Origin of the sequence: Synechococcus sp. MIT S9504 (assembly GCF_047497135.1) — a bacterium.
Lineage (GTDB): Bacteria > Cyanobacteriota > Cyanobacteriia > PCC-6307 > Cyanobiaceae > Synechococcus_C.
On record NZ_CP138942.1, the window covers coordinates 114014 to 224403 of the forward strand.

The window sequence follows — 110390 nt, forward strand, 5'->3', positions numbered from 1 at the left end:
TTCACGTTCCCTGCGGCACGGAGGTGCGACATCTCACCACGGGAATCCTCATGGGCGATTTGACCGCGCCAGGGGAACAGCTCATGGTGGCGTTCGGAGGCCGCGGCGGCCTGGGAAACGCCCACTATCTGAGCAACCGCAACCGTGCGCCTGAAAAGTGCACCGAGGGACGTGACGGAGAGGAGTGGCCTCTCCAGCTCGAATTGAAGCTGCTTGCAGAGGTCGGAATCATCGGTCTGCCCAACGCAGGCAAAAGCACCCTCATCAGCGTCTTGTCCGCAGCCCGTCCCAAGATCGCCGACTATCCCTTCACCACGCTAGTGCCGAACCTCGGTGTGGTGCGCCGTCCGAGCGGTGACGGCACGGTCTTCGCCGATATCCCTGGCCTGATTGCCGGTGCTGCCCAGGGTGCCGGACTCGGGCACGATTTTCTTCGCCATATCGAGCGCACCCGTCTGCTGATTCACGTAGTGGATGGAGGCGCGGATGATCCTCTGGGTGATCTGCAAGTGGTGGAGAAAGAGCTCGAGGCTTATGGCCATGGCCTGGTCGATCGCCAGCGCTTGCTTGTCGTCAACAAGCTTGAGCTTCTGGATGAGTCGCGTCGTGACGCATTGGTGGCCGCTCTGGAACGAGTGAGTGGTCGGACTCCACTGTTGATTTCAGCGGCGATGGGCCAAGGACTCAAAGAGCTGTTGAATCAGGTCTGGATGGAGCTTGGCGTCTGAGCCTTGGGGTTAGCCATTTATCGCGAAACATGTTGGCGATCGCATCAGGACTTGTGCGTTGCGCTTGGCATGGCGATAACAGGAGCAATGAGAGAACGTCCGATGACTTTCTTCACTTGTTTCGACTCCCAGGGCCAGTTGATCGCCCGCTGTCAAACGCCCGAGCAAATCGAGGCCCTGCGCCGCCGCGGACGTCCGATTGCCGGTGTGCATGCGATGAAGCCCGAAGAGGCCGTGGTCTGCAGCCTCACAGGCAGCCCTGCTGATTTCAACGAAGACCAGTGAGTAAGGCAGCACGGCTGATCGTGCAGAGCACTTGATCGTGGTGTCGCAATAAAAAGCGGGGATGCTTCCCCGCTTTTTATTGCGCTCATGTTGTTGAAAATGTCTCAGTCGTCATAAACCCGGCATTCATCGGCTTCAGGGTTGTTTTCGCAATAGAGCTCAATGGGAGTTGGATCGTGGCTGTCGCCTGGATGCTCCTTCTTGTACTCCTGCAGGGACTCAAGCTCCTCGCTGAAGTGGCGAACCTTGGCATCGTTGCCTTCGGCTTTGGCAGCTTCGAGTTCGCTCTGATCCTTCTTGATGTGTTCGTCGATGGATTTCATGGAGTCGTTGGCGTGTCCCAACCAATGTCGACGCACACACCATACGGCTGTTGCGCTGTGCTGCCAGTCGCCAGAGATGCGACCTCGTTTCCGTATCAACACTCATGACCTGGTCGAGTGACCTCGGCTACCAGCAAAGAAGACAGGGTTCGTGGTCATGGTGCGAATCAGGCAACGACAGGGGCGCCACTTCATGGATGAAGAGGGACGCATGTTCTGGATCAATGGTCCGGAGAATTTCTGCTACCTCTCAGAACAGCGACAGTGGCGCTGCGGTCTGAGTTTTCAGGAGGTTCTTGACTGGAAGCAATGTGCGCCTTCAGGGCTGGTGAGTCAGCGCTTTGGCTCACTACAGGCCGCCTGCGAGGCCTTCGAGCACAACCAGGTTTTCTGGTCTCATGATCTTTATCTGCGTCGGATGGGTGATCAGATGGCCCTGCATCGCTCAGCGGACGATTACAGACCCACTGTCATGAAGCTTGCCGAAGCTGCTGGTCGAGTCGTGAAACCAGCTCCCTGGAGTGGTCGCCCCTCCACCTCACTGAGCTGTCCTGTTTCCCTGGTGAATGCCAACACGGGTCTTGTTGGTGACGCTAGCGAGGACCTGGCGCATCCACGTCGCCGCCGGCGTTCTCTCAGGGAACCAGTTCACTGAGTTCCAGCCAGCGTTCCTCACTGGTTTCGAGCGCTTCCAGCAGGCTGGCCAGATCCTGGCTGAGGTCTGTGAGGTCTCCCTGGCCGTTGGAGATGGCCTGCTCCAGGTCTGCTTTGCGTTGCTCCATCTGAGGCAGTTCACGTTCAATTGCTTCCAGTTCCCGCGATTCCTTGAAACTGCGCCGACGTGGGCCCTGGTTCTGGTTGTTCGGGGGCTGATCCTGGCTGGTTTGAACACTGTTGGAGCGGTTGCGATTGCTCTCAGCCGCAGCAGTCCTTTCCTTGTCCCGGCGATGGTCGAGAAAAGCGCTGTAGTTGCCTTCAAAGCGCTGGAGACGTCCTTCCTCGAAGCAGAACAGACGATCCACAGTTCGATCCAGGAAGTAGCGGTCGTGAGAAACCACAACCACGCAGCCTCGGAAGTCTTCGAGCAGGTCCTCCAGCACACTCAGCGTTTGAACATCGAGATCATTGGTGGGTTCATCCAGCAGCAAGACGTTGGGAGCCTGGATCAGCATCCGACACAGACTCAGCCGGCGTCGCTCTCCTCCTGACAACTTGCTGAGCGGGCTGTGCTGTTGAGCGGGCGGAAACAGAAAGCGCTCCAGTAGCTGGGAGGCACTCAGCTGTTCCCCTCCCAGGTCAATCCGAGATGCGGCCTCCTCGACGAATTCGATCACCTTGCGTTCCAGACCACGTCCCTCGCTGAGTGCATCGGTGTGCTGATCGAGATAACCGAGATGCACCGTTTCCCCAAGACGCAGGCTGCCAGCGGTGGCCTGCCGCCGGCCGGCGATCAGGTCAAGCAGGGTGGATTTGCCGCTGCCGTTGGGGCCGATGATGCCAACCCGGTCTTCCGGACTGAAGCTGTAGCTGAAATCCTTCAGCAGCACGGGCCCGTCGGCCTGGCCATCCGCGGTGACCATGAGATCCTCCGCTTCAATGGCGAGCTTGCCGATCCGACGGCTGACACTGCTCATCTCCAGCTGGCTGCGATTGGTTTTCAAGGGCGCCGCCCGCATCGCCTCGATGCGCTGGATGCGTGCTTTCTGCTTGGTGCTCCTTGCCTTAGGGCCCTGGCGCAACCAAGCCAGTTCCCGTCGCATCACGCTTTTAAATCGGGCTGCTTCCGCGGCTTCTGTGACTTCCTGGTCCGCTTTTCGTTGCAGATAGGCGCTGTAATTCCCCTCAATGCTGGAGGCTTGTCCTCGCTCCACCTCCACAATTCGGCGAGTCACACGGTCGAGCACATAGCGGTCGTGGGTGACCAGAACCACAGCTCCCGGGTAGCGATCCAACCAGCTCTGCAGCCATTCCACAGCCGCTGCATCCAAGTGGTTCGTCGGCTCATCGAGCAGCAGCACATCAGGGCTGGCAACCAGCGCTGAAGCAAGCCCCACCCGTTTGCGATACCCCCCAGACAAATCCTCCACGGGGCGGTGAAGGTCGCTGATTCCCAAACGCTGAAGCACTTCCTGGCACTGTTGCTCGAGCCCCCAGGCGCCCTCTTCATCCATGCGCTCACTGAGAGCCCCGAGTTCCCGCATCAGCGTTGTGTCGTCTGGAGACTGGGCGACCGCTTCAGACACCGCGCTGAAACGCAGCAGCAGCTCGCGCTTTTCCCCACAGCCGGCCAGCACCTGTTCGAGCACGGTGAGCCCTGGCTCCACCGTGCTGTCCTGACCGACCAGCTCAATTCGCAGACGGGAGGAGCAGCGCCGCTCTCCCCCCCCAAGCGGTTCCTTCCCTGACAGCACACGCAGCAGGGTTGATTTGCCCGCTCCATTCGGTCCGATCAGTCCAACCCTGTCACCTTCACGAATGTGCAGAGTGAGGTTCTCGAACAGGGTTCGGATTCCGAAATCCTTGGAGGCCTCAACCAGGCTGATCAGACTCACGGGCCTGCGACCTCGCGCTGCGCGTCCAGATAAGCAAACACGCTCTTGTCTCCCACATCGGCTGCTGCCTGCATGCCGAATTTCCGAACGGCAAGCACCACCAGCAGCAATCCCGCGAACAGCAGCAGAAACCAGCAGGGGCCGTTGCCAATCAGCCCCAGTAACCGTCCAAGGAGTGCAACGGGAAGCAGCAGGGTGAGGCCGATGGCCTCCGGTCGCCGGAAGCAGAAGAACTCCTTGAAGCCGATGCCGGTGAGAGCTGCAAACATCGGCCCAACGGCAAGAATCCACAGCGGCTGACTCGCCAGTGTGTCGAGAGTTGCATTGACTGATCCCTGAAGCATCAGCACCAGCCATCCAAGACAGCCGAACAGCCAGAACAGCTGCAGTGCCCGATGCAGCGGACGCAGGTAGATATGAATCCAATGGAGTGCCAGTCCAAGGCTGCCGCAAAGGGGCAGAAGCCACAGCCATGCCCACTCACCGCCAGCCAGCCACCACTGCAGCAGGCCTGCGCTCAGCGATGCTCCGCTGATCAGCAGGCAGATCCTGTAGCGCTGCACTTCCACCCTGTCTGTCGAGGTGATGGTGAAAGATCCATATATTCCGTCGAACTGGGGATCGGCGGTAGTCATGGCAAGGGAATGGTGCTGTTCACCAGTGTGCTCAGCTTTGGGCCATCTGGAACGATTCCGCCTGGATTCAGGGGAAACAGAGCGCCGAAGTAGTCATGGCGCCAGGCAGCGGCATCGCAGGTGGCCTCCACTCCTGGTAACGCCAGGAACCGTTGCCGCCATTTCCACAGTTCCGGCAGCATCCACAGCGGGCTGGCGCTGCATCCGAACAGGGGGGAATAAACCGTTTCCCAGCGGATCAGGGTCGGGAAAAGGCGCACATCGGCAAGGGTGAGGGTGGCTCCGCAGAGCCACGGACCTTCCTGCCTGAGGCTTCGTTCCAGCTCTTGGAGAGCATCGGCCATGGCGGCACTTGACCTGTTGTAAGCCGATTGGTTCCGCGCAAAGCCGCAGCGGTAAACCCCGTCGTTCACTGCTGGCTGTAAAAGCTGCTGCCAGCTTTCAATCCGTGCCTGCAGGCTGGCAGGAGCCAGATCGGGTGCTTCAGCTCCGGCAGGCCACTGATTCAACGCCAATGTCAGTGGTGTGCTGTCGTTGCCGAGAAGATGTGGTTTGTGCTGTTCGTCTCGACCAGGGTCCACCAGCACCGGCACTGTCGCCCGCAAACTGGGTTCAGCCCCGCAGCAGCGATACAGCTCCAGCAGGCTGGAGCATCCCAGCCAGCTGGGATCCAGCCGCCATCGTCCTTCCTCGTGGTCGGCCTCTGCGGTCATCACCTCGAGCGTGCTCTCAAGACCACGCAGTTTCACCATCAGCCAGGTGCGGTGTGCCCATGGACAGCTCCGGCCGATCAGCAGCCGCGGTCGACGAGCGGGCTCACGCCGCTGCAGATCATCAGTCTCGGGAACCGATGTTGACATCGGTGCGCTGTCCGGTCTCTTGTAGTTGCCTTGGCCATCCGCTGGCCCCAGCCCTGTCATCAGGCGTTGCCACTGCCACTGCCAGCCCTTTCGCACACTGCGAACGATCAGCGGAGGAATCGACATCACAGTTCCGTTTCAAGGCATTGTCCTTCAGGCTGTGAATGAGTGCAGTGACCTGATGACAAGCCCCCGAGTGCTGGTGGTGGCAGGTACCCATGGCAATGAAGTCAATGCCCCCTGGCTTCTGGAGCAATGGAGCTCTCAAAATGAGCTGATCGATTCGTTTGGATGTTGCGTTCAAACGGTGATCGGAAATCCCGACGCTCGTGCTCAGGGTCGGCGTTATCTCGATCGCGATCTCAATCGTTCTTTCCGTCCCGATCTCCTGCAGCGGAGCGAGACCCAACCCGAATGCAGTGATCATGAAATGCTCAGGGCTCTGGAGCTGTTGCGCAAGTTCGGGCCTGAAGGACAAAGACCCTGTGATCTGGTGGTTGACCTGCACAGCACCACAGCGGCGATGGGCAACTGCCTGGTGGTGTATGGCCGCAGGCCAGCTGATCTGGCCCTGGCCGCGCTGGTCCAGTCATCGCTGGGGTTGCAGGTTTATCTGCATGAAGCCGATGCCGCTCAGCAGGGTTTCATGGTGGAGCGCTGGCCCTGTGGGCTTGTGATTGAGGTGGGGCCCGTGCCTCAGGGCGTTCGCCGGCATGACATCGTCCAGCAGACGCGGCTGGCGCTTCAGGCGGTGTTTGAGGCCATTGCTGATGTCGTTTCTGGCAAAGCCAGCTATCCACGCCAGCTTTTGCTTCACCGTCACCTCAAAAGCCTTGATCTGCCTCGACAGGCCTCAGGTGATGTTGCAGCCTTGATACATCCGCAGCTTCAGGACCGCGATTGGATTCCCCTGCTCTGCGGTGATCCGCTGTTTGTTTCGGCTCAGGGAACAACCATCGCTTACGAGGGGCCGGACGGAGCCGTCCCTCTGTTTATCAACGAAGCGGCTTACGCGGAAAAGGCCATTGCACTCAGCCTCACGAGCCGTGAACAGTGGCCCCTGTCCCAAAGCTGGACAGAGGCCCTTGCCATGCTGCTGAACGGGAATCAGCGCGGAGAACCGTTGTAGATGATGCTGAGGACACTGCGACCGTCGGGAGCGATCTGAATTTCGGTTTCCGTGGTGGCATCACTGCCGTCTTCAGGCCATCCAGGGTCGCCACCCAGGAATCTGAAGGTGTATCCGCTTGGGGAATCATCCACAAGACAGTCTCCGCCGCCCGAGCTGGTCTGGAACATGCAAGGTTGGGGGCGATAGACGCTGAGCCCACCGTTTTCGGTCACAGCTGTGTTGCGGGCCAGGTTCAGTGCACGCACCTGGGAGGCTGGAACGGGTGCCTGAGCCATCACTGGGGCGCCAGCAAAAGCGCCCGTTCCAGCGATCACAGCCAGGGCGGTTAAAAAGGAGAGATTCATGACCTTTGGGAAGACTCCTCTATCGGAGACAGAGCACCAGCGTCTGTCAACTAATCCGTTGTGGTCTGTTGACCAGTGGGTTCATGGGATCGGACCGTTGTAGGGAACAGCCAGGATTCTCTCTCCATTGAGTGAGACGAGAACTCTTGTTTCAAGAGTGGGATTTGGGGGCGATTGCTTCTCCCAGCCTGGTGGACCGCCTCGGAAACGGAACAGAAAACCCTGGTCCGATTTGGAGATCAGGCAAGAACTTGCCCCTGTTTCATACATGCAGGCAGCGGCCCGGTAAGAGCCAAGGCCGCCGTTCAAGGATTCCGCTTTCATCCTTGCCAGGTTTGCAGCCTTGGGCTGTGCGAGTGGCAGGGAGGGTGCTGCTTCGATTGCACCGATGCCTCCCAGGGTGAGGGCAAGCCCGACGGCCGCTTTCAGCATTCGGTTCATGGGTTTCTTTGATGGGCCAACAGCCTGATGCCCATGCTCAGTGAATGGTGTTTCTCGAAACTGCAAACGCATGTCTTGTTGTGACTGTTGATCCACTCCTGCTGAACAGGCTCATCCACAGGCCCAGGTGCCCTGTTCGAGCGTGCAGGGAAGACTGCTCACCTTGCCGTTTTCCCAGTAGATCCTCAGCCGGTCGTCGGCGGTGCCGCTGCGGAATGTGATTGATTTGACCGGTCCTGGCGGGACTCGCTCTCCACTGTCGTCACTGCCAGGCATTCCCTTGTTCACCCGTTGTTCAAGCTGGTCTAGGCGGCTTTTCAGCTCACTGATCTGTGCGTCGCGACTGATGTCTGTTGAAGGCTGAGTGTCGGAGTTCTTCTGACAGGCACTGAAGAGCACAGCTGCCATCACGGCGCTCAAAGCGGTGGCCAGCGATCGAACGGCGGGGGCTGAAGACGGGTGCATGACCGCAGCGGTTGTTGATGGTTCCAGTGTGGGTGTTCAGCCAGTTTCGACCAGACGTTCACTCCAATAAACAACCGCACCCTGCGCCTCCAGTTCATGTCGCCTGTGGCGCGCATCCTTGGTGGGCACGGTTGCCTCCAGACGCTGTCCTGCGATCAACCAACGAATCAGGACCACGAGTGTCTCCTGAGACACAACCTGAGAATCTTAAGCGATCCTTTAGGGGGTCTCCCTTTGGCCTGGACCGCGCCTGAGCGAGGTCTCAATGGTTCTTCACGACAGCTTCATAAAGCAGCCGACATCTTGCGCAATGTTGCTTTACAATCACGGATGGCAGGGCTTCCTGCCCTTCCGTAACCGTCTCCTCGGAGACCTTCTTTCCCGTTCTCATGACCACCACCATTCAGCAGCGCTCCGGCGCTAATGGCTGGCAGCAGTTCTGCGAGTGGGTCACCTCCACCAACAACCGCCTTTATGTGGGCTGGTTCGGTGTGCTGATGATCCCCACCCTGCTGGCTGCCACCACCTGCTTCATCGTTGCGTTCATCGCAGCACCCCCCGTCGACATCGACGGCATCCGTGAGCCCGTCGCCGGCTCCCTGATCTACGGCAACAACATCATCTCCGGTGCTGTTGTGCCCTCCTCGAACGCCATCGGCCTTCACTTCTATCCCATCTGGGAAGCTGCTTCTCTCGACGAGTGGCTGTACAACGGCGGTCCCTACCAGCTGGTTGTCTTCCACTTCCTGATCGGCATCTTCTGCTACATGGGTCGCGAGTGGGAACTCTCCTACCGCCTCGGCATGCGTCCCTGGATCTGCGTTGCTTACAGCGCACCTGTGGCTGCTGCCTCCGCCGTGTTCCTGGTGTACCCCTTCGGTCAGGGTTCCTTCTCTGACGGCATGCCCCTGGGCATCTCCGGCACCTTCAACTTCATGTTGGTGTTCCAGGCCGAGCACAACATCCTGATGCACCCCTTCCACATGCTTGGTGTGGCTGGCGTCTTCGGTGGTTCACTGTTCTCCGCCATGCACGGTTCACTGGTGACCTCCTCCTTGGTTCGCGAAACCACTGAGAACGATTCACTGAACTACGGCTACAAGTTCGGCCAAGAGGAAGAGACCTACAACATCGTGGCTGCCCACGGTTACTTCGGTCGCCTGATCTTCCAATACGCCTCCTTCAACAACAGCCGTAGCCTGCACTTCTTCCTGGCTGCCTGGCCCGTTGTCGGCATCTGGTTCACCGCCCTGGGCGTGTCAACCATGGCCTTCAACCTGAACGGTTTCAACTTCAACCAGTCCATCCTTGATGGTCAGGGCCGCGTCCTGAACACCTGGGCTGATGTGCTGAACCGCGCCAACCTCGGCATGGAAGTGATGCACGAGCGCAATGCTCACAACTTCCCCCTCGACCTGGCTGCTGCTGAGTCCACTCCTGTGGCTCTGCAAGCTCCCGCCATCGGCTGAGGCTGAAGTCTCCAAGAGATTCGGCTTTAGCTGAATCGGAAAGCCCCCTCTCACGAGGGGGCTTTTTGCTGGCTTGCTGTGAGATCAGTGACCGGCAATCAGTCACCCCCGCTGCCATTGAAGGCTTCTGCGGCGAGCTTCTGCAAAACCAGCAACATTCACCTGGGCTGGAAGGCGATCGCTGGACATGGGCTGCATGGTGGTGAGATCAATGGTTGTTTCATTGATCAACTCAGAGGCTCGAGACCACTCAAGAAGCGTCAGAGATGGTGGTGCAATCACACCGCTACCAATGATCCGGCGGGGTCCGCTTCCCATCGCTCCAAGACTCAACAGCCGCAGACCCATTGATTCAGATGGGTACCAGGCGTGGTGATGACCTGAGATCACCAGATCAACGCCACCGCTTCTCAGCAGGAGGGCCAGCTCCCGCGGATTGGCGATACATTCCCCAGCGCGAGCCCGTCCTTCGCTGAAGGCTGTTAGCGGGAGGTGCCCCATGACCAGGCACAGGTCATCAGGCTGGCGATGGGGTGAGGTCAGTGCTGACTCGATCCATTGGCGTTGTGAGGAATCCACGTTGGCGGAAGAGGCGTCGATGACGACGACAAACAGTCCGGGACGTCTCCAGACGTACTGAAAGGGAAATCGTTCGTTCTCAATGAACCTGGATTGCAGATTCACGCGATGCTTTCCCCAGAACAGATCAGCCTGCTGGCGCTCACGCCCGTAGATCCAGCGTCCTTGATGCTGTTGACTCGATCCGTCGTGATTGCCGATGGCCGGGAGTATGGGAATTCCTGCCTTTTGAAGCGGTGCTTGAACCGATTGTTCAAAACCAGCCCACATCGCCTTCAGCTGGGAGTTCGTCAAAGCCCTTTTCTGGCCAGCCACCATGTCTCCTGCGCAGAGCACCAGGTCGGGTTGTTGCTGCATCAGCAACTTCACTCCGCGCTGAACGGAGCTGCCGTAGGTCGTACTTCCGTAGGAGCCGTTCAGGTCGCTGATCAAGCCCAGTTTCAAGCTGTCAACGTTCTGAGCAGAGGCTTGGCCCACAGGGTGAGATCCGGTCTTTCGGAGCAGGTCATCAAGAACGCTGCCTGAAACCGCTGCGCCAGCGATCAGCCGTAGAAATGCGCGACGTCCGGTCTGCCTCATCCGCCGAGTTTATGGCCGGAATCCATGCATGGATGGCATCAGCTCCAGGATGATTTCCTGACCATTGAGTTCTGAATTCCATTCAAGAACCAAACAAGATCAGTACGAATCAACAAAACTGTCATCGTTCATCCAAAGCATCGCCGGATTCCTGCGGCAGAGCTTTGTTCTGGGGTTCGCCAGTCTCTGCCTTGTTGTTTTGAGAAGGTTGTTCAATCTCAGTCTCCTTGGATTCCTGCTCTGAAGGGATCACTTTTTTCGGACCAACCACGTCTACAGCTGTGCGTTGAACAACAAGCTGGTAATTGCTCTGAAGAAGTTTATTGATCTCCTCCTGTACCAAGGTCACCTGCTTGTAGCTGGGAAGGTCGGGATCTGTTACACGAACAATGACCCGAATAATTCCCTCTTCTTTGTTCTTGCCATGTTTGGTTGGTCTCCAGTCAATATCAACCCTTTCCACATCCACTTTTTCCGGATCGCTGAAGGTCAGAGTTTCATTAACAAGAAATTTACGAACTGTTTGTTCCACCATGGATCGCCGGTTTTCGCGATTGGCTTGATTCAGTAATCCTATGAAGCTGCCTCCCAGTGGAATCAGCAACAGGCCTGTCAGTGTGAAGCTGGCCACGCTGAGTTGACTTCGGAGCAGCTTTTGGCGGAATTCGGAGTCTTGCCAGGCCATCAGTACCAAGCCGCCTGTGAGAATGCCCAGCAGGTTGGTGGCGAAAAGTAATCCAGCTCCGGAGGCCTCACCCCAGTTCTGGTGTGACAGCAACAGTCCCATCACGCAGACAGGAGGTACCAGGGCCACCGCGATTGCCGTTCCCGCCAGCGAACTCACGGCATCGTCCCGCAACTTGGCGTAGGTCGCCAAACCTCCTGCCACGAGTGCGATCCCCAGATCGAGCAGGTTGGGCTCTGTTCTGGTCAGAACCTCTGTACCGAACCGTGGCAAGCCAGCCACAGAACCCAGCAGAAAGGAGAGCAGCGTAGTGCTCAAGACGCCTGCCAGCAGTGTTCGCAGTGATCGTCCCAGCAGTCGTACTTCGCCCAGCAGGATGGCGAACGCTGCGGCTCGTAGGGGCATGATCCAGGGAGCCACCACCATGGCGCCGATCACGACTGCAGTGCTGTTGGCGAGCAGCCCAAGGGTGGAGATCAGGCTTGCTCCAACGCTGAGCACGATGAACACCTCATCCAAGGTGGCATCGCGCATGTGACTGCGATGCAGTTGCCTGATTTTGCGGCTGGATAAGCTGCCCTGTTCCATGAACTCGTCAATGGTGCGTGCAGTCTGATTGTTAGTGCTCAACTTGTTGAGGGTCTGGTGACGCAAAGACTGCCGATCTAAGAATTGACCAACTGTTCTGAGCCCTCCAACTGTTCATTGACTGCGTTCTATGCATCAAAACCTGAAGCAATGCATCAATGAATGGAATGACTTTGGTGCTGTTGATCGTTCTTTGAGTTTTTGGTCTGGATCGTAGACAGGTGGCGCTCGTTCGCCAGCTCAAGACTTACGGCGCCGACAGTGAGGTCAACCAGGATCATGGACATTCGTATGCGCCACGACCAATTTCCAAATTATTAAAGGTTTGATTGCTGTTGCAATGACGGAAATCAGCAGTCCTTCCATTAAGTTATGGAGCCGACTTCCGCGCGATGCCTCCCTCTGACTTGTCTTCTTTGGAGTGGGAAGAGGACGGCGAAATGTCAGCTCAAGACACCTGGGATCTTGTGACTCGCCTGGCGAAATTGGAGGAGCAGGAAAAAGCCTCGAGCTTGCTCCACCTGTCTTCCAAGCACAGCCATTCCAAAAACAAGAAGCCTTAATTGCTGGGTTGATTAGAGCTTGCAATTGAAAACTAAGTTTCCATATGTTTGACCATATTACTTAATACATAATTGTAGTTGTTGCCGTATTTGTATTGGTGTTGTTTTGAATCTCTGCTTCGATCTTCGGTTCGCCCCGTTCTGGGATAAACTTTTGTTGAATGCAAGGATTTTGAAGCAAGCCAATGGATGATTCGTTGAATCTTCATTGGCTGAATATAAATTTCAATTGAAAGTTGATTTTGCTGAGATCTTTTCTTTCAGGCTGGCATGTGGATCAATGTGCGTTCACGTCTGAGGACTTCTTCCCTGAAGAGTTGGGTTTTGCTTGAATCACAAACGGAATTATGCCGATCTCCACAGGTCTCGATCAGTTTTGATGTTGTCTGTGTTGAGCTCGGCTGTTCTACGAAGTTGTGGACAGAATTTATTTGGGGCGCTTTGTGAGATCTCCGAAATCGTCATCGTTGGGTTGCATGAATTGCCAGACGACTGGCACAGTGAATACCACCACAAGTCCAATAGTGGCCCAAATCGCAACGGTGTAATCGCCCATACGGTTCCTTCTTTAAATGGTGACCATAACGGGAAAGCGTCTGAGAAGGACATCATCTGCAACCCATGCGACCCACCGATTCGGATGGGTTGCCTTGATGGCACTGAAATCCGCTGCCTCGTAGCAGTTGTCAGGCGATGCAGGCGCTTGTGCGGTCACGCTTCGCAGAGGCTTGCGGGAGTCTTGCGCAGCAGGCAGGGTTACGGTTTTCCCGGCACAAGTTGTTCGGTATTCACCTCAGCAGGACCAATTGGATCGATTAGGATAGAAACACGTTGGCTCCAAGAGGGGCGCAGTCCGATCTCAAACAGGCAACGGGGTTTGAGGCGCTGTAAGAAGTTCTCATGAACACTCTCGCAATGATCAAAGAAAAAGAGCTCAAAGCTCGTCGTCTCCATGACGCACAGCACTCTTTTGCTGCCTCGTCTGATGGATGTGATGTCACGTCGGCACGCCTGTCGCCCACCAAACTTGTGGATTGCGCAATCTGAGCTGAGTGATTACTCCTGTTAACGATGGCCCCGCGAATGCGGGGCTTTTTTTTGAGAAACTTGCCGAACTTTCAGGGGCTATGGACCCTCTGAGTGAGCCTCTTGATTGCCATCGCTTAGAACCCTGCGAAGCGAAGGCACACTTCCAGTGCTCCAAGTCCGAACAGGAAAGTGCCACCAAGAAACACCAATTCTTTTGGACTCTTGGCCATGGATCGGCGGGCAAAGCCCGGAAAAAACGTTGATCCAAATCTAAAGGAAACCTGAAGGCAGGGCATTTCGAAAGGTTGCCGTTTGAGCGCTCGCATGCCCCATGTTGCACAGCTTCATGAAATAGGCGTCATAAACCTGCTAATTCTTGGCGTCGCTTTACGCATCTAAATAGTTCTCAGAAGAAATAATCTCTGGTCACTGCGTCTTGGCCGGGGTTCCTGGCGGCAAGCTGACTGCTCAACGACTTTGAGGCTTTCAGGAAAGCTCTCTGATCGGTGCCTCTGCGCCAAGCCCCTTCTCTGCACAGAGCGGACGCATCCAGGTCGGATCTGCAGGAAGAGCAGACCGAAGAAAGCGAGAAGACAAGTCTTGTTTGCGTGGCAAAAAGGAGCGATGTATCAGTACGACACGCGCGTTCTCACCGATGGGCGTCTGATGGCTGACGACATAAGGCTGTTGTCGCTGCCGGCACCGATAAGTTTGAATCGCGGGCTGGTGGCTTCAGGCATGAACAACTAATTGCAGGAGTTACTTTGCCCAGCATCAGCAAGGTGGTTTCGTCATCGTTGCGTTATGCAAGGCTAGGGATGCCTACTGGTCAGCTATAAAGCGGGCCGTCGCTTTTCGGGTAGCAGAGTGGTAGACAATCAATTGATCAGGCATTCTCCAGGCATGAAGGTCATCGCCCTATTCCTGCTGGCTCTTGCCGTCAGCCTCCCTGCTCATGCAGACCCAGATCAACAGGCTCGAAAGAAAGCTCTCAGGGCGCTCTGCCCAATCGCATTGAAGGCAGGTGGGGGCTGGGGTGATGACAACCTCAATGCCGCTATTGCGACAATTGATTCCGGGCAAAACTGGCTAGACCCCGGGCAAATCTGGTCAAAAAACGCTTTGGCAACGGCCTACAAGCTTTGCAATTACGGCGGCTACATGCGTTGACCGAATGCTGAGCAGGCATTCTGAGTTTCACCTTGTACAGAGCTGATGAGCCGTACTTCACTGATCCCAATCAAAGACCGGCCATTGATGGACTTCCTTGTCCCGAAGAGTGGTCTGCATTTGCTTTTCCAGGTGCAGATGGGTTAGGTCTGCAGGACTAGGAACGACATGCCAACCGCACACGCGAAGTGGGTCGTCGTGGAGACAAGGCCATTACGCGGCAAGGGGCAGCCCTTCATCAGACGGATGCTCAGGCCCAACGCTATTGAGGCATGGGAGACCATGCAGAAGCCTGGCGGCTGGAAGCGTTGTCAGCCCAGGTGGTGACTTTGGCCCGGATAGGGGACTTGTCCCGGATCAATTCAAACGAGGCTTAGTCAGCCGAATACTCAAACGTGAAGCCAGCCTCCTGCCTGAGAGCAGTTGCTATTAAAGCTGCGCTATTAGCGCTTCAACCAGCAATCGCTGAAAACCTGGTGATTCGCTGAAATTGTCGCCTTCAGGCATCGGAATATTGAACCCCCGAGCAGCATCCCGATCGATCATCTCTTTAACCAGAGTTCGGGAATGTCAGTACCTGAACTAGGGCGGCAATGCCGAAGCTGCTTTGATCTGCGACGGGACAAGGTTGTCTCGGGGATACTGGGTAAGCGACTGGTCACTGTTGGACGTGTGGCCGTAGCGGGCTCAGTGGACCTGACGACCGCATCACACAGGTCGAAACCCTCACCTACCAACGTCTGTAATGCGGTGATCAGCTGAACTCTCTCAGGAACGGTGTCAGCGGCCCAGGCGATTGGCAGCATCTCGGTGTTGGCGGGGGTGCCTCCCTTGCCGGATCGAACGCTCGGGAAGACCTTGCACCTCATGTCTTGGACAGACGAGGCCTTAGGGCAGCTGCTGCACATTCTTGTGATCCATTGGGTCCTGGCAGTCATGAGAGTGAGAGCAAAGGCAAAAATGCGCCCAAAGAAAAACCCCAGTTACAGCGGAAAACTCCTGCCGTAAGTGGGTTTGAGTCTTAGTCTTAAGCCGATGACCTGACTTGAACAGGCGACCCACGCTTTACGAAAGCGTTGCTCTACCGGCTGAGCTACATCGGCGCCCCTAGGAAATTAACATTTGGGTTCACGCAAGCAGCTTTTGAGCGCTGAACCCGAGGGAGATCAGGGACTGGATCCTGCGATGCGGGAAAGGCTGCTGCGCGAATCACGTACTCCCTGGAGGGGGCTGCGCAGGTTGCTCTGGATCGCCCTGTTCGCTTCCGGTGGTCTCGGCCTCTTTGTGATGAGTTTCAGCATCAGTGCCGGTAACAGTGTTGTCGGCACTGACCTGGCCATCCAGGTCGGGGCTGTGGTGCTCTTCGGCGGGTTGCTCTGGTTCGATCGTGACCGCGGCGACGGCTGACTCTGCTTCTGATTGGCCCTTGGCCGAGCTGACTTCGTCTAACTCCGAGGTCTTTTCAGTCAAGTCCTCATCATCAGCTGTTGGTGCGGGTTGCGTTTGCGAGCTGGGTGCTGAATCGAGAGCAGATGGCTGAACTGATGGCTGATCAATTTCAGGCTCGCCACCTGCAACAGAGTTGTTGGCACTGCTCTGCACCTTCTGGTCGTCACTGCAAGGCTCTTCGAGCGGTTGTTGCACAGCATTGATCGCCTCGAAGTCAGACGATGCCACTGTGTCGTTGGCGTGCTCATCGTCTAAGGAGATGACCTCGACTGCCTTGTTGATCGCTACAGGCTCGTCTTCCTGAACGTCCTCATCACCATGGGTGTCAGCAGGTTCTGGTTGTGGATCAGGCGCTTGATCAGCAGCGGATTGGTGGACCTGGCCTGCACTGTTTTCAGAAACTTCCGTCCCAGGTTTTTGGCGAATCACATCGGTTTCCTCCCATTCCAGAGGCGGCAGTTGCAGAAGCCCTAGGCCAAAAGAAAGGTGGTTGCTCTGCAAGTCGGCTGGGTTGATTGGCGTGAGGTCTGCAAAAGTCTGATCGCTGCGGGTCAACAGCCAGATGGCCTGAACAAGCTGTTGCCATTGCCAAAGAATCAGAGCCAGCAATGGTGCCGCGATCAACAAAGCCGTAAGTCGGCTGGTGTCGATCGTGGGGGAGAACTCAACCACCAAGAGAGCTGAACGGTCGATCCACCAGAACATCGGCAGGAGCAGTGCAATGCCGATGATCAGAGCTGCTTTCAGACCAAATGGCTGCTGAATGGCACTGATGCGACGCTGATCAACAGTTCGCTTTGCTGCGGGGATGCGCACGAGGAGCAGTGAGGCCCAGTCGGGAGCCCTTCGCCAAAGCAGCACACCTGGCGTGACGACCGCGAGGCCCCAGATCAGCAGGCGTTCGAGAGCCGGGGCAGGGCCGAATGCAGGTCCGGCCAGCAGGAGCCTGATCAGCTCGAGCTCCAGTGGAATGACGGCAACTGCCATCAACTGAAGCCAGAGCAGTGGCTCTCGGCGGCTGATCATCAGGTGGTGAGCTTGCGGCGCTGAGTGACCATTTTGAAGGCTTCGATGCGATCACCTTCTTGCCAATTGGCAAAGCGATCGGTGCCTACACCACACTCGAAACCGGTGGCCACTTCCTTCACATCGTCTTTGTTGCGACGCAGTGAGTCGAGATCACCTGCATAGACAATTTCCTTGCCGCGATGGACCCGAACCTTGCAGTTGCGCTGAATCTTGCCGGTGGTGACATAGCAACCGGCAACAGCACTCTTGCCGATGGTGAAAACGGCGCGGACTTCAGCTTCACCCAGGGCTTCCTCGACCAGCTCAGGTTCGAGCAGACCTTCCATCGCCAACTGGATGTCTTCCAGCAGCTTGTAGATCACGTCGTAATCACGCACATCCACACTGTTGGCATCAGCCGCCTTTCTGGCACCTGAGGCCATCGAGGTGTTGAAGCCGATGATCACGGCTCCGGAAGCAGCCGCGAGGTCCACGTCGGTTTCGGTGACCTCGCCAGGTGCTGACAACAGAACCCTCACCTGGACTTCGTCCTTGGGCAGCTGCTCCAGAGAACCGAGGATGGCTTCGACAGAACCCTGGACGTCGGCCTTGAGGATGAGGTTGAGTTCCTTGAGCTCTCCCTCATTGGCCTGACCTGACATCGCGGTAAGCGAGACGCGGCGGGAGGCCATCTGCTGAGCTAGGCGGGTTGCTCGGGCGTCTGATGCTCGATCACCGACAACGGCACGTGCGGACTTCTCGTCTGCGTAGACCTCGAACTCGTCGCCGGCTGTGGGTACCTCGCTGAATCCGAGAGCTTCGACTGCGAAGGACGGGCCGGCTTCCTTCAGGCGCATTCCTGCATCGTCGACCATCGCCCGCACTTTTCCAAGGACAGGCCCAGCTGCCACGACATCGCCGGTTCGCAGGGTGCCGTTCTGGACAAGCAAGGTTGCCACTGGGCCTTTGGCCTTGTCCAGGTGCGCTTCGATCACGGTGCCGCGGGCCATGCGATCCGGGTTGGCCTGCAGGTCTTCCACTTCGGTGACCAGCAGCAGCATTTCCAGCAGCTTGTCGATGTTTTCTCCCTTGATGGCGCTCACAGGCACCATCACCACATCGCCGCCCCACTCCTCTGCAAGCAGGTTCTGTTCAGACAGCTCCTGCTTGACGCGATCAGGCGAGGCTCCTTCCTTGTCGATCTTGTTGATGGCCACCACGATCGGCACTTCTGCAGCGCGGGCGTGGCTGATGGCTTCCAGGGTTTGCGGGCGCACACCGTCGTCAGCTGCCACCACCAGAACCGCCACGTCAGTGACCTTGGTACCCCTCGCACGCATGGCCGTGAAGGCTTCGTGGCCAGGCGTATCGAGAAATGTGAGTTTACGCGCTGCGTTGTTGTGTTCGATCTCGACCTGGTATGCACCGATGTGTTGGGTGATTCCACCGGCTTCTCCGGCGGCAACCCGAGCTTTGCGGATTGCATCGAGAAGACTTGTTTTGCCGTGATCGACGTGACCCATCACGGTCACTACGGGTGGACGTCGGATCAGATGCTCACGGTCCGCCTCTTCGATCATTTCAACGGTCTTCTTGGCAGCCTCCTCCACGTCGTCCTGAAGGACCGGCACACCGAACTCTTCGGCCACCGTTTCGATCGTGGGCATGTCCAGGGTCTGGGTGACCGTGGCGATGATCCCCTTGAAGAAGAGGGATTTGATGATTTCCGAGCTCTCCACGCTGAGCATGTCGGCGAGCTCCTGCACCGTGAGATTGTCCTCCGGCACAACAATCATCTCCGGCCGCACCTGCTTGGCTTCACGAGCTGCACGAAGCTCCATGGCCCTGCGCCGCTGACGCTGGCGGGCGGTTTCCTTGCGCCGCTTGCGCATGGCCGCCACGGGTTTGGGTGTGGTCCTTTGCTGGGATTTGGGTTTGGCGGGACGAGCCAGGCTCGCCGACAACACCATGTTTTCCTGTTCACCGGCGAAACCACCGGTCTGTGCGGCCAGCGAATCATCGTTTTCGCCGATGATGTGAACCTTCTGGCGTTGCTTCTGGGGAGAGCGATTGCGCAGAGCTTCGAGCTTTGCGCTGTCATCCCAGTCGGGTCGTCCTGGACGTCGTTGTCCGCCAGGACCTGCTCCAGGACGGAAGCCTGGACGACGAGGTGCGGTTGCGGGAGAGGGTGTAGGCCGATTGACCGGCGGTGTGGCCTTGGGGCCATCAGCGCGGGGCGAGACAGGGGTGCCGTCTGGACGGCGCGGCGGTGGCACCGCCGGTCGACCTGTGGGCTTCTGCAGTTGCATGAGCTCACCGGGAGCAACCGGCTTGCGCATGCCGGGAGGCATTGCAGGTCGATTAGAGCCAGCTCCACTGCGAATCCCTGCTCCAGGCCGCCCTCCCTCTCCGCGGTTGCTGCTGCTGTCGCGACGGATCGGCTTGCCTACCAATTCAAGGGTGCTGCCGGGGCGTCCGGCCCCCTGGCGGCCAGATGGTGAACCCGGGCGAGAGGGTGCACCTGGCCGTTGTGCACCAGCTGGACGTTGTGGCGACCCAGCGCGCTGACCGCCAGGAGCACCAGGTCGGGGAGCCCCTGGTCTTTGGGGAGCACCAGTTCCAGGCCGCTTCGGCTGGGGACGACCCACCAGTTCCGGCTTGGCAGGTCTCTGCGGTGGTGGCACCGTTCGGTTCACCGGTGATTTGGGCTGGGGGCGTCCAGGTGGTGGTGGGGTCGGGCGCGCACCCCCTTCGCTTGGTGCCCGACGGATCGGTGCCGTATTGCGGGGTTTGGCTGCTGTTGTGGGTGAGGGCGCACTGGGTCTTGCCGGCGGCGAGGCAGGTCTGCTGGCGGTGCGATTCGGCCCCGGGGCAGCGGCTGGTCGAGGTGTCGGCTGCTGGGGTACCTGGGATTGGCGTTCAACCGGTTTCTGAGCAGGCTGCTTTTTGGGAGGCTCCTTGCGCACCAGCGTCTGTGGCGGTGCCACGGGTTTCGGTGCAGCGGTTTTCTGGGGTGCAGCAGCATGCTGTGCCGCAGGTTTTGCGGGAGCGGCTGGCCGTGCCGGCGGTCGCTGAGGCGTTGCGGCAGCGCGGATGGGTGCGGCTGGAGCAGGAGCCGGTTTCGGCTGTGCTGGCTTGACCGGCGCAGAAGCATCAACGCCGGCCGCCTTTTTCACCGAAAGGATTGACTTCCCTGGTGCGGGTTTCGAGGGAGCTGCAGTCGGGCGGGTCGCACCACCGCTGTTCAACATCGTGCGGATCTTGCCTGCCTCGACTTCGCTGATTGAGCTGCTGTGGCTTTTGGCCGCAATGGACAGCTTCTCAGCGGCATCCAGCACGTCTTTGTTGTCCAGGCCAAGGTCCTTGGACAGCTCATAGATTCTGACTTTGCCGCTGCTGGTCATTCAGGTCTCCGGTCGGTCCGGGCACGGGGTGCTCGGGGCACCACACAAGGTGGGGCCAATGTTCATCTTGCCTCAGCGGCTGATTCCTTGTGTGGTTTCAGTCGCTGTCTCAGCTCCTCAAGCGCGCTGTCGGGCACCTGGCATCGCAGGGCTTTATGCAGTCGTTTTCGGCGCTGTGCTTCCTCAAGACAGCTCTCCTTGCGACAGAGATAGGCCGATCGCCCTATGCCCTGATCAAGGAGAACCCCGTCCCGATGGTCGCGGATGACCCGCCAGAGGATGCTGCGATCAAACAGCTCTCGGCAGGCGACACACCGACGCAGGACAGGGCGTGAGATGTTCACCGGGCTCCTTCCTCGTTGGGATCACTGACAAGCTCTTCAGTCTCACCTTGTCCCTGGTCTGTGGCAGCTTCCGATTGCTCCAGTTCAGCGGGCTCTGATTCAGCTGACTCCTCGTAGACCTCGGCGTCTGACATCGCTTCTTCCGCTCCTTCGCCGTACTCCTCCTCGTCCTCGGGCAGGGGGTAGAGCTCACGCAGGCGGGCATCTTCTTCCGCTCTAGCGGCCTGCTCAGCAGCGAGTCGTTCCTCGGCTTCACGTTGCAGTGCCTCTTCCTGCTCGCGTTGAGTGATCAGTTCCGAGACAATGGCATCCTCTGCTGCCTGGTCGTATTCGCTCGAATTCTTGATGTCGATCTTCCAGCCGGTCAGGCGTGCGGCTAGCCGCACGTTCTGTCCCTCGCGGCCAATCGCCAGGCTCAACTGATCGGGTGGGACCAGCACATGGGCATGTTGTCCGACAGGGTCGACGAGCCGAACCACATCAACCCGTGCAGGGCTGAGCGAGTTGGCGATGTACTGGCCGGGATCCTGCGACCAGCGGATGACATCGATTTTCTCCCCGCGGAGTTCATTCACCACCTGCTGAATCCTGGAGCCGCGGGCGCCGATGCAGGCTCCGACAGGATCCACCTCGCGCTCGATGCTGTCCACCGCAACCTTGGTGCGGGGACCGACGGATCGTGAAGGGGGATTGGCTTCCCTTGCCACGGCAACGATGCGGACGGATCCTTCCTGGATTTCCGGCACCTCGTTTTCAAAGAGGTAGACCACAAGACCCGCATTGGCTCGGCTCACGAAAAGCTGAGGACCTCGCCTTGGAACCTCGCTGACCTCTTTGAGAAAGACTTTGAAGGTGGCATTGGCGCGATAGTTGTCGTTGGGCAGCTGATCGCGTCGTGGGAGCTCCGCTTCCACTTCAGGACGACCCAGTCCTGAACTCACAGCCATGATCACCGACTGGCGCTCGAAACGGATCACACGGGCCGTGAGAACTGGATCTTCAAGGTCGGCGAACTCCTCCTGAATCATCCGTCGTTGCTGGTCACGCAGCTTCTGGGCCAGCACCTGTTTGGTTGTGGCCGCAGCCATGCGGCCGAAATCCTCCTTCTCCGGCGTGACATCCAGGACCACCGTGTCGCCGGCCTGGGCATCTTCTGCCACCTGCATCACCTCAGCCAGCGCGATCTGGTGGTCTTCGCTCTCCACCTCCTCCACGATGATCTTGCTGGCGAGAACTCTGTAGCCCTCTTCCTCCAGATCCAAAGCAACGTCGAAATTGCTGAAGTATTCCTCGTCGAAAGGGTCTTCTCCAATTCCCAAATACAGGGTGCGGCGGTAGCGCTCATAGCCCTTGAGTAGTGCCTCTCTCAAAGCGGCTTCAACCACCTGAGGAGGAAGCTTTTTCTCCTCACTGATGTCATCGATCAGGTTGCTGAGACCGGGAAGGAGAACGAGTGCCATAGCGGTGATGAGGAAGAGTGATGGAGCGGAAAAAAGGGATCGGTTGTGATCTGTTCAGCCTGTGGGGCTTGTGAGCTCAACGCTGATCACCGAATCCCTCGGGATCCTTTTGACCCGGCCGCGGATATTGATCTGGACGTGGTCTTCGGTGCGTTCCAGCAGGGTTCCCGACAAACGCTGCTCCCGGCCTTCGTCGTCCTTGTGGACAACATCAACGGGATAGCTCCGGAAGGTTTGAAAATCCCTGTCCGACTGAAGCCTGTCCCCAATCCCGGGGCTGCTGATCTCCAGAACATAGGCCTCCGTGAGCAGAGCAGAGGCTTCGATGGCCTCTCCCATCGGTGCACTGAAACCGGCGCAGTCATCCAGGGAAACGTCATCTCCATTGCCGCGTCGGATCTGCACCTGCAGGGTCATCGGTTGCAGATGCGTCAGCACCTGGGCACTGACCAGTGCAAATCCATGGCTTTCGGCCGTGACCTTGGCCAAAGAAGTGAGATCCGGAAGAAGTGGATGGGGCAAGGGCGCGGGAAGGGTGGTCTCGGGCTCAGGCCCGATGGTGGATGCGTTGATCACCCTCCCGGAGAGAGGATCTCACCAGGCCGTGATTCCAATTTAAAGGATTGCCGACCCCCCCTCTACGAGCGGAGTTCGATCAGCGCTTGATCCAATGCCTTGCTCAGGGTCCGGCTGCTGTTTCCAGCTTCTCCAGCAGCACATCCACGGGGATCTGACTGGAAAAACGGCACGCGCAGGTTTCTGTGGCATCCAGACTGCCGTGCTCCCAATACTTATTGCTGCCCGTTCCGCCACCGCAGAAGCCGTAGTACTCGCATTCCTGTTGGCATCGCTTCATGCCGGAAGACATGTCATGAAGCAATTTCTGAAACGGCTCAGTCTGAGTGGCCTCCATCAGCGACACATCGCGGATATTGCCCAGATTGAACAGGCCATAGCGTTCGGTTTCGACCGAAAGCAGTTCCGGATCGAACGTTGAGAAGTTGCCCTTGGCGTCCACGCTGAGAATCGCGTAGGGACGGTTCATTTCGTTCTGCAGCAGGCGTTGGCCTCCCGCGATCATGCCCATGACCTGATCAAACTCACGAACCTGGATGGGGAAACCATCCTTTTCATTGCAGGCCCAGAACCGCGAAAGGAATTCTCTGTAGAGCTTTTCCTTCAACAGGCCCTGCATCGACGAGCTGGTGTGCACTCCCTCCTGCTCCTCCACATTGAAACCGAGCTGATGAATCCCTTCATCCCGGAAGAAGGCGTACATCCGCTCCGGTTGTTCCAGAGCATCAGCGGTCAGGACGGCAATTGCATGGAAATCGATGTCGCGCTCGCGCAGTGTGCGGATACCGCGCATGGTCTGGATATAAGAACCCTTGCCGTTTCGGAAGCGTCGGTGGCTGTCGTGAATGTCCTCAGGGCCGTCGACGCTGACTCCAACAACGATCCGGTTGCGCATAAAGCAGTTGCACCAGTCGTCGTTGATCAGCGTTGCGTTGGTTTGCAGATGTTGTTCGATCACCACCCCCTGCTCCTGCAGGCATGCGGTCTGGCTCTCGATGATGGTGCTGGCCTGGTCATAGAAGCTGGTGGGCAGCGTCAGCGGCTCACCGGCATGCCAGAGGATCGAGAGATGGGGCCCCCAGAACGGGCTTTCATAGACTCTCTCCAGCAGCAGTGGTAGCTGCTGCTGAAGGTTGAACACGTTGCGTCGCTGGCGATCCGGGAGATAGCAGTAACTGCAGTCGAGGTTGCACAGTGACGTCGACTGGATAACCAGCAGACCGATCGGGCCGTAGTCGGAATGGTTCACCAGTTGGCGAATCCACCGCGGTAGCCGTTGGCGAAGCCGCCGCCGCCATTGCCCCAGGCCCGGCGCCGGCCGCCGCCGTTGCCCCAGGCCCGGCCGCCGCCATTGCCCCAGGCGCGAGCGATCTCTTCGTCGGTCCGAACGCCATTGCGTTGCATCACAGCCCAGGCTTCAGGGCTCATGCGCTCGATGCGCTGCTCGAGGGAGTTACCCAGATCGGGTTCGTTGTGCACGGCGGCTCTGGATGATTCACACAGGACCGCACTCGTTGCCAGGACGGCGGCGAGGGAAAGAAGACTGGCTTTGTTCATGGTTCAGGGAAATGATGGATCAATCAGAAATCGGTATCAGGACTGCGGATTGAATTGAGCTGCGGTGGAGAGCACGATCGTGAAGAAGCGATTGATCTGCTCCTCCGTCAGGCCCACAGTGCTTTCTGTGCCAATCCAGGTGTTGATGGCCGAGCGGACTCCGTCGTCGTCGTTGATGTAGCCCGAGAGCAGGCGACCGATACCCAGATTGCTGATGTTGAGGAGATGGGGGGTGGTATCAGCCACCACACACCCCACTCCTGAGCGGGCATAGGGCCTGTCAGGAACCAATGAGGAATCCGGTGCGGTTGCAGCCTGGTTCGCTCTCAGCCACAGGCTGTCGCCGCCGAGAATCTCAACGCTGCCGTCCTTGACCGCTGCCAGAGCCTGATCAGGCGTGTCAAAAAACTGGAAGTTGGCATCATCCACTGATTCCGCAAGCACGTTGGCCGCCATGCTGTCTTTCACAACACCGACCGTTTTGCCGTTCAGGCTCTTGGGAGTGCCATCGATACCCGCTGGGGCGAGCAGTCTCACTCCGCCTACGGAGAACGGCAGTGTGTAAGTCAGTGTTCGCTGTCTTTGCCAGGTGAAGGCAACACCGCAGGCAATATCAGCAGCTCCGGATCGGATCATGTCCAGGCCGTCGCGGGCGGAATCCACAGCGATCGGCTGGATGCTTACGTCTTTGTCTTTCTTGTTCGGGGACACATTGATCTGATCCCGTATCGCTTCGAGAACCACGAACGAAAAGCCGTCGTAGTTGTCGCCGTCTTTCTTGACCATCGGCAATGAATCACCAATGACCACAGCTCTCAGCTTGCCTGTGTCATAGACGCTCTTGGCTGTTGAACTATCGGTCGAGTTATCCGCTGCAGGCTTCTCGTTCTGACAACCCACCAGGGCGATTGTGGAAAGAGCAAGCAGGCCGGTTGCGGCCTTCTGGATCAGGCGCATAGGGATGACATCGTCGGATCGGTTTGACCACATCACTAGGCACGGCTTGCCGAAGCGACCAGTTCGAGAAATTGGAAACCTGCCCGATCAGGACCAGCCTGACGCTCCTCATCCTGTCGTTCTGATTGATCCCCGCGCCTGGGCTGCGATCGTCCAAGCCAAGTTCCATCCTGAGAGAGCGAAAACAATGGAGTTGATCAGTGCTGATCACCATTGATGAGTCATTCCGCCTTCTGAGCCAGCATCTGCGGGATCTCTCTGGCAGCCATCGCATCCTTGTGGCGACAGCCAATCGTCCCTATGCCCTGGCCCTGGCCAGTCTCTTCGCCCTGCAGGGCAGCGACCAAAAATGTCCTCTGATCGGGATCGCTTCGACCCGTGAGGAGGCTTTGTCCTGTCTGGATGGCATCTACGAACCAGTGCTGGCCTTCGTCAGCGAGCAGTTGGAGGAATGTCGGGGGCTGGATCTGGTTGTTGATCTCAAGCGTCGGTCTGTGCCGGAGTCTCCGATCGCCACAGTGTTCACGCTCAAAGGAGCGGATCCCACCCTGATGCGGGAGGCTCTCGCCAGTCCCGCGGATGTGGTCCTCACACGCCGCAGCCTTGATCTGACCTCAATCGCCAATGCGATGCAGTCGATCCAGGCCGGTGAGCGATTTGTGGATCCATTCATCCCCTATGCCATCTGTCACAGAGACCCCCATGACGCCCATGCCCTGTCAGATCGGGAACGCATGGTGCTGACACTGCTGTGCGATGGCATGACCAACAAGCAAATTGCTGAGACGCTGTTGATCGCTGAAACCACGGCCAGAGGTCATGTGCAGTCGATCATGCGCAAGCTGAACGTGAAGGACCGCACTGCTGCTGCGGTGGAAGGAATCAGGCGTCACTGGGTTGACTGAAACGACGCCCTGAAAACGATGGGTGTAACCAACATTGTGACTAAATAATTTCTGAGCTGTAAATTTCTGATGAATTGGTTGCTCAGATTGTGTCTGGATTTAACCGTAAACCCTAGGAATGAAGGATTGTTGATCTCATCGTCAGCGGCAATGATTTCATTACTTCGCACAATCTTGATCCATGGCAACTTTTGCTGTTGGTGATTTCAGTCAGGACATTCGTGGCTTTGATCCGGTGTCTGACAAGCTTGACTTCGGGAATGTTTCTGTTCACAGCCTGATTCTCGGCCAGGATGAGAACGGTTTCGCGACAATTGTTTTCCCATGGCAGACTGATCAGTTTCAGCGAATTCTTGGCACCGACGGACTTGGTATCCGTTGGAGCGATCTCAGCGCAGATAACTTTGCTCCAGTGACGAATGAGCATCTTCGCCAGGATATTGGTGCTGTCATGTCCTGGGAAAACCAGACTGGACCTGCCTTTGACAATCTTGATTCAGTTCCCCAGGACACTGTTTACATCCGTTCGCATGAGAAAGACAGCGTCACCAGGATTGATAATTTCAATCCTCTGACAGACAAGATTAATTTTCTCTACTTCGGTACCCGTGAACGCTTGGAGGTTGAGAACGTTGGCGCGGATTTGGTCATCAGCTCAGAGCCAAATGGCCAGCAGTTTGTTTTCACTGGGATACAGAAGGAGGATCTGATCGGCGCTAATTTGGAGTTCCATTTTGATCAGATTGAGGAGGATCTTCTTGATCGAGCGTTTGGCTTCAGTCCCGAGCAGCTCGCCTTGGTAGATCGCACAAGTCTGTTCACTCCCGATGGTGGTTACACCGATGGTGCGCAATCCCGGCCTGGGCAATTCGTCACGGCTGCGGGTGAGGCTCCCGGGCAGCCGACCTCTCTTGATGAGAGCCAGCGTCTGATTCAGGAGAGAGCGGATCAAAGTGAATCGCTCCCCGCGGGTCCAGCGTCTCAGCAGGATTCCGCCGGGATGGGTGTCATGGACATGTCCATGGATATGGATATGGATATGACAGCTCCAGATCTTTCTGCGGCGGTGATGAACCTGCCTGGAGGTTCCAATGTTCACAACAGCTGTCTGCAGCTCGATGTGGATGGATCCCTCTGGTGGGGCGGCGGCATCAGCGGCAACCTGATCGTTCGCAACCCAATGGGAGTGGCTGTTGAAGATTGGCAGGTTTCGTTCCTGACGCCGCACGGTTCCTTTGAAAGCTGGTCAGGCGAAGTCCAGGTTTCCGATGCAGGCAACGGTCTCAACAAAGTCACCTTGACACCTGCCGACTGGAATCGAAGCATTGCCGCCAACGGTGAAATCTCGATCAGCTTCAACGCTCAGGGTGAGGACCTGGCTGACAGTGGTGCCCTCACCAGTGCTGAATTCTTCGCTGATGTTGTTGCACCTATTGCGATCCAGGCGCCGGAGTTCATGGCCGGCGAAGCCGTCATCTCCGATCCCCAGCCTTTGGACGAGCAGCAGTTCTCGCCCTCTGAAGGTTTCGAACAGTCAGAGAGTGGCTTGTCTTTCGCTGAGCCGGCAAGCGCTCACGTCGCTGCTGATCAGCCTGTGGATTTCGGGGTCGTGGAGGATGTGGTCAAGGAAGCACCTTCCCCCGCATCTGCTGATAGCAACGCACTGATGCTCGAGGCGAGCGGGAACCTCTACTGGGGTGGGATGAGTGGAATTCTCAGGATCACCAACATCTCGGAGAGCGCGATCGACAACTGGTCCGTCAGCTTCGACACCCCCCACAGCAATTTCCAGAGTTGGGCTGGGTCCGCTGATCTCGAAGCGCTGTCAGGCGGTGGCACCAGGGTGACCCTCACACCAGCAACTTGGAACAACACGATTGCAGCGGGGCAGAGCATTGATGTGAGTTTCAATGCCGTCAGTGAGGGCATTCCCAACAGTGGCGAACTCACAAGCGCGTTGTTTTTCTCGCAGGTGAATGGATCGCAGGCCGCGTCTACTGATTCCGAGGTGTCTGTCGAGGTTGTGTCGACAGGTGGCTTGGCTGATACAGCAGCCCCAGCTGTATCCCCGACGGGCACATCGCTTCCCACGAGCACAGATCCCGTGTCCGCCGAGCCTGATGGGGTCAGCACAACCTCTCAGCCTGAAGAGCTTGTCAACCCTGTCCAACCTGGTAGTGCGACGGATCGCCTTGTGATTGCTCCGGAGGTTGTGACGACTTCCGGCCAGGAGATCAGTGCATCAGACAAAAAGGTGGTTGCCTATTTTGAGGAATGGGGGATCTACGAACGTGATTTCCTCGTGCAGGACATCAATGTTGAACAGCTCACTCACATCAATTACAGCTTCTTTGATGTGAAGGCCAACGGCGATGTTCAGCTGTTCGATACCTGGGCGGCCACAGACAAGCGTTTCACTGCAGCTGAGCAGGTCAGTCGAACCTTTTCACAGGCTGATTGGCTGGAGCTGGAGTCCGAGCGTTTTCAGGCATATACGGCAGGAGCTGATTTCGTCGCCACGACCAATTCAGACGGATCGGTGACTGTGACCGGTGTTCCCATGGGCTGGAATACGACTGTCGATTATGTCGGCAACCTGAGGCAGTTTGATCTGCTTAAACAGCTTCATCCTGAAGTGAATCTGGGGTTCGCTCTAGGTGGTTGGACCTTGTCAGATGAGTTCAGCCTGGCTGTTGACTCTGAAGCTGATCGAGAAGCATTCACTGACAATATTGTTGATGTATTTCAGCGATATGACTTTTTTAATACGGTTGATTTTGACTGGGAGTATCCTGGTGGCGGTGGCGAATCAGGTAACGCATCCAGTCCTGAAGATGGCGTCAACTTCGCTCTCACTCTTGAACTGCTGAGGGGAAAGCTTGATCAGCTTGAGCAAGTAACGGGTGAGGATTATGAGGTATCGATCGCCACCGCCGGTGGTTATGACAAGCTCGCTAATCTGAACCTTCCAGGGGTTGATCCCTATGTCGATTTCTATAATGTTATGACCTACGATTTCCATGGAGGCTGGGAATCTCAAGCTGGTCATCAGGCGGCCATGATCAATGATCCTGGTGGCTATGATGTTGTTACAGCAATTGAGCAGTTTCAGCTCAATAATGTTGACCTCAACAAGGTGATTCTCGGAGCGCCAACGTACACTCGTGCCTGGGGCGATGTTGATGCCGGAGAGACGCTGGGGTTGGGAAATTATGGAGATTCCCGGCAAGCCCCTGGTTCCTTCGAGGCTGGTAATTATGACCAGAAAGATCTCATCACCGGCATCAGTGATGGATCCTATGAATTGATCTGGGATGATGATTCCAAGGCAGCCTTTGCCTACAACGAAGCAACCCGCGTCTGGAGTTCCGTTGAAACGCCCGCAACGATCGCTGGTAAAACGGCATTCATTGATGACATGGGACTCGGCGGAATGATGTTCTGGGCTTTGTCAAATGACAGCAGTGGAGATCAGAGCTTGATCAAAGCGGCTTCAGAGTTACTACGCGGATCGGCGACCTTCGATGAAGTGATCTCGCGCAGCGAGCAGTTTGATTTCATCCTTGGCGGTGACGGTCAATTTGCGCGCAACGATTTCATTCAACCCAGCCCTGGCTCTGTTGGTGAGGGTTTGATCGGTTCTGATCCAGATCCGCTGAGCACTTTGGTCCTGGGGGATGGCCTTGACGGCGGCCCCTCTCTCGTTGATTCAGCACAACTGATCTGATTGGCCCCCTTAGCGTGAGCGCAGTTATCTCGCTTTCGTCTGTGGTCCCTGGCCGGTTGTCCAAGCAATGGGTTCTCAGGTGGTTGGGAACCCTTTCCATTGCCCTGTCATTCATTCTTCTGCCGGCCCGGGTGCTTGCCGCATCCAATGCGCTTCCCGGCACCCACAGCTTCGTGGCTGATGCAGTGCGCAACGTTGCTCCGGCCGTTGTGCGAATCGACACTGAGCGGGTCGTGGAGCGCCAGCCATTTGACCCGAATCTGATCGACCCACTGCTGAGGGATCTGCTCGGCGAGCCAGGCTACGGACCTGAGCGTCAACGTGGTCAGGGTTCCGGGGTCGTGATCGACCGGCAGGGGCTGGTGCTCACCAATGCTCATGTTGTGGAACAGGTGGAGGAGGTCAATGTCACCCTGGCCGACGGCGATCAGAGAGATGGTGTCGTCATCGGGCGTGACCCGGTTACGGATCTGGCGCTGGTCCAGCTGGAGGGGGACGACTCACCCAAGCCGGCCAGGCTCGGTGACTCCGATGCTCTGGATGTCGGAGACTGGGCTATCGCTTTGGGCACGCCCTACGGCCTGGAGAGGACCGTGACCCTCGGAATTGTCAGCAGTCTGCATCGCAACATCAGCAGCCTCGGTTTCAACGACAAGCGTCTTGACCTGATCCAGACCGACGCTGCGATCAATCCCGGAAATTCAGGTGGCCCTCTTGTGAATGCCGATGGCCGAGTGATCGGTATCAACACGTTGGTTAGATCCGGCCCCGGGGCTGGACTTGGCTTTGCCATCCCAATCAACCTTGCGAGCCGCGTTGCTGAGCAGCTGCAGCAGGCCGGGGAGGTTGTTCATCCCTATCTTGGGCTTCAGTTGATTGCTCTGACGGCGAGAATCGCTAGAGAGCACAACCGTGATCCCAATGCGCTGGTTGAGCTGCCGGAACGATCTGGTGCTTTGGTTCAGTCTGTGCTGCCGGATAGTCCTGCCCAGCGCGCTGGCCTTCGTCGCGGCGATTTGGTGGTCAAGGCAGGAGATGTTCCTGTTGATGATCCCCAGACACTGCTTCAGCAGGTTGATCAGGCTGAGATCCATCAGCCCTTGACTCTGCAGATCATCCGTGGAGAAAAAGACCTGCAGCTGTCTGTTAAGCCCGAGCCATTACCGGGCTTCGGATAAAACCCTTGCTACGGTCTCGCCGGTTTAATCCTGAGCGATGTCAGATCTTCAGAACCAGATGAAAAAGGCCGTCGCAGAAGTGGCGGTCGAACAGTTCCGTGACGGCATGATCGTGGGTCTGGGATCGGGTTCCACTGCAGCGCTGATGATCAAGGGACTCGGGCAGCGCCTGGCTTCAGGACAGCTTAAGGACATCGTCGGCGTCACCACGTCGTTTCAGGGAGAAGTGCTGGCTGCTGAGCTGGGAATCCCCCTGCGCAGCCTGAATGCTGTGGATCGGATTGATCTGGCCATCGATGGTGCCGATGAGGTGGATCCTTCCTTCCAGCTGATCAAGGGCGGTGGTGCATGCCACGTTCAGGAGAAGCTTGTTGCCGCTCGCGCGGAACGTTTCATTGTGGTTGTGGATTCCACCAAGCTTGTCGAGCGACTCAACCTCGAATTTCTTCTGCCGGTTGAGGTACTGCCGGGAGCCTGGCGTCAGGTTCAACAGCAGTTGGCCGCGATGAACGGAAAAGCTGAATTACGCATGGCGAATCGCAAGGCCGGACCAGTGGTGACCGATCAGGGCAATCTCGTTCTGGATGTCCGCTTTGAAGGCGGGATTTCAGGCCCTGTGGATCTGGAGCGAAGCATCAACAACATTCCTGGTGTTCTTGAGAATGGTTTGTTCGTGAACCTTGCTGATGAGGTGCTGGTGGGTGAAATCAACGACGGCGTGGCCGCTGTTCGTCGACTGGACAAGGCTGACTGACTGTCAGTCCAGCCTGACCTTCACCGAGTTCGCATGGCTGTGCAGTCCTTCGCTGCCGGCCAGTTCAACCACCGCTCCGCCAGTGGCTTCGAGGGCTTCACGGCTGAATTCGATCATTGAGGTGTGGCGCATGAAGGTCTCCACGCTCAGCGCACCGCTGTAACGGGCCGAACCGCATGTGGGCAGGGTGTGATTTGGGCCTGCCAGGTAATCGCCGACCGCTTCAGGGCTCCAGGGACCGATGAAGATGGCGCCTGCCTGCTGAATGCGATCTGCCAGCATCCGTGGCCGCTCCACCAGCAGTTCCAGGTGTTCCGGTGCAAATCGATCGCTGAGGCGCGCGCAGGTTTCCAGGTTGTCGCAGACCACGACCAGCCCCCACTGACCGAGGGATTGCCTGCAAATGGCCTCACGCGGATGCTTGCTCAATTGAGCTGCGAGCTCCGCGGGCAGGGCATCAGCCAAAGACTGGGACGTGGTGAGCAGGATGGCTGCAGCCAGTGGATCGTGTTCCGCCTGAGCCAGGAGATCCGAAGCGACCTGAGCGACGCAGGCCGAGTCATCGGCGATCACCAGCACTTCGCTGGGGCCGGCGAGGGAGTCGATGCCGACTTGCCCATAGACCAGCTTTTTGGCGAGTGTCACGTAGAGATTGCCCGGCCCGCTGATGACATCGACGCGGGGGACGGTTTGGGTGCCAAGGGCAAGAGCGGCGACCGCCTGGGCCCCTCCGATTCGATACACCTCCTGCACACCAGCCAGGTGTGCTGCCGCCAGCACCGTGCGGTTCACTTGGCCATCGCGTCCTGCCGGGGTGACCATCACCAGTTTTTCCACACCGGCGGCTCTTGCCGGAACCGCATTCATCAGCACCGTGCTCGGATAGGAGGCTCGACCGCCAGGTACGTAGAGACCGGCGGCCTGCACCGGTCGCCATCGCCGTCCCAATCGTTCGCCGTGAACGCCTTGCACATCAAGGTCCTGTGGCTTCTGACGCTGATGAAAATCCTGGATCCGACGATGGGCGAGTTCCAGGGCATCCTTCAAATTCGCAGGACTTTTGTCCCAGGCTTGTTTCAGCTCAATCGCTGGAACGCGCAGCGGCTCCGGACGGAAACCATCGAATTGTTCGGTGAGCGCCATCAGGGCACGGTCACCTTCACTGCGCACGCGTTCGATGATGGATTCGACTGTTGCGGTCGCCTCCCTCTGGGCCTGGCCAGTGGTACGGGTTGAAATCCGATCGAGCTGGTGCTCAGCCCCCGCTGCGCTCTCGAGGCATCTGGGCAGACCGTTCGCCGCTGGCTCCGTGCTCAGGGTGGTCATCAACGCCCGCTGTCAGGTCTCTTCACGCTAGGGCCACCGCGGATGATCTCGATGTGGTCCCTGGGGTCCCTGAGCTAAGGTTATGAATCGTCGATGAGAAATCCGCCTCTGTGGCCAATAACAAGTCTTCAAAGAAGCGCGTCGAGATCGCCGAGCGCAATCGCCTCGAGAACAAGGCTTATAAATCGGCCATGCGCACCCTCATGAAGCGCTGCCTGAGTGCCTGTGACGCCTACGCCGCTACGCCAGGCGATGAGGCCAAAGCCGGTGTTCAATCCAGCATGAATGCTGCATTCAGCAAGATCGACAAAGCTGTGAAGCGTGGTGTGCTGCATCGCAACACCGGTGCCCACCAAAAAGCCCGACTGACGGTTGCTGTGAAAAAAGCGATTGACCCCGCTCCTGCAGCAGGCTGAATGCCGATCACTGGTTGGGATCGACTTACCCAATCCCTGCAGAATGGATCCTGAAGGCGCGTTTCAGGATCCGATGTCCACTCCGGTGTTAATCGACAGTCACTGTCACATCATCTTTCGTACCTTTGAAGAGGATCTCGAGGCTGTGGCTGAGCGTTGGCGTGGTGCTGGTGTGAAGTCGCTCCTGCATGCCTGTGTCGAACCGAGTGAGATCCCTGCCATCCGCTCGCTGGCGGATCGATTCCCGGAGATGCGTTACTCCGTCGGTGTCCATCCACTCGATACCAAGCACTGGAGTCAGGACACACCCGATGTGTTGCGCCTAGCAGCGCTCGATGACAGTCGGGTGGTGGCCATTGGCGAGCTCGGTCTGGATCTCTTCCGCGACAAAAATCTGGATGAACAGCTTGCAATCCTGCGGCCCCAGCTCGACCTGGCCGTGGAGCTCAACCTGCCGGTGATCATCCATTGCCGTGATGCGGCAGAACCGATGTTGACCGAACTGCGCGCGCGACGGCTCGAAGGACGTTGTCCCGCCGGTGTGATGCATTGCTGGGGAGGAACCCCAGAGGAGATGCATCAGTTTCTGGAGCTGGGGCTCTACATCAGCTTCAGCGGCACCGTGACATTTCCTAAGGCGGTTCCCACCCATGATTGTGCGCAGCAGGTTCCTCAGGATCGATTTCTGGTGGAGACCGATTGCCCTTTCCTGGCACCGGTTCCCCGCCGGGGTAAACGCAATGAGCCTGCTTTCGTGGCTTCGGTAGCCACGCGTGTCGCTGAGCTGCGCCAGCAGTCGCTCGAGCAGGTTGCTCAGGACAGCACTGCCAATGCAAGGCGTCTGTTCAGGCTTCCCTGACCTTGCAGACTGCGGTAACGCGAAAGTGTAAGATGACTTATTGGCCTGGCCCAGCATGGTTCCCTGTGCTTGGGCTCCCGAAGCGTCCATTACCGTCCGGTGCATTGACGACGTCAGCCGTTCTGACCCGAGTCTTCTAAAGCCAGTGATTGCGGAGGTCGTCCCTTCTAGAGGGATGTCAGCCGCTGTTTTGGCTGAAAGCCCACTCCTTGGTTGAACCGGCTGTCTCCTTCAGGCCCCACTGTCCCCTCCGATACCTGCAGGTCTCCGCATGAGCAGCAGCGCGATTCAGGTCGCCAAGACCGCCACCTATCTGCCCGATCTGGTGGAGGTACAGCGTGCCAGTTTCAAGTGGTTTCTTGAGAGAGGTCTGATCGAGGAGCTCGAGAGCTTTTCTCCGATCACCGATTACACCGGCAAGCTAGAGCTCCATTTCGTCGGTAGCGAGTACCGACTGAAGCGCCCTCGCCATGATGTGGAAGAGGCCAAACGTCGTGATGCGACGTTTGCCTCACAGATGTATGTGACCTGCCGGCTGGTCAACAAGGAGACCGGTGAGATCAAGGAACAGGAGGTGTTCATCGGGGAGCTGCCGTTGATGACCGAGCGGGGGACGTTCATCATCAACGGTGCAGAGCGCGTGATCGTGAATCAGATCGTGCGCAGCCCTGGTGTCTATTTCAAGGATGAAATGGACAAGAATGGGCGTCGTACCTACAACGCCAGCGTCATCCCCAACCGCGGGGCCTGGTTGAAGTTCGAGACCGACAAGAACGATCTGCTGCATGTCAGGGTTGACAAGACTCGCAAGATCAACGCCCACGTGCTGATGCGCGCCATGGGGCTGTCGGACAACGATGTGATCGACAAGCTCCGGCATCCGGAGTACTACAAAAAGTCGATTGAAGCCGCCAACGACGAGGGGATCAGCTCCGAGGATCAGGCTTTGCTCGAGCTCTACAAGAAGCTGCGTCCGGGTGAGCCGCCATCAGTCAGTGGTGGTCAGCAGCTGCTGCAGACCCGTTTCTTTGATCCCAAGCGCTACGACCTCGGCCGGGTGGGCCGCTACAAGATCAACAAAAAACTTCGTCTCACCATCCCCGACTCCGTGCGCACCCTCACCCACGAGGATGTGCTTTCAACCCTTGATTACCTGATCAATCTTGAGCTGGATGTCGGTGGTGCCAGCCTCGATGACATCGATCATCTGGGCAATCGCCGGGTCCGCTCGGTGGGTGAGCTGCTTCAGAACCAGGTGCGTGTGGGTCTGAACCGCCTTGAGCGAATCATCAAGGAACGCATGACCGTTGGTGAGACCGACTCGCTCACCCCTGCCCAGCTGGTCAATCCCAAGCCGCTTGTCGCTGCCATCAAGGAGTTCTTCGGCTCCAGTCAGCTGAGTCAGTTCATGGATCAGACCAATCCTTTGGCTGAACTCACGCACAAGCGACGCATTTCAGCGCTTGGTCCAGGTGGTCTGACACGGGAGCGTGCTGGCTTCGCTGTTCGTGATATTCATCCTTCACACTATGGACGTCTCTGTCCGATCGAGACACCCGAGGGTCCCAATGCTGGCCTGATCAATTCACTCGCAACCCACGCCAGGGTGAACGAATACGGCTTCATCGAAACCCCGTTCTGGAAAGTCGAGAACGGTCGGGTGCTCAAGCAGGGCGATCCGATCTATCTGTCGGCAGACCTCGAGGACGAATGCCGTGTCGCTCCTGGAGATGTGGCGACCGACAGCGATGGAACGATTCTCGCGGATCTGATTCCTGTCCGATACCGGCAGGATTTTGAAAAGGTCCCCCCCGAGCAGGTCGATTACGTGCAGCTCTCACCTGTGCAGGTGATCTCCGTTGCCACCTCCCTGATTCCATTTCTGGAGCACGACGACGCCAACCGCGCACTGATGGGCTCCAACATGCAGCGTCAGGCCGTTCCGCTATTGCGTCCGGAGCGACCGCTTGTGGGAACAGGTTTGGAAACCCAGGTCGCCCGCGACTCGGGCATGGTTCCGATCACCCGTGTGAACGGCACTGTGACCTTCGTCGACGCCACTGCGATCGTGGTCCAGGACGAGGAAGGTCTCGAACACACTCACTTCCTTCAGAAATATCAACGTTCCAATCAGGACACCTGTCTGAACCAGCGTCCGATTGTTCGCCAGGGAGACCAGGTGATCGTGGGCCAGGTGCTTGCTGATGGATCTGCCTGTGAAGGCGGTGAGATCGCTCTCGGTCAGAACGTGCTGATCGCTTACATGCCCTGGGAGGGCTACAACTACGAGGACGCCATCCTTGTCAGTGAGCGTCTGGTCAATGACGACCTTTACACCTCGGTGCATATCGAGAAGTATGAGATTGAGGCTCGTCAGACCAAGCTGGGGCCGGAAGAGATCACCCGAGAGATTCCCAACGTTGCGGAGGAAAGCCTCGGCAACCTCGATGAAATGGGCATCATCCGCATCGGCGCATTCGTCGAAAGCGGCGACATTCTTGTCGGCAAGGTCACGCCGAAGGGTGAGTCCGATCAACCACCTGAGGAGAAACTGCTACGTGCGATTTTCGGTGAAAAAGCCCGTGATGTTCGCGACAACTCACTAAGGGTGCCAAGCACCGAACGTGGACGTGTCGTGGATGTGCGTATCTATACCCGAGAACAGGGTGATGAGCTGCCGCCCGGCGCGAACATGGTGGTGCGTGTTTATGTGGCCCAACGCCGCAAAATCCAGGTTGGCGACAAGATGGCCGGTCGCCACGGCAACAAGGGAATCATCAGCCGCATCCTCCCCCGTGAGGATATGCCTTACCTCCCCGATGGCACTCCTGTGGACATCGTGCTGAACCCTCTCGGCGTTCCCAGCCGCATGAATGTCGGACAGGTCTTCGAGCTGCTCATGGGTTGGGCCGCGTCCAACCTCGACTGCCGTGTGAAGGTTGTGCCCTTCGACGAGATGTATGGCGCGGAGAAGTCTCAACAAACTGTTGAGGCCTTCCTGAAGACGGCAGCCAAACAGCCCGGTAAGGAGTGGATCTACAACCCGGATGACCCCGGCAAGCTCCAGCTGATCGATGGACGTACCGGTGAGCCATTTGATCAACCTGTCGCCGTGGGTTACTCCCACTTCCTCAAGCTGGTTCATCTGGTGGATGACAAGATCCACGCCCGCTCGACTGGCCCCTACTCACTTGTGACTCAGCAACCTCTGGGGGGCAAGGCCCAGCAGGGTGGCCAGCGTCTTGGAGAAATGGAGGTGTGGGCTCTCGAGGCCTATGGCGCCGCCTACACCCTTCAGGAGCTGCTCACCGTCAAGTCCGACGACATGCAAGGTCGCAACGAAGCTCTCAACGCCATCGTCAAGGGCAAGCCAATCCCGCGTCCGGGAACCCCGGAATCCTTCAAGGTGCTGATGCGCGAGCTTCAGTCGCTGGGCCTGGACATCGCTGTCTTCACCGATGAAGGCAAGGAAGTGGATCTGATGCAGGACGTGAATCCACGTCGCAGCACCCCTAGCAGGCCCACCTACGAATCCCTGGGCGTCGCTGACTACGACGAGGACTGACGGATCAACGAACGAACCGACAAACCGCTCCCTCTTCCTTAACCGTCAATGACCAACAGCAACCTTCGGACCGAGAACCACTTCGATTACGTCAAGATCACACTCGCCTCGCCCGACCGGGTGATGGAGTGGGGTCAGCGCACCCTGCCCAACGGACAGGTGGTGGGTGAAGTCACCAAGCCGGAGACCATCAACTACCGAACCCTTAAACCAGAGATGGACGGGTTGTTCTGCGAAAAGATCTTCGGCCCGTCCAAGGACTGGGAATGCCATTGCGGCAAATACAAGCGGGTGCGTCACCGCGGCATCGTCTGTGAGCGCTGCGGCGTAGAGGTCACTGAAAGTCGGGTGCGCAGGCATCGCATGGGCTTCATCAAGCTTGCCGCTCCTGTCTCTCATGTCTGGTACCTGAAGGGCATCCCCAGCTACGTGGCAATCCTTCTGGATATGCCTCTGCGCGATGTCGAGCAGATTGTTTACTTCAACTGCTACGTGGTCCTTGACCCAGGTGATCACAAGGATCTCAAGTACAAACAGTTGCTCACCGAGGACGAGTGGCTGGAGATCGAGGATGAGATCTATGCCGAAGATTCCGAGATTGAGAATGAGCCGGTGGTCGGAATCGGTGCGGAAGCGCTGAAGCAGCTGCTGGAAGACCTCACTCTCAATGAGGTGGCTGAACAGCTGCGTGAGGAAATCGCCAGCAGCAAGGGTCAGAAGCGAGCCAAGCTGATCAAGCGCCTGCGCGTCATCGATAACTTCATCGCCACGAATGCCCGTCCGGAGTGGATGGTGCTCGATGTGATTCCGGTGATTCCTCCCGATCTGCGCCCGATGGTGCAGCTGGATGGCGGTCGTTTCGCCACCTCTGACCTCAATGACCTCTATCGCCGGGTCATCAACCGCAACAACCGGCTTGCGCGTCTGCAGGAAATTCTTGCCCCGGAGATCATCGTCCGCAATGAAAAGCGGATGCTGCAGGAGGCCGTGGACGCTTTGATCGACAACGGTCGACGCGGCCGCACCGTTGTCGGTGCCAACAACCGTCCCCTCAAGTCACTCAGCGACATCATTGAGGGCAAGCAGGGTCGTTTCCGTCAGAACCTGCTGGGCAAGCGTGTCGACTACTCCGGTCGTTCCGTGATCGTGGTGGGTCCGAAACTGAAAATGCATCAGTGCGGTCTGCCCAAGGAGATGGCGATCGAGCTGTTCCAGCCCTTCGTGATTCATCGCCTGATCCGTCAGAACATTGTCAACAACATCAAGGCTGCCAAGAAGCTCATCCAGCGTGCTGATGATGAGGTGATGCAGGTGTTGCAGGAGGTGATCGAGGGGCATCCGATCATGCTCAACCGTGCTCCGACCCTGCACCGACTGGGTATCCAGGCTTTTGAGCCCAAACTTGTGGATGGCCGCGCCATTCAGCTCCATCCCCTCGTCTGTCCGGCATTCAACGCCGACTTTGACGGTGACCAGATGGCCGTTCATGTGCCGCTGGCGATCGAAGCCCAGACCGAGGCACGCATGTTGATGCTAGCCAGCAACAACATCCTCTCTCCTGCCACCGGCGAACCGATCATCACGCCGTCACAGGACATGGTGCTAGGCGCCTATTACCTGACGGCTCTTCAGCCGCAGATGAGCCCGATTGAATTCGGAGATCGCAGCCGGACGTTCTCCGACTTGGAGGACGTGATTCATGCCTTCGAGGACAAACGCCTCGGATTGCACGATTGGGTCTGGGTTCGCTTCAACGGCGACGTTGAGGACGATGACGAGCGCGATGAGCCCTTGAAGAGTGAATCTCTGTCCGATGGCACGCGGCTCGAGCAGTGGACCTACCGCCGCGACCGTTTTGATGAGGAAGGCGCTCTGATCAGCCGCTACATCCTCACGACTGTGGGCCGTGTGGTGATGAATCACACCATCATTGATGCAGTGGCAGCCACCTGAACGATTAAGACCGATCCACTCCATAAACACGATTTCTCAGCGCTGTCATGACCTCCACCCCCTCCAAATCCCGTAAGTCCTCCAAGTCTTCCAAGGCGGCCAAGGCGGCCAAGGCGGCCAAGGCTGCCGCAGCGAAGGAAGCCCGCGCTTTGGCCAAGACCCCCCCACCCTTTCGCAATCGTGTGGTGGATAAAAAGGGTCTGAAACAGCTGGTTGCCTGGGCCTACAAGCATCACGGCACGGCGGCCACTTCCGCCATGGCTGACCAGCTCAAGGATCTTGGCTTCAAATACGCCACCCAGGCCGCAGTGTCCATTTCGGTCGACGATCTGAAGGTTCCCGAGGCGAAGCAGGATCTTCTGGGAGAGGCGGAAGAGTTGATCACGGCAACCGAGGAGTCCTATCGCCTTGGTGTGATCACGGAGGTTGAGCGTCACACCAAGGTCATTGACACCTGGACCGAGACCAACGAGCGCTTGGTGGATGCAGTCAAGAAGAACTTCAACCAGAACGATCCACTCAATTCGGTGTGGATGATGGCCAACTCCGGTGCCCGGGGAAACATGTCCCAGGTGCGCCAGCTGGTCGGCATGCGCGGCCTGATGGCCAATCCTCAGGGGGAGATCATTGACCTGCCGATCCGCACCAATTTCCGTGAAGGCCTGACCGTCACCGAGTACGTCATCTCCTCCTATGGCGCCCGCAAGGGTCTGGTGGACACGGCACTGCGTACTGCTGATTCCGGTTACCTCACCCGACGTCTTGTGGATGTCGCGCAGGACGTGATTGTGCGCGAGGACGATTGCGGCACAACGCGTCTGATCGTTGTGAAGGCTGAGAACGGTAAGTTCGGCAATCGCCTGGTAGGTCGTCTAACCGCTGATCAGGTGGTGTCTGCCGAGGGTGAGGTGCTCGCCGAGCGCAACACCGAAATCGACCCGCCTCTCTCTCAGCGGATCCAGAAGGCCGGGGTTGAGGCGGTGAGTGTGCGCTCGCCGCTCACCTGTGAGGCCAACCGCTCGGTCTGCCGTAAGTGCTACGGCTGGGCTTTGGCCCACAACGAACTGGTGGACCTCGGAGAGGCCGTCGGCATCATCGCTGCCCAGTCGATTGGTGAGCCCGGAACGCAGCTCACGATGAGAACGTTCCACACCGGTGGTGTGTCAACGGCGGAATCCGGCGTGGTCCGCTCCAAGGTCGAGGGCACTGTTGAGTACGGCGCCAAAGCACGCGTGCGTCCTTACCGCACCCCCCATGGAGTTGACGCCCAGCAAGCTGAGGCTGATTTCAAGCTCACCATCAACCCATCCGGCAAGGGCAAGGCTCAGAAGATCGAGATCACCAGCGGTTCGCTGCTGTTTGTGGACAACGGTCAGGAGATCGCCGCGGACGTGACCGTCGCTCAGATCGCCGCCGGTGCCGTCAAGAAGAGTGTTGAGAAGGCCACCAAGGACGTGATCTGTGATCTGGCTGGACAGGTCAGCTATGACCCCACCATTCAGCCCAGGGAAGTCACTGACCGCCAGGGCAACATCACCCACAAGGCTCAACGTCTCGGAAGGATGTGGGTGCTTGCTGGGGATGTCTACAACCTTCCCCCCAATGCCCAGCCTGTGGTCACAGCTGGTGCTCAGGTCACGGCAGCCCAGGTGCTCGCGGAAGCCAGCCAGGCCAGTGAGTACGGAGGCGCCGTTCGCCTGCGTGACGCCCTTGGTGATTCACGTGAGGTGCAGATCGTCACAACCTCGATGACCCTGCGTGACTTCAAGCTGCAGGGTGAATCCACCCATGCTGGCGAGATCTGGAATCTGGAGGCCAAGGACGGCACCCGTTACCGCCTCAACACGATCCCAGGCAGCAAGATCGGCAGTGGCGAAGTCGTCGCTGAACTCAACGACGATCGCTTCCGCACCCAGACCGGTGGACTGGTTCGTTTCGCTCCCGGCCTGGCCATCAAGAAGGCTCGATCCGCCAAAAACGGTTACGAGGTCAATAAGGGTGGAACCCTGCTCTGGATTCCTCAGGAAACCCATGAGATCAACAAGGACATCTCCCTGCTGATGATCACCGACGGTCAGTGGATCGAAGCCGGAACTGAAGTGGTCAAGGACATCTTCAGCCAGACGGCCGGCATCGTCACCGTCACTCAGAAAAACGACATCCTGCGCGAGATCATCGTGCGCAGCGGCAGCTTCCATCTCTGCACTGAGAAAAAAGCTCTCGAGCGTTTCACCGGCGACGGTGTCATGGTCAATCCGGGTGAACCGATCGCCAAGGGCATCAGCAGCGACGCCATGGTGTATGTGCAAACCGTTGAAACTCCTGAAGGCTCAGGTGTGCTGCTTCGCCCGATTGAGGAATACACCATTCCGAATGAGGCACAGCTCCCTGATCTCGGACACGTCAAGCAACCAAATGGTCCTCACCTCGGCCTGAAGGCCACCCAGCGCCTGTCGTTCAAAGACAACGAGTTGGTTAAGTCTGTTGAGGGTGTCGAGCTGCTGCGCACACAGCTGATGCTTGAGACATTCGATACCACCCCACAGATGACTGTGGATGTGGAACGAGTGCCTGACAGGCGTGCCAAGACGATCGAACGTCTTCAGCTGGTGATATTGGAGAGTATTCTCGTCCGCCGCGACACGATTTCCGACTCCAGCCACGGTTCCACCCACACCGAACTCCAGATCGAGGATGGTCAGTCGATCAAGGCCGGCGATGTGGTGGCCACCACTCAGATCCTCTGCAAGCAGGAGGGTGTGGCTCAGATGCCTGAAGCCACTGAAAGTGAGCCTGTGCGTCGCTTGATTGTGGAGCGTGCGGAAGACACCGTGACCATCAGTACCTCCGCCAAGCCTGCCGTGACTGTGGGGCAGCGCATTGTTGACGGTGACCTTCTCGCTGAAGGCCAGCTCGCGGATTGCTGTGGCGAGGTGGAACGGGTGGATGGCAAGGCTGTCACGCTTCGTCTCGGCCGTCCTTACATGATTTCACCGGACTCCCTCCTGCATGTGCGCGACGGGGATCTGGTTCAGCGAGGCGATGGTCTTGCATTGCTGGTGTTTGAACGCCAGAAGACCGGTGACATCGTTCAGGGTCTGCCCAGAATCGAGGAGCTGCTGGAAGCCCGGCGTCCCCGGGAATCAGCGATTCTCTGCAAGAAGCCCGGCACGGTCGAGATCAAGCAGGGTGAAGACGATGAAACAACTGTGGTGACAGTCATCGAGACCGATGATGCCATCGGCGAGTATCCGATCCTGCTGGGTCGCAACGTGATGGTCAACGATGGCCAGCAGGTCACAGCCGGCGAGCTGCTGACGGACGGTCCGATCAATCCTCATGAGCTGTTGGAGTGTTTCTTCGAGGATCTGCGCAGTCGCAAGCCTCTGATGGATGCAGCCCAAGAGGCGATCGCCAACCTGCAACATCGCTTGGTGACTGAAGTCCAGAACGTCTACAAATCCCAGGGCGTGTCGATCGACGACAAACACATTGAGGTGATCGTGCGTCAGATGACCAGCAAAGTGCGGGTTGAGGATGCAGGCGACACCACCTTGCTGCCCGGCGAATTGATTGAGCTTCGTCAGGTGGAGGACACCAATCAGGCGATGTCGATCACCGGTGGCGCTCCCGCCGAATTCACTCCGGTTCTGCTGGGGATCACCAAAGCCTCCCTCAATACCGACAGCTTCATCTCCGCCGCCTCTTTCCAGGAGACGACAAGGGTTCTGACTGAAGCCGCCATCGAGGGCAAGAGCGACTGGCTCCGCGGTCTCAAGGAAAACGTGATCATCGGGCGCCTGATTCCCGCAGGCACCGGTTTCAGTGGTTTCGAAGAGGAACTGCGTGCGGAAGCCGGCCCCCATCCCGACATTCTTGCTGAGGATCCCGTCGGTTACCGCCGCATGCAGAACCTGCGTCCCGATTACACAGTCGATATGCCCGCCGCTCCAGTGAAAGATGCCACGGCAGTTCTGGATGACCCCAGCGATGCCGATCTGGAGGCCACTCGCAGCCGGCATGGCATTGAGGGTGGTGCCAACTTCGCCGCATTCGCACGCCCTGATGCTGACAATGAGCTGAAGGAAGAGCAGGTGGTTGATGCCGAGGCCGTGGAAGGGCTTCAGGAGGAGGGGCTTCTCAGCGATGAGTGAAATCTGCGGTCGCCGCCGCGCCCATCACCCTGTCCCTTTCAAACTGTGCGCTGAAGCCGGCTCTGTCCATGCTTGAACCCACCACGATTCCCGTTCGTCGTCTGCCCCGGTATGGGTTTCACACTCATACCGAGCGTCTCAACGGACGTATGGCCATGCTCGGATTCATCGCCTTGCTTGCCGTGGAAATCAAGCTTGGGCATGGGCTTCTGATCTGGTGAGCAAAGCTCTGCTCGGTCGCAGCGCGGCCGAGCTTCAGGACTGGGTGGTGTCCCAGGGGCAGAAAGCTTTCCGAGGGCGTCAGCTCCACGATTGGCTTTATTCCAAGGGTGCTCGTTCTCTCGACGAGATCACTGTTCTGCCCAAGGCCTGGCGCGCCACGCTCAGCGATCAGGGTGTGAGCATCGGCCGCTTGAAAGAGTTGCATCGTTCAGTGGCATCCGATGCCACCACCAAGCTGCTGCTGGCCACCGATGACGGTGAAACCATCGAAACGGTGGGCATTCCCACGGATCAACGTCTGACTGTCTGTGTGTCCAGTCAGGTGGGCTGCCCGATGGCCTGCCGTTTCTGCGCGACAGGAAAAGACGGGTTGCAGCGTTCACTGCGTACGCACGAAATTGTCGATCAGGTGCTCAGTGTGCGGGAGGTGATGGATCGCCGTCCCTCTCACATCGTGTTCATGGGGATGGGCGAACCTCTGCTCAACAGCCGTGCCGTCCTGGAAGCGATCCGTTGCCTCAGTGATGATTTGGGCATCGGCCAGCGCCGGATCACCGTGAGCACCGTTGGCGTGCCAAAAACATTGCCTCAGCTTGCTGAGCTGGCCATTGAAACCCTAGGCAGAGCTCAGTTCACCCTGGCGGTGAGTTTGCACGCACCTAATCAGCAGTTGCGGGAGGATCTCATCCCAACCGCCAAGTTCTACCCCTATGACGTTCTGCTCGACGACTGCCGCCACTACCTGGAGGTCACAGGCAGACGGGTGAGCTTCGAATACATCCTGCTTGGAGAACTCAATGACCGGCCAGAGCATGCCGAGGAACTGGCTGACCGTGTCGGGGGCTTTCAGAGTCACGTCAATCTGATTGCTTACAACCCGATTGAGGAAGAAGAGTTTCAGCGTCCATCCCGTGAACGTATTGAAGGATTCCGCCGCGTGCTTGAAAGGCGCGGTGTGGCCGTCAGCCTCCGCTCCAGTAGGGGCCTCGACCAGGATGCGGCCTGTGGCCAGCTGAGGAGATCGCGACAGCAGTAAGGGAGACTGCGACTATCTGCGCGGCTCCATGGCTCCGATCGACTGGACCATTCTGATCGTGTATCTGGCAGCCACGCTGGCCCTTGGTCTCTGGCTGGCGCGACGCAATCGGGACGAGGACGATTACTTCGTGGCAGGCCGACGTCTCAGCGGCTGGCTCGCTGGTGCATCAATGGCAGCCACAACGTTTTCAATCGATACGCCCCTTTATGTAGCAGGGATCGTGGGCACGCGAGGCCTCGCGGCGAACTGGGAGTGGTGGGGTTTTGGGCTTGCGCATGTCGCGATGGCCGTGGTGTTCGCGCCCTTATGGCGGCGCAGCGGGGTGCTCACGGATGCTGCTTTCACGGAGTTGCGATATGGCGGCCCTGCAGCTGCCTGGCTGCGAGGTATCAAGGCCTTTCTCCTGGCGCTGCCGGTGAACTGCATCGGCATCGGCTATGCCTTTCTCGCCATGCGCAAGGTGGTCGAAGCGCTTGGCATCGTCTCTGATCAGCCGATAGGTGCAGCCGGTGGCCTTTCGGACACTCTGCTGCTGTTGATCATTGTGGCTGTCCTTGTGCTCGCTTACACCGTCGCCGGTGGATTGTGGGCCGTGGTGATCACCGATTTTCTTCAGCTCCTGCTGGCGCTTTTGGGGGCAGCCGCTGTGGCATGGGCGGCAGTTCATGCGGCCGGGGGGATGGAATCGCTGCTGGATCAGCTGGATGCGCTGGGTCGCCCAGAACTGCTGTCGATCGTTCCCTGGCGCTGGGGTCCTGAAGGCTTCTCCTGGATCGGCGGCGCGGGGATCAGTGTCTCTACTTTTCTCGCTTATCTCACCGTGCAGTGGTGGAGTTTCCGCCGCAGTGACGGTGGTGGTGAGTTCATCCAACGGATGCTGGCCACGAAGGATGAACAGCAGGCGCGGCTCGCAGGCTGGGTGTTTTTGGTGGTCAACTATCTGCTGCGCAGCTGGCTCTGGGTGATCGTGGCCCTGGCTGCCCTGGTGCTGCTTCCTGACCAGGCTGACTGGGAACTCAGCTACCCGACACTCGCGGTTCAGTTTTTGCCGCCTGTGGTACTCGGACTGGTGGTGGTCTCCCTGGTGGCTGCCTTCATGAGCACCGTGAGTACATCCGTGAACTGGGGAGCCAGCTACCTCACCCATGATCTGTATCAACGCTTTCTGAGGCCGAATGCCTCTCAGCGGGAGCTTCTGCTGGTGGGTCAGCTCATGAGTGTGATGTTGCTTGTGCTTGGAGTGGTCACAGCCCTCATCAGCGACAGCATCGGCACGGTGTTCCGGCTGGTGATCGCCATCGGCACCGGACCTGGTGTGGTGCTCGTTCTGCGCTGGTTCTGGTGGCGGATCAATGCTGCAGCTGAGCTGGCCGCCATGCTCTGCGGGTTTGTGGTGGGCCTGGTGACCTCGGTGGTTCCTCTGCTTCAGATCGCTGATTACGGAGAACGCCTGATGGTCACCACAGCTCTCACGGCCTTGATCTGGATCACGGTGATGTTGCTGACCCCCCCGGAGTCTCCTGCGGTTCTGGAACGTTTCGTGCTTCAGGTTCGTCCTCCTGGTCCTGGCTGGAGCCGATGGCGTGGTGGCCTTGATGCGACCGCTTCGGAATCCCTCTCAGACCTGCTTGCCCGCTTCCTGTTCAGTTCTGGACTGCTTTTCGGCGCTCTGCTTGGATCAGGGGCATTCCTGTTGCATCAGCATCTGCTGGGTTGGTTCGGCCTGGTTCTGGCAGTGGCTTCTCTGATGCTTCTTCGCTGGATCGGGCGATCCGCTGCTCCGGTCTGATCGGGCGGCAGTCACAATGTTTGGAAATCCGTCAGCGATTTGGCTTTTTTCCGCAGCACTTTGCTTCCCATTCTGATCGTGGCTCTGTTCGCGCTGGCCCTTGTCGCTGTGAGCGCTCGTATCTGGCTTCCAGGCGACATGCTGGCGCCTGCTCCGATCAGCTGAGATTACGATCGGATCATGGGCGATTCATCCAGCATCCAGAACGAGGACCTCATGGCTGAGCTGGCCATCGATCCTGATGTGCTGGAGCGAGAACTCGCCGCAGAACTCATGGGTGATCCTCTCGATGAGATTGCCCCGGATGATCCGGAAGGTGATGCCCTGGAGGCGGTTCGAGCCTGTGATGAGGGCTTGGAATGGCTCAAGCAGGGGCATGATCAGCGCCTTCAAGGGTTGAGGGTTTTCTGTGAACATCGTGACCCTCGTGCCGTCCCACTGCTCCTGCCACTGCTCGACGAAACCTGTCCTGTGGTGCGCATGAGTGCTGTTTACGCACTGGGTCGGAATCCTTCCCTGCAGGCTGTGGAAGCTCTGCTGCGGCTTCTGCAGCTGGACAGCAACGCCTATGTGCGCAAGGCCACGGCATGGAGCCTCGGTAATTACCCGGATGCTCCTGTACTCAATCCATTGATCAGGGCTTTGCAGGTGGATGTGGCATCGGTGCGTCTCTGGGCTTCGGTGTCACTCGCGGAGGCGGGAAGCACCACTCCTGTTAAGGCTGATCTCGCGGCAGGTCAGCTGCTGTTGAGCCTGCGGATTGACAGTGAACCCGTTGTGCGCAGCAACTGCATCTGGGCCCTGGGCCGACTGCATGATCAGCTTGTAAAGCCACGCCAGGATGAGATGGTCGAGGCCTTCGTGGCAGCTCTGCTTCAGGATCGTGAGACGACGGTGCGCGATGAAGCCCGTACGGCCCTCGAGCAGCTCGATAATCCCGAGCTCGTGGATCGTCTCCAGACTCTGCTGGACGAAGGTCTGTTGATCTGATCCCGTTACAGGGAACTCCGGCACCTACGACTTCCCTTTAACATGCGAACAATTCTGTAATGGTGCATGCCTCAGCGCACAGTGCGATTTCGAATCCGCCCCGACGGTCGAGTTGAGGAACGGGTTGAAGGTGTCACTGGTGATGGCTGCCTGCAACTCACAGATCGTCTTGAGGCAGCGCTTGGCACTGTCGAACGGCGTCAGCCCACTTCTGAGGCTTTCACCTCAACCCAGCCTGTCACTCAGTCCCAGTCCGTCGAGCCTTCCTGATGTCTCATTTCAGTACCGTTAAAACCGAACTCCGTCAGCTGGCTCCGCTGCGTGGGGCTCTCGAGGATCTGGGTTACACGCCTGGCGACACTCAGCAGACCGTTCGTGGATACAAGGGACAGACCGTCGAAGCAGAGCTCGCAGTTGCCGTTGACGGCGGTGCAGACTTCGGCTTCCGCTGGAATGAAACAAACCATGCTTACGAGTTCGTTACGGATTTGGATCTTTGGCGTCAGCCCGTACCGGTTGAACGGTTCCTGTCGCGTCTGACCCAGCGCTATGCACTGAGGTCAGTGCTGGAAGCCACTCGTCATGAGGGATTTGATGTCACAGAGCAACGTGATTGCCAGGATGGATCTATTGAGCTGGTTGTAACCCGTTGGGACGCCTGAACCAGTTCCCTCTGACAGCAACGTTGATTCAGTGATTGATCCAGCAGCTGCCGCCTATCTTTCAGCGTCCTTTGATCAGGATGAGCGAACAGGTTTTGAGCCTGTCCTGGGCGGTGCGCTCCAGTCAAAGGCGGTCTGGGTTGATGAGGCGGCCTGCATCGGTTGCCGCTACTGCGCTCACGTGGCCACGAATACCTTCGTGATTGAGCCACATCTCGGTCGTTCCCGGGCAATTCGACAGGATGGTGACCCATCTGACTGCATCCAGGAAGCGATCGAGACCTGTCCTGTGGACTGCATCCACTGGGTTGCTTTCAATGATCTTCCGGGGCTGAAACGTCAGCTGGATGCCCAGGAACTGCTTCCGATGGGAGTCCCCTCGCCGGCTCGACCACGTCGTCAGCTTCCTCGCAACACCCATCACGGCTGATGGAGAGCTCTGGTCTGCCAACCCGTCGCTTTGGGCGCACAGAGATTTCAATGCCAGTGCTGTCACTGGGTGGCATGCGCTTTCAGCAGAGCTGGAGTGATCTTGATGCCGATGCGATCACCACTCAATCCCAGCGGTTGTTGCAGAGCACCCTCCAACGAGCGGTGCAGACGGGCTTCCATCATGTGGAAACCGCACGCCACTACGGCAGTTCAGAACGACAGCTTGGCTGGGCTCTGCCGGATTCTCCCGATCCCTCGCGAATCCTGCAGACCAAGGTGCCACCCCAGTCAGATCCGAAACTTTTCGAAGCCGATCTCGAGCTGTCCTTCGCCCGTCTTGACGTGGATCGTGTCGATCTGCTCTCGATTCACGGCATTAATCTTCATTCCCATCTCGATCAGACGATCCGACCCGGCGGCTGCCTTGATGTGGTGCGTCGCTGGCAGGCCGAAGGCAGGATCGGTCATGTGGGATTTTCCACTCATGGAGACACCGCGTTAATCGTCGATGCCATCGAAACGGGTGTTTTCGATTATGTGAACCTGCACTGGTACTTCATCCGTCAGGACAACGAACCGGCAATCGCAGCAGCCAGTCTTCAGGACATGGGTGTGTTCATCATCAGCCCCACTGATAAAGGAGGGCATCTGCACACCCCCGGCCCACGACTGCTGGAGCTCACGGATCCCCTGCATCCGATTGTTTTCAATGACCTCTTCTGTCTCCGTGATCCGCGGGTTCACACGTTGAGCGTCGGGGCGGCCTGTCCTCAAGACCTTGATCTGCACCTTGAGGCGGTATCCCTGCTGGATCAGGCCATGGAGTTGGTGGCGCCGATCGAATCCCGTCTTCGCATGGCGGAATGTGATGCCCTTGGTGCGTCATGGCTGACAAGCTGGAGAAAGGGATTACCGGAATGGCAGAACACGCCAGGTGAGATCAACCTGCCGATATTGCTTTGGCTTCATAACCTGCTGGAGGCATGGGATCTGGAGGGCTTTGTCAAGGCCCGTTACGGCCTGCTTGGTCGTGCTGGTCATTGGTTCCCGGGAGCCAATGCCGATGAGCTGGATGCCAGCGTGAGTGAGGAGCTGCTTTTGTCGGTTCTGAATGACAGTCCATGGAGAGACCGCATCCCCAGCCTGCTGCGCAGCCTGCGTGAGCGGGCTGGTGGCTCCGCTCAGGAGCGGCTGTCCGCGTCTTGAACCCCCAGCGGCATTTTGCTGGGCAGGCCTGTGGCGCGCGGATAGGCCCTGGGTGTTTCAGCTTCGGGTCCAATCCTGATCAGGGTCCGACCTCCTCTGTCGGATGGAAGTTCCATGCGTTGCAACTTCAGGGAGCGAGCTTTCAGAAGTTTCAGTGCCGATTGGAGCTCAATCTCATCCGCATCGTTCCAGCGCCCGCGGTAAAGCAAGGCCTCTCCGCTCCTGTGCAACAACGGCACCAGGTATTCCGCCACCACAGGAGCTGCGCCGACGGCGCGGGCCATCGCAAGATCAAAAGTTCCTCGACAGCTCTGATCCTGACCAGTGCGTTCCACCCGTTCAGTGCGGACCAACACCCGATCGCCCAGGCCCAGCGACTGCGCCATTGCAGCTACGGCAGCAGTTTTGCGTCCCACTGAATCCACCAGGGTCAGCTCAGCGCCTGGAAGAGCAATGGCCACAGCCAGCCCGGGGAAGCCTCCACCTGTGCCGACATCAATGCAGCGGCGTGGAATGTCTGGGCTCATCAGCTCAGGCAACAGAGGCCAGAGGCTGTCGAGAACCTGAGCGATCCAGAAATCTTCCCCCTGCACCAGCCGGGTGAGATTGACGCGGCTGTTCCAGTCTTGAAGCAACTGTTGCAGTTGAATCAACTGCCTCAGCTGTCCGGCATCAGGGCTCCATCCGAGCAATGACCAGAGCTCGGCTCCCGGATTGGCAAACGGCGATGTATCCGGCATGGCGGCCTAACCGTCACACCTTTCTAGAATGGCGCTGAAGCCCAAGGTGCTGCTAAACGCAATGGCCCCTCAGGCTCAGAACATCACCTATTACGAGCGTCTGGGTGTCTCTCGCAGTGCTGATGCTGATTCTCTGCGTCAGGCCTTCCGCCGCCTGAGCAAGGCGGTGCATCCAGACACGACCCGTTTGCCGGCACAGGATGCGGCTCGCCAGTTCAGGCTTCTGCGAGAAGCCTATGAGCAGCTCGCTGATCCACGCCTCCGCCGCGTCTACGACGCGGCTCTGCGGGAGAGCGAAGCAACACAGCAGACCGTGATTCCATCTCTGCCGGTGCCGCATGCGATCGGTCAGCGTCGTCCCCTCTCCGGTGGTGAGTGGCTGTCGCTGCTGCTGCTGCTGGGATCACTGCTGCTTTGTCTGCTGCTTGGGGTGGGTGTGGCCTTGAGCCGAGGACTTGAACTTCAGGTGCAGCCGAGTTGGCTTGTGGAGGAGCAGACTCAGCTGACTGGTGCGCAGCCCGGAGATTCCGATGGCATCACTCCCCTCAGCGGACACGCCGCTCAATCAGCATTCCCTGCGGGCACTTGAGCAGTGGTTGCAGGCGCTGGGTGCCACCCGCAGTGATCAGGACCCCTGCGACTGGATCTGGGAGCAGCCTTCATGGAGTGCTGTGGTGCGACTCGATCAGCAGGATCTCGGTGTGACCTGGACTTCGGAGCGCCCCCCCCGCTCTTGTTCCTACCCCTATGGCCTCACCCGAGCGGATGTGGAAACCGCAATTCGTCTCGGCCCCTGATCTCCAAGGGCTTGTACCGGCACTTACGTGCAGGGGAGACTATCCAGTCCGCAGTGCAGAGCGTCGTAGCACTGATCCAGCTGGGCGTCGCTGATGCAGAGCGGCGGCAGCAGATAGACGACATCCCCGAGCGGACGGATCAAAACACCCTGCTCTCTCACCAGACCCCGGAGCAGCTTGCCCGCAGGATTGAGATAACCCTGCTCACCGCCAGTCACCAGGTCAAACGCGGCAATGGTGCCGCAGAGCCTGACGCGTTGCACCCTGGGATGGCAGGCCAGCCGTTCCATTCTGGTCTGATGGCGTTGTTCGAACTGCTCATGACAGGCCGGGTCCGCTTCGAGCAAATCCAAGCTGGCATTGGCCGCTGCGCAGCCCAGTGGGTTGGCCGTGAAGCTGTGACCATGCCACAGCGTTTTGGTTGGATCGCTGCCGAGGAACTCCTGAAAGATCGCCTCGCTGGCCATCGTGATTCCCATCGGCAGGAATCCGGAGGTGAGTCCTTTGGACAGTGCCACAAGATCCGGCTGAATCCCTGCGCGCTGGCAGGCCAGCAGGCGGCCGCAACGACCAAAACCGGCGAGGACCTCATCGGCGATCAGCAGGCTGCCGGCGTGTCTGACCAGTTGTTCCACGGCCTGCAGGAACTGGGGGCGAACCATGCGCATGCCGCCAGCACCCTGGATGAGCGGTTCGAGGATCACCGCTGCGGTGGGCGTTTGCAGTGCTTGCGCCAGGTCATCGAGAGCCTGCTGTTCACTGTCTTCCACCGCCTGGTCATTCCAGTGGGTCTGGGGCCAGGGGACTCGCCTCACCGGAAACAGCATCGGATCAAACGGTTCGCTGAACAGACTGCGTGCTCCGACAGCCATCGCTCCGAAGGTGTCGCCGTGATAGGCCCCTTCAAATGCGATCAGTTGCTGGCGTGGTTCGCCGCGGTTGTGCCACCACTGCACGGCGGTTTTGAGGGCTACTTCCACAGCGGTGGAACCGTTGTCGGAGAAAAAGACACGATCCAGGCCAGTGCGCTGGGCCAAGCGCGATGCCAGCCGTTCTGCCTGCGGATGGGTGAATTCCGCGAAGATCACTTGCTCAAGTGTGGCGGCCTGCTCGGCGATTGCGGCAGCAACAACCGGGTTGGCATGGCCGTGAAGCGTGACCCACCAGCTGCTGATCGCATCAATGAGAGGTGCTCCTTCAGCTCGATAGAGCAGGGCCCCTTCGCCTCGTACCACCTGCTCGAGAGCCGGGGTGGTTGTGATCGATGTGAAGGGTGGCCAGAGGTTGGGGTGATGGTTTCGTGACACTGGGCACGCTTGAAGGCCTGTTGTCATCATGGGCACAGGATTGCGAGGCCAGCCATGGCCATGAATCAGACCGATCAAAGCCGGTTGCGGTCGACTTCCAATCGATTTGTGGAGCCGGCCTCACAGCGCCCCCGCTGTGGTCCTGGCAGTGATGGTTGTCGCAGCATCTTTTTTGAAGGTGGATGGCCCTCGATCAAGGCGCGGCTTGAAATGCGTGGATGGTCGCCCTCCCAGATCGAACAGATCCATGAACAGCTTCGTCAGGGATGGACTCTGACCATGGCCGTGCGTCATGTGGCGCTGTTGATGGGCAGATGCCCACTGCGATCACGACCGATGGGCTGAGATCACTGTCTGGTGTTTTCAACGGCAGACGTTGCTGTCTTTTTCTCCGAGGGTTGCGATCGGCCCGCAATTGAACCAGCGCACAAGCTGCACCTCAATGTCGGTGAACAGCACGAGGATGCCGCCGCAGAGGAGAACAACGGCCACGGTGGCCCAGGTCTGACGGCTTGTCATCGGTTGTCCGGATGGTTCGCAAACGCCTCGAACTTAGGGCCGAGACCCTGGTTTTGCCATGCATTGCGAAGGGTTTCCGCATTGAGAGGATGCAGGGGGGGAAGTTCCGCCAGCAAAGGAACATCGCCGATTTCGCTGAGGGTTCTCGGATTGTCGGCATGGGCAGGTCCATTCAGGATCAAGCCGACCACAGGGATTTTGCGGCTGCGAAGCGCTTCAAGACTGAGCAGGGTGTGATTCAGGGTGCCCAGCCCGCTGCGGGCCACCAGCACAACCGGCAGCATCCACTGCTGCAGCTGATCGATCTGCTGCCAGGAGCGGGTAAGTGGAACGTGAAGTCCGCCGGCTGTCTCCACCACGAGTGGCCTGGTTCCGGTCGCTGGAAGCGTGAGCTGCGTTGGATCAAGGCGGGTGTTTTCCAGTTCCGCTGCCCAGTGTGGTGAAACAGCTGCCTGGAAGGCATAGGTCTCTGCGATCCAGCGATCGGAGGGAAGGTCGATCAGCTCAACCACTCGCTCACGATCACCGCCGTCCTCCAGACCGCTCTGCACCGGCTTCCAATACACGGCATTAAGCCCCTGGACGAGCAGAGCACTGACAACAGTTTTGCCCACGTCTGTGTCTGTGCCGCAGACCACGAGGCGCAGTGCAGCTGAACTCGTTCTCATCGTTGGATCAGCAGCAATTTGATCACCCAGGTGAGTCTGAGCTGTCCCTCAACATCATGTTCGGGCCAGGCCTGCTGGAGTGTGCGCCAGTCTCGAACCGACAGTGATGGCTGAGTGCTGCAGTCCGCTCCAACCTTGCGCAGCGGTCTCAGCAGCCTGGGCAGGCTCTCCGCAACGGCGTCGCAATATATGTCTTCCTGCAGCCTGATCCGATCAGCCCTGACCCACTGGAACAAGGCCTTGATCTCTGGGAAGGCAATGGCCGTACAGGGGATGCCCGTGGTTTCCGCAGCGCGATGCCACTGAGGGAAGCAACCCTCAACGGGTAATGCCACCGCCAACCATCCCCCAGGAGCCAGCTGATTCAGCCAATTCCGGATGACCTGTCCTGGTGCCGGCAGCCAGTGCAGACAGAAGCTTGATGCCAGAAGACTGGGAGCCTCCGGCCATCGTGGTAATGGGTCTCTCAGATCCCATTGCTGCGTTCTGGCGCAGAGAGGGTGTTGTTGAAGCATGGCCTTGCTGCCGTCCACACGCAGCACGCGCTGCCCGGGATGCCTGGCTTCCAGTGCCTCGGCCAGATGACCGGTGCCGCTTCCGAGGTCGACCCACAGTCCGCTGGGGATGTGCTGTTGCCTGCAATGGTTTGCCAGCTGAGCGGCCACCGAGTGCTGCAGCGTGGCTGATGCGTTGTAGTTCTGGGCCGATTGATCGAAACGGCTGAGAACTTTGTCTCCCCAGTTGGTGATGGAGTCCATCAGCTTGCTCGACTGTGGTGATCAAGCCACTCCTGGACGCGCACAAGCAGATCCGGGACCATCAGTGCGTGACCGACACCCTGTAATTGCCATTGCTCGGGCGCATCCTGAAGGTGGCTCGTGAGGGCCAAAAGGTGATCACGGCTTGCTGCCGGCGCAACGATCGCATCATCCATCCCATCCACCACCAGCACGCGGGCGGTTTCTGGCAGGCCCGTTGGCAGGCCCGAGGTTTTGATGAGGAGCTCAAGATCTTCTCTCAGACATTCCCGCCCACGCTGGGAGAGTCCGTGCTGTTCTGGTCCCGGTGGCAGACCGCCCAGATCAGCGGGTTGCGCCGCGCGTTTCAGGAAGGTTTTCAGCATCGTGGCCTCATCGGGACTGCCGATCGCGTTCTGCATGCCCCGAAGGCCAGCGCGCAACGCCCTCCCCTCCCGCCCTTGCGGAATGAATCGCCCGAAGCTGGCGAGCAGGACCACATCCGTGGCCTGTTCGAAAACCGAGGGGTCAAGCAGATGGGGGCCAAGGGAATGGGCGATGACGACCCTGCGCCGCCTGGCCATGCATGGGTTTGTTTCGCCGCTGGCTGGCTCTGCCCAGCTTGGATTGCAGGATCGCTTGTTGCCGTAACCGCGCTCGCCGCTTTGCCAGAGCCAGCCGCGATGGCTGAAATGACGCTCCCATGGAGCCCAGGCTGCGCTGTCGCCGCTCCAGCCATGCATGGCGATGACCTGTTTCATCAGAAAACGCGGTCATCTGAGAGGGCCCTCAGCAGTGATTCCAATGTCTCATCGGGAAGGAGGCGATGCAGAACCAGACGTAGTCGGGCACTGCCTTCCGGCACGGTGGGTGGGCGGATTGCAGCGGTGAAAAGTCCCGAGAGTTCGAGATGGCGTTGCAAATTCAGGCATTGCTGATCCTCTCCAACGAGTAGTGGCAAGATCGGCCCGCTACCTGTCGGTCGCGCCCAGCCTGCTTCGACCAGGCGGTCACGCCAGGTGTTGCTGCGCTGCACCAGTGTCTGGCCCCAGTCGGGGTTGTTCCGCATCAGCTCCAGAGCAGCAAGTGCTGCTGCAGCAAGCGGTGGTGCCAATGCAGTTGTGTATCGGAAGGCTCCGCTCTCCTGCAGCAATTGCTCTCCAAGCTCGCCATTGCAGGCCAGGAAGGCTCCGCCGCTGCCGAAAGCCTTGCCGAAGGTGCCGCTGAGCATCGTCACTCTTCGTTCTCCAAAGCCCAGGCCACGGCCTTCTTCGCCAAGTACACCGAGGGCATGGGCCTCATCCAGGAGCAGGCTTGCTCCATGGCGCTCGCAGATTGTTGCCAGCTCATGCACCCGTGGACTTGTGCCTTCCATGCTGAACAGGCTTTCCGTGATCACCAGCAGGCGCGCGTCTGGATGCTCGCTGCGACAGTGCAGCAGCAGACGCTCCAGCGATTCAAGATCGTTGTGGACAAAACGCCGGAGTCGGGCACCGCTGGCCTGCACGCCCACCAGCAGTGAGTGATGAATCAGCCGGTCCGCCACAACGGTGGTATGCCGGTTCGCCAGGGCTTTGACAGCCGCAAGATTGGCTTGAAACCCGCTTGGAAACAGCAAGACTTTCTCGCGTCCGAGCCATTGCGCAAGCTCTGACTCCAATTGGTCATGTACAGGGCGGCTGCCGCTCACCAGCCTTGAGCCGCCAGCTCCCACTCCGCTGCATCGCAATTGCGCCTCGGCCGCGGCGATCAGGGAAGGATGCCGGCAGAGGCTCTGATAATCGTTGCTCGCCAGATCAAGCAGCTCTGGGCCATAGGCCGAATCAGCGCTGACGGCCTGCACAAGCTCCTGCTTCCTGGCAGGCGACCAGGTGCGCAGCTGACGGCGACGGGCCGGAGGAGTGCTCATGCGTGCAGTCTCGGTCCACGCCGATCGCATTGGGGATGCACTGCCCATTTGGCGGCGTCCCTAGGATTGATTGATGGCGGATCAAGACACCCAGGCTTCAGAGCCCGTACAGGTGGGGGCGCCGGATCCGTCGCAGTTGTTTCCTTTTCCGCTGGATGACTTTCAGCTGGAGGCGATCGACGCTCTGAACCAGGGCCATTCTGTGGTGGTCAGTGCGCCCACAGGATCTGGAAAAACCCTGATCGGTGAGTACGCCATTCATCGCGCCCTGGCCCATGGTCAGAAAGTTTTTTACACCACACCGCTGAAAGCTCTTTCCAATCAGAAGCTGCGCGATTTCCGAGAGCAATTCGGTGCGGAGAACGTGGGTCTGATGACCGGTGATCTCAGCGTGAACAGGGATGCCTCAATTGTGGTGATGACCACGGAGATCTTCCGGAACATGCTCTATGCCGAGGCGGATGAGCACGACGATCCCCTTGCCGACGTGGAGGCCGTGGTGCTGGATGAGTGCCACTACATGAATGACTCTCAGCGCGGCACCGTTTGGGAGGAATCAATCATTCACTCACCGCCGCCAGTCCAGCTCGTGGCGCTTTCGGCCACGGTTGCCAATGCCGGGCAGCTCACTGATTGGATCGAAAAGGTGCACGGTCCCACCACGCTTGTGCTGAGTGACTTTCGGCCTGTGCCATTGCATTTCGGTTTCTGCAGTGCCAAGGGGCTGCACCCGTTGCTCAATGAGCAGGGCACTGGTCTTCATCCCAACTGCAAGGTCTGGCGAGCGCCCAAGGGGCACAAGCGCAAGGGCCGCTCACCCAGGCCTCCTCAGCCCGAACCGCCACCGATCAGCTTTGTGGTGGCCCAGATGGCCGAGCGCGACATGTTGCCTGCCATCTACTTCATCTTCAGTCGACGTGGCTGCGATAAGGCCGTTCGCGACCTTGTAGTGCAGTGCCTGGTGACCGAAGCGGAGCAGGTCCGAATCCGTGAGCGTCTCAAGGCCTATTCATCCGCTAACCCTGAAGCTGTACGCGATGGCATTCACGCTGATGCCCTGCTGCGTGGCATTGCTGCGCATCATGCAGGAGTCCTCCCTGCCTGGAAGGAGCTGATTGAGGAGTTGTTCCAGCAGGGTCTGGTGAAGGTGGTGTTTGCCACAGAAACACTGGCGGCGGGCATCAACATGCCCGCGCGCACCACAGTGATTGCGTCACTGTCCAAACGCACAGAGCGTGGCCATCGTCCATTGATGGCCAGTGAGTTTCTGCAGATGGCGGGTCGAGCAGGACGGCGTGGACTCGACTCGCAGGGGTATGTGGTCACGGTGCAGAGCCGTTTCGAAGGAGTTCGCGAAGCGGGTCAGCTGGCAACGAGTCCTCCAGATCCGCTGGTGAGCCAGTTCACTCCCAGCTATGGGATGGTTCTCAACCTGCTGCAGCGCCATGATCTGGCCAAGGCGCGCGAGCTGGTTGAACGCAGCTTCGGCCGCTATCTGGCCAGCCTTGACCTGGTGGAAGAGGAGGAGATTCTTGAGCAGTTGTGTCTACAGCTCGGGCAGTTACAGGGGTCGGCCGGTGACGTGCCGTGGGAAGACTTTGAGGACTACGAAAAACGGCGAGGGCGCCTGCGCGAAGAGCGGCGACTGATGCGCATTCTTCAGCAACAGGCCGAGGAAACCCTGGCGCATGAGCTCACCCTGGCGCTGCAGTTTGCGAGCGTCGGAACGCTGGTCAGCCTCAAGGCCCCGCAACTGCGTGGTGGCGTCACACCGGCGGTAATCGTGGAGAAGTGCGAGGGCCCGGGACAGTTTCCGCTGCTGCTTTGCCTCACCATCGACAACGTCTGGCTGATGTTGCCCTGTCAGGCGGTGGTGAGCCTGCATGCGGAGCTGAGCTGCCTGCAGGTGGATGGAGTTCGAACGCCTGAACTCGCTCGTTCCGGTGAGCTCCGCCATGGGGATCAGAGCAGCGGCGGCTTGGCTCTGGCGGTGGGGCATATGGCTCAGCGCCATGACATGACGACCCCTCAGTACGACCTGGCAGGAGAAGTGCTCTCCCAGGCGCAGACGGTGCAGAGGCTCGAGGCTGATCTGGAAGCCCACCCCGCCCATCGCTGGGGAGATCGCAAGCAGCTCAAGAAGCACCGCCGGCGCATGGAGGACTTGGAGCTGGAGATCGCTGAGCGGCAGCAACTGCTTCACCACCGCGCCAACCGCCACTGGGAGACCTTTCTGGCTCTGATGGAGATCCTTCAGCACTTCGCAGCCCTTGATGAGCTCGAACCCACGGAGATCGGTCGCACGGTGGCGGCTCTCCGTGGCGACAACGAACTCTGGCTGGGTCTGGCCCTGATGAGTGGTCACCTTGATGATCTTCCGCCTTCAGAACTGGCCGCCGTTTTTGAAGCGATCAGCACTGAGGTGAACCGTCCGGACCTCTGGAGCGGCTTCCCGGCTCCACCCCGTGCCGAGGAGGCGCTGCACGACCTCTCCGGTCTGCGTCGTGAGTTGCTGCGGGCGCAGGAACGCCATCAGGTTGTTGTGCCCGCCTGGTGGGAGCCCGAGCTGATGGGACTGGTGGAGGCATGGGCCAGCGGCACGGCCTGGAATGACCTGATTGCCAACACCTCTCTGGATGAAGGTGATGTGGTGCGGATCATGCGCCGCACTGTGGATCTGCTGGCACAGGTTCCCTACTGCGAAGCGATCAGTGAGCAGCTGCGCAGCCATGCTCGTCAGGCCCTCAAGGCGATCAACCGTTTTCCAGTTGCCGAAGCGGATGATCTGCAGAAGGCCGCTGCAGCGGAGTCAGAGGGTCTCAATCCCGCTACGGAACGGGCCGCCTGATGGCGCTCTCTTCAGCCCTGCTGACGTGCCATGTCAGCGGGATCGACGATGCGGTCGAAGTCCTCAGCGCTGACATAACCAAGGTCCAGCGCAGCATTGCGCAGGCTCAGGCCCTGCTCATGGGCGTATTTCGCAATGGCACTGGCCTTGTCGTACCCGATCATCGGAGCCAGAGGTGTCACCAGCATCAGCGACTGCTCAACATCACGCTGAATCCTGGCCCTGTTCGGTTCGATTCCCTCGACCATGGCCACCCGGAAGCAGCGGCAGGCATCCGTGAGCAGGGTGATCGAGCGGAGCAGATTGAAGCCGATCAGCGGTTTGTAGACATTCATCTGTAGGTGGCCGCCGGCGCCGGCCATCGCCACTGCAGCATCCAGGCCGATCACCTGAGTGCAGACCATGGCCATCGCTTCGCACTGGGTTGGGTTCACTTTGCCCGGCATGATTGAGCTTCCTGGTTCGTTCTCCGGCAGGTGCAGCTCTGCGAGTCCTGCTCGTGGGCCACAGGCCAGCAGGCGGATGTCATTGGCAATCTTCAGCAGGCTTCCGGCAAGCAGGCGAAGCTGTGCCATCGCATGGACCAGCCCGTCATGGCTTGCCATCACAGCGAATTTGTTGGCGGCTGAGCTGAAAGCGAGTCCTGTGAGCTGCGCCAGCTCCTGCGCAGCCTGTTCGGCGAAACCGTCGGGGGCATTCAGACCGGTTCCCACCGCAGTGCCGCCGAGTGGCAGTGGATAAACCTCCGAAAGACTGGATGCAATGCGAGTGCGGGCGGCCGCGATCTGGTCGCGCCACGCTGAGGCCTCCTGTCCAAGGGTGAGCGGAACCGCATCTTGCAGATGGGTGCGGCCGATCTTGACAAGGTCCTGCCAGAGCTCGGTTTTGGCGGCAAAACCAGCGATCAATCGATCCAGTTCAGGAAGCAGTCGACGTTCGACACCTTCCACGGCTGCCACATGAATCGCCGCTGGGAAGGCGTCATTGGTGGACTGGGAACAATTGACATGGTCATTGGGGTGGACGGGCCTGTGGCTGCCGAGCGGTTCACCCGCCGCCTGAGCTGCCAGGTTGCTGATCACCTCATTGACGTTCATGTTGGTCTGGGTGCCGCTGCCGGTTTGCCAGACGCGCAGGGGAAATTGATCATCGTGCTGACCAGCTGCAACCGCTGAGGCAGCCGTCGCGATGGCTGAACATTCGCTCTCACTGATGACGCCAAGGCGAGCATTCACGCTTGCCGCTGCCTGTTTGATGCGGGCGAGAGCATGAATAAGCTCCGCCGGCAGGAGGTCGTCAGCGATGTCGAAGTTCCTCAGAGAACGCTGTGTTTGCGCACCCCAGAGTGCCTCTGCAGGGACTTCCACAGCCCCCATGCTGTCGTGTTCGATCCTGGTCGCGTCTGACATCGCAGGGCAAGTGAATGCGTTAGGGGCGTGGACCCGCTCCGGGCCTGAGCACGAGGGCAATGATCAGCAGCATGCCGCTGACGCTCACAACCACGTAAATCCAGTCTGCATAGGGGGTCCAGAACATGGTTGAGACCAGATTTCAAAGTCCCAGACGGTCCCAGATCACCCCCAGGTTCGCCTGGTGCAGATCGGTGCTGAAGCAATCGTCCAGTTGCTGCGGGCCGAGCTTTGCGGTGACTTCGGGGTCCGCTGCAAGATTGCTGCGGAAATCCCCTCCGTCGTTGTTCCAGGCGCTGTGAGCATTGCGCTGCACCACTCGATAGGCGTCTTCCCTGCTCATGCCTGCATCCACCAGCCCGAGCAGCACGCGCTGGCTGAACACCACGCCCCCATACACGTTCATGTTGCGCAGCATGTTTCCCGGGTACACCCCCAGACCTGCCACCACGGCTGTCATCTCTCGCAGCATGAAATGCAGCGTCACCGAGCAGTCCGGGAGCATCATCCGCTCGGTTGAGCTGTGGCTGATATCTCGCTCGTGCCAGAGAGCCACATTCTCCAGGGCAGCCACGACGTAGCTACGCAGCACTCTGGCCAGACCGCTGATGCGTTCACTGCGGATCGGGTTGCGTTTGTGGGGCATGGCCGAGCTGCCTTTCTGCCCCTTGGCAAAGCTCTCTTCCACCTCGAGAACGTCCGTCCGCTGCAGGTTGCGGATTTCAGTGGAGAAGCGGTCCAGTGAGGCCCCGACCAGTGCCAGGGTCTGGACATAATCAGCATGCCGATCGCGAGAGATCACCTGGGTGCTTGCGGTGTCGGCAGTCAGGCCAAGTCGGTCGCAGGTGAGACGTTCCACCTCCGGATCGGTGTTGGCGTAGGTGCCCATGGCCCCGCTCACCTGGCCCACGGCCACATCGCGCTCCAGCCGTTCGAGTCGCTCGGCGTTGCGGCGGGTCTCCGCCAGCCAGCCTGCCAACTTGAATCCAAACGTGATCGGTTCACCATGAATGGCATGGGAGCGACCGATCATCACGGTGGACTTGTGCTCTGCCGCCAGTTTGGTAATGGCGTCGTCGAGAGCGCGCAGCTCTTTCCTCAGCAGAATGACAGAGGCCTTGAGCTGCAGGGCCAGACCTGTGTCCAGCACATCACTGCTGGTCATTCCCACGTGGATATAGCGACCTGCGTCTCCGACGTGCTCGTTGACGTTGGTGAGAAAAGCGATCACGTCGTGACGCACTTCGGCTTCGATCTCAAGGATCCGCGCTGGCTCAAAAGCCGCCTTGCTGCGGATGTCCTCCATCGCCTCATCGGGAACGCGTCCCAGGCTGCAGTTGGCCTCGCAGGCCGCCACTTCAACATCAAGCCAGCTCTGATACTTGGCCTGGTCGGTCCAGATCGCGCCCATCTCGGGCAGGGTGTAGCGCTCGATCAAGGGATCGCAGACAAATGGTCAATCCTCGACCATACGGTGACGCAGGTTCGCCTCTAGTCGTTCAGGCAGAACGCAGACGACGATGTTCCACTTCCCATTGCACGTGTTGTCCCCACGCCTGTTGTCGAACCGTGCAGAGTCCACCTCGACATTCGATCACCTGGAAGGGGGGCAGATCGCTGGGGTGGTTCTCGATGGTGACGAAGGTGCCGGGATGCAGGAGTTCGACCACGTTTCGAGGTGTTGGTCGGTGACGTGGCTGCTGCTTGGCGGACATGACCGTGTTGCGGCTCGGATCGATCCTCAAGGAGTTGTCTGGGTTCCGGGGAGAACCACGCAGGTTTGTTCGGATTTCGCCTCTGCTTTTATGAAGAAATGGCTCGTAAACGCCGGCTGGATCTTCATCTGCTCACTTTGGGCCTGGCCTCATCACGCCAGCAGGCCCAGCGATTGATTCGTGCCGGCAAGGTGCGTGATGTCCATGGACAGCGTCTTGAGAAGCCTGGACAGGAAGTGGCGGAAGAGGCACTGATTCAGGTTGAGCAACCGCCGCGATTTGTTTCCAGGGGTGGAGAAAAGCTTCTGGGTGCTTTGAATGCCTTTCCCGTTGAGGTGAACGGACGTGTCTGCCTCGACGGTGGAATCTCCACCGGTGGTTTCACCGATTGCCTGCTTCAGCACGGCGCCAGCTGCGTCTATGGCATTGATGTCGGCTACGGCCAGACCGCCTGGAGCCTGCGCACCGATGAGCGGGTGGTGTTGCGAGAACGCACCAACCTGAGGCGTCTGACAGCCGAGCAGTTGTATGGGAAAGACGATCAGCGCCCGACACTGGCCGTGGCGGATGTGTCTTTCATTTCCCTCTCACTGGTGCTTCCATCCCTGCGTGGTCTGATGAGCGTCGAAGCCACTGAAGCCAATGAGTGCGAGGCCATCGTGTTGGTGAAACCGCAGTTCGAGGTTGGACGGCAGAGAGTTGGAAAGGGTGGTGTGGTGCGTGACCCAGCTGCCCATATTGATGCCATTAATGCCGTGATCCAAGCGGCTCAGCCGCTGGACTGGAAGCCAACAGGGCTGGTGGCTTCTCCACTCACCGGTCCAGCCGGTAACCATGAATATCTGCTTTGGTTGACCTCTCGTTTCAACCAAGAGGTCCCCAAAACTCTGGTCGAGAAAGTCGTCTCAGCAACCTTGAGCGAGTGAAGAGAGGAAAACGGTTTTCAAAGAGCTGATCCGTCGCGATCGCCTGTACGGATCCGAACCACGGTGTCAACCGGTGAGATGAAGATCTTGCCGTCACCGATTTCTCCGGTCTTCGCGGCTTCTGCAATGGCATTGACCACGGTGTCAACACGACCATCGTCGATGACCACTTCGATTTTGAGTTTCTGCAGGAATTCCACGGTGAATTCCGAGCCGCGATAACGCTCAACCTGACCTTTCTGTCGCCCGAAACCGCGTACCTCGCTCACGGTCATCCCGACGATTCCCGCGTTCACCAAGGCCAGCTTGACGTCTTCAAGCTTGAAAGGGCGGATGATCGCTTCGACTTTTTTCATTGCTGGTATCCGGCTTTGGGAAAGCTAAGAGCTCAGGCGTGTTGTGTCGGGGAGAGGGAAGGAAGAGGATTCACGTTCAGGCCGGCTTCGGAGGCGTCAAACATCAGTGTTTCCGCGTCTGACCGACTCACGATCACGTGACCTTCGGCGAGGAGCTCCCAGTGCTCGGATTCGAAATGCGTCTGAAGCCAGAGAATTCCATGAACGCTGGCCGGGACCAACCGGAAGGAAGGGCCTTCAGCGAGCAAGCGGAGATCCATGAAAAGGCTTCACACGTCAACCCCATTACGACCCGCCGATCTTTTCGCGGATGTACGCGTTGATACCGAATCAGGAGTTGACCGGCTTTCTGGCCTGTTCTCGGCGGTGCTGATAAACGCTGCCGCGGTAGTGGAGTTCCACAGTTGATTCAGTCGCCACGGAGTGGCTCAGAGGAGCGTCATAGTGCTGGCCGCGATAGGTGTGGTCTACCTTGACCGGGCTCAGGCGCTCATGCTGCGCCGGGTCGTAGGGGATGCCGCGATAGGTGCGTTGTGTGGTGGTCATTGGTGTGGCCTCGAAGAGGATGGTGAGTGCTCCGATCGTTGATCGGGACCGCTTCGTGGGAAGGAGCGTTGCTTCGCCACGCGGGTGGCTACTTCCGGCTGAAGAGGCCTGTGAAAGCAGGCCCGAGCCCAACGGTTTGTCCTTCAATGCATTACTACCGCAAAAATGTTGTTCATGGTGAACAGTTTGAGGTGAATCAAGGGCTGAAGCCGTTGTCTCTCAAGTCTTGTCCTGAGCTCGCGGCAGTCGTGTCGGGTTTTAAGGTCTTCACAAACCGTTGTGTCGCTTTTCGACCATGAGTGCATCTTCCGCAGAGGTCACCCGCACTCCCCTCTACGGGGAGAGGGCCATTGCCGATGCCGAGTTGATCTGTTTTGACAACCCTCGCCAGGGCCGCACCTATGAGGTCTCGATAGAGCTCCCGGAATTCACCTGCCTCTGTCCCTTCTCCGGTTATCCCGATTTCGCTGTGCTGCGACTTCTCTATCAACCGGGGCCTCGGGTTGTTGAGCTGAAGGCCATCAAGCTCTACGTGAACAGTTTCAGGAATCGCACGATCTCCCATGAAGAGGTTGCCAACCGCATCCTTGATGATCTGGTCGAGGCCTGTGATCCGGTCTGGATGCAGTTGGAGGCTGATTTCTATCCCCGAGGAAACGTGCACACCGTTGTGCGCGTCAGCCATGGAGAGCGTCAACCCTGTTGATCAGCTGGGGGAGTTCCGAGGCAAAGCCCGCAAGGTTTCGGTTGCAAAGACCGCCAATGTGCAGTTTGGCCTGCTGGATTTCAGCAACAGCCCAGATCTGACGCGTGGCCACCATGCTCAATCCACCCCCCAACAGGGTGATCGCGAAGCCTGCATAAACCAGTGGCACCCCGGGGTCACGTTTGAGCAACAATCCGCTGGCCGGCATGATCTCGACCACTCTCAGCGGCAGTCCCTGAACCTCAGCACCCTCTCCTCCAGGCCTGAGATTGGTGATCAGACCTCCGTCTGAATCAAACACCTGCACAGGGCCCTGTTCACTTCCGGTGCTGAGGAACACCGGTTCACTTCCGTCTGGACGGGTGGGAAGCACCAGTCCCCAGATCTGATCCCCGAGCTCGGGGAAGGTGCTCAGTGGCAGTTGCAGCAGGGGGCTGCGGCCAATCTGCACGGTGATCGTCGCCAGCGACCAGTCCGCCTGATACACAGTGATGCCCTGATAGCGCAAGGGATGGTTGACGCTGATCCTGCGTTGCTCTTCAGAGTTGCCCTGGGGGCTGAGCAGCAGGGTGGAACTGAACTGTTCCGGTCGACCGGCTGGATCCCTTTCAATCGTGAAATCCTGCAAGGTGAGGCTGAGCCTGTTCTCGCCGGCTGGACTGAGCAGATCAAGTGAGCGTCCAGGAGCGAGGAATCGCTCCAGCCGCTGGCCTGCCAGGGCACCCCAGGCAGCTCCGATCAGAAGCATCACCAGACCTGTGTGAACCAGCAGAGGCCCAACCCTGCCGACAACGCCCCGTCGGGCGGCGAGTCGACCGCTCTGTTGTTTGACGTTCCAGCCCTGCCCTCTGAGCTCCGAGGCCAGGTCATTCAGTGCGGCGCTGCTGTCATTGCAGGCGACGGTCTCTGCCAAGGCCAGTTTGCTCAGCTGGCGTGGGCGGGAATAATCGGTCCAGCGCAGAGCAGCCTTCAGCGTCGGCCACTGACGTCTCCAGCTGCACAAGGTGAGTGCCAGCCCGAGCAGTGCCAACAGCGAGAGAAACCAGATGCTTGAGTAAACGTGATTGAGCTGCATCTGCAGCATCAGGTTTCCGTTGATCAATCCCAGCCATGGGTCTGCATTGAAGCGTTCCAGGTAGAGCTCAGGCGCTTCCTGCTGAGGGATGATTGTGCCGACGGCACTGGCCAGTGCAATCAGCAGCAGCAGCAGAATGGCCAGGCGCAAGCTGGAGAGCAGTGCCAGCAGTCGTTTGAACGCACGCATGCTCAGACCAGCCTCGTCAGCAGGGTGAGCGTGCCGATCGTGAGCAGAACGACACCGCTGATGCTGGGGATCCAGCGGCTGATCGAGCGCATCGCCATCAGTTTGGGAAGGGATGCCGCCATGCTTCCGGCAAGCAGCAACGGCAGCACCTGGCCGATTCCGAAGCTGCTGAGATAAATCAGCCCTGTGATTGCATTGCCACTGCTGGCGATCCAGCCCAGCAGAACTGCCAAAACAGGTGTGGTGCAGGGTGAAGCTGCAAGGCCAAACGCCAGACCAGCCGCAATCGGCGCCAGCGGTGCAGGCACCTTGCGACTCCATGCATTGGGATCCGGGCCTGCCGGCAGGGGGAGTCGTACAACTCCAAGCAGGTTGAGCCCCATCACCACGGCTAGCAAAGCCACCAGGGTGGGAATCAGTCCCGGTACCTGGCCGTAAATGCCCCCCAGCAATCCGCTCAGGCTGCCCAGCATCACCAGAGCTCCAACGATGCCTCCGCAGAAGGCAAGGCTGCGTTGCCAAGCAGGTTGTTCGCTTTCAAATCCGGCGAGGTAGGCCAGCGTCACCGGTAGCAGCGACAGTGAGCACGGTCCCAGACTGGTGAGGGCTCCCACGACCAGTACGGCCCCAAGGCTGAGCGGGCCAGGCTGCTGAAGTGCATGGTTCAGCAGGTCTTCACCACTTCGGGCCAGATCGGACAGTGCCAGGTCGAGGAGGGCGATGGTGAAGCCGGTTCAGAAAAACTCGAAGTTCAGCCTATCGATCAGGACGTGGACGGCGTCGATCAGGCGCCAGTCGTTGAGCTTGACCGCGCCCACCGATCAATCCTGTGGATTCGAGAGAGCAGCGGATCAGAAGTCCCACGATCATCAGACTCGAGAGCAGTGAGTTGCCTCCGTAGCTCACCAGCGGCAGCGGCAGTCCGGTTGTTGGCATTGCTCCGGATGCCACGGCCACGTTCATCACCGATTGGCCCACGAGCAGTGCTGCGCAACCAATGGCAACAAGCCTGGCCTGATTGCTTCGGCATCGGAGAGCAACTCGTAGTCCCAGATAGCCGATCAACATCAGGAACAGAAGCAGCAGCAAGGACCCCACCAGTCCAAATTCTTCGGCGTAGACCGCGAAGATGAAGTCGGTGCTCTGAATCGGCAAATATTGCAGTTTCTGGGTGGAGAGACCGAATCCCTGGCCGAAAACCCCGCCCGAGCCGATCGCCAGCAGGCTTTGGATCAGTTGATATCCATCACCCTGCGGATCCTTCCAGGGATTCAGAAAGGAAATCACGCGCAGACGCTGGTATTCGTTGATCAGGATGCTTGCGGTGCCAAGAAGCGCTCCTCCGATCGCTGTCCCGAACAGCTGAAAGAGGGGTAGTCCTGCTGAAAAGGCCATCAGCCAGATCAGCAGGCCGGTTAAAGCAGCGGTGCTCAGGTTGGGCTGCTTGAGAATCAGCAGCACCAGAATCCCGAAACTGCTCAGCCACAGAAGCTTTTGATCCAGCCCGTTCCGTTTCCAATGCGCGAAGAGGTTTGCCGCTTGCAGCACCACAAACGGTTTCACGAGTTCGGAAGGCTGAATCTGAATCGGTCCGATCACCAGCCAGCGGCTGGCTCCATTCACGGTGGTTCCCATCACCAGGGTCGCTGCGATCAAGAGGCAGCCAATCCAGAGTGCGGGCCCGGCCAGTTTCAGCCAGCGCCGCAGATTGATCGATGCTGTGAATGACATCAGGCTCCAGCTGGCTGCCATCCACACCAATTGTCTTTTGACGTAATAAGCCCCCTCACCTTGTTCACGCGCAGCGACCCACCAGCTGGCAGAAGCGAGCACCAGCAGGCCTGCCAGGCTCCAGATCGCTGTGAGTGTGAGCAGCAGACGTGCTTCCGCAGGCCAGAGTGACCATTCGAGCGGCAGATAACGCTCCCATAGAGGCTTGGATTCAGCGGCAGCCTTCTGTCGTTCCCGCAGGGTGCCCTGACGTGAGGATCGACTCCTTCTGGAGATCACGGTGGGGCTGCTCAAAACGATCGGAGGTGTTGCATGTATTGAGCCGTCCTTGAGACGGTTTGCCAAGGGAGCTCAACAAAAAACCCGACCAGAGGCCGGGTTTCAACACACATTTGAAATCGAATCAGTTACCAACGTTGACCTGTTGACCGCCGGTGCAGAGCTCCACCTTGATAATGCGTCCACCCTGTTTCTGGATCCGCTGTTGTTCAGCGAACCAGCTGTCGTAGGGAACCCACTTGGTGAAGAAGGTGTTCTGCAATTCGCGCTGCGTCCGAACCTTCTCAGGGCTGGGGATGCAAGCGGTGACTTTGAACAACCGCATGGGGCTCAGTTGCCGAGACCGGAACAGATGTAGTCGAAGTACACACCCATTTCCTTGCCTGCATCTGGTCCGACCAGGGAGGCGGTGACTTCCTTCATCGCCTGAATCGCCTGGACCGTTGCTCCAATAGGTACTCCCAGGGAGTTGTAGGTCTCTTTGAGACCGTTCAGAACACGTTCGTCGAGAATGGAGGTGTCGCCGGCGAGCATGGCGTAGGTGGAATACCGCAGGTAGTAGTCCAGGTCACGGATGCAGGCTGCGTAGCGACGGGTGGTGTACATGTTGCCGCCAGGACGGGTGATGTCCGAGTACAGCAGCGCCTTGGCCACGGCGTCGCGGATGATGGCGGAAGCATTCGCACTGATGGTTGCGGCAGCCTTCACGCGCAGTTCACCACTGGCGAAGTAGCTCTCGAGGTTGCTCATGGATGCCGTATCCAGGTAGAGACCTTGGACGTCGGACTTGTTGATGACGTTGGTGATCGCGTCTTGCATGGACTCAGGAGTGACGTGAAGGGGCGTTGGTTCCGGTGATCAGGCGAGAGAGCCCACCACGTAGTCGAAGTAGAAGCCGGCTTCCTCGGCATCAGCACCACTAAGGATGCCCATTGCCACGGTTTTCATCTCACGAACGGCTTCTGCCATGGCCTCGAGGGGGGTGCCGAGGGATCGGTAGAGCTCACGGGCTCCGATTACGCCGATCTCCTCGATCGGGGTCACGTCACCAGCGACGACGCCGTAGGTCACGAGGCGGAGGTAGTAATCCATGTCCCGCAGGCAGGTTGCGGTCATGGCTTCTCCGTAGGCATTGCCGCCGGGAGAGATGACATCAGGACGCTTCTGAAAGAGCTGTCCGCCTGCAGTCTTAACGATGCGCTCACGGCTCTCGCTGAGAACCTGAGCGACTCGCAGGCGACGTTGGCCTCCGCTGACGAACGCCTTGATCTGGTCCAGTTCTCCTGGACTCAGATAGCGGGCTTCGGCGTCCGCGTTGATGATCGAGTTGGAGACGATGCTCATGCAGTTCTACCTCGAAGCAAGCAGCCGCCCGTAGGAGGCCGATATCCGGTGAGTGGTGTGGTGATCTCGATTGAGATCGTGAAGCAGCTTAAGGGCCGCAGTGCCTCGGATCACGGAGATCCGAGTCGGAAGGCCATCAGATGTTGTATCTGTTGATCTTCCGTTGTGGAATTCGCGCTCCTCGCAGGGCTAGGTGCGTATGAACCTCCTTAATTCTCAGGCAGCGTCCTGAAGAGTCTGTGTCCCGGTAACAGATCTTCATTGCCAGTGTGGGCCGCTCTGTTTGAACTTCTCGCTGTTTTTCTGAAGTTCTTTTTTATAAACAGTCAGCAAAAAGTCGGAGGTCTTGATAACTCCGTCTCAAACGTTGATTAATGTTATTTTGCGGCGAAACTCTCTTCCTGAACGGCGTGTTCAGAGAGCTTCATCAGGTCGGGGGGTCAAACCAGCGTTGCCGCCGTACAGGCTTGCTGTTCGAGTGATGGTTGACTGGGGAACACCACTGCGTGAGCTCAGCGTGCTCAGCCCTGGTACATCCGAAGGTTCGGAGCCGATCTCGGCGCGGAGTTCCAGCAGATTGCGCACAGCCGTGGGTTGACCGGAGGCTGCTCTGACCTGCAGGAAACGGCTGGTCTCCGAAGGAGTTGAGGCTCTGCCGAGAAGAGCGATGCTCGCTGCAGTGGCAGCACGAAGTGGTGCCATCCGTGAGAGTCGATCCTGGAAAGGCTCGCTGAGTGCAACTGATTCGACGAAGCCATCAAGGTCAATTTGTCCATTTCTCAGCAGTGACTCCGCCGTGGTGAGGCGTTCTGTCTCGAGGGGGACGCGGTTGAGCAGTTGTCGGTAGGTCGCATCAAGGATCTCCCGCAGTTCGGATTCGTTGGAGACGCGTGCCAAAGAGGCCTGGGTGGGAAGCCCCTCGCGTCGCTTGTAACCACCGGCATCGCCGAGAGGAAGTGCCGCCTGAAGTCCAGTTTGTCCACGGTTGGACTGGGATGTTCTGGACCACTGGTTGAGTGTTGCTGCGGAACGCGATGAGCGCTGAAGCATGAAAGCGGCCAGCTGTTCCGGGGGAGTAAAGCCCTTGATGTCGGTTGTCCACTTTCCACCGGAGATCCTGCTGCGACTCTGGTCAACAAGATTTCTCTTGGTGATGTCACCGGTCGTTCGCAATGCTTCGCGGCGGATTGCTTCTGGCCGTGGAGCCATCGACACGTTGACTCTGGCTCCGATTGAGGGATCAAGGGATCTGCGTAATCCAGGAGCTCGTCGAGTGGTCAGGTCCTTTGGAGTGATGAAGCGTTCATAGGGCACGGTGTCTTCACCGAAGCAGTCGCTGTAGTCCTTGCTGTCGATCAGTGCATCGACCAAACCGTAAAAACCATGGCGAGCTGCCGTGTCGAAGAGAGCGTCGATTTCCCAGCGACCAAAGGTGGGCCTGCCAAGCAGACGTCGGTGCATCACTTCGATGGACTTGGCGATGTAGAGGCCTTCCCAGTAGCGACGGCGGAAGGCATCCGAGCGTGCCACGCTGCGAATGAAGTCCCGCAGACTGATGTCTCCGTTTTCGAGACGTGCTTCCTGGGATTTGAGCAGTTCTCCTTCGTAGCCGCTGTTGCCCAGCACCTGGATGTAAACGGCTTTGATCACCGCCTGGGTGGAGGATTCGGTGTTGCGAACGCTGGGCTGACCGCCGCGGCGTGGAACCGCCGCACCGCCGGTGGCGATCTGTTGGAGTCGAATCACTCGCGGTCCCACCTTGCGCGGACGACTGCCCCGGAACTGAGGACTGTCCATTTGTCCGGGTTGCGCCATGCCATTGCTCACCAGCAGGCGGCGGGTGTCATAGCTGAACGGTGCGGGACGCGTCGTCACAGAAGCGGTGTCCGAAGGGAAGATCGCTCCGTACTGATTGCCGACCGGATCATTGCCGCCGCCGTAAGCGTGCTGATCAGCGAGAGGTTGCCGGTAGGACGCATAGAGAGTCACGTATTGAGGTGCTCCCTCGAACGGCGCACTGAAGCGGAACAAACGACGGTTTGACCCCCAGCCTGCACTCTCTTGTGCCTCTTCACCCAGATCGCGCAGGTAAGGAACGGTTTCCTCACCGAAGGTCTGCGCATATTCACTGCCGTTGACGATCACATCAACCAGACCATTCAGGCCCTGCTCGCTGACGATCGAAAATGCTTTGCGGAATTCCTCGAGAGAACTGACGCCACGTCCGAGAAAATGACGGTAAGCCAGTTCCACAACCCGACTGTTCACGAAGGGTCCGTAGAACTGATTCCGGTACTCCTTGCTTCGTCCAAGGGCGCGGATGAATTCGCGCATGGAAATCTTGCCCTGCACCAGCTGGCTTGCTTCCGAACGGCAGGGGTTCTGGGAATAGCCCTTGGCGATGTCGCGCTCAAAGACCTGTCGATAAGCGGCTCGGATGACTTCAGCTTTCTCTGCTCCGGACAGGCCAGGGCGCATTTCGAAACGCTGTGCTGTTTCTGATGCCAGGGCATAGATCGCTGGAAGCTGAAGCCCCTGGCTGACGCGGCTGCCGAGCTTCTGTTTGGTGGAGGGCGTTGCAACGGCGAGCTCCTGCAGGAGCACGTTGAAGCAGTCGATGGTCAGACGGCGGGCTTCCGGTCGCTCCCGAAGCAGCTCCGCACAGGCTCCACGCATCTCCTGAAGGGCCACGTTGGTGGCGGTCAGAGAACAGTTCTTGAGGAGGATGTCGCGCAGTCCGCGCGTGTTCACCGCAAGGATGCTGGGGTCACCGGCCACCAGTGCGTAGCCCACGTAGCGAAGAAACCAGCCCAGGTCGCGCACCGATTTGCGCATGAATGCTGGGCCGTACTTGGCCACGCTGATGGCGGTGAAGCCGGTGGGCAGGACGACTCGTACATCGGCATCACCGCCGGCGACATCGAACAGCCGCGTGAAGAAGTTGCCACGCTTGGTGATGCTGCTGTCGCCCGTGAAGGTGCGCACGGATTGTTCGAAAGCGGCCTGGTCAGCCGCAAGCGGGGCGGCATCGACAGCCTGGGCTTGGGACACCTCGCCTGTGCTGAGTGGCGCCTCGAGGAACGAAAGGGGAGTTCCTCCGACGAAAATCCTGTTCGCCGCGCGGGCAACGATCGCTTCCGCATTGCTGGCGATGATCTTTGACGCTTCCAGGCGGTCATTGCCGCTTCGGAAGAACGTGATCAGCGTGTCGAGTTCGCCCCCGTCTGGGAAACGGTCCTGTTGTTCCGCCTGACGAACGCTGGAAAGCGGCAGGGTGTCGAACAGCTGGGGGGAGACCCTTGGGCTGCCGCTGCTGGCGGTCACGGTCATGAACGGGAGCAAGCCGGATTCGGCCACGTTACGGCTCGTTCTGAGGGCTCCCGAACAGGCATGAACAAATGTTTGCAGGGGTGGGTCCTTGAGGCCTGTTTCCAATGCCCCCCTGAAATGCTTCAGACCGAATAATGAGACCGGAAACCGACGCGCCGATGAACCCCAAGCCCTCGGATGCCGCCACCCCTGTGGTGAGTGACTTCTATGACCGGTTCCCATATCCGGGGGATCCTCTTCAGGACGGACCGCCTCCTGGCTACAACTGGCGCTGGTGCCATGAAAGCGTTCTGGCAGCCGTGCACGGCGCCTTGCCATCGCACGCCGACGAAGCAGCTTCTCTGCGCATTCTTGATGCGGGTTGTGGAACAGGTGTCAGCACCGATTACCTCTGTCATCTCAATCCCGGATCCCAGGTTCTGGCGGTGGATATCAGTGCAGGAGCCCTTGAGGTGGCCCGTGAGCGATTGAAGCGATCCGGTGCAGCGGATCAGGTGGATGGGTTACGCCAGGAGCAGCGCAGTCTTCTCGATCTGGAGGGCGAGGGACCCTTCGACTACATCAATTCTGTGGGCGTTCTGCATCACCTGCGTGAGCCACTTGCGGGTCTGAAGGCCCTGGGTTCGCTGTTGTCGGACACGGGTTTGATCCATTTGTTCCTCTACGCCGATGGGGGACGTTGGGAGATTCATCGAACTCAGAGCGCGCTGTTGCGATTGGGTGCTGGCAGCGGTGCTGAAGGTCTGCGGCTTGGCCGTCAACTTTTTCAGGTTCTGCCTGAGGGCAATCGTCTGCGTCAGAACCATGAGCAACGCTGGCTGATCGATACCGCTGCCGACTCGAATTTCGCTGATATGTATCTCCATCCGCAGGAGACCAGCTACGACCTCGGTCGCTTGTTCAGCTTGATTAATGCCGCCGGACTGCAGTTCGCCGGCTTTTCGAATCCCTCCGTATGGGATCTGAACCGCATGCTTTCAGGTGAACTGCTGGAGCGTGCAGCAATGCTTCCTGAGCTTGAACAATGGCTGCTCGTTGAAGACCTCGATCCCGAGATCAGTCACTTCGAGTTTTTTGTGGCGAAACGACCTGTCCATCCCAACCGCTGGGAAGACGATTCAGCCTTGCTCCAGGCGATTGGTCGACGACAGTCGTGTCTATGGGGATGGCCTTCCTCCAGCCTTCTGGGCCCGGATCTGGAGCCGATCGCTCTTTCAGAATCCGAGCTGGCACTGCTGCAAGCTGTTGAGCACCATCCAGAAACCCCTTTGGGTGACCTCAACCTCGGGCCTGAGACCGTCTCGGTTGCAAGAGGTCTCCTGTCGCGCCGGCTGCTGCTTCTGCAAGCTTGCAGAACCTGAGCCTGAGAAAACGCGTGATAGATTCCGCGCGCTTCCTCAGGCAATGTTTGCTGGCTAACGACCCCACCGAATCATCCGCGGCATCAGTTGCGATTGATTCTGGAATGGCCGACTACGCCAGACTTCAACAACGCCTGATGCTGGCCACTCTGGCGGTTTCACTGGTTGCGGTTCTCGTCGCACTGGTTGGTTTTGACGCCATGGTTGCCCGCAGCCTGTTGGTGGGTTCCTGCGCTGGTGTTCTCTACCTGCGCCTCCTCGCCCGCAGCGTGGCTCGGCTCGGCGGAGGTTCCCGTCAAGTGGGTCGTTTTCAGCTGGTTGTCCCTGTGCTGCTCGTTGTTGCAGCGGCCAAGTTCCCCCAGCTCGAGATCCTTCCTGCTTTCATCGGCTTCCTTCTCTATAAACCCGCCTTGATTCTTCAGACCGTCATTGACGGCTGAGCTCGCGCATCCCCTTCTGCATTCAATGGCTTTGCTGCCTTTCACACTGCCTTTCGCCGAACTGGAGGTTGGAAACCATCTGTATTGGCAGATCGGCAACCTCAATCTGCACGGCCAGGTTTTTCTGAGTTCCTGGATCCTGATCGGCGCACTTCTTGCTGTCGTCCTTGTTGGTACTCGCAAGCTGGATCGCGACCCCAGAGGCGTGCAGAACCTGCTCGAATTTCTCTGGGATTATCTGCGTGATCTCGCTCGTGATCAGATCGGAGAAAAATATTATCGAGAGTGGCTGCCTTTCATCGGAACCCTGTTCCTGTTCATTTTTGTGAGCAACTGGGGTGGTGCTCTGATCCCCTGGAAAGTATTTGAACTTCCTGAAGGCGAGCTGGGTGCCCCTACGGCAGACATCAACACCACAGTGGCGATGGCTCTGCTCGTTTCCCTCGCTTATTTCTATGCCGGTCTAAGCAAAAAAGGTCTGAGGTTTTTTGAGCTCTATGTAGAGCCAACTCCGATCATGCTTCCCTTCAAGATCATTGAAGAATTTACAAAACCTCTTTCACTGTCATTCCGTCTTTTCGGAAACATCCTGGCAGATGAACTTGCGGTTGGAGTTCTTGTTTATCTGGTTCCTTTGATCGTTCCTCTGCCTGTGATGTTGCTTGGACTTTTCACCAGTGCGATCCAGGCCTTGATCTTTGCAACACTGGCTGCCTTCTACATCGGTGAAGGTTTGCATGAACACCACTAGGTGACAAATGCTCGCCGTTAAGGCGATCTGCTAAACACTTCTGCGCGTAGGTCCGACGCTCATGACTCGGGCCCGCTCTCTTGCAACAGAGAGTGTCCCTGCGCAGGGGGAACCAATCCCCACTTCATTTGCTCAGCGCTACGGCGCACCCCCCCCCAACGCTCTCAACATGGATTCCATCACTTCCGCAGCTTCCGTCGTTGCTGCTGGCCTGGCTGTTGGCCTGGCGGCTATCGGCCCTGGTATCGGTCAGGGCAGCGCTTCCCAAGGTGCTGTTGAAGGTATCGCCCGCCAGCCTGAAGCTGAAGGCAAGATCCGCGGCACCCTGCTGCTTTCGCTGGCATTCATGGAATCGCTGACGATCTACGGCCTGGTTGTGGCTCTGGTGCTTCTGTTCGCCAACCCCTTCGCCGGTTGATCCATCTTCAGGGAGCTCCCTCGTATGAAGGCAGCTCCCCGGTGTGATCACTCTTCTCTTCATCAGCTTTTCCTCAGCGCTCCTTTTTCATGACCTGGCTTCTGCTTGCTGAAGCAGCGGTGCCGGAGGGAGGTCTTTTTGACCTCGATGCCACCTTGCCTTTAATGGCTGTTCAGGTGGTTCTCCTGACCTTCCTGCTCAATTCACTCTTCTTCCGTCCGGTCGGCAAGGTCGTGGAAGATCGTGAGGGTTACATCTCCACAAGCCTTGCTGATGCCAAGCAGAAGCTTGAGCAGGTCCAGCGTTTAGAGGCTGAACTCACTGAACAACTCCGGGGTGCTCGCCAGGCTGCTCAGGCCGCGATTCTCGAAGCTGAGCAGGAGGTCGACAATCTGTATCGCGAAGCCATCGCGACAACCGAAGCCGATGCCAATCGCACAAGGGAAAAAGCCCGCCGTGAGATTGAGACACAGCGAGAGCAGGCTCAGTCGCAGCTCATGAGCAAAGTCGATGAGTTCAGCGCAAAGATCATTCAACGTCTGCTGGCCGTTTCATGATGTCTCTTGTCACCTTGTTTGCAGCAGAGGGTGGTTTCGCAATCAACCTCAATCTCCTTGACACGAACCTGATCAATCTGGTCATTGTCATTGGGTTGCTGGTTTATTTCCTCAAGGGATTGCTGGGCGGCATCCTTGAGCGTCGCCGGGAGTCAATTCTCAAGGAATTGAACGATGCGGAAACCCGACTCAAAACTGCCACCACAGAGCTGAGTAAGGCGCAGGCCGATCTCGGTTCTGCCAAAGAAAAAGCTGAGAAGATCCGTGCCGATGGCAAAGCCAGGGCACAGGCCATCCGTGTGGATGGTGAGCAGCGCACCATCGAGGCAATGGCTGCCCTGAAGCAGGATGCTCTTGCCGATCTGAACGCCGAAGGTGCACGCCTCACCGAGCAGCTACGGCGCGAAGCTGCCCTGGCCGCCATCGACAAGGTGATGGCTGATCTGCCAGGACGTCTTGATGCTTCAGCTCAAGCCCGTCTGATCGACGCCTCCATCAACAATCTGGAGGACGCCTGATGCCCCTTCTCAACACCCTGGCCACCCCTTACGCCGAAGCGTTGCTGCAGGTGACCAACGCTCGCAATGAGTCAGAGGACGTGGCAGCCCAGTGCAAGGAGCTCATTGCTCTCTGGGACAGCAGCGAGTCACTGCGTGATGCCATGACCTCACCAGTGCTTGAGCCGATGGCGAAGAAGAAAGCCCTGGAGCAACTTCTGAGCCAGCAGATTCAGCCGTCCTTGTTGAATCTGCTCAAGGTTCTGGCCGATCGTTATCGCCTCACCGCTTTTGATGCCGTCCTGGGTCGGTATCTCGAGCTCTACCGCGAATCCCGCAAGATCTCGCTGGCGCATGTCCGCTCGGCTCAGGCACTGACTGACACTCAAAAGGCATCACTGACCGCCAAGGTTGAGTCCATGGTCGGCAGCGGGTCCGTTGAGATTGACCTCACCATCGATCCGAGCCTGATTGGCGGCTTCGTCATCAATGTGGGATCTCAGGTCATCGACGCTAGTCTTTCCGGCCAAGTAAGGCGACTCGGTCTTTCGCTTGCTAAGGCGAGCTGATCGTTTTTTTCACCCTTCAGATTTTTCTTTTATTCCCCGTCAAAGGGTTTACCAGCCATGGTTTCCATCCGTCCCGACGAGATCAGCGCGATTCTCAAACAGCAGATCGAGGACTACGACAAGTCTGTTTCTGTCAGCAACGTTGGTTCTGTCCTGCAGGTGGGTGATGGAATCGCCCGCGTTTACGGCCTTCAAGAAGTGATGGCCGGCGAACTCGTTGAGTTCGAAGATGGCACTGAAGGCATTGCCCTCAATCTTGAGGATGACAATGTCGGCGCCGTGCTGATGGGTGAAGGCCTCGGTATTCAGGAAGGCAGCACCGTCCGTGCAACCGGCAAGATCGCTTCGGTCCCGGTTGGTGACGCCCTCCTGGGTCGCGTCGTGAATTCCCTGGGCGTTCCCCTCGACGGCAAGGGTGATCTCGCCACAACTGAGACCCGTTTGATTGAGTCTCCCGCTCCGGGAATCATTCAGCGTAAGTCGGTGCATGAGCCCATGCAGACCGGAATCACCGCGATTGACGCGATGATTCCCATCGGCCGTGGCCAGCGTGAGCTGATCATTGGTGACCGTCAGACCGGTAAGTCTGCTATCGCCATCGACACCATTCTGAATCAGGCCGATCAGGACGTTGTTTGTGTGTATGTGGCCATTGGTCAGAAAGCGGCAAACGTCGCCCAGGTGACGGAGGTTCTGCGAGAGCGAGGCGCACTGGATTACACCGTGATCGTTGCTGCAAACGCCTCCGATCCCGCCGCTCTGCAATATCTCGCTCCCTACACGGGTGCTTCGATCGCTGAAGCCTTCATGTACAAGGGCAAGGCCACCCTGGTCATCTACGACGACCTGTCTAAGCAAGCCCAGGCTTACCGACAGATGTCACTGCTGCTGCGTCGTCCGCCCGGACGTGAGGCCTACCCCGGCGACGTGTTCTATTGCCACAGCCGTTTGCTCGAAAGAGCTGCCAAGTTGTCTGATGCCATGGGCAAGGGCTCCATGACTGCTCTGCCGATTATCGAAACCCAGGCGGGTGATGTCTCCGCCTACATCCCTACCAACGTGATTTCGATCACCGATGGTCAGGTGTTCCTCAGTTCCGATCTGTTCAACTCGGGTCTGCGCCCTGCCATCAACGTGGGTATTTCAGTGAGCAGGGTTGGCGGTGCAGCCCAAACCAAGGCCATCAAGAAAATCGCCGGCACCCTGAAGCTGGAACTCGCTCAGTTCGACGAACTGGCTGCGTTCTCACAGTTCGCTTCCGATCTTGACGCGGCAACCCAGAAGCAGCTCGGACGCGGCAAGCGTCTGCGTGAGCTACTCAAGCAGCCTCAGTTCAGTCCACTGATCCTGGCCGAGCAGGTCGCCATTGTTTACGCAGGGGTCAAGGGTCTGATTGATGATGTCCCCGAAGATCAGGTGGTTCAGTTCTCCCGGGAGCTACGTGAGTACCTGAAGAGCAACAAGCCTGAGTTCATCAAGAAGGTTCAGGACGAAAAGGTGCTCAGCCCTGAGGCTGAAACCATGCTCAAGGAGGCCATCTCCGAAGTCACCTCCACCATGTTGGCTTCCGCCAACTGAGGCCCTGAGATATGGCAAATCTGAAGGAGATCCGAGATCGGATCAAATCTGTCAAGAACACCCGCAAGATCACCGAGGCCATGCGCCTCGTGGCTGCGGCCAAGGTTCGGCGTGCTCAGGAGCAGGTATTGCGAAGTCGCCCCTTCGCGGATCGTCTCGCTCGACTGCTTGAAAACCTCCAGGCACGCATGCGTTTCGAGGATGCCGATGCTCCCTTGCTTGAGCAGCGCAATGTAGAGACCATCACCCTTGTGGCTGTCACCGGTGACCGTGGTCTCTGTGGTGGCTACAACGCCAATATCATCAAACGCACTGAGATGCGTTTTGCTGAGCTTCAGGGCAAGGGATACAAGGTCGATCTGGTTCTGATCGGTCGCAAAGCAATCAGCTATTTCACCAATCGGAGCTACCCGATCCAGGCCACCTTTACTGGTCTTGAGCAGGTTCCGACAGCCGATGAAGCAGGATCGATCGCCAACGAAGTGTTCGCGGAGTTTCTATCCGAGAGCACCGATCGTATTGAGATCATCTATACCAAGTTCATCAACCTGGTGAGCTGCAACCCTGTTGTTCAGACTTTGCTTCCCCTTGATCCTCAAGGTATCGCTGAGGCTGATGACGAGATCTTCCGTCTCACGACAAAAGACGGCGAGCTGCGGGTTGAATCTGGTGCAGGGCCGGCCAATACTCAGCCTCAGCTACCTTCGGACATTGTCTTTGAGCAGAGCCCTGACCAATTGCTTAATGCCCTTCTGCCCCTTTACCTGCAGAATCAGCTGCTGAGATCGCTCCAGGAGGCTGCGGCGTCTGAGCTGGCAAGCCGAATGATGGCGATGAACAATGCCAGCGACAACGCTAAGGCGCTCGCCAAGACACTCACCCTTGACTACAACAAGGCCCGTCAGGCGGCCATTACTCAGGAAATTCTTGAGGTTGTGGGTGGCGCCGCCGCAATGGCCTGATTCGCTTTCAAACTGATTGCCAATCTGTATGGGTTAGTCAGCCGGCCATGGGGCCGGCTTTTTTTTGTGCGGTGCGGATGGTGTGTGGCTGGGGTGGATTCGGGCGGGCTCTACGCTGAGACGAGGCCATCGACGGGAGCATTCCAGGACAGATGAGCGACAACACTCCAGCGGTTTATGCCATCACCATTGAGCTTGATGGCCAGCAGCATCATTTTCAGTGCCAGGACAATCAGACCGTTTTGTCGGCTGCGGAAGAGGCCGGAGTGCCATTACCCAGCTCTTGCTGCGCAGGAGTTTGCACCACCTGTGCCGCACGCATCCAAGAGGGTGAGGTGCACCAGCCTGACGCGATGGGTGTCAAGGAGGATCTGCGCAAAAAGGGCTTCGCTCTCCTTTGTGTTTCCTTCCCACGTTCTGATCTCATCGCGGCTGCAGGTCAGGAGGATGCGCTTTATCAGGCTCAATTCGGCCAGTACCAGAGCTGATGTTCTCATCAGGGTTTGTTGCTTTTCGTCCAGAGATGCGTTCAGGCTTCAGCGCTCAACAGCTCAATGAAGCTGCAGTAATCCATGTCACGCATCTCTGTCCCGATGCTCAGAAGGGATCGCAGCGCAGCTCCGCTGCCGGACTGGACGAAGTCCAGAGCCTGCGCCACATCTGCATCTCTGAATGAATTGGAGTTGAGGTTGCCTATGGCCTCAAATTCCTTGGCAAGATTGATCACGGCACTCTTGTATTTGTCCAGCTTGTTGACATCAAGAAGGTCATGCCCATTGATGTTTTGCCAAAGACCAGTCAGCGCTCGACCTATCGCTCGATTGAGGATTGCCTGGCTTTTGGCGACATCTTGAGCCTCGCGGAAGGAACTGCGAATGACTTGATGAGGCGCGGTGTGCGTCACCGCATTCAGCTCCTTCGCGTGCTCATTCATCATTGTGCCGCTGAGACCTTCATAGGCTGCATTCACGATTCCATCGATAATCTGATCTCGGCTCTGCTCAGAGTGTCCGTTGCGCTGGAGTGCCCAGTCGATGGTCGTGAGTGGTGAAATCACATTCGATTCCGCATCAGCCAGCAGCAAGCCTTCATAAGGCTGGCCGGTGAGGATGTCTGTCCCGCCGTGAAACACCAAGGTTCCCTCTCCCGCAAAGGATGACTGCGCGTACTGCCCGTTTTCGTCAGTGATCACTGTGTCCAGTTCGGACCAATCATGAACCCGTTCTCCCTTGTCAAGATGTATACGAACGAACTGCAGCGGGCCGTTGGTCGTGGTGCCAAGCTTCTTGATGAAGGGAGGCGTCCGGCGCTGATCGGAATTCTGACTGAAAATTGATGCATCTTTGCACCCATTGGCGCGAGTTGGAGTTGGGTTGTACAGCCTGAGGATCACATTGAACTGGTCATTTCTCCTGCTTTCAGCAGGGGTTGACAGCCAGTATTGTCCGGTGCTGCTTGAGCCTGGTGATGTGGAAGCAAGAGTGATGGAGAGATCGACCTCCCCGTAATTCTCCGCGTAGTCAAATTGATTGGACCCCAGCGAATAAACTCCTGTCGTGGGATCGAATTCGTTTTTCAGGTAAAAACTGTTGAGATTGTCTTTGTCTGTTCCAACAAGAAAATTGTCGTTGTCGTAAACGGTGACTGACCAGGATCCTGGTTGATTGATTGGTGCAAGCTTGCTGTTTTCAGGCGTAAAAGTGATGCTGTAATCGTGTTGGGAGGATAAATCCTCTGGGTGTTTGCGGCTCTTGCCAATTCCCTTGCTCGTCTGTGGATAGGTGCCGTCCGATGCCAGGTTTGCCTCAAGCCCAACATCCGCAACGGTGGCGGCGGTGATCCAGCCTGCGTAGTTCTACGTATTGGCCCAGTGTGGTGTTGATGGTCCAGTAATGATCCTCTTCTGTGGGATTTGTGGAGCTGCTGATCAGGTCAATCGCTCTGAGGTCGTCTTCATGCCCTTTGTTGATGATCTCAGGGTTGCTGCCTTCCGGGAAGGAATATTGATTGCTGTTGCTCCGGGCTGTCAGTCCGATCGAATAGTGCCGGCCCCGAAAGCGTTGAAGAGTTCTTGCTGATCGTAAAGCGTTCCTGTTGATTTTAGCTCGCCATTGATGTTGGTTCCAGAGTAGAAAACAAGCGGATGACCTTTGTAGCTGTTGTTGTAGACGGCATTTGAGAGTTGTGTGAAAAAATCAACGGTTGTGGTTGTTTCGTTTCTTGTGACGTCAGAGTTTGAGTAGTCCCTGGTCGGTGTGATGTCGCCGGTGTAGTTGACCTTTGCTTTGAATTCAAGGTTCAATCGTCGGATCTTGTCGATTGCCAGTGCCTGTGACTGGCTCTGCATTAACTTCGGATAGGGGGTTGGATCGCTGTCGGTTTTGCTGTTGCTGCTCAGATAGGGGTCGACATTGATGCGACCGAGAACCCAAGCCTGTGGACTGGTGAGGGCGATGGCGTCAGGATCTTTGGCTAGTGCCTGATTGATGACATGGCTAGATGCGCCGGCCCAGTAAAAAGTTCTTTTGCAATGCCCTGGCTGTTATTGTCCTGCTTGATTTGATTTGCTGAACCATCGCTGAACTGGACATTGGTGTAAGGATCAATCCCCTGAATGCCTGTATAAACCCCTTCGTTAATTTCTGGTGTTGGATAGCTGATTGTGACAACCTTGTTTGAAAGGTCGAGGAAAGAATTGGAGTAAAGAACCTCTGTATTTGGCGATACAATGGTGTCGTCATCATCAATATTCAGGGCGTTGTAAAAGCTGTTCGGAGAGCTCCCGCCGTCTTCGATGTTGTTGATTTACAGCCCTTGCTTTTGCCAAAACTGCTGGATCGGCAGTCCCCAAACAGTCGCGATGACGGCACCGATGTAGGTGCCGCTGCTCTCGATCATCGCTAATTCGCGTGGACCGATGAGTGGATTTTTTGTTTCCTCTGATGCACTGTCTTTGGCTGCGGACTTGGCCTTCTCGTATAACAACCCAAAGAAGAACAACAAACTGTCGGGTGAATCGGTTGTGGTGGCACCTGACAGAGGGCTTGGGCAGGAGCTTGCAGGCATGTCAGCTCGTGTCGACTTTCTTCCGTTGTAGTGATGGTTTTCGTGCTTGTGATGGTTCGTGGCGCTCCGCATCCACAAAGAGTCCGGTGCATGGATCCGCGAAAATCAGCTTGGCGTCTCCTGATTTGTTTCCTGCTCTTTGCCTGTTGGTCATGAAGCTCACTTTTAGGCGGTTGTCGCTGACCAGTTCCGAACCGCTTGCCATTCATGGCTTGCGTTCCTGGGTTCTCCAGCAGCTTCAACGGGAGGGCGAACCGCTGCGCTGGGCCATCACCTCCATCGATCGTTCCCCTGAGACAGCCCAAACTGCGGTTGAGGTCGAAGCGGTGCTGATTCACTCATGACGCTGACCACGGCACCGCTGCCCACGCTGATGGTCGTGCCGACAGGTATCGGCTGTGAGATTGGGGGGTTCGCAGGTGATGCCCTGCCCAGTGCCCGTCTGCTGGCAGCGGCCAGCGGTTGCCTGATTACCCATCCCAATGTGATCAACGGCGCCTCGCTGTACTGGCGTGATCCGCGCATTCACTACGTCGAGGGTTACGCCCTCGATCGTTTTGCCTCAGCTGCCTGGGGGCTGCGCCCCAGGCGCAGTCAGCGCATCGGCCTGTTGCTGGATGCCGGCATCGAATCGGATCTGCTGCTGCGACATCGTCAGGTCGCAGAGGGCTGCAGGGCCAGTCTTGGCCTTGACATCAACGCTGTGGTGAGCACCGATGAGCCTCTGGGTGTGCATCTGGCTGCTGGCCCTAGCGGCACAAGCTGGGGCACCTTGGATCGACCCGATGCGCTTCTGAGAGCGGCAGAGCGCCTCAAGGCAGCAGGGTCAACCGCTATCGCTGTGGTGGCGCGTTTCCCCGACGATCACACAAGTGAGGCTTTGACTGCCTACCGCCATGGGAGTGGAGTGGATGTTCTCGCCGGAGCTGAAGCCGTGATCAGTCATCTGCTGGTTCGGCATCTGAAGATGCCCTGCGCCCATGCTCCAGCGCTTGCGGCTCTGCCCCTCGACATTGACCTTGACCCACGCGCTGCCGGCGAGGAGCTTGGTTACACATTTCTCGCCTGTGTGCTGGTGGGTCTGAGCAGGGCGCCGGACCTGCTGGATCTCTCTTCTGGCTGTTCGATCGCGCCCGATGATCTTGTCTCCGAGCAGTTGGGTGCCGTTGTGGTGCCGGATGGTGCGCTTGGGGGGGAGGCTGTGCTTGCTTGTCTGGAACGGGATGTTCCAGTGATAGCCGTCAGCAACCCAGGCATGTTGTCGGTGACTGCGGAGGCCCTCGATGTGGGGCCTCAGGTGCTGAAGGCGAGCTCTTATGCCGAAGCTGCCGGTTTGTTGGTCGCCCTGCGCGAGGGCCTCGCCATCGCATCTCTTGTCCGTCCTCTGCCCTCTCTGCGGGAGCTGAAGTAATGGCAATGGGCTTTGCCAAGGTCCCAACGCGACCCTGTCCCTGTGGAAGCGGCTTCACTCTGGACCAGTGCTGCGGTCCACTGCACAGGGGCAGGCTGCAGGCGGTGACTGCGGAACAGTTGATGCGATCTCGCTACTCCGCATACGCGCTCGCGCAGGTGGAGTATCTGATCGCCACCCATCCCGGTGCCGTCGGGACACCTGTTGAGCGGCGGCGTGAGCTGCGTGCCAGCTGCCGGCAGACCCGATGGCATGGCCTCACGGTGTTGGACACCACGGCCGGTCAATCGGATGATCTGGAAGGGTCCGTGAGTTTCGAGGCCGTCTTCAGCGTCGGTGGAGCACGGCAGGTGTTGAGCGAACACTCGCTGTTCCGCAGGCGTGATGGCGAACCGACAGGCCCATGGCTTTACATTGGTCCGCTGGATTGACCTGTCAGCGCAGGCAGGCCATCGGGTGCCGCGGTGGTACTCCAAGAGCTTTCGCGACTCCTGGATGACAGACCGCACCCTGCACGGTGTTCAGCCCTGAAAGCAGCTCCGGACGTTCGGTCACGGCCTCTTCCAGGCCGCGTCCAGCGATGCCGAGGATGTAGGGCAAGGTCACGCTCACCAGGGCTTCCGTGGAGGTGAAGGGCACGGCGCCGGGCATATTGCCAACGGCATAGTGCTGCACGCCGTGGATGAACACCGTTGGATCCGTGTGCGTTGTCTCACGGCTTGTGGCGATACAGCCCCCCTGGTCAACAGCGACGTCGACGATCGCTGATCCCGGCATCATCTGCTTCACCATCTCCTCATCCACCAATGTCGGTGCCCGCCCTCCTGGGGTCAGCACGGCGCCGATCAGCAGATCCGCGGTTGGAACCAGGCGCTCCAGCAGTCCGCGACTGCTCACCATGCTGATCAGGCGCCCACGCCGGTCTGCTTCAAGGCTGCGCAACCGCTCGGGGGAGCGATCGAGGAGCAGCACCTCGGCATCCATAGCCGCAGCGAGTCGTGCTGCATTCCAGCCCACCGTGCCGGCTCCCAGCACCACAACGCGGGCTGGACGCACACCGGTGCACCCACCAATCAAGACCCCACGCCCGCCATTGGGCCGTTCCAGAAGCCTGGCACCGACCTGCGCTGCAAGACGGCCTGCGATTTCGCTCATCGGGGCCAGCAGCGGCAGGCTTCCGTTCTCCAACTGCACCGTTTCGTAGGCCACCCCTGTGGTGCCTGCATCCAGGAGGGCCTCTCCCACCTGGCTGTAAGCCGCCAGATGCAGGTAGGTGAAGAGCACCATGTCGTCGCGCAGAAGACTGAACTCCTCCGGCTGTGGCTCCTTCACCTTCACCACGAGGTGGGCAGCCCAGGCTTCCTCGCGGTTCACAAGCCTGGCTCCTGCTGCTGCGAAGGCGTCGTCACTGATGCCTGCTCCGGCCCCGGCTCCGTTCTGGATCCGTACCTCAAGGCCCTGGGTCACCAGTTCACGGACCGCATCCGGGGTGAGCGCCACACGCTGTTCATCGGCCTTGATCTCAGTTGGGACCCCGATACTGGCCATCGGGGCCGTCAGAACGGAATGGGCCATGGAGGACGGAGTCGTGTCTTCAATGTGGCTCAGACGGCGGCGATCGGCAGCCGCCAGCCACTGCCGAACGCCTGAGCACTCACCTTCAGCAACGGCGCTGCCTGTCTGCGTTTGAACTCAGCCCTCCTGAACAGGTTCTCGATCCGTTGCACCTCCTCAGGATCGTGGCCAGCAGCCGTCAGCTCCTGCCCGCTGAGGCGGTGTTCGATCATGTCGATCAGCAGGGGGTCAAGCCGGTCGTAGTCAGGGAGTGAGTCACTGTCTTTCTGGTCTGGACGCAGTTCGGCACTGGGAGGTTTTTCGAGGATTGCGCTGCCAATCAGCTCTCCCTCGGCCGGTAGGGCCAGTTCCTTGCGGCACAAGCTTGCCTCGCTGCTGTCGATCCAATGGCACAGGGCAAACACGGTTGATTTGTACAGATCACCGATCACGGCCAGGCCGCCGTTCATGTCGCCGTAGAGGGTGCAGTAGCCCACCGCGAGCTCTGATTTGTTCCCCGTGGTCAGCAGCAGCTGTCCCTGCTGATTGGCCATGGCCATCAGCAGAGTGCCGCGGATGCGCGACTGCAGATTTTCGGCTGTCACCCCTGAAGGAAGGCTCTCCAGGGCAGGGGTCAAGGTCGCCTGGAAGCCGTCCATCAGGTTTTCGATGGGAACAATGGTGTGGGCGATTCCCAGTCGATCCGCAAGCTTGAGAGCATCTCTGAGTGAGCCGTCCGAACTCCAGGGGGACGGCATCAGCAGGGTTTGCACCTGATCGGAACCGAGGGCCGCGGCAGCGATCACAGTCACCAGCGCCGAGTCGATGCCTCCGCTCAGGCCAAGCAGGACTCTCTGGAAGCCACATTTGCCGGCATAGTCCTTCACACCAGTCACCAGAGTGCGGAACAGCGCTTCCATCTCCTGCTGTTCAGTCTGGGTTCGCTGCGTCGTGGCTGATTCAGTGATTGTCGATGGGGCCCTGTCTGCGGCATTCCAGATCTGTACCGCTTCACGGCAGTTCGGAAGCTGCAGAAGCGGCGTCTCGTCGTTGTTGCCCATCACGAAGCTGGCACCGTCGAACACCAGTTCGTCATTGCCTCCCACCTGATTGACGTATACCACTGGGCAGCCGAGGCGCTGCGCCGCACGTGCCGCCAACTGGCGCCGCAGAGCAGCCTTTCGGCGGCCAAAGGGTGAGGCTGAGCAGTTGATCAGCGCATCGATCCTTGAGGGGATCAGATCGGCCACAGGGTCTGGTCCCACCAGACGACGGCCATGCAGTTCTTGGTCGACCCACAGGTCTTCGCAGATGGTGATCCCCAGCCGCCAGTTGCGGTCTCCGCTGCTGAGTGTGATCTGCCCAGCTCCATGGCTCGGCCTGAAATAACGCGTTTCGTCAAAGACGTCGTAGCTGGGAAGAAGTTGCTTACGGGCCACCACGTGATCGCCACCGACTTGCACGAGGGTGATGGCGTTGAACAGCGCAGGATACAAGGCGTCGTCTGCTGGATCAGCGATTCCCACCAGCAGAGCGATGTCTGACTGACGGTCGGCAAGACCACTGCGGAGAGCGTCGAGGGCCTCCCGTTGCCGTTGCAGGTGCGTGGGGCTGAACAGCAGATCTCTTGGTGGGTAACCCCAGAGCGACAGCTCGGGCGTGACCAGCAGGTCCGGTTGGCTGCCCGTGGTCTCGATCAGGCTGTCGAGACTTTTCAGAATGCGGGTGGCATTGCCCAGCAAGTCGCCCACAACAGGATTGATCTGGGCCAGGGCAACGCGCATCGGCACTCAGGAGTTGGCGGTATTGAATCCATAAAGATTGTGCTTCAGCAGCAGCGGCCAGAGGCATTCCGGCACCTGCTGTCGTTTCTGCTTTTGTTTCACCTGTGAACTGGCAGCAGCGGGAATGCCCAGAGGCAGCACCCTTGCAGCGGCTCCCATCTGGCGAAGGGTCTGCAGAGTGCACAGCTCCAGGGGCCATCCCTCACGGGGCACGATGCCGAGATTGCATTGCTGCAACATGCGCTGAGACTCTTTCCATGCTGGGATCTGTTGAGCGAGATCGCTTCCCACGACAAAACAGAGGCGGTGGTCAGGCCAACGTTCGCTAGCCCGTTCCAGTGTGGTGACGGCAAAGGGGCTGCTCAGCTCCTGGGCCAGTTGCAGCCTGGGACTGGCGATCGATTCAACCAGGGTTTTCAGCAGGTCACAACGCTGCTCAAGATCGGCGTCATGGTGTTTCATCGGGTTGTCACTGGCCCATGTGGCGACTCGGTCAAACTGGGTTAACAGTCCTTCCAGCAGTGCCTGATGGCCCACGGTCGGAGGGTCGGCACTGGTCCCGAGTAAGGCAATCTCAGCTCTGGCTGTTGTCGCCATGGTCAGGGCAACAGTGATGGCAGAGGCGGGCGCGACTGCGGCTGGGGCCACTCCTGCATCAGCTCGACGATGCCACGATCCGACTGGGCCAGCCGCCGCATCAGAGTGGCTGGCCCTGGCTGAAGTCGACGTCCCCGGCCCCGTTCCTCCAGCAGCCAGCGTGCCGTCATCCGACCGGTGCGTCGTGTCGTGTGCACGGCCAGTGCCGCCTGGGCCAGGGCCACTGGTGCGGCAGGGGCCAGTGTCAGGCCAGCACTGAAGGGTGCGGCCAGCAGCAACAGCTGCCGCAACGAGCCCAAGGCGACCTGTAGCCCCAGCTGTGCACCCCCCAGCAGAGCGTTCTGCCCACTCAGCTGGCGGATCAATTTGCGAGCCGCCGGTCCCCCGAGAGGAAGGCCATAGAGAGAGCATAGATGGCGGACAAGGGCCGCATCACAGGCGAATCCCCCAGCCAGATCCAGAAGCAGCAGCGGGTTGGCGGCGACGCCGGTGGCCTTGAGTGCGGCGTAGCGCCCGATCAGCCCCTGGGCTTCCCTCCGGCGTCGCTGCAATCTCCCTGTCTCCAGCTGTTGCTGAATTCGTGTGGCCTGCCTGAGGCTGTTGAGCAACAGCAGGCTTTGGCCATGTTGTTCGAGCAGACGGCTGAGACCGCTCGCCAGTGCTTCCACGTCGGCTGGTTGCTCACGGCTGCGGATGCGGCCATCGCTCAGTTGAACCGCCTTGCGCGGTGCGGCGGACACCGCCAGCGGAGCCGGCAGCCCTGCTGGAAGTCGGCTGTGGATGCTGCGCAGCAGATCCGGCAGTTGATCCTCTGGCCAGCAGTCGCTGCGGTTCAGCACCGTCCACACCGGCTTGCCCATGGTCTGGAGCGTATCCAGGGCCTCCAGTTCCACCCGCGTGATGTCGCCGTCCAGCACAAGAAGCACAAGATCGGCATGCAGGGCCACCCTGGCCGCCAGTCGTGCTCGAGCCGGACCATCCACCTCGTCGATGCCAGGGGTGTCGACCAGTTGGACGTTCTGCAGGCCTGGAATGGTTCTTGGCCAGGCCACGGCCTGCTGCTGACGCGTGCAGCCGTGGGCCACATCCGTGGCCATCAGCTGCTGACCGACCAGGGCATTCACCAGGCTGGACTTGCCGACGCCCACTCGGCCGAACACCGAGATCCGCAGCCTGCTTCGCTCCAGGCGTTCAAGCTGGTGATCCAGAAGCCGAAGCGCACCGGCCAGAAGTCCCTGTTCACGGCCATTCAGTTCCAGCCTGTCTCGCCAGCCCTGCAGCAGATCTCTGCAGCGATCCTCCAGGGCACTCATGGAGCGGCCTCGCCTGAGGTGTTTCTCCACCAGCCGGCCAGCACGGCCAGCACGGCCTCTGGGCCAATCACGCCCACAAAGCCACCGAATTCATCCACCACGACCCGCACACCGCTGTTATCGCGGTGGAAGCCGGTCAGCAGGCGGTCGGCTCGGATCATTTCGGGAACAAACTCAGCCGGTTCACTGAGGTCGGCTGGTGTCAGATGTCCCTTGTTGCGCACCAGGGCGCTCAGCAGACGGTCACGGTTGGCGACGCCGAGCACCTTGTCCACCGCATCGCCGAGCACCACCCACCACTGGGCTTCGTTGTCGAGCAGTTCGACTCGCAACTTCTCGATGTTGCAGGCGCCATCAAGTGTTGGAGCTGCCACCCGCGGTGTCATCAGATCACGAGCGGTGAGGTCATTGAGCTGAAACACCTTGGAGATCATGGCGGCTTCATCGGCCTCGATCTGCCCTTTCTGAGATCCGAGCTTCGCCAGCAGCCGGATCTCTTCCTCATCCGTGCTGATCTCACTTTCTTCCGTGATCGCAGGAAGGAGTCGCTCCAGCAGCAGCACCAGCGGTCGCATGAAAACGCCAAGCCAGTGAAGAACCGGAGCGCTTGCTAGCGAGACCGGCAATGCCAGGCGGCTTCCGATCGCCTTGGGCAGGATCTCCCCGAGCAGAATCACCAGAACCGTGAGGCTGACAGAGAACAGGGCCAGAGCACCATTTCCCGCGTCCATCTTTTCCGTGAACACCCAGGAGGCATAGCCGCCGAGCATCAGGCTTCCGAAGATGTTGAAGCCGTTATTGGTGATCGCCAGCACCGACAGGGTTCGACCCAGGCGCAGCCGCAGCTGCGCCAGCCTGCGGGCTCCGGCCACAGGTTTCGGCCGGGCTGCCAGTTCATGCACTCGCACCGGATTCACGGTCAGCAGCGCTGCTTCCACCCCGGAGCAGAGGGCGGATCCGGTCAGCACCACCACCACCAACAAGAGAAGGATCAGCAGGTCGGAGGTCATGCGCGGACGCTTTGACTGCCATCCTGACGTTTCTCCGGTGCCCTGTCTCTGTCGTGGCTGATCTCGCCCCTGTTTTTGATGCTCAGCTGTTCGCGGATCGCCGTGAGCGGTTCATGGCAGAACTGGGTGAGGCCGCTGCAGTGATTCCAGCGTCGACCCTGGTCACTCACCACGCCGATACGGAGTGGCCCTTCCGCCAGAACAGTGATTTCTGGTACCTGACCGGGTTTGATGAGCCCGATGCCGTGGCCCTTTTCCTGCCACATCGCCCCGAGGGTGAGCGGTTTGTGCTCTTCGTGAATCCCCGTGAGCCAGCTGCTGAGGTCTGGACCGGTCGACGTTGGGGGTGTGAGGGTGCAGTGGAGCGCTTCGGTGCTGATCTCTCGCATCCGCGCCTGGAGCTCGATGCCCTGCTGCCGCAATACCTGGACGGTGCGGAGGGCATCGCTTTCCGTGTCGGCAGCCATCCATCGATCGAACCCCTGGTGTTGCGTTCGTGGGGTGCGCAACTGGATCGGGCATCTCGTACCGGCAGGGCTGCACTGGCGCTGCTTGCACCCTGCCCGCTGCTGCATCGGATGCGCTTGCGCAAGCAACCCGCTGAACTGGAACGTCTGCGTGAAGCCGGGCGGATCTCTGCTTCCGCCCATGAGCTGGCTAGAGCTGCCGTGCGCCCTGGGATGAACGAGCGACAGATTCAGGCTCTGATCGAACAGCATTTCCTTGAGTCAGGAGCCCGTGGAGCCGCCTACGGCTCGATCGTCGCCGGCGGGGACAATGCCTGTGTTCTTCATTACATCGACAACAGCGCAGTCCTTCAAGACGGAGATCTGCTGCTGATCGATGCGGGTTGCTCACTTCGCGACTACTACAACGGGGACATCACGCGGACGTTCCCGGTGAGCGGTCGCTTCAGTGGCGAGCAGCGGGAGCTTTATTGCCTGGTGTTGGCGGCACAGGAAGCGGCGATTCGCCGGGTTAAGCCAGGGCATACCGCCGAGGACGTTCATGACGCGGCTGTGCGTGTTCTGGTGGAGGGTCTTGTGGATCTGGGCCTTCTGGAGGGAGAGGTGGATGGTCTGATTGAGCAGGGCTGCTATCGCCATCTGTACATGCACCGAACTGGGCACTGGCTGGGGTTGGACGTCCATGACGTCGGCGCCTATCGGCTCGGCGAGCACCACGTGGAGCTGGAGCCCGGCATGGTGCTGACGGTGGAACCTGGTCTTTACGTCAGTGACCGGCTTGCGGTTCCCGAGGGACAGCCTGCGATTGACGAGCGCTGGAAGGGCATCGGTATTCGCATCGAGGACGATGTTGCGGTCAGGGACCTTGGCGAAGTCCCCTGCGGTCATGAAGTGCTCACTTCCGCAGCTCTCAAAGCTGTGGAAGACATGGAGCGCTAGGAGGCCCAGCAGCGTCAGCGATCGGATGTTGAGTGGCCCAGAAGTTCAGAGCCGTTGCTGCCCATCGACCATTGAATGGCTGCTTCAGTACTGGAGAGGACCAGATCCGCGCCGGCGGCCATCAGTTGCCGTTCATAGACGCTTCTCTCCTTGCTGCCGGGCAGAAGATGCGGTGGCGACACCGCGAGACTGATCCATTGACGATCGGGGCGTTGGACCCTGGCATTGAGAACAGTCTTGACATCGGCAACCGTGTCACCCAGATAGGCGACGACCCCCCCGCTGCGATGGGGCAAGAGACTGTCGCTGAGCTGCAAAAGACCACCGGGTTCAGGCTTGTCAGGGGCATCGCCCATGGCGACCAGAGGGGGATTGACCAGTCCCAGTCGCTGCTGCAGCACGAAACGTGCGGATGGAGGCTCCGCGCCACTCACAAATCCCCAACGCCAACCGTTTTGATCCAGCGTGGCAAAGAAGTCCCGTCGCACCAGCAAGGGTTCATCAGTGATGTATCCCGTCCAGGCGCTTGGATCGCCATCGGGATCGCCACCGAAGTAGAAATCGCTGAAGACATCGATCAGGTCCCGTCTGGAGGGCAGGGATGCGCCATGCCGGCGCAGCAGCTCGAGGCTTGCGTCCCAGTCGTTGTTCCAGCGTCCTTCGCCCTTGAGGGCGTCGATGCAGGACGGTGCTGGCAGCCAGCCGCTGTAGTGCTCCACAGTTGCCTGGAGGGCTCTGCGGTAACTGCCTGACACGTCGCGGATCACTCCGTCGATATCGAACAGCAGAAGCTGGCTGGTGGATGGATGCCGGTCCAGGGGGACGGGTTTTGGCGGCTGGTAGGTTAGTTCTTTGTCCTTGATTCTTGAGCGCTGACACCATGACGGTTTCCGAAGGCGCTGCCGTCGACCAAGAGGTCGTGACAGAGGCAGCAGCAGCTGATCAGGCTCCTCAGAGCACAGAGGCCGATCAGCAGCAGGAGCCGAAGGAAGGTCGTCCGGTGATGCGTGGCGGCAGTGCTGCATTGGCATCAGCCACGATCGATGCTGATGGAGTGCCATCCGGATACACCCCGAAGGCCGATGAGGGACGCTTCCTGTTGAAGATTCTCTGGTTGCCCGACAACGTGGCGCTTGCCGTTGATCAAATTGTTGGTGGTGGCCCCAGTCCTTTGACGGCTTACTTTTTCTGGCCTCGTGAAGATGCCTGGGAAACTCTGAAAAGTGAACTTGAAGGTAAGTCCTGGATCACCGATAACGAACGCGTTGAGGTATTGAACAAAGCCACTGAAGTGATCAATTACTGGCAGGAAGAAGGCAAGGGCAAGAGTTTGGATGATGCCAAGCTCAAGTTCCCTGACGTGACCTTCTGCGGTACCGCTTGATTGACATTAAGCATAATTTTGTTCGTTTCTAGCAGGCAATTCATTGCCTGCTTTTTAATGTCGAGAGAGCAGTTTTCTGGCAAGCTGCTGCAGTCTTTGTCCCGATGATCGGATTGTTTTCAGAATGTTTACTTGGTGCGGCTGTGAATTGATGGCATAGATCTTCTCTGACTGATTGAAGGCAGCATTTAATGGTGTTCTGGTCAAGGCTGGTTTGCCTTCAGTGCTGCTGTTGATGCGTCCATGCATCAGAAATATCACTGGATTCATTGAGAGTGATACTGATCGCCAATCCCAGCGAATATGGTTATCTGGGGTCCGCAATAGTCTGTTACAGTCTCACGGAATATTTTTGATGGGTTGATTTCTTTTTCCTCCTTGCTCGCACTTGGCCTGTCCTCTGCAACCCTTGCAGCCACATCGAGTCTGGAAATCTTGAATGACGTTGGTCAATTCAAGCTTCAGGAATCTGAGATGTCAGGCCTTAGTGGAAAACTTGGAAAAAATGTTTTTCAGGCTTCTCAGCAACTGTTGAACAAGCGATCCGTGATTGCTTTGTTTGAGAAATATTGTTTGCAGGAATCTCCCGTTGTTGTCGGTGATTCTGTATTGCTTCCTCAATTGGCGTGGTCTGTCGAGAGCTATGAAACGGAATCCGATTCTCTTGCTCAGGTTTGTTCGTTCGCATCCTTCGCCGATTATCTGAACGAGTTGTCGCTGAAAGCTTATTCTTTGCCAGCTTCAGGTGTTTTCACTTCGGGCTTTGGGCCGCGCTGGTCACGGCATCATTCAGGCATTGATATTGCCAATCACGTTGGAACATCCATTCGTGCTTCGCGCTCTGGACAAGTGATTTTCGCAGGCTCTTTAGGTGCTTATGGACTGATGGTCGAAATTTTGCATCCTGATGGTTACAAGACGCGCTACGCGCATTGCAATGAGATTCTTGCTCGGGTTGGTGAGAGTGTCAGTCGCGGGGATCTGATTGCCAGGATGGGCAATACAGGTCGCAGCACTGGGCCTCATCTCCATTTTGAGATCAGATCACCAGATAATATCGCAATTGATCCCGCTTCATTCTTAAAGGGAATCACAATCGAAGAAAAGATATGAACCTTGTAATTTATGACTGGTTGTTAACAGGCTTGAGCTGCATCAATTCTTTTGTCGATTGATATGAGCTGAGCCTGTAAGGGACTACGCCAAGATTAAAAATTGATGTTGTCTTAATGTCTTGCCCCGAATCTGAAACTGCTGGGGCAGTTGCATTGATAATCAATCAGCTTTGATTGATCGCTGCCTGTGCTCGGGCTCTTGCGCGATTAAGGCTTTGTTGGGCTTTGACTTTCTCAGGAGAGGTCGGCTGTCCTTCCAATTTATTGACGGCGTTGCGTGCAGCCTGCAATTCGCTTTCAGCAGAATTGCCGTCAATAGAGCTTCCTAATTCAGCTGAGTTGACGAGCACGGTGACATCGTCGGCCTCCACTTCTGCAAACCCACCCATCAGGGCGATGGATTTCCAACTTCCATCAGCGCGAACACGCAGGACTCCCACATCAAGTGCGGCCAATAAAGAGACGTGGCCGGGGAGAATGCCCAGCTGCCCAGTAGTGCTGGGGAGGATCACCTCATCAGCAGAGCCATCGAAGACGCTCTGGTCGGGTGCCAGCACACGGAGGGTGAGGGACATGGATATGAAGTGTTTTGGTGAAAAGCGTGGTGGCGAAATGAAAAGAGCAGAGGGCATTTATTGATGCCCTCTGTTGGCATCACTTGGCTTCTTCGGCCATCTTCGCGGCCTTGGCCTTGACTTCGTCGATGTTGCCAACGAGGTAGAAAGCCTGTTCGGGGAGGTGATCCAGTTCGCCAGCAAGAATCTGGTTGAAACCACTGATGGTTTCCTCGAGCTTCACGTACTTACCGGACATACCAGTGAAGATCTCAGCCACAAAGAAGGGTTGAGAGAGGAACTTCTCGATCTTGCGGGCACGGTCAACGGTGCGGCGATCATCTTCGGAGAGTTCGTCGAGACCGAGAATCGCGATGATGTCCTGCAGTTCCTTGTAGCGCTGAAGCGTGGACTGAACGCTGCGAGCTGTGCGGTAATGCTCGTCACCCACAACAGCGGGCTGGAGCATGGTGCTGGTGGAGTCCAGAGGATCCACAGCTGGATAAATGCCCTTGGAGGCCAGGCCACGATTCAGCACCGTGGTGGCATCCAGATGAGCAAAGGTGGTTGCAGGAGCCGGGTCAGTCAGGTCGTCAGCAGGGACGTAGACAGCCTGGATGGAGGTGATGGAGCCCTCCAGAGTGGAGGTGATCCGCTCCTGAAGTTCGCCAACGTCGGTACCGAGGGTGGGCTGATAACCCACAGCGGAAGGCATGCGTCCAAGCAGGGCGGACACCTCTGAGCCTGCCTGCACGAAACGGAAGATGTTGTCGATGAACAGCAGAACGTCCTGCTTGTTCACGTCGCGGAAGTGCTCAGCCATCGTCAGAGCTGAGAGGCCCACACGCATGCGAGCACCTGGGGGCTCGTTCATCTGCCCGTAGCAGAGCGCCACCTTTGACTTGGAGAGATCATCGGCGTTGATCACGCCCGAATCCTTGAATTCCTCGTAAAGGTCGTTGCCCTCACGGGTGCGCTCACCCACACCGCCGAACACGGAAACACCACCGTGTTCTTTGGCGATGTTGTTGATCAGTTCCTGGATCAGCACGGTCTTGCCAACGCCGGCACCACCGAACAGTCCAACTTTTCCGCCCTGGCGATAAGGAGCCAGGAGGTCAATCACCTTGATGCCGGTCTCAAAGACTTTCGGCTTCGTTTCCAGTTCAGTCAGCTTGGGTGCTGAACGGTGGATCGGCGCTGTCGCGTCGGACTTAACAGGTCCCTGTTCGTCGACAGGCTCTCCGAGAACATTGAAAATGCGACCAAGGGTTCCTTCGCCAACGGGCACTGAAATCGGTGCACCGGTATCGAGGGCCTCCATGCCACGAACGAGGCCGTCGGTGGCACTCATGGCAACGGCGCGAACACGGTGATCACCCAGCAGCTGTTGAACTTCAGCGGTTAGAGCGACCTTCTGCCCGGCAGTGTTGGTGGCTTCGATGCGGAGAGCGTTGAGAATTTTGGGCAGCTTGCCGGCGGGGAATTCCACGTCCAGAACCGGGCCAATCACCTGGCGGACAACGCCCTTGGTACCGGCGGAGGCGGGAGCAGCAGCGGCCATAAGTAAGGGGGTGTGAGAGGGAAGCGTCTAGGGCTATCCCTTCCTGAGCGGGGCAACGATACCACCGTCGCGAGAGGGGGGGGAGTGGTTCGGTCACCCGCACGCTTGTCCCGTGGCCGAAGTGCAGAACCCGGACATAGGTTGGCACTCGACGACCTTGAGTGCCAGCTCGAGTCGCATCGGCGCTTCGGCGCACTGTCCCTGCTCCTGCAAGAACCCATGGCAGCTGTTTCTCTCAGCGTCTCCACTGTTAAGCCCCTCGGCGATCGCGTTTTCGTCAAGGTTTCAGAATCCGAGGAGAAAACCTCCGGCGGCATCCTGCTCCCCGACACCGCCAAGGAAAAGCCTCAGGTGGGCGAAGTCGTTCAAGTTGGCCCTGGTAAGCGCAACGACGACGGTTCCCGCCAGTCTCCTGAAGTGGGCGTTGGCGACAAGGTCCTCTACAGCAAGTACGCAGGCACCGACATCAAGCTCGGAAGCGATGAGTTCGTGCTCCTGTCCGAGAAGGACATTCTCGCCATCGTCAACTGACCGGCCCCTGACTGCCACGAGCCTGAGACAGGTCGGTAGTCACCAACTATTCCTTTCCATCCATTTCCGCCCCCATGGCCAAGCGCATCATTTACAACGAGAACGCTCGCCGCGCTCTTGAGAAGGGCATTGACATCCTGGCCGAGTCCGTTGCTGTGACCCTCGGCCCCAAGGGTCGCAACGTTGTTCTTGAAAAGAAGTTCGGTGCTCCCCAGATCATCAATGACGGCGTCACCATCGCCAAAGAGATCGAACTCGAGGACCACATTGAGAACACCGGCGTTGCTCTGATTCGTCAGGCTGCATCCAAGACCAATGACGCAGCCGGTGACGGCACCACCACTGCGACCGTTCTGGCCCATGCAATGGTCAAGGCTGGCCTGCGCAATGTTGCCGCCGGTGCCAATGCCATCACCCTGAAAAAAGGCATCGACAAAGCGTCCGATTTTCTGGTCGACAAGATCAAAGAAAACGCCAAGCCGATTGCCGACAGCAATGCCATCGCCCAGGTGGGCACCATTTCCGCTGGTAACGACGAGGAAGTGGGCCGGATGATCGCCGATGCCATGGACAAAGTTGGCAAGGAAGGCGTGATTTCCCTGGAAGAGGGCAAGTCGATGACCACCGAACTGGAGGTCACCGAGGGAATGCGCTTTGACAAGGGATACATCTCTCCCTACTTCGCCACCGACACCGAGCGAATGGAAGCCGTCCTGGACGAGCCCTACATCCTGCTCACTGATAAAAAGATCGGCCTCGTGCAGGATCTCGTGCCCGTGCTCGAGCAGATTGCCCGCACTGGCAAGCCTCTGCTGATCATCGCTGAGGACATTGAGAAGGAAGCTCTTGCCACCCTGGTTGTGAACCGTCTCCGCGGTGTCCTGAATGTGGCTGCAGTTAAAGCTCCTGGCTTTGGTGACCGCCGCAAGGCCATGCTGGAAGACATGGCTGTGCTGACCAATGGTCAGCTGATCACCGAAGACGCCGGTCTGAAGCTTGAGAACGCCAAGATCGAGATGCTCGGCACTGCGCGTCGTGTGACCATCAACAAGGACACCACCACCATTGTGGCCGAAGGCAATGATGTGGCCGTGAAAGCGCGTTGTGAGCAGATCCGCAAGCAGATGGATGAAACCGAGTCCACCTACGACAAGGAGAAGCTTCAGGAGCGACTGGCCAAGCTCGCCGGTGGTGTTGCCGTGGTGAAGGTGGGTGCTGCCACCGAAACCGAGATGAAGGACAAGAAGCTTCGCCTTGAGGATGCCATCAACGCGACCAAGGCTGCTGTGGAAGAAGGCATCGTTCCTGGCGGTGGCACCACCCTTGCTCACCTGGCACCCACCCTCGAGCAGTGGGCCTCGTCCAGTCTGGAGGGTGAGGAGCTGATCGGAGCCAATATCGTGGCGGCCGCTCTGACTGCACCACTGATGCGCATCGCTGAGAACGCAGGTGTCAACGGTGCTGTTGTGGCTGAAAACGTGAAGGCCAAGGCCTTCAACGATGGCTACAACGCTGCCAACGGTGACTACGTCGACATGTTGGCTGCCGGCATTGTCGACCCTGCCAAGGTGACGCGTTCCGGTCTGCAGAACGCTGCGTCAATCGCAGGCATGGTGCTGACCACCGAATGCATCGTTGCTGACATGCCTGAGAAAAAAGACGCCGCACCAGCCGGTGGCGGCATGGGCGGTGGCGATTTCGACTATTAAGTCGCTGCTTCTCAACCAGAGCCGCCTCGGCGGAAGATCAAGCCCCGCTTTTGCGGGGTTTTTTTTGCCCGGCTCAGGATTGAATGAAGTATCTCCCAGGTCCTGAGATGTTTTTTCGTCGTTGGTTGCGCGAGTTCAAGGAGTTCTTCTTCCAGAAGGGCAATGCTCTGAATCTTGCCATTGCAGTGGTGGTCGGCACGCAGTTTCAGCAGATCGTTGACGCGATCAGCAAAGATCTGCTGATGCCTCTGCTGAATCCTCTCGTGCGTGGTGGTGGCTGGCAGAGCCTGGCGATTCCCTATTTCGACGGGGAGCTTGCTATAGGCCGAATTCTCGATGTTCTACTCAACTCTCTTCTCGTGGGCTGGGCCCTGTTTCTGATCATCAAGGTGATCAATCGCTCTGAGCGATTGGCCACCTCAGGCGTGGAGAAACTGCGCGGTCTGGATTCTTCTGAAAGCGACGCTTAGCCTGCAGGGCGTTGCTGTCGAACCGTCGATCTCTGAGTGCCGCAAGCCTCGCCAAATGTTCTTAATGAACAGTTCTTGGCTCAGAGGTGCTGAGGTGGTAGCGACGGTTACGCTCAAAAAGTGTTTCAGCCTCGACTGAAGCGATTTTTGATCGATCTCCTGGTCGTTCCAGAATTTCAGCTGCTGAGTTCCGCGCTGCAACCTGCTGCTGCGAATGTTGCGGCTCTTGGGGGCGACAACAGGCTGGTATTGATCGGCGGCCAGTTTCAGGCCGTGCTGGTGGATTATGGATCGGCGACCTTAGGGACGCTGCTTATCGCAGGACTGTTGCGAGGTCTCGGTCTGACGTCCCGCGTGTCGGAAGAGGTTGAAAACCGCGGAGTCGAAGGGAATGAGCACGGTGAGGAGGCTTATCCGCAAAGAATTGGTTCTCCCCAGTTTCATCAGGTCCCGATTGGGTGGGGCCTGTTGTTGCCGGCTCTGCTGATTCAGTTCAGCCAGCCGGCACTGAGGATCACAGCCAGCGTGAGAAAGATGGCCAGGGTGGTCCAGGTGATTCGGTTGAGGGTTGCTTCCGCGCTGCTGGCACTTGTAAAGGAAGTGCTTCCGCTAGCGGCGAGCCCACCCATGCCATCGCCTTTGGGGCTGTGCAGCAGGACAAACAGGATCAGCAAGAGGCCGCTGCCGATCCAGATCCAGGAGAGAACAGTGGTAACCATGAGCAGATTTTATGCCCGAGCCGATCAGACCGGTTGAGGCAGGCGCGCTGTGGAGGGCACGGGTGTCTCAATCGGTTCGATCAGGGTGCTTCCGGTCATGGCCTCGGGTTTCTCGAGATCGAGCAGCTGCAGAAGAGTGGGTGCGATGTCTGCCAGCCCGCCGTTGTCGCGCAGGCGAATTGCGTTACCCATGCCACGGAGCTTCCTGCGCTCCCCTTCCACGAGGATCAATGGCACCGGATTGGTGGTGTGGGCTGTCCAGGCCTGACCATCGTCGCCTTGCATCCGCTCGGCATTGCCGTGATCGGCCGTGATGATCATCGTGCCACCCATGCGACCCACGGCATCGAGCAGGCGTCCAACGCATTCGTCGACCTTCTCGATGGCCTCCGTAGCGGCCTCCATCACGCCGGTATGTCCCACCATGTCCGGATTGGCGTAGTTGATCACCACCAGGGAATAAACCCCCTTCTCGATGGCTTCGATACAGCTCACGGTGAGGGTTTCGGCGTTCATGGCCGGAGCCTGGTCATAGGTGGCAACGCGGGGAGAGGGCACCAGATGACGGTCTTCTCCTTCCAGCGGCTGCTCCACACCACCGTTCATGAAGTAGGTCACATGGGGATATTTCTCGGTCTCAGCCGTTCGGTACTGGCGCAGTCCACTCGATGCCACAACCTGACCCAGCAGGTCATCCAGGGACTCGGGTGGAAAAGCCACTTCCACAGGTAGACCGGCTTCGTACTGCGTGAACGTGACGACGTCCAGCTGAGACTTTTGGGGCCGTTCAAAGTCGGCGAAATCCTCTTTCGCCAGGCATTGAATGATCTGGCGCGCCCTGTCAGGTCTGAAATTGAACATCAGTAGGGTATCGCCATCCTTCAGACGGGTGGAACGCAGACGTGTCGGTTCCATGAATTCATCGGTAGTGCCGCCGTCGTAGCTGGCTTGTAGCACTTCAGCTGCCGACAGCTGACTCACCGGAACCTCAGGGGAAGTGAGCAGTTCATAGGCACGTGAGGTTCTCTCCCAGCGGCGGTCGCGGTCCATAGCCCAGTAACGACCACAGATGCTGGCGATTTCACCTACGCCACAGGACTGGATGGTGTCCTCAACCTGCTTCAAGTAGATCGGAGCACTCTGCGTGGGGGTGTCCCGTCCATCGGTGATCGCATGGATTGCAACGTGTTTCAGGCCTTCGTCGGCTGCCCAGCGCAGCAGTCCGCATAGGTGATCCACGTGGCTGTGCACACCACCGTCTGAGCAGAGGCCCAGCAGGTGAAGAGTGCCGTTGCTTGCACGCAGACGTTCGGCCAGTTCACGGAGTTTTGGGACGGCTCTCAACTGGTTGTCGCGCACCGTGTCGCCGATCCGCACCAGTTCCTGGCGAATGATTCTGCCCGCGCCGATGGTGAGATGCCCGACTTCGGAATTGCCCATTTGTCCATCGGGCAATCCCACATGGGAGCCGCTGGCCTGGATCAAGGTCTGGGGGTAGGCGTGACGCAGAGCATCGATGACGGGAGTGCTGGCGGCTCGGATGGCGTTGTGGTCGGCGTCGCTGCGCTCGCCCCACCCGTCCAGGATCGCCAGAACAACTGGAGCAATGGATCGCTCCCTGCTTGGTCGTCCCGTATGGCGATCAGCAACGTTCACTCAGCTCTATCCGTTCTTAAGGTCTTCTCTAGATTCACAAGTTACCCCCGGATCCCGCCCGTGGTGAACTCTTGCGCTGACGATGGTCAGCTTTTGCGGATCTTGAAGGTGATATCCGACATACAGTCGTCTATCCCACTGCATCGCTCATGGTGACGTCTGGGAACAGTGAGCGGATCGAGATCCTTTCGGCCGAGGACGTCGGCAGAACACTGTCGCGGCTGGCCTCCCAGGTTCTTGAATGCGTAGGAGAGGTCGAGACGTTGATGCTGCTGGGAATTCCCACCAGGGGTGTTCAGTTGTCAGCTGTGCTGGCGCGCTTCCTCAAGGAGCAGAGCGGTCAGACGATTGCCCAGGGCACACTCGATCCGACTTTCCATCGCGATGATCTCGAGCGAGTGGCCATGAGGCCTGTGCAGGCGACTGAGCTGCCGGTGAGTGTCGAAGGACGTGATGTGCTGCTGGTCGATGACGTGATTTTTACCGGCCGCACGGTCCGTGCCGCTCTGGAAGCGATCCAGGCCTGGGGAAGGCCACGCCGCGTGATGTTGTTGGTGATGGTGGACCGCGGCCATAGGGAACTGCCGATTCAGCCTGATTTCTGCGGTCGGTCGGTTCCCACTCGGCGGACCGAAACCATTGAGCTCAGACTGATGGATGTGGATGGGGAAGAAGGAGTCTTTCTGAGGAGTCTTCAGGCGGAGAACTGAATCTCCTCTCCGCGGAAATGGGCCTTGTAGCGACCGAAGGCCACGAGCACCGGCAGGGTGGGGCTGATCGGGCGCCCCTTCCATTCCGTCAGGACATTGACCACATCCCCCTCGCTGCCCTTCATATCGAAGGCTTCACCACGGTGTTGGGGGTGGTTGTAGACCACCACCGATGAGGTCACAACGACCTTGTCGCCAGGCTGCATGAGTGGACGATCTCATTGAGAATCATCCTGTCACGCACTTCACGGTCTCTTCGACTTGCAGAGACTCTCGGGCCCTTCCTCCACCAGTTCTCCGCCCAGATCAGCACAACCGGCGACGAAGGCACTCCATGGATCCATACCGCTCGACAGTCGCTCTTCCACAGCCGTGTTGAGACGTTCAGGATCGACCGTATGAGCAGGTAAGGCCCCATGGCTGTGGTGCTCCTGCCGGTCACGCAGATTCTGAATGGCTTCCTCCACCTGCCTGCGGAGAGGCAGGGCATGGGTCTGCCACCAGGGGTGGTCCAGTTGATTGAGCACACTCAGGGCTTCCCACCATTGCTGTCGCTGAACTTTGTCCTTGAGCCGTTCGTGGTCGACCTTGTTGCGGTTCCAGGTCTCTCGCAGGCTGTCGCTGAGCTGTGTTCCCGGCCTCTGTCCCTTTTGTTCCAGGGGGCTGAGAGTGATGAGGGCTTGTTCGAGATCACCTGCTCGGAACTGATCAAGTGCCCGCTCGCGCAGTGCCTGGCGCCACTGGAGCAATCTGGAACGATCACTTTTTCGCTGCTCTTCGCTGCCAACATTCGAATTGACAAGCTGTGATTGCAGGTTGAGTGCCTGGGTGCTGTCGCCTCCCTCCCAGGCGAGTTCAGCCTGACGACGACGGCAGACTGCCTGCTCGCTGGGGGCTTCCCGGTCCAGCCATCGGAGTGCCGCCAGCTGTTCGCCGTAGCGCAGGCAGGCTTCGAGATCTCCCTGTGAAGCGGCTTCACGCAGGCGTCCAGGCAACTGCTGTTCCCACCAGTACGCATAGCCGCAAAGGGATGCAACACCACCCAGTGTGGCGATCAGCCAAAAACTTGGGAGATGGCGACGAAGCGCCAATGGTGGTCAGGGAACGACAGACACCTTTCTATGGATGTTGCCGCCAACACACACGCCATTGTGGACGGCGCGATCACCGCACGGTCCCAAGTTGTCTTGGCTCAAGGCTTTCGCCGGTGCGCAGATCCTCTCCCTCCAGGATCAGTTCCGCCTGATCATTGAGATGGAAACGCAGTTTTAGACAATCTTCTCCAGGCTGTCCGGGAGGGTCCAGAGGCAGCTCACAGGCGGTGTCGGGCCGCCTTGTGACGTCATCCCAACCATCGGTTTTTTCGAGCACCCGGGGCAGACCATTGACCATCACGACTTCATGTCTTGTCTCCCCCCTGGACTCTCCAAGCACCAGCTCGAGCGACTGCTGGTCGGGACCGCTGGCGCTCAATATCAGCTCCAGCGGCTTGCTGGATGGCCAGGGCTGACCCGGTAAAAACAGAGGATGCCAGTGGTGGGTGTTGCTGCGCTGGTTCCAGCAGCGCAGTGAGATTCCCCGTTGCAGCAGGTCCTGCATGCGAACTCCGGGAGTGAGGCTCAGGGCACCGCAGGCCACCGCCTCCATCGGCGGGGGTGTCAGCAGTGGTGTGGGTGAAAGCTTCTCTGTCAGCCAATCGCGCAGCTGGGGCAGATGGGCGCCTCCCCCAACCACCACCACAGCATCAAGATCCTCGGCCGGACAGCCGTTGAGTTCGGCATCGCGCAAGGTCTTGCTGAGCAGTCCTTCAAGGGCATCAAACAGACCTCGCTCCTGCAGCAGGCGACTGAACTTGTGTCGATCCATCGACAGGTTGCTCGGCGCATCGAACTCCGGGCCATTGGCTATTTCCGAGAGGCGCTCCCGATTCGGGATATCGGGATCGCTGAGACGACATTTCAGACGTTCCGCCGCATTCAGCAGAGCCATCAGCCCATCACCTTCCTCCGGCAGGCCGCCTGGACAGAGTTCGTCGAGAATCCAGCGATCAAGATCCCTGCCACCCAGGTTGATGCCCGCTTTGCCGAGGACCTTGGCCTGACGTAGCGCCTGACGGCTGTTGGTGAGGTCCTGGCCGCGGAAGCGAAGCAGCTGGGCCACTGGAGCAGCACGACCTTCACCCCCTTCGAGGGCGACGAGGGATAGATCCAGAGTTCCTCCGCCAAGATCGACGACGAGAAGCTTGGAGCCGGCTTCTAGTCCAGCTCCGAGGGCAGCAGCCGTTGGTTCGTCCACCAAGGCGATCTCTTCGACCTGCATCGGTTCGCAGGCTTTGAGAAGCCAGTCGCGATAGCCGGAGCCCTGATCCACAGGGGCTGTCAGCACGAGTCGCTCGATGCTGAGTTCCGGGGGCATCCGCTTCCAGATTTCCGTAAGCAGCCGAGCACCGGCCTGTTCCGGGCTGAGTCGTCTTTCAGCACTCTGCGGATCTGATGGCATGCCGATCCAACGCTTGAAGTCGCGATGCAGCTGAGGAGCATCGCGTTCGTGTAAACCGTTTTCCAGCACCTCAAGCCCAACCAGCGCTGGCCCTGAGACTGCGTCCTCGGCCCAGATGAGCGATGGGATCGCTCCCTGCTCACGGGTGATCAGAGGTAGATCGAGCAGATCCACCTCTGATCGCTCAGCAGACTGAAAAGCAACCACTGTGGTGGTGCTTCCCAGGTCGATCGCCAGGGTGCCGACGTTGTAAGACGCGCCGGAAAGATGAAGGTTTTGTTCGGCAGCGAGGGGCTGAACCACCGCTATGGGCAGGTTGGAGTCAGGTCGAGGCTACGGGGAGCAACGATGGATCGCTTAAGAAGGCTGGTGTTTTCCTTTTATCGGGAAGATCCGCAGATCGAGGCGGAGCTGGAACCGCTGCGAGACTGCAGGATGTCACGCAGCTGGGGCAGCATCCGTATTGAGTGCGTGGATGCGCAGCATCTCGAGGAAGTGAGTGCACTGCTCAGTCATCTACGCAGACCGCTGGTGGCGATGGGGCTGGGTCGACAGATTGTTCTGAGGGTCCCGGGCCGCCCGCAACGCAGCTACCCCATGCATGTTCCTTTCCACAGTGATCTCTTCACCTAGAATTGGATATTCATGAGTTGTTGGCATGCTCTCTGCCGGAGTCGATCATCAGGATCTCGCAAAGCGCGGTGAAAGCCTGATCCGTCAGGCCAGCAATCGCTATCTGACCACGGTTCGGATTGCTTTCCGTGCCAAACAGCGTCGCTTTGACGATTTCGATGGTTTGCTTGAAGAATCCAGCGTCAAGCCTGTGCAGCGCGCCATCGTTGAGCTGAGCGATGAACAGGATCAGCCCGATCTTCTTCCTGGATGATTCAAGAGGAGGGCTCCGGCTGGAGATTATCCAGGGATCCTTCCCGCCCGGTATTTTCCGTCCTGATCGGTGGAGAACACTGGGCCCTCGAACTCAAGGAGAGTGAAGCCTGCGAGCTGGCTTCACTATTCGCTGATCTGACAGATCAACATCGATCCATCTGTGCCCAGCTCATGGCGGAGGAATCCATCAGCATCGAGCTGGAGCGTGGCAGTTGGTGGGGCTGCCTCGAAGGTGATCGATCACGCTGGACGCTTCGGGGCATCTGCAGCGGTGATGGTGACCAGTCTCGTGGCTTTGAAGTCTGCTGGCCTCACCCTGCTGCGCAGGCCATCGCGGAGGCGATGAGAACGTTGTGGGACAACAGCAATGATCAGAGCAGCTGATCATTTCCTCTTCATTGATTTTCCCCCAGCATTCCCCACGGGCAAAGCAATGTTTTCCACAGGCTTCAGAGCGTTTCGGCTGGTATGGCGGACTTCTGTGGAAAACCTGATTTGGGGAGACTGTTTTGGTTGACGAATCACGGCTGTGACTCTTTCGGGTCTGGTGAAGCAGATCGCTCTCTGTAAAGGGCTCCGGTGGCTGAAGTCTCATTGGGAGAATCAGTGGGAATGCCTTCTTGGCCGCTTCTTGACGCAGGCCAGTATCTGTGGAGAACTAGTTGGCATTCGAGGCGTTTGCATGCAGTTGGCCGATCCGTTAGAGCAGGATTCAGTCTCAGATCCGCTGCTGGAGGTTGCTAATGCTTCTGCTTCAGCTTCTGCTGCTCGACAGGCGACCGCTGTTTCTTGTGAGTCAGCAGTGAGCTTTCATTCCGAGCTCCCTCAACCCTTGCAGCAAGCCATGGTTGCGTTCATTGAGCGCTGCCCGAACTGGGATCAGTACCGTCTTGTTCAGGCTGCTCTGGCTGGATTCCTGATTCAGCACGGCGTGGAGTCGAGAGAAATCACTCGCCTTTATGTGGGCAACATGTTCCGTCGAGAATCCTTGACCCAGGGCGTTTGAGTCCGGCAACTGGCCATCAGCAGCAAGGCGCTGAACGGAATACTGAGGAGCAGGCCGATGAAGGCTCCCATCAGGCCAATCAGGTTCACGCCGATGAGCAGGCCAAGCAGAGCGAGAACCTTCAGTCGATTGTTCTGAACCAGCCTTCGACTGTGCTCCATCGCCGCAAGTGGGCGATGGCCGTGATGGACCAGAAGTGGAAGGGCCAGGGTCTGACTCAACGTCCAGAGGATCAATACCAGTCCTCCCGCAAGCAGAACCACTGTGGAGATCACTCCGCTCTGCCTGGCAATCAGTGCTCCGATGATCCTGATCATGTTCAGGCCTCCGATCAGGATGACCCCTTCCAGCAGCACCAGGGATGTGGTCTGTCTAAAGATCCACCGAAGTCGTTGCCGCTCCTGCACAGGTTCGTTCTGTGCTGTGGATTGGCTTGAAGGAAGGAGCTGATCGGCCAGATGCAGCAAGGCCACGATCGGCAGAAGAGTTGTGGGGATGGTTGCAACAAAGAGCACATCGCTGAGGGCTGACTGCCACCAGCCCTCCCCTTGCTGAAGATCTTTTGAGATCAAACTCAGGCCAGTGACGGTGATCAGCATCAGAGCTGTCAGGCCCACAAAGCGCCAGGGAGCCTTACTGAAACCAATCCAGGCTCTGGGGATGATTGTTGTGAGAGGGATTCGCTCTGTCGGGCGACGGTCCCTCGCTTCACTGAATTGAGCCAAGTCGATTGAGGAGATCCTGAGCGATTCGGTCATCGACAGGAAGAATGGAGAGTCGATTACCGCGTCGAACGACGGCCAGTTCCTCCGGTTGGTAGGACTGACGTAGGTCCTCAAGACTCAAGATGTCCCGAAATCGGCCTCGATAGGCCAGACGCACGCAGTCCCAGCGTGGTGATTCCGCTTTCGACGCAGGGTCGTGATATTTCGAGGATGGATCGAACTGTGTGGGATCCACAAGTCCTGTTTCGATCACTTCCATCAGTCCAATGATCCCAGGAGGCTTGCAATTGGAGTGATAAAAGAAGGCCTGATCGCCAACGGCCATCGTGCGCATGAAATTCCGCGCCTGATAATTGCGAATACCGTCCCAGAGCGTTGTCTGCTCCTGCTCAAGATGATGAATCCCGTAAACATCGGGTTCACTTTTCATCAGCCAGTAGGCCACGCGTTTTACGAAATTTTCTCCAGACTAGTTTGATTGGCTCGCTTGGATCAGCTCACGGAAGTGATTGCCACGAGCTTCAAAATCGGTGTATTGATCGAAGCTGGCGCATGCCGGTGACAACAGCAGGCTCGCAGCTTTGTGTTGTCGGGCCAGTTCAAGAGCATGGGGAACAGCATCATCCAGGCCTCTGTGCATGGTCACGGCTCCGGGGAAGGCAGACGCTTCGATCAAGCCAAGCAGTTCTTTAGCCCCTGAACCAAAAAGCACAACGGCGCTGCTGCGCTCTTTCAGCAGCTGCAGCCAGGGCTGAGCGTCGCCCTGTTTGGTTTGACCGCCTGCAAGCAGCACCACCGGACTGGGTACGGACTGCAAACCCACGGCAGCTGCGTCGTAGTTGGTTGCCTTGCTGTCATTGAAAACGGCAATGCCCTTAACGGTTCCTAGCGATTCGAGTCGATGGGGGACCCCATCGAAGCAGCGCAATGCTGATTCAATGGTCTCCGGAGCTAATCCAGCTTCGAGAGCCGCTGCAGTGACCAGGAGCATGTTCTGCTGATTGTGCTCTCCGGGCATGGCGAGGGCATCAGCGCAGAACAGTCTTCGCTCTCCTTCGCAGACCCAGCCGTCGTCACTCACACTCAACCGAGCGCTCGAGCTGTTTGAACACTCCCTGCTGGCGCTGACCCAGTACACCCTGGTCTCTCCCCAGCTGCAGCGAGTTCGGCTGATGTCTGGGTCATCGCCATTGAGAATCGCCAGCTGGGACCGTTCAAGCAGTCCGCGCTTGATCGCTCTGTAAGCGTCTAGTGACCCATGTCGCTCCAGGTGATCAGGTGTCAGCGTCGTCCAGATCCCGATACGCGGGGCCACTTCGGTAGCCGCTTCGATCTGGTAGCTGCTCATCTCCATGACGACCCAGTCGGGCGGAGGGCTGGAGCCCTCTAAACATCCCAGGGCCAGTTCTGCGGCGGAATATCCCACATTGCCGGCCATCGGAGCCTTCAATCCGCCATGGCTGAGCACGTGGTGGAGAAGATGGGTCACGGTGGTTTTCCCATTGGTGCCAGTGATGCCAATCCATGGACGTTGCCTCAGGGTCTCCCAGGCCAGAGCCATCTCTCCCTTCACCCGAACTCCCCGCGTTCGTAATGCCTCAAGGGTTGGATGCGTCCAGGCAATTCCCGGACTGATCACCACCTGATCGAGCTCATCGAGCCATGGCTCGAAACTGGATATCTCCAGGGGTTGTCCGAGCTGGACATCAATGCCCTGCTGTCTCAGGCCGGCTGACTTTCGCCTGCAGGCATCGTTCTCAGCCTTCTCGAGAACCACCACCTCTGATCCCTGGGCCTTGAGCAGACGGGCTGCCCCGATCCCAGAGCGTCCCAGTCCGACCACGACACTCAGGGTCATGCTTTTCGTTCTCTACTCACGAGGGAAGTGGGCGATACTGGAATCGAACCAGTGACTCCTACCGTGTCAAGGTAGTGCTCTACCTCTGAGCTAATCGCCCGCATTTTCACCCTTCAGAGGATCTGCGGTGACGGTTGAGCGCTTGCCCACCGGATGCGACTGAAGCTAGCAGCTCACCGGCGCAGCATCTCCACTCTCCAGCGATCTCGTTTTGTGATTTCGAGATTCAGGACTTCCA

Annotated in this window: 117 protein-coding genes, 2 tRNA genes and 2 pseudogenes (2 of these 121 running past the window's edge); 56 read left to right on the plus strand and 65 right to left on the minus strand. The window is 58.5% G+C overall.

The window, feature by feature from the left end:
* Both obgE and SIB58_RS00570 read left to right on the plus strand, forming a co-directional pair.
* Positions 1-728 carry the 3' portion of a GTPase ObgE gene (gene obgE / locus SIB58_RS00565; protein ID WP_066910774.1) on the plus strand. The gene continues 262 nt to the left of window position 1, outside the view, so only the last 728 of its 990 coding nucleotides appear in the window; its start codon lies off the left edge, out of view; it ends in the stop codon at positions 726-728.
* A 102-nt stretch (positions 729-830) separates the two neighbouring features.
* Complete coding sequence (locus SIB58_RS00570) at positions 831-1013, plus strand: hypothetical protein (protein ID WP_066910771.1); 183 nt, start codon at positions 831-833, stop codon at positions 1011-1013.
* 104 nt (positions 1014-1117) lie between these two features.
* On the opposite strand, the gene SIB58_RS00575 is transcribed toward SIB58_RS00570, so the two are convergent.
* Positions 1118-1336, minus strand: a complete 219-nt coding sequence (locus SIB58_RS00575) for a CP12 domain-containing protein (RefSeq protein ID WP_066910768.1) — start codon at positions 1334-1336, stop codon at positions 1118-1120.
* 157 nt (positions 1337-1493) lie between these two features.
* Between SIB58_RS00575 and SIB58_RS00580 the strand changes: the two genes are divergently transcribed.
* Positions 1494-1991: a hypothetical protein gene (locus tag SIB58_RS00580; RefSeq protein WP_067327030.1), complete on the plus strand. Its 498-nt coding sequence runs from the start codon at positions 1494-1496 to the stop codon at positions 1989-1991.
* Here the strand turns inward: SIB58_RS00580 and SIB58_RS00585 are convergent.
* The 4 genes and pseudogenes from SIB58_RS00585 to SIB58_RS00600 form a co-directional block, all read right to left on the minus strand.
* Positions 1972-3390, minus strand: coding sequence for an ABC-F family ATP-binding cassette domain-containing protein (locus SIB58_RS00585; RefSeq protein ID WP_414494873.1), 1419 nt, complete (start codon positions 3388-3390; stop codon positions 1972-1974). The genes SIB58_RS00580 and SIB58_RS00585 overlap by 20 nt on opposite strands.
* A pseudogene (locus tag SIB58_RS00590) lies at positions 3388-3822 on the minus strand (ATP-binding cassette domain-containing protein); the annotation flags it as partial. The gene SIB58_RS00585 and the pseudogene SIB58_RS00590, both read right to left, overlap by 3 nt.
* 62 nt (positions 3823-3884) lie before the next feature.
* Positions 3885-4523 carry a DUF2301 domain-containing membrane protein gene (locus SIB58_RS00595; protein WP_066910759.1) on the minus strand — a complete coding sequence of 213 codons (639 nt, stop codon included), beginning with the start codon at positions 4521-4523 and terminating at the stop codon, positions 3885-3887.
* Positions 4520-5509, minus strand: a complete 990-nt coding sequence (locus tag SIB58_RS00600; RefSeq protein WP_066910756.1) for a glutathione S-transferase C-terminal domain-containing protein — start codon at positions 5507-5509, stop codon at positions 4520-4522. Before SIB58_RS00600 ends, SIB58_RS00595 begins: the two co-directional genes overlap by 4 nt.
* Positions 5510-5564: 55 nt before the next feature.
* Here SIB58_RS00600 and SIB58_RS00605 point away from each other — a divergent pair, with 55 nt between their 5' ends.
* Positions 5565-6512 (plus strand): aspartoacylase, encoded by a 948-nt coding sequence (locus SIB58_RS00605; RefSeq protein ID WP_066910905.1) that lies wholly within the window; start codon positions 5565-5567, stop codon positions 6510-6512.
* Here SIB58_RS00605 and SIB58_RS00610 read toward each other — a convergent pair.
* The 4 genes from SIB58_RS00610 to SIB58_RS00625 all read right to left on the minus strand — a co-directional run bounded on the left by SIB58_RS00610 (position 6491) and on the right by SIB58_RS00625 (position 7960).
* Positions 6491-6859, minus strand: a complete 369-nt coding sequence (locus tag SIB58_RS00610; RefSeq protein ID WP_066910754.1) for a hypothetical protein — start codon at positions 6857-6859, stop codon at positions 6491-6493. The two genes, SIB58_RS00605 and SIB58_RS00610, sit on opposite strands and share 22 nt — an antisense overlap.
* 81 nt (positions 6860-6940) lie before the next feature.
* Positions 6941-7300 (minus strand): hypothetical protein, encoded by a 360-nt coding sequence (locus tag SIB58_RS00615; protein WP_231884204.1) that lies wholly within the window; start codon positions 7298-7300, stop codon positions 6941-6943.
* Between the two features lie 111 nt (positions 7301-7411).
* The gene (locus SIB58_RS00620) at positions 7412-7765 is read right to left on the minus strand and encodes a hypothetical protein (protein WP_067327027.1); all 354 of its coding nucleotides are present in this window, start codon (positions 7763-7765) and stop codon (positions 7412-7414) included.
* Between the two features lie 36 nt (positions 7766-7801).
* Positions 7802-7960 carry a hypothetical protein gene (locus tag SIB58_RS00625; protein WP_156486753.1) on the minus strand — a complete coding sequence of 53 codons (159 nt, stop codon included), beginning with the start codon at positions 7958-7960 and terminating at the stop codon, positions 7802-7804.
* 194 nt (positions 7961-8154) lie between these two features.
* On the opposite strand from SIB58_RS00625, the gene psbA reads away from it, so the two are divergent.
* Positions 8155-9234 (plus strand): photosystem II q(b) protein, encoded by a 1080-nt coding sequence (gene psbA, locus SIB58_RS00630; protein WP_066904623.1) that lies wholly within the window; start codon positions 8155-8157, stop codon positions 9232-9234.
* Positions 9235-9336: 102 nt separating this feature from the next.
* On the opposite strand, the gene SIB58_RS00635 is transcribed toward psbA, so the two are convergent.
* Together SIB58_RS00635 and SIB58_RS00640 are read right to left on the minus strand one after the other, a co-directional pair.
* Positions 9337-10392 carry a metallophosphoesterase family protein gene (locus SIB58_RS00635; protein ID WP_067327679.1) on the minus strand — a complete coding sequence of 352 codons (1056 nt, stop codon included), beginning with the start codon at positions 10390-10392 and terminating at the stop codon, positions 9337-9339.
* 121 nt (positions 10393-10513) lie between these two features.
* Positions 10514-11611: a DUF389 domain-containing protein gene (locus tag SIB58_RS00640; RefSeq protein WP_414494690.1), complete on the minus strand. Its 1098-nt coding sequence runs from the start codon at positions 11609-11611 to the stop codon at positions 10514-10516.
* A 2549-nt stretch (positions 11612-14160) separates the two neighbouring features.
* Here SIB58_RS00640 and SIB58_RS00645 point away from each other — a divergent pair.
* On the plus strand, positions 14161-14427 hold the full coding sequence (locus SIB58_RS00645) for a hypothetical protein (RefSeq protein WP_067327685.1): 267 nt from the start codon (positions 14161-14163) through the stop codon (positions 14425-14427).
* Between the two features lie 168 nt (positions 14428-14595).
* Positions 14596-14754, plus strand: a complete 159-nt coding sequence (locus tag SIB58_RS00650; RefSeq protein ID WP_156486834.1) for a DUF1651 domain-containing protein — start codon at positions 14596-14598, stop codon at positions 14752-14754.
* 215 nt (positions 14755-14969) lie between these two features.
* Here the strand turns inward: SIB58_RS00650 and SIB58_RS00655 are convergent, their stop codons facing one another.
* Positions 14970-15296 (minus strand): hypothetical protein, encoded by a 327-nt coding sequence (locus tag SIB58_RS00655; protein ID WP_156486835.1) that lies wholly within the window; start codon positions 15294-15296, stop codon positions 14970-14972.
* A gap of 161 nt (positions 15297-15457) precedes the next feature.
* Positions 15458-15530 (minus strand) — tRNA-Thr (locus tag SIB58_RS00660).
* 82 nt (positions 15531-15612) lie between these two features.
* Here SIB58_RS00660 and SIB58_RS00665 point away from each other — a divergent pair.
* Positions 15613-15834, plus strand: coding sequence for a DUF3493 domain-containing protein (locus SIB58_RS00665; protein WP_074162624.1), 222 nt, complete (start codon positions 15613-15615; stop codon positions 15832-15834).
* A 504-nt stretch (positions 15835-16338) separates the two neighbouring features.
* Here the strand turns inward: SIB58_RS00665 and SIB58_RS00670 are convergent.
* From SIB58_RS00670 to grrP, 8 genes and pseudogenes are all read right to left on the minus strand, one after another.
* Positions 16339-16902: pseudogene (locus SIB58_RS00670) on the minus strand (low-complexity tail membrane protein); the annotation flags it as partial.
* On the minus strand, positions 16902-20288 hold the full coding sequence (gene infB / locus SIB58_RS00675; RefSeq protein ID WP_414494691.1) for a translation initiation factor IF-2: 3387 nt from the start codon (positions 20286-20288) through the stop codon (positions 16902-16904). The pseudogene SIB58_RS00670 and the gene infB, both read right to left, overlap by 1 nt.
* Before the next feature lie 62 nt (positions 20289-20350).
* Positions 20351-20632: a YlxR family protein gene (locus SIB58_RS00680; RefSeq protein ID WP_074162604.1), complete on the minus strand. Its 282-nt coding sequence runs from the start codon at positions 20630-20632 to the stop codon at positions 20351-20353.
* Positions 20629-22092 carry a transcription termination factor NusA gene (gene nusA, locus SIB58_RS00685; protein ID WP_067326933.1) on the minus strand — a complete coding sequence of 488 codons (1464 nt, stop codon included), beginning with the start codon at positions 22090-22092 and terminating at the stop codon, positions 20629-20631. The genes SIB58_RS00680 and nusA overlap by 4 nt, the downstream gene beginning before the upstream one ends.
* 54 nt (positions 22093-22146) lie before the next feature.
* Entirely contained in the window at positions 22147-22614 is a 468-nt protein-coding gene (gene rimP, locus SIB58_RS00690; protein ID WP_067326945.1) for a ribosome maturation factor RimP, read from the minus strand.
* Between the two features lie 157 nt (positions 22615-22771).
* Positions 22772-23917: a cyclophane-forming radical SAM/SPASM peptide maturase GrrM/OscB gene (gene grrM / locus SIB58_RS00695; RefSeq protein WP_067326930.1), complete on the minus strand. Its 1146-nt coding sequence runs from the start codon at positions 23915-23917 to the stop codon at positions 22772-22774.
* Positions 23914-24225 carry a GrrA/OscA1 family cyclophane-containing rSAM-modified RiPP gene (grrA, locus tag SIB58_RS00700; protein WP_186538348.1) on the minus strand — a complete coding sequence of 104 codons (312 nt, stop codon included), beginning with the start codon at positions 24223-24225 and terminating at the stop codon, positions 23914-23916. Before grrA ends, grrM begins: the two co-directional genes overlap by 4 nt.
* A 36-nt stretch (positions 24226-24261) precedes the next feature.
* A complete protein-coding gene (grrP, locus tag SIB58_RS00705; protein WP_067326928.1) occupies positions 24262-25182 on the minus strand; it encodes an extracellular substrate binding-like orphan protein GrrP in 921 nt (306 codons plus the stop codon).
* A 200-nt stretch (positions 25183-25382) separates the two neighbouring features.
* Here grrP and SIB58_RS00710 point away from each other — a divergent pair, with 200 nt between their 5' ends.
* The 4 genes from SIB58_RS00710 (at position 25383) to rpiA (ending at position 31746) form a co-directional block, all read left to right on the plus strand.
* Positions 25383-26087 (plus strand): response regulator transcription factor, encoded by a 705-nt coding sequence (locus SIB58_RS00710; RefSeq protein ID WP_066911068.1) that lies wholly within the window; start codon positions 25383-25385, stop codon positions 26085-26087.
* A 181-nt stretch (positions 26088-26268) separates the two neighbouring features.
* The gene (locus tag SIB58_RS00715; protein ID WP_067326925.1) at positions 26269-29814 is read left to right on the plus strand and encodes a glycosyl hydrolase family 18 protein; all 3546 of its coding nucleotides are present in this window, start codon (positions 26269-26271) and stop codon (positions 29812-29814) included.
* 104 nt (positions 29815-29918) lie between these two features.
* Complete coding sequence (locus SIB58_RS00720; RefSeq protein WP_066911128.1) at positions 29919-30992, plus strand: trypsin-like peptidase domain-containing protein; 1074 nt, start codon at positions 29919-29921, stop codon at positions 30990-30992.
* Positions 30993-31029: 37 nt separating this feature from the next.
* Entirely contained in the window at positions 31030-31746 is a 717-nt protein-coding gene (gene rpiA, locus SIB58_RS00725; RefSeq protein WP_066911062.1) for a ribose-5-phosphate isomerase RpiA, read from the plus strand.
* 3 nt (positions 31747-31749) lie between these two features.
* Here rpiA and hisD read toward each other — a convergent pair whose 3' ends face one another.
* On the minus strand, positions 31750-33072 hold the full coding sequence (gene hisD / locus SIB58_RS00730) for a histidinol dehydrogenase (RefSeq protein ID WP_082823413.1): 1323 nt from the start codon (positions 33070-33072) through the stop codon (positions 31750-31752).
* 110 nt (positions 33073-33182) lie between these two features.
* On the opposite strand from hisD, the gene rpsT reads away from it, so the two are divergent.
* From rpsT to SIB58_RS00800, 14 genes are all read left to right on the plus strand, one after another.
* Positions 33183-33488, plus strand: a complete 306-nt coding sequence (rpsT, locus tag SIB58_RS00735) for a 30S ribosomal protein S20 (protein ID WP_066911059.1) — start codon at positions 33183-33185, stop codon at positions 33486-33488.
* 73 nt (positions 33489-33561) lie between these two features.
* Entirely contained in the window at positions 33562-34347 is a 786-nt protein-coding gene (locus SIB58_RS00740; protein WP_082823416.1) for a TatD family hydrolase, read from the plus strand.
* Between the two features lie 271 nt (positions 34348-34618).
* Positions 34619-37912, plus strand: coding sequence for a DNA-directed RNA polymerase subunit beta (rpoB, locus tag SIB58_RS00745; protein ID WP_066911056.1), 3294 nt, complete (start codon positions 34619-34621; stop codon positions 37910-37912).
* Positions 37913-37960: 48 nt separating this feature from the next.
* Positions 37961-39865 (plus strand): DNA-directed RNA polymerase subunit gamma, encoded by a 1905-nt coding sequence (locus SIB58_RS00750; RefSeq protein ID WP_066911053.1) that lies wholly within the window; start codon positions 37961-37963, stop codon positions 39863-39865.
* A gap of 47 nt (positions 39866-39912) precedes the next feature.
* Positions 39913-44019: a DNA-directed RNA polymerase subunit beta' gene (locus tag SIB58_RS00755; RefSeq protein ID WP_067326923.1), complete on the plus strand. Its 4107-nt coding sequence runs from the start codon at positions 39913-39915 to the stop codon at positions 44017-44019.
* A 68-nt stretch (positions 44020-44087) separates the two neighbouring features.
* Positions 44088-44240 (plus strand): high light inducible protein, encoded by a 153-nt coding sequence (locus tag SIB58_RS00760; RefSeq protein ID WP_066911119.1) that lies wholly within the window; start codon positions 44088-44090, stop codon positions 44238-44240.
* A complete protein-coding gene (gene rlmN / locus SIB58_RS00765; RefSeq protein WP_066911048.1) occupies positions 44237-45277 on the plus strand; it encodes a 23S rRNA (adenine(2503)-C(2))-methyltransferase RlmN in 1041 nt (346 codons plus the stop codon). The genes SIB58_RS00760 and rlmN overlap by 4 nt, the downstream gene beginning before the upstream one ends.
* A gap of 28 nt (positions 45278-45305) precedes the next feature.
* Positions 45306-47069, plus strand: coding sequence for a sodium:solute symporter family protein (locus SIB58_RS00770; protein WP_066911045.1), 1764 nt, complete (start codon positions 45306-45308; stop codon positions 47067-47069).
* 39 nt (positions 47070-47108) lie between these two features.
* The gene (locus SIB58_RS00775) at positions 47109-47234 is read left to right on the plus strand and encodes a hypothetical protein (protein WP_255355652.1); all 126 of its coding nucleotides are present in this window, start codon (positions 47109-47111) and stop codon (positions 47232-47234) included.
* A gap of 15 nt (positions 47235-47249) precedes the next feature.
* Positions 47250-48059: a HEAT repeat domain-containing protein gene (locus SIB58_RS00780; RefSeq protein ID WP_066911043.1), complete on the plus strand. Its 810-nt coding sequence runs from the start codon at positions 47250-47252 to the stop codon at positions 48057-48059.
* Positions 48060-48125: 66 nt separating this feature from the next.
* A complete protein-coding gene (locus SIB58_RS00785) occupies positions 48126-48329 on the plus strand; it encodes a DUF2997 domain-containing protein (RefSeq protein WP_066911040.1) in 204 nt (67 codons plus the stop codon).
* Positions 48329-48721: a DUF1257 domain-containing protein gene (locus SIB58_RS00790; protein WP_066911036.1), complete on the plus strand. Its 393-nt coding sequence runs from the start codon at positions 48329-48331 to the stop codon at positions 48719-48721. The genes SIB58_RS00785 and SIB58_RS00790 overlap by 1 nt, the downstream gene beginning before the upstream one ends.
* A 31-nt stretch (positions 48722-48752) precedes the next feature.
* On the plus strand, positions 48753-49151 hold the full coding sequence (locus tag SIB58_RS00795) for a ferredoxin (RefSeq protein ID WP_066911033.1): 399 nt from the start codon (positions 48753-48755) through the stop codon (positions 49149-49151).
* Positions 49151-50359, plus strand: coding sequence for an aldo/keto reductase (locus SIB58_RS00800; protein WP_066911030.1), 1209 nt, complete (start codon positions 49151-49153; stop codon positions 50357-50359). Before SIB58_RS00795 ends, SIB58_RS00800 begins: the two co-directional genes overlap by 1 nt.
* Here the strand turns inward: SIB58_RS00800 and rsmG are convergent.
* Complete coding sequence (gene rsmG / locus SIB58_RS00805) at positions 50335-51099, minus strand: 16S rRNA (guanine(527)-N(7))-methyltransferase RsmG (RefSeq protein WP_066911027.1); 765 nt, start codon at positions 51097-51099, stop codon at positions 50335-50337. The genes SIB58_RS00800 and rsmG overlap by 25 nt on opposite strands.
* Positions 51100-51160: 61 nt before the next feature.
* Here rsmG and SIB58_RS00810 point away from each other — a divergent pair, with 61 nt between their 5' ends.
* Positions 51161-51688, plus strand: a complete 528-nt coding sequence (locus tag SIB58_RS00810; protein ID WP_066911116.1) for a J domain-containing protein — start codon at positions 51161-51163, stop codon at positions 51686-51688.
* The gene (locus tag SIB58_RS00815; protein WP_231857169.1) at positions 51630-51896 is read left to right on the plus strand and encodes a DUF3143 domain-containing protein; all 267 of its coding nucleotides are present in this window, start codon (positions 51630-51632) and stop codon (positions 51894-51896) included. Before SIB58_RS00810 ends, SIB58_RS00815 begins: the two co-directional genes overlap by 59 nt.
* Positions 51897-51919: 23 nt before the next feature.
* Here SIB58_RS00815 and bioA read toward each other — a convergent pair whose 3' ends face one another.
* Positions 51920-53203 (minus strand): adenosylmethionine--8-amino-7-oxononanoate transaminase, encoded by a 1284-nt coding sequence (bioA, locus tag SIB58_RS00820; protein WP_231857168.1) that lies wholly within the window; start codon positions 53201-53203, stop codon positions 51920-51922.
* Positions 53204-53263: 60 nt separating this feature from the next.
* Here bioA and SIB58_RS00825 point away from each other — a divergent pair, with 60 nt between their 5' ends.
* Positions 53264-53548 carry a hypothetical protein gene (locus SIB58_RS00825; RefSeq protein ID WP_414494692.1) on the plus strand — a complete coding sequence of 95 codons (285 nt, stop codon included), beginning with the start codon at positions 53264-53266 and terminating at the stop codon, positions 53546-53548.
* Between the two features lie 18 nt (positions 53549-53566).
* On the opposite strand, the gene SIB58_RS00830 is transcribed toward SIB58_RS00825, so the two are convergent.
* Genes SIB58_RS00830 through SIB58_RS00850 form a run of 5 tightly spaced genes read right to left on the minus strand, consistent with a single transcriptional unit; the run spans position 53567 to position 57036 of the window.
* The gene (locus tag SIB58_RS00830) at positions 53567-53722 is read right to left on the minus strand and encodes a hypothetical protein (RefSeq protein ID WP_170953744.1); all 156 of its coding nucleotides are present in this window, start codon (positions 53720-53722) and stop codon (positions 53567-53569) included.
* On the minus strand, positions 53719-54390 hold the full coding sequence (bioD, locus tag SIB58_RS00835) for a dethiobiotin synthase (RefSeq protein WP_066911020.1): 672 nt from the start codon (positions 54388-54390) through the stop codon (positions 53719-53721). Before bioD ends, SIB58_RS00830 begins: the two co-directional genes overlap by 4 nt.
* The gene (locus SIB58_RS00840) at positions 54387-55148 is read right to left on the minus strand and encodes a methyltransferase (protein WP_066911017.1); all 762 of its coding nucleotides are present in this window, start codon (positions 55146-55148) and stop codon (positions 54387-54389) included. The genes bioD and SIB58_RS00840 overlap by 4 nt, the downstream gene beginning before the upstream one ends.
* Positions 55148-55888 carry an alpha/beta hydrolase gene (locus SIB58_RS00845; RefSeq protein WP_066911014.1) on the minus strand — a complete coding sequence of 247 codons (741 nt, stop codon included), beginning with the start codon at positions 55886-55888 and terminating at the stop codon, positions 55148-55150. The genes SIB58_RS00840 and SIB58_RS00845 overlap by 1 nt, the downstream gene beginning before the upstream one ends.
* Positions 55888-57036: an aminotransferase class I/II-fold pyridoxal phosphate-dependent enzyme gene (locus tag SIB58_RS00850; protein ID WP_066911107.1), complete on the minus strand. Its 1149-nt coding sequence runs from the start codon at positions 57034-57036 to the stop codon at positions 55888-55890. The genes SIB58_RS00845 and SIB58_RS00850 overlap by 1 nt, the downstream gene beginning before the upstream one ends.
* A 73-nt stretch (positions 57037-57109) precedes the next feature.
* Here SIB58_RS00850 and SIB58_RS00855 point away from each other — a divergent pair, with 73 nt between their 5' ends.
* Complete coding sequence (locus SIB58_RS00855; protein WP_067326921.1) at positions 57110-59884, plus strand: DEAD/DEAH box helicase; 2775 nt, start codon at positions 57110-57112, stop codon at positions 59882-59884.
* 11 nt (positions 59885-59895) lie between these two features.
* On the opposite strand, the gene fumC is transcribed toward SIB58_RS00855, so the two are convergent.
* The 4 genes from fumC to SIB58_RS00875 form a co-directional block, all read right to left on the minus strand.
* On the minus strand, positions 59896-61293 hold the full coding sequence (fumC, locus tag SIB58_RS00860; RefSeq protein ID WP_067326918.1) for a class II fumarate hydratase: 1398 nt from the start codon (positions 61291-61293) through the stop codon (positions 59896-59898).
* A 19-nt stretch (positions 61294-61312) separates the two neighbouring features.
* Positions 61313-61420 carry an adenylosuccinate lyase gene (locus SIB58_RS00865; RefSeq protein WP_066911005.1) on the minus strand — a complete coding sequence of 36 codons (108 nt, stop codon included), beginning with the start codon at positions 61418-61420 and terminating at the stop codon, positions 61313-61315.
* Positions 61421-61435: 15 nt separating this feature from the next.
* Positions 61436-62731 carry an adenylosuccinate lyase gene (gene purB, locus SIB58_RS00870; protein WP_066911002.1) on the minus strand — a complete coding sequence of 432 codons (1296 nt, stop codon included), beginning with the start codon at positions 62729-62731 and terminating at the stop codon, positions 61436-61438.
* Between the two features lie 61 nt (positions 62732-62792).
* Complete coding sequence (locus tag SIB58_RS00875) at positions 62793-63008, minus strand: hypothetical protein (RefSeq protein ID WP_066911000.1); 216 nt, start codon at positions 63006-63008, stop codon at positions 62793-62795.
* Positions 63009-63106: 98 nt separating this feature from the next.
* On the opposite strand from SIB58_RS00875, the gene SIB58_RS00880 reads away from it, so the two are divergent.
* Positions 63107-63934 carry a TlyA family RNA methyltransferase gene (locus SIB58_RS00880; RefSeq protein ID WP_066911104.1) on the plus strand — a complete coding sequence of 276 codons (828 nt, stop codon included), beginning with the start codon at positions 63107-63109 and terminating at the stop codon, positions 63932-63934.
* Positions 63935-63951: 17 nt separating this feature from the next.
* On the opposite strand, the gene SIB58_RS00885 is transcribed toward SIB58_RS00880, so the two are convergent.
* The 3 genes from SIB58_RS00885 to SIB58_RS00895 all read right to left on the minus strand — a co-directional run bounded on the left by SIB58_RS00885 (position 63952) and on the right by SIB58_RS00895 (position 64968).
* Positions 63952-64290 (minus strand): P-II family nitrogen regulator, encoded by a 339-nt coding sequence (locus SIB58_RS00885; RefSeq protein ID WP_066910997.1) that lies wholly within the window; start codon positions 64288-64290, stop codon positions 63952-63954.
* A gap of 32 nt (positions 64291-64322) precedes the next feature.
* Positions 64323-64550, minus strand: coding sequence for a hypothetical protein (locus SIB58_RS00890; RefSeq protein WP_066910994.1), 228 nt, complete (start codon positions 64548-64550; stop codon positions 64323-64325).
* A 70-nt stretch (positions 64551-64620) separates the two neighbouring features.
* Entirely contained in the window at positions 64621-64968 is a 348-nt protein-coding gene (locus tag SIB58_RS00895) for a DUF4278 domain-containing protein (RefSeq protein WP_369813450.1), read from the minus strand.
* 163 nt (positions 64969-65131) lie between these two features.
* Between SIB58_RS00895 and queF the strand changes: the two genes are divergently transcribed.
* Positions 65132-65542: a preQ(1) synthase gene (queF, locus tag SIB58_RS00900; protein WP_066910991.1), complete on the plus strand. Its 411-nt coding sequence runs from the start codon at positions 65132-65134 to the stop codon at positions 65540-65542.
* On the opposite strand, the gene SIB58_RS00905 is transcribed toward queF, so the two are convergent.
* The 7 genes from SIB58_RS00905 to SIB58_RS00935 all read right to left on the minus strand — a co-directional run bounded on the left by SIB58_RS00905 (position 65514) and on the right by SIB58_RS00935 (position 73490).
* On the minus strand, positions 65514-66806 hold the full coding sequence (locus tag SIB58_RS00905; RefSeq protein WP_066910988.1) for a cytochrome c biogenesis protein ResB: 1293 nt from the start codon (positions 66804-66806) through the stop codon (positions 65514-65516). The genes queF and SIB58_RS00905 overlap by 29 nt on opposite strands.
* Before the next feature lie 2 nt (positions 66807-66808).
* Positions 66809-67477: a cytochrome c biogenesis CcdA family protein gene (locus SIB58_RS00910; protein WP_066910985.1), complete on the minus strand. Its 669-nt coding sequence runs from the start codon at positions 67475-67477 to the stop codon at positions 66809-66811.
* A gap of 85 nt (positions 67478-67562) precedes the next feature.
* Entirely contained in the window at positions 67563-68813 is a 1251-nt protein-coding gene (locus SIB58_RS00915; protein ID WP_369813452.1) for an FtsW/RodA/SpoVE family cell cycle protein, read from the minus strand.
* A gap of 127 nt (positions 68814-68940) precedes the next feature.
* Positions 68941-69141 carry a phycobilisome linker polypeptide gene (locus SIB58_RS00920; RefSeq protein ID WP_006851140.1) on the minus strand — a complete coding sequence of 67 codons (201 nt, stop codon included), beginning with the start codon at positions 69139-69141 and terminating at the stop codon, positions 68941-68943.
* Positions 69142-69146: 5 nt separating this feature from the next.
* Positions 69147-69635 (minus strand): allophycocyanin subunit beta, encoded by a 489-nt coding sequence (gene apcB, locus SIB58_RS00925; RefSeq protein ID WP_066910982.1) that lies wholly within the window; start codon positions 69633-69635, stop codon positions 69147-69149.
* A gap of 39 nt (positions 69636-69674) precedes the next feature.
* On the minus strand, positions 69675-70160 hold the full coding sequence (locus SIB58_RS00930; RefSeq protein WP_066910979.1) for an allophycocyanin: 486 nt from the start codon (positions 70158-70160) through the stop codon (positions 69675-69677).
* A gap of 414 nt (positions 70161-70574) precedes the next feature.
* Positions 70575-73490 carry a phycobilisome rod-core linker polypeptide gene (locus SIB58_RS00935; protein WP_067326942.1) on the minus strand — a complete coding sequence of 972 codons (2916 nt, stop codon included), beginning with the start codon at positions 73488-73490 and terminating at the stop codon, positions 70575-70577.
* Between the two features lie 158 nt (positions 73491-73648).
* Between SIB58_RS00935 and SIB58_RS00940 the strand changes: the two genes are divergently transcribed.
* The 10 genes from SIB58_RS00940 (at position 73649) to SIB58_RS00985 (ending at position 81111) form a co-directional block, all read left to right on the plus strand.
* Positions 73649-74851 carry a class I SAM-dependent methyltransferase gene (locus tag SIB58_RS00940; protein ID WP_066911094.1) on the plus strand — a complete coding sequence of 401 codons (1203 nt, stop codon included), beginning with the start codon at positions 73649-73651 and terminating at the stop codon, positions 74849-74851.
* Positions 74852-74955: 104 nt separating this feature from the next.
* Positions 74956-75291, plus strand: a complete 336-nt coding sequence (locus tag SIB58_RS00945; RefSeq protein WP_066911091.1) for a hypothetical protein — start codon at positions 74956-74958, stop codon at positions 75289-75291.
* 25 nt (positions 75292-75316) lie between these two features.
* Positions 75317-76042 carry a F0F1 ATP synthase subunit A gene (atpB, locus tag SIB58_RS00950; protein ID WP_066911088.1) on the plus strand — a complete coding sequence of 242 codons (726 nt, stop codon included), beginning with the start codon at positions 75317-75319 and terminating at the stop codon, positions 76040-76042.
* Positions 76043-76211: 169 nt separating this feature from the next.
* The gene (gene atpE, locus SIB58_RS00955) at positions 76212-76460 is read left to right on the plus strand and encodes an ATP synthase F0 subunit C (RefSeq protein WP_007098848.1); all 249 of its coding nucleotides are present in this window, start codon (positions 76212-76214) and stop codon (positions 76458-76460) included.
* An 89-nt stretch (positions 76461-76549) separates the two neighbouring features.
* Positions 76550-77017: a F0F1 ATP synthase subunit B' gene (locus SIB58_RS00960; protein WP_066910976.1), complete on the plus strand. Its 468-nt coding sequence runs from the start codon at positions 76550-76552 to the stop codon at positions 77015-77017.
* Positions 77014-77535 carry a F0F1 ATP synthase subunit B gene (locus SIB58_RS00965; RefSeq protein WP_066910973.1) on the plus strand — a complete coding sequence of 174 codons (522 nt, stop codon included), beginning with the start codon at positions 77014-77016 and terminating at the stop codon, positions 77533-77535. The genes SIB58_RS00960 and SIB58_RS00965 overlap by 4 nt, the downstream gene beginning before the upstream one ends.
* A complete protein-coding gene (gene atpH / locus SIB58_RS00970; protein ID WP_066910970.1) occupies positions 77535-78083 on the plus strand; it encodes an ATP synthase F1 subunit delta in 549 nt (182 codons plus the stop codon). The genes SIB58_RS00965 and atpH overlap by 1 nt, the downstream gene beginning before the upstream one ends.
* 57 nt (positions 78084-78140) lie before the next feature.
* On the plus strand, positions 78141-79661 hold the full coding sequence (atpA, locus tag SIB58_RS00975; protein ID WP_066910967.1) for a F0F1 ATP synthase subunit alpha: 1521 nt from the start codon (positions 78141-78143) through the stop codon (positions 79659-79661).
* An 11-nt stretch (positions 79662-79672) separates the two neighbouring features.
* The gene (locus tag SIB58_RS00980; protein ID WP_066910965.1) at positions 79673-80623 is read left to right on the plus strand and encodes a F0F1 ATP synthase subunit gamma; all 951 of its coding nucleotides are present in this window, start codon (positions 79673-79675) and stop codon (positions 80621-80623) included.
* Positions 80624-80775: 152 nt separating this feature from the next.
* Positions 80776-81111, plus strand: a complete 336-nt coding sequence (locus SIB58_RS00985; RefSeq protein ID WP_066910962.1) for a 2Fe-2S iron-sulfur cluster-binding protein — start codon at positions 80776-80778, stop codon at positions 81109-81111.
* A 41-nt stretch (positions 81112-81152) separates the two neighbouring features.
* On the opposite strand, the gene SIB58_RS00990 is transcribed toward SIB58_RS00985, so the two are convergent.
* From SIB58_RS00990 to SIB58_RS01005, 4 genes are all read right to left on the minus strand, one after another.
* Complete coding sequence (locus SIB58_RS00990) at positions 81153-82463, minus strand: DUF1214 domain-containing protein (RefSeq protein ID WP_082823411.1); 1311 nt, start codon at positions 82461-82463, stop codon at positions 81153-81155.
* 186 nt (positions 82464-82649) lie between these two features.
* Positions 82650-82970 carry a hypothetical protein gene (locus tag SIB58_RS00995; protein ID WP_066910956.1) on the minus strand — a complete coding sequence of 107 codons (321 nt, stop codon included), beginning with the start codon at positions 82968-82970 and terminating at the stop codon, positions 82650-82652.
* 125 nt (positions 82971-83095) lie between these two features.
* Positions 83096-83428, minus strand: coding sequence for a DUF1254 domain-containing protein (locus SIB58_RS01000; protein ID WP_082823414.1), 333 nt, complete (start codon positions 83426-83428; stop codon positions 83096-83098).
* Positions 83429-83689: a hypothetical protein gene (locus SIB58_RS01005; RefSeq protein ID WP_156486748.1), complete on the minus strand. Its 261-nt coding sequence runs from the start codon at positions 83687-83689 to the stop codon at positions 83429-83431.
* Between the two features lie 152 nt (positions 83690-83841).
* On the opposite strand from SIB58_RS01005, the gene SIB58_RS01010 reads away from it, so the two are divergent.
* Genes SIB58_RS01010 through SIB58_RS01020 form a run of 3 tightly spaced genes read left to right on the plus strand, consistent with a single transcriptional unit; the run spans position 83842 to position 85531 of the window.
* Positions 83842-84033 (plus strand): hypothetical protein, encoded by a 192-nt coding sequence (locus tag SIB58_RS01010; protein WP_066911085.1) that lies wholly within the window; start codon positions 83842-83844, stop codon positions 84031-84033.
* Positions 84030-85100 carry a DUF3326 domain-containing protein gene (locus tag SIB58_RS01015; RefSeq protein WP_074162602.1) on the plus strand — a complete coding sequence of 357 codons (1071 nt, stop codon included), beginning with the start codon at positions 84030-84032 and terminating at the stop codon, positions 85098-85100. The genes SIB58_RS01010 and SIB58_RS01015 overlap by 4 nt, the downstream gene beginning before the upstream one ends.
* Positions 85101-85105: 5 nt before the next feature.
* A complete protein-coding gene (locus SIB58_RS01020) occupies positions 85106-85531 on the plus strand; it encodes a YchJ family protein (RefSeq protein ID WP_255359967.1) in 426 nt (141 codons plus the stop codon).
* Between the two features lie 4 nt (positions 85532-85535).
* Here the strand turns inward: SIB58_RS01020 and ald are convergent, their stop codons facing one another.
* Genes ald through SIB58_RS01045 form a run of 5 tightly spaced genes read right to left on the minus strand, consistent with a single transcriptional unit; the run spans position 85536 to position 91358 of the window.
* Positions 85536-86675, minus strand: a complete 1140-nt coding sequence (gene ald, locus SIB58_RS01025) for an alanine dehydrogenase (protein ID WP_066910947.1) — start codon at positions 86673-86675, stop codon at positions 85536-85538.
* A gap of 29 nt (positions 86676-86704) precedes the next feature.
* A complete protein-coding gene (locus tag SIB58_RS01030; protein ID WP_066911077.1) occupies positions 86705-88438 on the minus strand; it encodes an NAD+ synthase in 1734 nt (577 codons plus the stop codon).
* Between the two features lie 6 nt (positions 88439-88444).
* Complete coding sequence (locus SIB58_RS01035) at positions 88445-89035, minus strand: nicotinate-nucleotide adenylyltransferase (RefSeq protein ID WP_066910944.1); 591 nt, start codon at positions 89033-89035, stop codon at positions 88445-88447.
* A 2-nt stretch (positions 89036-89037) separates the two neighbouring features.
* Complete coding sequence (locus SIB58_RS01040) at positions 89038-90348, minus strand: GTP-binding protein (RefSeq protein ID WP_414494879.1); 1311 nt, start codon at positions 90346-90348, stop codon at positions 89038-89040.
* Positions 90345-91358 carry a CNNM domain-containing protein gene (locus tag SIB58_RS01045; protein ID WP_066911135.1) on the minus strand — a complete coding sequence of 338 codons (1014 nt, stop codon included), beginning with the start codon at positions 91356-91358 and terminating at the stop codon, positions 90345-90347. The genes SIB58_RS01040 and SIB58_RS01045 overlap by 4 nt, the downstream gene beginning before the upstream one ends.
* A 53-nt stretch (positions 91359-91411) precedes the next feature.
* On the opposite strand from SIB58_RS01045, the gene SIB58_RS01050 reads away from it, so the two are divergent.
* Positions 91412-92764: an aminopeptidase P N-terminal domain-containing protein gene (locus tag SIB58_RS01050; protein WP_255355654.1), complete on the plus strand. Its 1353-nt coding sequence runs from the start codon at positions 91412-91414 to the stop codon at positions 92762-92764.
* 14 nt (positions 92765-92778) lie between these two features.
* Here the strand turns inward: SIB58_RS01050 and SIB58_RS01055 are convergent, their stop codons facing one another.
* The gene (locus SIB58_RS01055) at positions 92779-93519 is read right to left on the minus strand and encodes a TIGR01548 family HAD-type hydrolase (RefSeq protein ID WP_231857172.1); all 741 of its coding nucleotides are present in this window, start codon (positions 93517-93519) and stop codon (positions 92779-92781) included.
* Positions 93520-93644: 125 nt separating this feature from the next.
* On the opposite strand from SIB58_RS01055, the gene SIB58_RS01060 reads away from it, so the two are divergent.
* Positions 93645-94148, plus strand: coding sequence for a 30S ribosomal protein PSRP-3 (locus SIB58_RS01060; RefSeq protein ID WP_066911139.1), 504 nt, complete (start codon positions 93645-93647; stop codon positions 94146-94148).
* Between the two features lie 360 nt (positions 94149-94508).
* Positions 94509-95261: a M23 family metallopeptidase gene (locus tag SIB58_RS01065; protein WP_231884174.1), complete on the plus strand. Its 753-nt coding sequence runs from the start codon at positions 94509-94511 to the stop codon at positions 95259-95261.
* 166 nt (positions 95262-95427) lie between these two features.
* On the opposite strand, the gene atpC is transcribed toward SIB58_RS01065, so the two are convergent.
* A complete protein-coding gene (gene atpC, locus SIB58_RS01070; RefSeq protein WP_066911149.1) occupies positions 95428-95838 on the minus strand; it encodes an ATP synthase F1 subunit epsilon in 411 nt (136 codons plus the stop codon).
* A 79-nt stretch (positions 95839-95917) separates the two neighbouring features.
* Positions 95918-97381 (minus strand): F0F1 ATP synthase subunit beta, encoded by a 1464-nt coding sequence (atpD, locus tag SIB58_RS01075; RefSeq protein WP_066911150.1) that lies wholly within the window; start codon positions 97379-97381, stop codon positions 95918-95920.
* A gap of 219 nt (positions 97382-97600) precedes the next feature.
* On the opposite strand from atpD, the gene groES reads away from it, so the two are divergent.
* The 3 genes from groES to SIB58_RS01090 all read left to right on the plus strand — a co-directional run bounded on the left by groES (position 97601) and on the right by SIB58_RS01090 (position 100091).
* Entirely contained in the window at positions 97601-97912 is a 312-nt protein-coding gene (gene groES, locus SIB58_RS01080; RefSeq protein ID WP_066911278.1) for a co-chaperone GroES, read from the plus strand.
* Positions 97913-97986: 74 nt separating this feature from the next.
* On the plus strand, positions 97987-99621 hold the full coding sequence (gene groL, locus SIB58_RS01085) for a chaperonin GroEL (protein ID WP_066911151.1): 1635 nt from the start codon (positions 97987-97989) through the stop codon (positions 99619-99621).
* A 107-nt stretch (positions 99622-99728) separates the two neighbouring features.
* Positions 99729-100091 (plus strand): MscL family protein, encoded by a 363-nt coding sequence (locus tag SIB58_RS01090; protein ID WP_197461143.1) that lies wholly within the window; start codon positions 99729-99731, stop codon positions 100089-100091.
* A 488-nt stretch (positions 100092-100579) separates the two neighbouring features.
* Here the strand turns inward: SIB58_RS01090 and secG are convergent, their stop codons facing one another.
* Positions 100580-100810, minus strand: coding sequence for a preprotein translocase subunit SecG (gene secG / locus SIB58_RS01095; RefSeq protein WP_074159374.1), 231 nt, complete (start codon positions 100808-100810; stop codon positions 100580-100582).
* 24 nt (positions 100811-100834) lie between these two features.
* On the minus strand, positions 100835-102466 hold the full coding sequence (gpmI, locus tag SIB58_RS01100) for a 2,3-bisphosphoglycerate-independent phosphoglycerate mutase (protein ID WP_066911160.1): 1632 nt from the start codon (positions 102464-102466) through the stop codon (positions 100835-100837).
* Positions 102467-102615: 149 nt separating this feature from the next.
* Here gpmI and pyrR point away from each other — a divergent pair, with 149 nt between their 5' ends.
* On the plus strand, positions 102616-103176 hold the full coding sequence (gene pyrR / locus SIB58_RS01105) for a bifunctional pyr operon transcriptional regulator/uracil phosphoribosyltransferase PyrR (protein WP_066911162.1): 561 nt from the start codon (positions 102616-102618) through the stop codon (positions 103174-103176).
* On the opposite strand, the gene SIB58_RS01110 is transcribed toward pyrR, so the two are convergent.
* The 3 genes from SIB58_RS01110 to SIB58_RS01120 form a co-directional block, all read right to left on the minus strand.
* A complete protein-coding gene (locus tag SIB58_RS01110; RefSeq protein ID WP_066911164.1) occupies positions 103161-103382 on the minus strand; it encodes a ferredoxin-thioredoxin reductase variable chain in 222 nt (73 codons plus the stop codon). The two genes, pyrR and SIB58_RS01110, sit on opposite strands and share 16 nt — an antisense overlap.
* 39 nt (positions 103383-103421) lie before the next feature.
* A complete protein-coding gene (locus tag SIB58_RS01115) occupies positions 103422-104267 on the minus strand; it encodes a hypothetical protein (protein WP_066911167.1) in 846 nt (281 codons plus the stop codon).
* A 73-nt stretch (positions 104268-104340) separates the two neighbouring features.
* Complete coding sequence (locus tag SIB58_RS01120) at positions 104341-105984, minus strand: Hsp70 family protein (protein WP_082823362.1); 1644 nt, start codon at positions 105982-105984, stop codon at positions 104341-104343.
* Between the two features lie 39 nt (positions 105985-106023).
* Here SIB58_RS01120 and SIB58_RS01125 point away from each other — a divergent pair, with 39 nt between their 5' ends.
* From SIB58_RS01125 to SIB58_RS01140, 4 genes are all read left to right on the plus strand, one after another.
* Positions 106024-106308, plus strand: a complete 285-nt coding sequence (locus tag SIB58_RS01125; protein ID WP_066911173.1) for a hypothetical protein — start codon at positions 106024-106026, stop codon at positions 106306-106308.
* 25 nt (positions 106309-106333) lie between these two features.
* Positions 106334-106561, plus strand: a complete 228-nt coding sequence (locus SIB58_RS01130) for a DNA-directed RNA polymerase subunit omega (RefSeq protein WP_066911176.1) — start codon at positions 106334-106336, stop codon at positions 106559-106561.
* The gene (locus SIB58_RS01135; RefSeq protein WP_066911180.1) at positions 106558-106947 is read left to right on the plus strand and encodes a DUF1818 family protein; all 390 of its coding nucleotides are present in this window, start codon (positions 106558-106560) and stop codon (positions 106945-106947) included. Before SIB58_RS01130 ends, SIB58_RS01135 begins: the two co-directional genes overlap by 4 nt.
* Positions 106948-107245: 298 nt before the next feature.
* A complete protein-coding gene (locus SIB58_RS01140) occupies positions 107246-107569 on the plus strand; it encodes a DUF2811 domain-containing protein (protein WP_082823367.1) in 324 nt (107 codons plus the stop codon).
* Here the strand turns inward: SIB58_RS01140 and SIB58_RS01145 are convergent.
* The 5 genes from SIB58_RS01145 to SIB58_RS01165 form a co-directional block, all read right to left on the minus strand.
* Positions 107521-108327 carry a hypothetical protein gene (locus tag SIB58_RS01145; RefSeq protein ID WP_231857174.1) on the minus strand — a complete coding sequence of 269 codons (807 nt, stop codon included), beginning with the start codon at positions 108325-108327 and terminating at the stop codon, positions 107521-107523. The genes SIB58_RS01140 and SIB58_RS01145 overlap by 49 nt on opposite strands.
* Complete coding sequence (locus SIB58_RS01150) at positions 108278-108724, minus strand: EVE domain-containing protein (RefSeq protein ID WP_066911281.1); 447 nt, start codon at positions 108722-108724, stop codon at positions 108278-108280. Before SIB58_RS01150 ends, SIB58_RS01145 begins: the two co-directional genes overlap by 50 nt.
* Positions 108725-108763: 39 nt before the next feature.
* Positions 108764-110152, minus strand: a complete 1389-nt coding sequence (gene murD, locus SIB58_RS01155; protein ID WP_066911190.1) for a UDP-N-acetylmuramoyl-L-alanine--D-glutamate ligase — start codon at positions 110150-110152, stop codon at positions 108764-108766.
* A gap of 28 nt (positions 110153-110180) precedes the next feature.
* A tRNA-Val gene (locus SIB58_RS01160) sits at positions 110181-110252 on the minus strand.
* 73 nt (positions 110253-110325) lie between these two features.
* Positions 110326-110390 carry the 3' portion of a photosystem II S4 domain protein gene (locus SIB58_RS01165; RefSeq protein WP_066911194.1) on the minus strand. The gene runs 715 nt beyond the window's last position, so the window shows 65 of its 780 coding nt (coding positions 716-780); its start codon lies beyond the right edge, outside the window; the stop codon is at positions 110326-110328.

Bases quoted from the DNA above. Each gene is read 5' to 3' on its own strand.
- SIB58_RS00985 (WP_066910962.1), top strand. From the start codon at position 80,776: ATGAGCGACAACACTCCAGCGGTTTATGCCATCACCATTGAGCTTGAT.
- SIB58_RS00605 (WP_066910905.1), top strand. From the start codon at position 5,565: ATGACAAGCCCCCGAGTGCTGGTGGTGGCAGGTACCCATGGCAATGAA.
- SIB58_RS00850 (WP_066911107.1), bottom strand. From the start codon at position 57,036: ATGAGCACTCCTCCGGCCCGTCGCCGTCAGCTGCGCACCTGGTCGCCT.
- SIB58_RS00615 (WP_231884204.1), bottom strand. From the start codon at position 7,300: ATGAACCGAATGCTGAAAGCGGCCGTCGGGCTTGCCCTCACCCTGGGA.
- SIB58_RS00815 (WP_231857169.1), top strand. From the start codon at position 51,630: ATGGCATCACTCCCCTCAGCGGACACGCCGCTCAATCAGCATTCCCTG.
- bioD (WP_066911020.1), bottom strand. From the start codon at position 54,390: ATGAGAACGAGTTCAGCTGCACTGCGCCTCGTGGTCTGCGGCACAGAC.
- SIB58_RS00575 (WP_066910768.1), bottom strand. From the start codon at position 1,336: ATGAAATCCATCGACGAACACATCAAGAAGGATCAGAGCGAACTCGAA.
- rpiA (WP_066911062.1), top strand. From the start codon at position 31,030: ATGTCAGATCTTCAGAACCAGATGAAAAAGGCCGTCGCAGAAGTGGCG.
- SIB58_RS00825 (WP_414494692.1), top strand. From the start codon at position 53,264: ATGAATCAGACCGATCAAAGCCGGTTGCGGTCGACTTCCAATCGATTT.
- grrA (WP_186538348.1), bottom strand. From the start codon at position 24,225: ATGAACAAAGCCAGTCTTCTTTCCCTCGCCGCCGTCCTGGCAACGAGT.
- atpC (WP_066911149.1), bottom strand. From the start codon at position 95,838: ATGTCCCTCACCCTCCGTGTGCTGGCACCCGACCAGAGCGTCTTCGAT.
- groES (WP_066911278.1), top strand. From the start codon at position 97,601: ATGGCAGCTGTTTCTCTCAGCGTCTCCACTGTTAAGCCCCTCGGCGAT.
- SIB58_RS00640 (WP_414494690.1), bottom strand. From the start codon at position 11,611: ATGCGCGATGCCACCTTGGATGAGGTGTTCATCGTGCTCAGCGTTGGA.
- psbA (WP_066904623.1), top strand. From the start codon at position 8,155: ATGACCACCACCATTCAGCAGCGCTCCGGCGCTAATGGCTGGCAGCAG.
- SIB58_RS00845 (WP_066911014.1), bottom strand. From the start codon at position 55,888: ATGAAACAGGTCATCGCCATGCATGGCTGGAGCGGCGACAGCGCAGCC.
- SIB58_RS01045 (WP_066911135.1), bottom strand. From the start codon at position 91,358: ATGACCTCCGACCTGCTGATCCTTCTCTTGTTGGTGGTGGTGGTGCTG.
- SIB58_RS00890 (WP_066910994.1), bottom strand. From the start codon at position 64,550: ATGGATCTCCGCTTGCTCGCTGAAGGCCCTTCCTTCCGGTTGGTCCCG.
- SIB58_RS00715 (WP_067326925.1), top strand. From the start codon at position 26,269: ATGGCAACTTTTGCTGTTGGTGATTTCAGTCAGGACATTCGTGGCTTT.
- SIB58_RS00945 (WP_066911091.1), top strand. From the start codon at position 74,956: ATGGCCGACTACGCCAGACTTCAACAACGCCTGATGCTGGCCACTCTG.
- SIB58_RS00980 (WP_066910965.1), top strand. From the start codon at position 79,673: ATGGCAAATCTGAAGGAGATCCGAGATCGGATCAAATCTGTCAAGAAC.
- SIB58_RS00960 (WP_066910976.1), top strand. From the start codon at position 76,550: ATGACCTGGCTTCTGCTTGCTGAAGCAGCGGTGCCGGAGGGAGGTCTT.
- groL (WP_066911151.1), top strand. From the start codon at position 97,987: ATGGCCAAGCGCATCATTTACAACGAGAACGCTCGCCGCGCTCTTGAG.
- SIB58_RS00840 (WP_066911017.1), bottom strand. From the start codon at position 55,148: ATGGACTCCATCACCAACTGGGGAGACAAAGTTCTCAGCCGTTTCGAT.
- secG (WP_074159374.1), bottom strand. From the start codon at position 100,810: ATGGTTACCACTGTTCTCTCCTGGATCTGGATCGGCAGCGGCCTCTTG.
- SIB58_RS00620 (WP_067327027.1), bottom strand. From the start codon at position 7,765: ATGCACCCGTCTTCAGCCCCCGCCGTTCGATCGCTGGCCACCGCTTTG.
- SIB58_RS00880 (WP_066911104.1), top strand. From the start codon at position 63,107: ATGGCTCGTAAACGCCGGCTGGATCTTCATCTGCTCACTTTGGGCCTG.
- SIB58_RS00785 (WP_066911040.1), top strand. From the start codon at position 48,126: ATGCCTCAGCGCACAGTGCGATTTCGAATCCGCCCCGACGGTCGAGTT.
- apcB (WP_066910982.1), bottom strand. From the start codon at position 69,635: ATGCAAGACGCGATCACCAACGTCATCAACAAGTCCGACGTCCAAGGT.
- SIB58_RS01140 (WP_082823367.1), top strand. From the start codon at position 107,246: ATGCAGTTGGCCGATCCGTTAGAGCAGGATTCAGTCTCAGATCCGCTG.
- grrP (WP_067326928.1), bottom strand. From the start codon at position 25,182: ATGCGCCTGATCCAGAAGGCCGCAACCGGCCTGCTTGCTCTTTCCACA.
- infB (WP_414494691.1), bottom strand. From the start codon at position 20,288: ATGACCAGCAGCGGCAAAGTCAGAATCTATGAGCTGTCCAAGGACCTT.
- rsmG (WP_066911027.1), bottom strand. From the start codon at position 51,099: ATGCCGGATACATCGCCGTTTGCCAATCCGGGAGCCGAGCTCTGGTCA.
- SIB58_RS00935 (WP_067326942.1), bottom strand. From the start codon at position 73,490: ATGACCGTGACCGCCAGCAGCGGCAGCCCAAGGGTCTCCCCCCAGCTG.
- queF (WP_066910991.1), top strand. From the start codon at position 65,132: ATGAGTGCATCTTCCGCAGAGGTCACCCGCACTCCCCTCTACGGGGAG.
- SIB58_RS01135 (WP_066911180.1), top strand. From the start codon at position 106,558: ATGATTCAAGAGGAGGGCTCCGGCTGGAGATTATCCAGGGATCCTTCC.
- SIB58_RS00665 (WP_074162624.1), top strand. From the start codon at position 15,613: ATGCGGGAAAGGCTGCTGCGCGAATCACGTACTCCCTGGAGGGGGCTG.
- hisD (WP_082823413.1), bottom strand. From the start codon at position 33,072: ATGACCACCCTGAGCACGGAGCCAGCGGCGAACGGTCTGCCCAGATGC.
- atpA (WP_066910967.1), top strand. From the start codon at position 78,141: ATGGTTTCCATCCGTCCCGACGAGATCAGCGCGATTCTCAAACAGCAG.
- SIB58_RS00750 (WP_066911053.1), top strand. From the start codon at position 37,961: ATGACCAACAGCAACCTTCGGACCGAGAACCACTTCGATTACGTCAAG.
- nusA (WP_067326933.1), bottom strand. From the start codon at position 22,092: ATGGCACTCGTTCTCCTTCCCGGTCTCAGCAACCTGATCGATGACATC.
- SIB58_RS01030 (WP_066911077.1), bottom strand. From the start codon at position 88,438: ATGCGCGTTGCCCTGGCCCAGATCAATCCTGTTGTGGGCGACTTGCTG.
- SIB58_RS01015 (WP_074162602.1), top strand. From the start codon at position 84,030: ATGACGCTGACCACGGCACCGCTGCCCACGCTGATGGTCGTGCCGACA.
- murD (WP_066911190.1), bottom strand. From the start codon at position 110,152: ATGACCCTGAGTGTCGTGGTCGGACTGGGACGCTCTGGGATCGGGGCA.
- SIB58_RS00905 (WP_066910988.1), bottom strand. From the start codon at position 66,806: ATGCGTGCGTTCAAACGACTGCTGGCACTGCTCTCCAGCTTGCGCCTG.
- atpD (WP_066911150.1), bottom strand. From the start codon at position 97,381: ATGGCCGCTGCTGCTCCCGCCTCCGCCGGTACCAAGGGCGTTGTCCGC.
- SIB58_RS01020 (WP_255359967.1), top strand. From the start codon at position 85,106: ATGGGCTTTGCCAAGGTCCCAACGCGACCCTGTCCCTGTGGAAGCGGC.
- SIB58_RS00940 (WP_066911094.1), top strand. From the start codon at position 73,649: ATGAACCCCAAGCCCTCGGATGCCGCCACCCCTGTGGTGAGTGACTTC.
- SIB58_RS00595 (WP_066910759.1), bottom strand. From the start codon at position 4,523: ATGACTACCGCCGATCCCCAGTTCGACGGAATATATGGATCTTTCACC.
- SIB58_RS00610 (WP_066910754.1), bottom strand. From the start codon at position 6,859: ATGAATCTCTCCTTTTTAACCGCCCTGGCTGTGATCGCTGGAACGGGC.
- atpE (WP_007098848.1), top strand. From the start codon at position 76,212: ATGGATTCCATCACTTCCGCAGCTTCCGTCGTTGCTGCTGGCCTGGCT.
- SIB58_RS00800 (WP_066911030.1), top strand. From the start codon at position 49,151: ATGGAGAGCTCTGGTCTGCCAACCCGTCGCTTTGGGCGCACAGAGATT.
- ald (WP_066910947.1), bottom strand. From the start codon at position 86,675: ATGGCCCATTCCGTTCTGACGGCCCCGATGGCCAGTATCGGGGTCCCA.
- SIB58_RS00790 (WP_066911036.1), top strand. From the start codon at position 48,329: ATGTCTCATTTCAGTACCGTTAAAACCGAACTCCGTCAGCTGGCTCCG.
- SIB58_RS00760 (WP_066911119.1), top strand. From the start codon at position 44,088: ATGCTTGAACCCACCACGATTCCCGTTCGTCGTCTGCCCCGGTATGGG.
- SIB58_RS00780 (WP_066911043.1), top strand. From the start codon at position 47,250: ATGGGCGATTCATCCAGCATCCAGAACGAGGACCTCATGGCTGAGCTG.
- SIB58_RS00570 (WP_066910771.1), top strand. From the start codon at position 831: ATGACTTTCTTCACTTGTTTCGACTCCCAGGGCCAGTTGATCGCCCGC.
- SIB58_RS00920 (WP_006851140.1), bottom strand. From the start codon at position 69,141: ATGCGGTTGTTCAAAGTCACCGCTTGCATCCCCAGCCCTGAGAAGGTT.
- SIB58_RS00740 (WP_082823416.1), top strand. From the start codon at position 33,562: ATGTCCACTCCGGTGTTAATCGACAGTCACTGTCACATCATCTTTCGT.
- fumC (WP_067326918.1), bottom strand. From the start codon at position 61,293: ATGTCAGACGCGACCAGGATCGAACACGACAGCATGGGGGCTGTGGAA.
- SIB58_RS01145 (WP_231857174.1), bottom strand. From the start codon at position 108,327: ATGACCGAATCGCTCAGGATCTCCTCAATCGACTTGGCTCAATTCAGT.
- SIB58_RS00770 (WP_066911045.1), top strand. From the start codon at position 45,306: ATGGCTCCGATCGACTGGACCATTCTGATCGTGTATCTGGCAGCCACG.
- SIB58_RS00810 (WP_066911116.1), top strand. From the start codon at position 51,161: ATGGCCCCTCAGGCTCAGAACATCACCTATTACGAGCGTCTGGGTGTC.
- SIB58_RS00965 (WP_066910973.1), top strand. From the start codon at position 77,014: ATGATGTCTCTTGTCACCTTGTTTGCAGCAGAGGGTGGTTTCGCAATC.
- SIB58_RS01040 (WP_414494879.1), bottom strand. From the start codon at position 90,348: ATGAGTGCCCTGGAGGATCGCTGCAGAGATCTGCTGCAGGGCTGGCGA.
- SIB58_RS01150 (WP_066911281.1), bottom strand. From the start codon at position 108,724: ATGAAAAGTGAACCCGATGTTTACGGGATTCATCATCTTGAGCAGGAG.
- SIB58_RS00865 (WP_066911005.1), bottom strand. From the start codon at position 61,420: ATGTTCTGGACCCCCTATGCAGACTGGATTTACGTGGTTGTGAGCGTC.
- SIB58_RS00655 (WP_156486835.1), bottom strand. From the start codon at position 15,296: ATGAGGTGCAAGGTCTTCCCGAGCGTTCGATCCGGCAAGGGAGGCACC.
- SIB58_RS00650 (WP_156486834.1), top strand. From the start codon at position 14,596: ATGCCAACCGCACACGCGAAGTGGGTCGTCGTGGAGACAAGGCCATTA.
- rpoB (WP_066911056.1), top strand. From the start codon at position 34,619: ATGAGCAGCAGCGCGATTCAGGTCGCCAAGACCGCCACCTATCTGCCC.
- SIB58_RS00645 (WP_067327685.1), top strand. From the start codon at position 14,161: ATGAAGGTCATCGCCCTATTCCTGCTGGCTCTTGCCGTCAGCCTCCCT.
- SIB58_RS00995 (WP_066910956.1), bottom strand. From the start codon at position 82,970: ATGCAGAGCCAGTCACAGGCACTGGCAATCGACAAGATCCGACGATTG.
- SIB58_RS01090 (WP_197461143.1), top strand. From the start codon at position 99,729: ATGTTTTTTCGTCGTTGGTTGCGCGAGTTCAAGGAGTTCTTCTTCCAG.
- SIB58_RS01060 (WP_066911139.1), top strand. From the start codon at position 93,645: ATGACGGTTTCCGAAGGCGCTGCCGTCGACCAAGAGGTCGTGACAGAG.
- SIB58_RS00875 (WP_066911000.1), bottom strand. From the start codon at position 63,008: ATGTCCGCCAAGCAGCAGCCACGTCACCGACCAACACCTCGAAACGTG.
- SIB58_RS00580 (WP_067327030.1), top strand. From the start codon at position 1,494: ATGGTGCGAATCAGGCAACGACAGGGGCGCCACTTCATGGATGAAGAG.
- SIB58_RS00755 (WP_067326923.1), top strand. From the start codon at position 39,913: ATGACCTCCACCCCCTCCAAATCCCGTAAGTCCTCCAAGTCTTCCAAG.
- SIB58_RS01035 (WP_066910944.1), bottom strand. From the start codon at position 89,035: ATGGCGACAACAGCCAGAGCTGAGATTGCCTTACTCGGGACCAGTGCC.
- SIB58_RS01010 (WP_066911085.1), top strand. From the start codon at position 83,842: ATGAAGCTCACTTTTAGGCGGTTGTCGCTGACCAGTTCCGAACCGCTT.
- SIB58_RS01130 (WP_066911176.1), top strand. From the start codon at position 106,334: ATGCTCTCTGCCGGAGTCGATCATCAGGATCTCGCAAAGCGCGGTGAA.
- SIB58_RS01110 (WP_066911164.1), bottom strand. From the start codon at position 103,382: ATGCAGCCTGGCGACAAGGTCGTTGTGACCTCATCGGTGGTGGTCTAC.
- SIB58_RS00855 (WP_067326921.1), top strand. From the start codon at position 57,110: ATGGCGGATCAAGACACCCAGGCTTCAGAGCCCGTACAGGTGGGGGCG.
- pyrR (WP_066911162.1), top strand. From the start codon at position 102,616: ATGGTGACGTCTGGGAACAGTGAGCGGATCGAGATCCTTTCGGCCGAG.
- SIB58_RS00885 (WP_066910997.1), bottom strand. From the start codon at position 64,290: ATGAAAAAAGTCGAAGCGATCATCCGCCCTTTCAAGCTTGAAGACGTC.
- SIB58_RS01125 (WP_066911173.1), top strand. From the start codon at position 106,024: ATGGATCGCTTAAGAAGGCTGGTGTTTTCCTTTTATCGGGAAGATCCG.
- SIB58_RS00635 (WP_067327679.1), bottom strand. From the start codon at position 10,392: ATGAGGCAGACCGGACGTCGCGCATTTCTACGGCTGATCGCTGGCGCA.
- SIB58_RS00600 (WP_066910756.1), bottom strand. From the start codon at position 5,509: ATGTCGATTCCTCCGCTGATCGTTCGCAGTGTGCGAAAGGGCTGGCAG.
- SIB58_RS01005 (WP_156486748.1), bottom strand. From the start codon at position 83,689: ATGCCTGCAAGCTCCTGCCCAAGCCCTCTGTCAGGTGCCACCACAACC.
- atpB (WP_066911088.1), top strand. From the start codon at position 75,317: ATGGCTTTGCTGCCTTTCACACTGCCTTTCGCCGAACTGGAGGTTGGA.
- SIB58_RS00930 (WP_066910979.1), bottom strand. From the start codon at position 70,160: ATGAGCATCGTCTCCAACTCGATCATCAACGCGGACGCCGAAGCCCGC.
- atpH (WP_066910970.1), top strand. From the start codon at position 77,535: ATGCCCCTTCTCAACACCCTGGCCACCCCTTACGCCGAAGCGTTGCTG.
- SIB58_RS00830 (WP_170953744.1), bottom strand. From the start codon at position 53,722: ATGACAAGCCGTCAGACCTGGGCCACCGTGGCCGTTGTTCTCCTCTGC.